97 protein-coding genes and 1 tRNA gene (2 of these 98 only partly in view) are annotated in these 115,343 nt (G+C 56.6%); 63 read left to right on the top strand and 35 right to left on the bottom strand.

Features of this window, described 5'->3' with window-relative positions:
* Both LG300_RS12265 and LG300_RS12260 read left to right on the top strand, forming a co-directional pair.
* Positions 1-677: the 3' portion of a CNNM domain-containing protein gene (locus LG300_RS12265; RefSeq protein WP_404375602.1), read on the top strand. 361 nt of this gene lie to the left of the window's left edge; only the last 677 of its 1,038 coding nucleotides appear in the window; its start codon lies beyond the left edge, outside the window; it ends in the stop codon at positions 675-677.
* 102 nt (positions 678-779) lie between these two features.
* Positions 780-1,430, top strand: coding sequence for a peroxiredoxin (locus LG300_RS12260; protein ID WP_404375601.1), 651 nt, complete (start codon positions 780-782; stop codon positions 1,428-1,430).
* Positions 1,431-1,508: 78 nt separating this feature from the next.
* On the opposite strand, the gene LG300_RS12255 is transcribed toward LG300_RS12260, so the two are convergent.
* Complete coding sequence (locus LG300_RS12255; RefSeq protein ID WP_404378035.1) at positions 1,509-1,808, bottom strand: methyl-accepting chemotaxis protein; 300 nt, start codon at positions 1,806-1,808, stop codon at positions 1,509-1,511.
* Between the two features lie 276 nt (positions 1,809-2,084).
* Here LG300_RS12255 and LG300_RS12250 point away from each other — a divergent pair, with 276 nt between their 5' ends.
* A complete protein-coding gene (locus tag LG300_RS12250) occupies positions 2,085-2,861 on the top strand; it encodes a ZIP family metal transporter (protein ID WP_404375600.1) in 777 nt (258 codons plus the stop codon).
* 2 nt (positions 2,862-2,863) lie between these two features.
* On the opposite strand, the gene LG300_RS12245 is transcribed toward LG300_RS12250, so the two are convergent.
* Positions 2,864-3,877, bottom strand: a complete 1,014-nt coding sequence (locus LG300_RS12245; RefSeq protein WP_404375599.1) for an isocitrate dehydrogenase — start codon at positions 3,875-3,877, stop codon at positions 2,864-2,866.
* A 506-nt stretch (positions 3,878-4,383) separates the two neighbouring features.
* Between LG300_RS12245 and LG300_RS12240 the strand changes: the two genes are divergently transcribed.
* From LG300_RS12240 to cfa, 3 genes are all read left to right on the top strand, one after another.
* Positions 4,384-5,874 carry a SulP family inorganic anion transporter gene (locus tag LG300_RS12240; protein WP_404375598.1) on the top strand — a complete coding sequence of 497 codons (1,491 nt, stop codon included), beginning with the start codon at positions 4,384-4,386 and terminating at the stop codon, positions 5,872-5,874.
* Between the two features lie 19 nt (positions 5,875-5,893).
* Positions 5,894-6,751 carry a universal stress protein gene (locus LG300_RS12235; protein WP_404375597.1) on the top strand — a complete coding sequence of 286 codons (858 nt, stop codon included), beginning with the start codon at positions 5,894-5,896 and terminating at the stop codon, positions 6,749-6,751.
* Positions 6,752-6,910: 159 nt separating this feature from the next.
* Entirely contained in the window at positions 6,911-8,071 is a 1,161-nt protein-coding gene (gene cfa / locus LG300_RS12230; protein WP_404375595.1) for a cyclopropane fatty acyl phospholipid synthase, read from the top strand.
* Positions 8,072-8,164: 93 nt separating this feature from the next.
* Here the strand turns inward: cfa and crcB (LG300_RS12225) are convergent, their stop codons facing one another.
* Entirely contained in the window at positions 8,165-8,560 is a 396-nt protein-coding gene (crcB, locus tag LG300_RS12225) for a fluoride efflux transporter CrcB (protein WP_404375594.1), read from the bottom strand.
* 13 nt (positions 8,561-8,573) lie between these two features.
* A complete protein-coding gene (crcB, locus tag LG300_RS12220) occupies positions 8,574-8,951 on the bottom strand; it encodes a fluoride efflux transporter CrcB (RefSeq protein WP_404375593.1) in 378 nt (125 codons plus the stop codon).
* A gap of 175 nt (positions 8,952-9,126) precedes the next feature.
* Between crcB (LG300_RS12220) and LG300_RS12215 the strand changes: the two genes are divergently transcribed.
* Positions 9,127-9,981 carry a universal stress protein gene (locus LG300_RS12215; RefSeq protein WP_404375592.1) on the top strand — a complete coding sequence of 285 codons (855 nt, stop codon included), beginning with the start codon at positions 9,127-9,129 and terminating at the stop codon, positions 9,979-9,981.
* Between the two features lie 79 nt (positions 9,982-10,060).
* Here LG300_RS12215 and LG300_RS12210 read toward each other — a convergent pair whose 3' ends face one another.
* Complete coding sequence (locus LG300_RS12210) at positions 10,061-11,746, bottom strand: 2-isopropylmalate synthase (RefSeq protein ID WP_404375591.1); 1,686 nt, start codon at positions 11,744-11,746, stop codon at positions 10,061-10,063.
* Between the two features lie 231 nt (positions 11,747-11,977).
* Between LG300_RS12210 and LG300_RS12205 the strand changes: the two genes are divergently transcribed.
* Both LG300_RS12205 and LG300_RS12200 read left to right on the top strand, forming a co-directional pair.
* Positions 11,978-12,454: an Lrp/AsnC family transcriptional regulator gene (locus LG300_RS12205; protein WP_404375590.1), complete on the top strand. Its 477-nt coding sequence runs from the start codon at positions 11,978-11,980 to the stop codon at positions 12,452-12,454.
* A gap of 82 nt (positions 12,455-12,536) precedes the next feature.
* Entirely contained in the window at positions 12,537-12,896 is a 360-nt protein-coding gene (locus LG300_RS12200) for a RidA family protein (protein WP_404375589.1), read from the top strand.
* A gap of 13 nt (positions 12,897-12,909) precedes the next feature.
* Here LG300_RS12200 and LG300_RS12195 read toward each other — a convergent pair whose 3' ends face one another.
* The 4 genes from LG300_RS12195 to LG300_RS12180 all read right to left on the bottom strand — a co-directional run bounded on the left by LG300_RS12195 (position 12,910) and on the right by LG300_RS12180 (position 19,586).
* Positions 12,910-13,773 carry a MurR/RpiR family transcriptional regulator gene (locus tag LG300_RS12195; protein ID WP_404375588.1) on the bottom strand — a complete coding sequence of 288 codons (864 nt, stop codon included), beginning with the start codon at positions 13,771-13,773 and terminating at the stop codon, positions 12,910-12,912.
* Positions 13,763-15,532: an EAL domain-containing protein gene (locus LG300_RS12190; protein ID WP_404375587.1), complete on the bottom strand. Its 1,770-nt coding sequence runs from the start codon at positions 15,530-15,532 to the stop codon at positions 13,763-13,765. Before LG300_RS12190 ends, LG300_RS12195 begins: the two co-directional genes overlap by 11 nt.
* Positions 15,529-18,156, bottom strand: coding sequence for an ATP-binding protein (locus LG300_RS12185; RefSeq protein ID WP_404375586.1), 2,628 nt, complete (start codon positions 18,154-18,156; stop codon positions 15,529-15,531). Before LG300_RS12185 ends, LG300_RS12190 begins: the two co-directional genes overlap by 4 nt.
* Positions 18,157-18,230: 74 nt before the next feature.
* The gene (locus tag LG300_RS12180; RefSeq protein ID WP_404375585.1) at positions 18,231-19,586 is read right to left on the bottom strand and encodes an aldehyde dehydrogenase family protein; all 1,356 of its coding nucleotides are present in this window, start codon (positions 19,584-19,586) and stop codon (positions 18,231-18,233) included.
* 174 nt (positions 19,587-19,760) lie between these two features.
* Between LG300_RS12180 and LG300_RS12175 the strand changes: the two genes are divergently transcribed.
* The 12 genes from LG300_RS12175 (at position 19,761) to lpxL (ending at position 30,437) form a co-directional block, all read left to right on the top strand.
* Positions 19,761-20,909: a GNAT family N-acetyltransferase gene (locus LG300_RS12175; protein ID WP_404375584.1), complete on the top strand. Its 1,149-nt coding sequence runs from the start codon at positions 19,761-19,763 to the stop codon at positions 20,907-20,909.
* A gap of 82 nt (positions 20,910-20,991) precedes the next feature.
* Entirely contained in the window at positions 20,992-21,357 is a 366-nt protein-coding gene (gene ftsB, locus LG300_RS12170; protein WP_404375583.1) for a cell division protein FtsB, read from the top strand.
* Positions 21,354-22,064, top strand: a complete 711-nt coding sequence (gene ispD, locus LG300_RS12165) for a 2-C-methyl-D-erythritol 4-phosphate cytidylyltransferase (RefSeq protein WP_404375582.1) — start codon at positions 21,354-21,356, stop codon at positions 22,062-22,064. The genes ftsB and ispD overlap by 4 nt, the downstream gene beginning before the upstream one ends.
* Positions 22,064-22,552, top strand: coding sequence for a 2-C-methyl-D-erythritol 2,4-cyclodiphosphate synthase (ispF, locus tag LG300_RS12160; protein ID WP_404375580.1), 489 nt, complete (start codon positions 22,064-22,066; stop codon positions 22,550-22,552). The genes ispD and ispF overlap by 1 nt, the downstream gene beginning before the upstream one ends.
* Entirely contained in the window at positions 22,545-23,585 is a 1,041-nt protein-coding gene (gene truD, locus LG300_RS12155; RefSeq protein ID WP_404375579.1) for a tRNA pseudouridine(13) synthase TruD, read from the top strand. Before ispF ends, truD begins: the two co-directional genes overlap by 8 nt.
* A gap of 21 nt (positions 23,586-23,606) precedes the next feature.
* Positions 23,607-24,353 carry a 5'/3'-nucleotidase SurE gene (gene surE / locus LG300_RS12150; protein ID WP_404375578.1) on the top strand — a complete coding sequence of 249 codons (747 nt, stop codon included), beginning with the start codon at positions 23,607-23,609 and terminating at the stop codon, positions 24,351-24,353.
* Positions 24,340-25,017: a protein-L-isoaspartate(D-aspartate) O-methyltransferase gene (locus LG300_RS12145; protein WP_404375577.1), complete on the top strand. Its 678-nt coding sequence runs from the start codon at positions 24,340-24,342 to the stop codon at positions 25,015-25,017. The genes surE and LG300_RS12145 overlap by 14 nt, the downstream gene beginning before the upstream one ends.
* Positions 25,014-25,952 carry a DUF368 domain-containing protein gene (locus LG300_RS12140; RefSeq protein WP_404375576.1) on the top strand — a complete coding sequence of 313 codons (939 nt, stop codon included), beginning with the start codon at positions 25,014-25,016 and terminating at the stop codon, positions 25,950-25,952. Before LG300_RS12145 ends, LG300_RS12140 begins: the two co-directional genes overlap by 4 nt.
* A 115-nt stretch (positions 25,953-26,067) precedes the next feature.
* Entirely contained in the window at positions 26,068-27,105 is a 1,038-nt protein-coding gene (locus LG300_RS12135) for a peptidoglycan DD-metalloendopeptidase family protein (RefSeq protein WP_404375575.1), read from the top strand.
* A 151-nt stretch (positions 27,106-27,256) separates the two neighbouring features.
* Positions 27,257-28,231, top strand: a complete 975-nt coding sequence (gene rpoS / locus LG300_RS12130) for an RNA polymerase sigma factor RpoS (protein WP_404375574.1) — start codon at positions 27,257-27,259, stop codon at positions 28,229-28,231.
* Between the two features lie 178 nt (positions 28,232-28,409).
* Positions 28,410-29,510 (top strand): alanine racemase, encoded by a 1,101-nt coding sequence (alr, locus tag LG300_RS12125; RefSeq protein WP_404375573.1) that lies wholly within the window; start codon positions 28,410-28,412, stop codon positions 29,508-29,510.
* Between the two features lie 12 nt (positions 29,511-29,522).
* The gene (gene lpxL / locus LG300_RS12120) at positions 29,523-30,437 is read left to right on the top strand and encodes an LpxL/LpxP family Kdo(2)-lipid IV(A) lauroyl/palmitoleoyl acyltransferase (protein ID WP_404375572.1); all 915 of its coding nucleotides are present in this window, start codon (positions 29,523-29,525) and stop codon (positions 30,435-30,437) included.
* A gap of 111 nt (positions 30,438-30,548) precedes the next feature.
* On the opposite strand, the gene LG300_RS12115 is transcribed toward lpxL, so the two are convergent.
* Both LG300_RS12115 and LG300_RS12110 read right to left on the bottom strand, forming a co-directional pair.
* Positions 30,549-31,436 carry a CsgG/HfaB family protein gene (locus tag LG300_RS12115; protein ID WP_404375571.1) on the bottom strand — a complete coding sequence of 296 codons (888 nt, stop codon included), beginning with the start codon at positions 31,434-31,436 and terminating at the stop codon, positions 30,549-30,551.
* Positions 31,437-31,517: 81 nt separating this feature from the next.
* On the bottom strand, positions 31,518-31,934 hold the full coding sequence (locus LG300_RS12110; RefSeq protein WP_404375570.1) for a curli assembly protein CsgF: 417 nt from the start codon (positions 31,932-31,934) through the stop codon (positions 31,518-31,520).
* A 405-nt stretch (positions 31,935-32,339) separates the two neighbouring features.
* Between LG300_RS12110 and LG300_RS12105 the strand changes: the two genes are divergently transcribed.
* The 3 genes from LG300_RS12105 (at position 32,340) to LG300_RS12095 (ending at position 34,484) form a co-directional block, all read left to right on the top strand.
* Positions 32,340-33,269, top strand: coding sequence for a hypothetical protein (locus LG300_RS12105; protein ID WP_404375569.1), 930 nt, complete (start codon positions 32,340-32,342; stop codon positions 33,267-33,269).
* 86 nt (positions 33,270-33,355) lie between these two features.
* Entirely contained in the window at positions 33,356-34,081 is a 726-nt protein-coding gene (locus LG300_RS12100; RefSeq protein ID WP_404375568.1) for a hypothetical protein, read from the top strand.
* 166 nt (positions 34,082-34,247) lie between these two features.
* Positions 34,248-34,484 carry a PD-(D/E)XK nuclease domain-containing protein gene (locus LG300_RS12095; RefSeq protein WP_404375567.1) on the top strand — a complete coding sequence of 79 codons (237 nt, stop codon included), beginning with the start codon at positions 34,248-34,250 and terminating at the stop codon, positions 34,482-34,484.
* 180 nt (positions 34,485-34,664) lie between these two features.
* Here LG300_RS12095 and speD read toward each other — a convergent pair whose 3' ends face one another.
* The 4 genes from speD to LG300_RS12075 form a co-directional block, all read right to left on the bottom strand.
* Positions 34,665-35,459 carry an adenosylmethionine decarboxylase gene (speD, locus tag LG300_RS12090; protein ID WP_404375566.1) on the bottom strand — a complete coding sequence of 265 codons (795 nt, stop codon included), beginning with the start codon at positions 35,457-35,459 and terminating at the stop codon, positions 34,665-34,667.
* A gap of 219 nt (positions 35,460-35,678) precedes the next feature.
* Positions 35,679-36,098, bottom strand: coding sequence for an OsmC family protein (locus LG300_RS12085; protein ID WP_404375565.1), 420 nt, complete (start codon positions 36,096-36,098; stop codon positions 35,679-35,681).
* 94 nt (positions 36,099-36,192) lie between these two features.
* Positions 36,193-36,855: an N-acetylmuramate alpha-1-phosphate uridylyltransferase MurU gene (gene murU / locus LG300_RS12080; protein ID WP_404375563.1), complete on the bottom strand. Its 663-nt coding sequence runs from the start codon at positions 36,853-36,855 to the stop codon at positions 36,193-36,195.
* Positions 36,852-37,862, bottom strand: a complete 1,011-nt coding sequence (locus tag LG300_RS12075) for an aminoglycoside phosphotransferase family protein (RefSeq protein WP_404375562.1) — start codon at positions 37,860-37,862, stop codon at positions 36,852-36,854. The genes murU and LG300_RS12075 overlap by 4 nt, the downstream gene beginning before the upstream one ends.
* A 70-nt stretch (positions 37,863-37,932) precedes the next feature.
* Between LG300_RS12075 and LG300_RS12070 the strand changes: the two genes are divergently transcribed.
* From LG300_RS12070 to LG300_RS12040, 7 genes are read left to right on the top strand one after another with little or no spacing between them, the layout of a single operon-like run.
* On the top strand, positions 37,933-40,380 hold the full coding sequence (locus LG300_RS12070; RefSeq protein WP_404375561.1) for an LPS-assembly protein LptD: 2,448 nt from the start codon (positions 37,933-37,935) through the stop codon (positions 40,378-40,380).
* 34 nt (positions 40,381-40,414) lie between these two features.
* A complete protein-coding gene (locus tag LG300_RS12065) occupies positions 40,415-41,452 on the top strand; it encodes a peptidylprolyl isomerase (protein ID WP_404375560.1) in 1,038 nt (345 codons plus the stop codon).
* Positions 41,452-42,495 carry a 4-hydroxythreonine-4-phosphate dehydrogenase PdxA gene (gene pdxA, locus LG300_RS12060; RefSeq protein ID WP_404375558.1) on the top strand — a complete coding sequence of 348 codons (1,044 nt, stop codon included), beginning with the start codon at positions 41,452-41,454 and terminating at the stop codon, positions 42,493-42,495. Before LG300_RS12065 ends, pdxA begins: the two co-directional genes overlap by 1 nt.
* 26 nt (positions 42,496-42,521) lie before the next feature.
* The gene (gene rsmA, locus LG300_RS12055) at positions 42,522-43,370 is read left to right on the top strand and encodes a 16S rRNA (adenine(1518)-N(6)/adenine(1519)-N(6))-dimethyltransferase RsmA (RefSeq protein ID WP_404375557.1); all 849 of its coding nucleotides are present in this window, start codon (positions 42,522-42,524) and stop codon (positions 43,368-43,370) included.
* Positions 43,367-43,744, top strand: a complete 378-nt coding sequence (apaG, locus tag LG300_RS12050) for a Co2+/Mg2+ efflux protein ApaG (protein WP_404375556.1) — start codon at positions 43,367-43,369, stop codon at positions 43,742-43,744. The genes rsmA and apaG overlap by 4 nt, the downstream gene beginning before the upstream one ends.
* Before the next feature lie 21 nt (positions 43,745-43,765).
* Entirely contained in the window at positions 43,766-44,581 is an 816-nt protein-coding gene (locus tag LG300_RS12045) for a symmetrical bis(5'-nucleosyl)-tetraphosphatase (RefSeq protein ID WP_404375555.1), read from the top strand.
* On the top strand, positions 44,582-45,703 hold the full coding sequence (locus LG300_RS12040) for a polynucleotide adenylyltransferase (RefSeq protein ID WP_404375554.1): 1,122 nt from the start codon (positions 44,582-44,584) through the stop codon (positions 45,701-45,703).
* Between the two features lie 15 nt (positions 45,704-45,718).
* On the opposite strand, the gene folK is transcribed toward LG300_RS12040, so the two are convergent.
* Both folK and folB read right to left on the bottom strand, forming a co-directional pair.
* Positions 45,719-46,264: a 2-amino-4-hydroxy-6-hydroxymethyldihydropteridine diphosphokinase gene (folK, locus tag LG300_RS12035; protein WP_404375553.1), complete on the bottom strand. Its 546-nt coding sequence runs from the start codon at positions 46,262-46,264 to the stop codon at positions 45,719-45,721.
* Positions 46,261-46,641 (bottom strand): dihydroneopterin aldolase, encoded by a 381-nt coding sequence (gene folB / locus LG300_RS12030; RefSeq protein WP_404375552.1) that lies wholly within the window; start codon positions 46,639-46,641, stop codon positions 46,261-46,263. Before folB ends, folK begins: the two co-directional genes overlap by 4 nt.
* Positions 46,642-46,742: 101 nt before the next feature.
* Here folB and plsY point away from each other — a divergent pair, with 101 nt between their 5' ends.
* Positions 46,743-47,312 carry a glycerol-3-phosphate 1-O-acyltransferase PlsY gene (gene plsY, locus LG300_RS12025; protein ID WP_404375551.1) on the top strand — a complete coding sequence of 190 codons (570 nt, stop codon included), beginning with the start codon at positions 46,743-46,745 and terminating at the stop codon, positions 47,310-47,312.
* A 9-nt stretch (positions 47,313-47,321) separates the two neighbouring features.
* Here the strand turns inward: plsY and tsaD are convergent, their stop codons facing one another.
* Complete coding sequence (gene tsaD, locus LG300_RS12020) at positions 47,322-48,365, bottom strand: tRNA (adenosine(37)-N6)-threonylcarbamoyltransferase complex transferase subunit TsaD (RefSeq protein WP_404375550.1); 1,044 nt, start codon at positions 48,363-48,365, stop codon at positions 47,322-47,324.
* A 201-nt stretch (positions 48,366-48,566) separates the two neighbouring features.
* Between tsaD and rpsU the strand changes: the two genes are divergently transcribed.
* The 3 genes from rpsU to rpoD all read left to right on the top strand — a co-directional run bounded on the left by rpsU (position 48,567) and on the right by rpoD (position 52,908).
* Positions 48,567-48,782 (top strand): 30S ribosomal protein S21, encoded by a 216-nt coding sequence (gene rpsU, locus LG300_RS12015; RefSeq protein ID WP_016416934.1) that lies wholly within the window; start codon positions 48,567-48,569, stop codon positions 48,780-48,782.
* A gap of 188 nt (positions 48,783-48,970) precedes the next feature.
* On the top strand, positions 48,971-50,824 hold the full coding sequence (gene dnaG / locus LG300_RS12010; RefSeq protein ID WP_404375549.1) for a DNA primase: 1,854 nt from the start codon (positions 48,971-48,973) through the stop codon (positions 50,822-50,824).
* 224 nt (positions 50,825-51,048) lie between these two features.
* On the top strand, positions 51,049-52,908 hold the full coding sequence (rpoD, locus tag LG300_RS12005; protein ID WP_404375548.1) for an RNA polymerase sigma factor RpoD: 1,860 nt from the start codon (positions 51,049-51,051) through the stop codon (positions 52,906-52,908).
* Positions 52,909-53,041: 133 nt separating this feature from the next.
* Here rpoD and LG300_RS12000 read toward each other — a convergent pair whose 3' ends face one another.
* Positions 53,042-53,686 carry a hypothetical protein gene (locus tag LG300_RS12000; protein WP_404375547.1) on the bottom strand — a complete coding sequence of 215 codons (645 nt, stop codon included), beginning with the start codon at positions 53,684-53,686 and terminating at the stop codon, positions 53,042-53,044.
* A 194-nt stretch (positions 53,687-53,880) separates the two neighbouring features.
* Between LG300_RS12000 and LG300_RS11995 the strand changes: the two genes are divergently transcribed.
* A complete protein-coding gene (locus tag LG300_RS11995) occupies positions 53,881-55,248 on the top strand; it encodes an L-serine ammonia-lyase (protein ID WP_404375546.1) in 1,368 nt (455 codons plus the stop codon).
* On the opposite strand, the gene LG300_RS11990 is transcribed toward LG300_RS11995, so the two are convergent.
* Positions 55,245-56,132, bottom strand: coding sequence for a LysR family transcriptional regulator (locus LG300_RS11990; protein WP_404375544.1), 888 nt, complete (start codon positions 56,130-56,132; stop codon positions 55,245-55,247). The genes LG300_RS11995 and LG300_RS11990 overlap by 4 nt on opposite strands.
* A gap of 128 nt (positions 56,133-56,260) precedes the next feature.
* Here LG300_RS11990 and LG300_RS11985 point away from each other — a divergent pair, with 128 nt between their 5' ends.
* From LG300_RS11985 to LG300_RS11965, 5 genes are all read left to right on the top strand, one after another.
* Positions 56,261-57,247 carry an MBL fold metallo-hydrolase gene (locus LG300_RS11985; RefSeq protein WP_404375543.1) on the top strand — a complete coding sequence of 329 codons (987 nt, stop codon included), beginning with the start codon at positions 56,261-56,263 and terminating at the stop codon, positions 57,245-57,247.
* A 63-nt stretch (positions 57,248-57,310) separates the two neighbouring features.
* Positions 57,311-58,420, top strand: a complete 1,110-nt coding sequence (locus LG300_RS11980) for an S-(hydroxymethyl)glutathione dehydrogenase/class III alcohol dehydrogenase (protein WP_404375542.1) — start codon at positions 57,311-57,313, stop codon at positions 58,418-58,420.
* A gap of 93 nt (positions 58,421-58,513) precedes the next feature.
* Positions 58,514-59,368 (top strand): S-formylglutathione hydrolase, encoded by an 855-nt coding sequence (gene fghA / locus LG300_RS11975; RefSeq protein ID WP_404375541.1) that lies wholly within the window; start codon positions 58,514-58,516, stop codon positions 59,366-59,368.
* A gap of 10 nt (positions 59,369-59,378) precedes the next feature.
* The gene (gene mtgA / locus LG300_RS11970; RefSeq protein ID WP_404375540.1) at positions 59,379-60,095 is read left to right on the top strand and encodes a monofunctional biosynthetic peptidoglycan transglycosylase; all 717 of its coding nucleotides are present in this window, start codon (positions 59,379-59,381) and stop codon (positions 60,093-60,095) included.
* Between the two features lie 139 nt (positions 60,096-60,234).
* On the top strand, positions 60,235-61,377 hold the full coding sequence (locus LG300_RS11965; protein ID WP_404375538.1) for an RNA-guided endonuclease InsQ/TnpB family protein: 1,143 nt from the start codon (positions 60,235-60,237) through the stop codon (positions 61,375-61,377).
* Positions 61,378-61,563: 186 nt separating this feature from the next.
* Here the strand turns inward: LG300_RS11965 and LG300_RS11960 are convergent, their stop codons facing one another.
* On the bottom strand, positions 61,564-62,253 hold the full coding sequence (locus LG300_RS11960; RefSeq protein ID WP_404375537.1) for an EAL domain-containing protein: 690 nt from the start codon (positions 62,251-62,253) through the stop codon (positions 61,564-61,566).
* 103 nt (positions 62,254-62,356) lie between these two features.
* Positions 62,357-63,292, bottom strand: coding sequence for a DMT family transporter (locus LG300_RS11955; RefSeq protein WP_404375536.1), 936 nt, complete (start codon positions 63,290-63,292; stop codon positions 62,357-62,359).
* Positions 63,293-63,438: 146 nt separating this feature from the next.
* On the opposite strand from LG300_RS11955, the gene LG300_RS11950 reads away from it, so the two are divergent.
* The 3 genes from LG300_RS11950 (at position 63,439) to LG300_RS11940 (ending at position 66,728) form a co-directional block, all read left to right on the top strand.
* The gene (locus LG300_RS11950) at positions 63,439-63,828 is read left to right on the top strand and encodes a DUF4168 domain-containing protein (RefSeq protein ID WP_404375535.1); all 390 of its coding nucleotides are present in this window, start codon (positions 63,439-63,441) and stop codon (positions 63,826-63,828) included.
* 262 nt (positions 63,829-64,090) lie between these two features.
* Positions 64,091-66,001 (top strand): DUF294 nucleotidyltransferase-like domain-containing protein, encoded by a 1,911-nt coding sequence (locus LG300_RS11945; RefSeq protein ID WP_404375534.1) that lies wholly within the window; start codon positions 64,091-64,093, stop codon positions 65,999-66,001.
* 1 nt (position 66,002) lies between these two features.
* A complete protein-coding gene (locus tag LG300_RS11940; protein ID WP_404375533.1) occupies positions 66,003-66,728 on the top strand; it encodes a 3'-5' exonuclease in 726 nt (241 codons plus the stop codon).
* A 96-nt stretch (positions 66,729-66,824) separates the two neighbouring features.
* Here the strand turns inward: LG300_RS11940 and LG300_RS11935 are convergent, their stop codons facing one another.
* From LG300_RS11935 to LG300_RS11920, 4 genes are all read right to left on the bottom strand, one after another.
* Positions 66,825-68,465 (bottom strand): BCCT family transporter, encoded by a 1,641-nt coding sequence (locus LG300_RS11935; protein ID WP_404375532.1) that lies wholly within the window; start codon positions 68,463-68,465, stop codon positions 66,825-66,827.
* A 227-nt stretch (positions 68,466-68,692) separates the two neighbouring features.
* Positions 68,693-69,565 (bottom strand): glycine betaine ABC transporter substrate-binding protein, encoded by an 873-nt coding sequence (locus LG300_RS11930; protein WP_404375531.1) that lies wholly within the window; start codon positions 69,563-69,565, stop codon positions 68,693-68,695.
* A gap of 163 nt (positions 69,566-69,728) precedes the next feature.
* A complete protein-coding gene (locus tag LG300_RS11925) occupies positions 69,729-70,562 on the bottom strand; it encodes an ABC transporter permease (RefSeq protein ID WP_404375530.1) in 834 nt (277 codons plus the stop codon).
* A complete protein-coding gene (locus tag LG300_RS11920; protein WP_404375529.1) occupies positions 70,562-71,764 on the bottom strand; it encodes a glycine betaine/L-proline ABC transporter ATP-binding protein in 1,203 nt (400 codons plus the stop codon). The genes LG300_RS11925 and LG300_RS11920 overlap by 1 nt, the downstream gene beginning before the upstream one ends.
* A 378-nt stretch (positions 71,765-72,142) precedes the next feature.
* Here LG300_RS11920 and LG300_RS11915 point away from each other — a divergent pair, with 378 nt between their 5' ends.
* Positions 72,143-72,595: a hypothetical protein gene (locus LG300_RS11915; RefSeq protein WP_404375528.1), complete on the top strand. Its 453-nt coding sequence runs from the start codon at positions 72,143-72,145 to the stop codon at positions 72,593-72,595.
* Between the two features lie 209 nt (positions 72,596-72,804).
* Positions 72,805-73,020 (top strand): hypothetical protein, encoded by a 216-nt coding sequence (locus tag LG300_RS11910; RefSeq protein WP_404375527.1) that lies wholly within the window; start codon positions 72,805-72,807, stop codon positions 73,018-73,020.
* A gap of 54 nt (positions 73,021-73,074) precedes the next feature.
* Here the strand turns inward: LG300_RS11910 and LG300_RS11905 are convergent, their stop codons facing one another.
* From LG300_RS11905 to LG300_RS11870, 8 genes are all read right to left on the bottom strand, one after another.
* Positions 73,075-74,478 (bottom strand): sigma-54-dependent transcriptional regulator, encoded by a 1,404-nt coding sequence (locus LG300_RS11905; RefSeq protein WP_404375526.1) that lies wholly within the window; start codon positions 74,476-74,478, stop codon positions 73,075-73,077.
* A gap of 11 nt (positions 74,479-74,489) precedes the next feature.
* Positions 74,490-75,935 carry an ATP-binding protein gene (locus tag LG300_RS11900; RefSeq protein WP_404375525.1) on the bottom strand — a complete coding sequence of 482 codons (1,446 nt, stop codon included), beginning with the start codon at positions 75,933-75,935 and terminating at the stop codon, positions 74,490-74,492.
* A 28-nt stretch (positions 75,936-75,963) separates the two neighbouring features.
* Complete coding sequence (locus LG300_RS11895; RefSeq protein WP_404375524.1) at positions 75,964-77,154, bottom strand: PQQ-dependent sugar dehydrogenase; 1,191 nt, start codon at positions 77,152-77,154, stop codon at positions 75,964-75,966.
* A gap of 89 nt (positions 77,155-77,243) precedes the next feature.
* A complete protein-coding gene (locus LG300_RS11890; protein ID WP_404375523.1) occupies positions 77,244-78,119 on the bottom strand; it encodes an AEC family transporter in 876 nt (291 codons plus the stop codon).
* A gap of 69 nt (positions 78,120-78,188) precedes the next feature.
* Entirely contained in the window at positions 78,189-79,112 is a 924-nt protein-coding gene (locus LG300_RS11885) for a LysR family transcriptional regulator (protein ID WP_404378034.1), read from the bottom strand.
* A 205-nt stretch (positions 79,113-79,317) separates the two neighbouring features.
* Complete coding sequence (locus LG300_RS11880; protein WP_404375522.1) at positions 79,318-82,476, bottom strand: efflux RND transporter permease subunit; 3,159 nt, start codon at positions 82,474-82,476, stop codon at positions 79,318-79,320.
* Positions 82,476-83,558 (bottom strand): efflux RND transporter periplasmic adaptor subunit, encoded by a 1,083-nt coding sequence (locus LG300_RS11875; RefSeq protein ID WP_404375521.1) that lies wholly within the window; start codon positions 83,556-83,558, stop codon positions 82,476-82,478. The genes LG300_RS11880 and LG300_RS11875 overlap by 1 nt, the downstream gene beginning before the upstream one ends.
* 233 nt (positions 83,559-83,791) lie before the next feature.
* Positions 83,792-85,924, bottom strand: coding sequence for a TonB-dependent receptor domain-containing protein (locus LG300_RS11870; protein WP_404375520.1), 2,133 nt, complete (start codon positions 85,922-85,924; stop codon positions 83,792-83,794).
* 332 nt (positions 85,925-86,256) lie between these two features.
* On the opposite strand from LG300_RS11870, the gene LG300_RS11865 reads away from it, so the two are divergent.
* The 5 genes from LG300_RS11865 (at position 86,257) to LG300_RS11845 (ending at position 92,051) form a co-directional block, all read left to right on the top strand.
* Entirely contained in the window at positions 86,257-87,192 is a 936-nt protein-coding gene (locus LG300_RS11865; protein ID WP_404375519.1) for an ABC transporter substrate-binding protein, read from the top strand.
* A gap of 62 nt (positions 87,193-87,254) precedes the next feature.
* A complete protein-coding gene (locus tag LG300_RS11860) occupies positions 87,255-88,223 on the top strand; it encodes a FecCD family ABC transporter permease (RefSeq protein ID WP_404375518.1) in 969 nt (322 codons plus the stop codon).
* A 26-nt stretch (positions 88,224-88,249) separates the two neighbouring features.
* Complete coding sequence (locus tag LG300_RS11855; RefSeq protein WP_404375517.1) at positions 88,250-89,380, top strand: FecCD family ABC transporter permease; 1,131 nt, start codon at positions 88,250-88,252, stop codon at positions 89,378-89,380.
* Positions 89,377-90,177: an ABC transporter ATP-binding protein gene (locus tag LG300_RS11850; protein WP_404375516.1), complete on the top strand. Its 801-nt coding sequence runs from the start codon at positions 89,377-89,379 to the stop codon at positions 90,175-90,177. The genes LG300_RS11855 and LG300_RS11850 overlap by 4 nt, the downstream gene beginning before the upstream one ends.
* Before the next feature lie 98 nt (positions 90,178-90,275).
* Complete coding sequence (locus LG300_RS11845; protein ID WP_404378033.1) at positions 90,276-92,051, top strand: ABC transporter ATP-binding protein; 1,776 nt, start codon at positions 90,276-90,278, stop codon at positions 92,049-92,051.
* 25 nt (positions 92,052-92,076) lie between these two features.
* Here the strand turns inward: LG300_RS11845 and LG300_RS11840 are convergent, their stop codons facing one another.
* Complete coding sequence (locus tag LG300_RS11840; RefSeq protein ID WP_404375515.1) at positions 92,077-92,652, bottom strand: hypothetical protein; 576 nt, start codon at positions 92,650-92,652, stop codon at positions 92,077-92,079.
* Positions 92,653-92,790: 138 nt separating this feature from the next.
* Here LG300_RS11840 and LG300_RS11835 point away from each other — a divergent pair.
* The 12 genes from LG300_RS11835 to LG300_RS11780 form a co-directional block, all read left to right on the top strand.
* Positions 92,791-92,867: transfer RNA gene (locus tag LG300_RS11835), tRNA-Ile, on the top strand.
* A 162-nt stretch (positions 92,868-93,029) separates the two neighbouring features.
* The gene (locus tag LG300_RS11830; protein WP_404375514.1) at positions 93,030-94,313 is read left to right on the top strand and encodes a tyrosine-type recombinase/integrase; all 1,284 of its coding nucleotides are present in this window, start codon (positions 93,030-93,032) and stop codon (positions 94,311-94,313) included.
* Positions 94,314-94,588: 275 nt separating this feature from the next.
* Positions 94,589-94,855 (top strand): helix-turn-helix transcriptional regulator, encoded by a 267-nt coding sequence (locus tag LG300_RS11825; RefSeq protein ID WP_404375513.1) that lies wholly within the window; start codon positions 94,589-94,591, stop codon positions 94,853-94,855.
* A 327-nt stretch (positions 94,856-95,182) separates the two neighbouring features.
* Positions 95,183-95,398 (top strand): hypothetical protein, encoded by a 216-nt coding sequence (locus tag LG300_RS11820; RefSeq protein WP_404375512.1) that lies wholly within the window; start codon positions 95,183-95,185, stop codon positions 95,396-95,398.
* A 31-nt stretch (positions 95,399-95,429) separates the two neighbouring features.
* On the top strand, positions 95,430-96,329 hold the full coding sequence (locus tag LG300_RS11815; protein ID WP_404375511.1) for a hypothetical protein: 900 nt from the start codon (positions 95,430-95,432) through the stop codon (positions 96,327-96,329).
* A 474-nt stretch (positions 96,330-96,803) separates the two neighbouring features.
* Entirely contained in the window at positions 96,804-99,776 is a 2,973-nt protein-coding gene (locus LG300_RS11810; protein ID WP_404375510.1) for a DEAD/DEAH box helicase, read from the top strand.
* Entirely contained in the window at positions 99,776-104,743 is a 4,968-nt protein-coding gene (locus LG300_RS11805; protein WP_404375509.1) for a hypothetical protein, read from the top strand. The genes LG300_RS11810 and LG300_RS11805 overlap by 1 nt, the downstream gene beginning before the upstream one ends.
* Positions 104,743-106,668, top strand: coding sequence for a DUF262 domain-containing protein (locus LG300_RS11800; protein ID WP_404375508.1), 1,926 nt, complete (start codon positions 104,743-104,745; stop codon positions 106,666-106,668). The genes LG300_RS11805 and LG300_RS11800 overlap by 1 nt, the downstream gene beginning before the upstream one ends.
* A gap of 57 nt (positions 106,669-106,725) precedes the next feature.
* A complete protein-coding gene (locus LG300_RS11795) occupies positions 106,726-107,892 on the top strand; it encodes an AAA family ATPase (protein WP_404375507.1) in 1,167 nt (388 codons plus the stop codon).
* Positions 107,889-108,332, top strand: coding sequence for a hypothetical protein (locus tag LG300_RS11790; RefSeq protein WP_404375506.1), 444 nt, complete (start codon positions 107,889-107,891; stop codon positions 108,330-108,332). The genes LG300_RS11795 and LG300_RS11790 overlap by 4 nt, the downstream gene beginning before the upstream one ends.
* Before the next feature lie 32 nt (positions 108,333-108,364).
* The gene (locus LG300_RS11785) at positions 108,365-115,006 is read left to right on the top strand and encodes a DEAD/DEAH box helicase (protein ID WP_404375505.1); all 6,642 of its coding nucleotides are present in this window, start codon (positions 108,365-108,367) and stop codon (positions 115,004-115,006) included.
* Between the two features lie 2 nt (positions 115,007-115,008).
* On the top strand, positions 115,009-115,343 hold the beginning of the coding sequence (locus tag LG300_RS11780) for a UvrD-helicase domain-containing protein (RefSeq protein WP_404375504.1). 1,741 nt of this gene lie beyond the right edge of the window; only the first 335 of its 2,076 coding nucleotides appear in the window; the start codon lies at positions 115,009-115,011; the stop codon falls past the right edge of the window.

Genomic DNA, 115,343 nt, shown 5'->3' with positions numbered 1-115,343 from the left:
CTGTTTTGCCGAAGCTGCTTAACCCTATGATTGTGGGCTTACTGCCCTTTATTTGGATGTCAGAGCAGATTACTCGCCGTTTGGGTAAGTCCGAACACGATGTGGACTTGCGCGATGAAATTAAAGTGCTGGCACGGGTTGGATTGGAAGAAAACGTGTTAGATGCGGACGAGTCGCGCACTATTATCAATATGCTGAACTTGCACGATATTGCGGTCAACAAGGCGATGACGCCGCGTACTGTGTGTGAAACCGTGCCGCCGAATATGACCGTTAGCGAGTTTGACGGGCAGTACGGTAAAGCACCGTTCACGCGTTTTCCGGTGATGGACAACGGCGAGCAGGCCTTTGGCTATGTGCATAAGGCAGATATGTACCATGCTGATGACAGCAAAACGATGCGTGAACTAATGCACCCGATTGGCAGCGTCGATGTTTCCAACAATGTGGAGCAGGTGTTTACGTCTATGCTGAAGGATCACTTGCACATGCGAGTGGTTTACGATGAACACGGCACCTTTGTGGGCCTGATCACGCTGGAAGATATTATCGAGACTATCCTTGGCCAAGATATCGTCGATGAAACCGACAGCGTCGCTAACCTGCGGCACTACGCAAAACAGCGTTGGGTGAAGCGTATTAAGCGTGAGGAGAAGGATGTGAAGCCGGCAGAGTGAACGCTGCCTGTCACTCATTGCCTTAGTGCTAAACGTTCTATAGTGAAGGCGTTCAAAGTCATATAAGGTATTAGAGCCACTTAACCTTAACGAGGAGCAACGATGTCATTACGTATCAATGCAGTCGTGCCTGATTTTGAGGCAGAAACTAGCCAAGGCCCCATTCGTTTCCATGATTGGATTGGCGATAGCTGGGCGATTCTGTTTTCGCACCCCAAAGACTTCACGCCGGTATGCACCACCGAGTTTGGCGCAGTGGCGACACTAAGTGCCGAGTGGGAGAAACGCGGTACTAAAGTGATCGGAGTCTCCGTCGATGGCGTTGAAGATCACAAGCGCTGGGCGGGAGACATCGAAACGGTTTGTGGTAGCAGTGTGGGTTTCCCGATTATTGCGGATGAAGACCTAAAGGTCTCCAAGCTGTTTGATATGCTGCCGGAAGATGCTTACCTGCCGGATGGCCGTACACCGGCTGATAGTGCGACGGTGCGTTCGGTATTTATTATCGGTCCGGATAAGCAACTCAAGCTCTCCATGACCTACCCGATGACCGTCGGCCGTAACTTTGCTGAAATTCTGCGTGCCCTGGATGCGCTGCAAACCACGGCGAAGCACGGCATTGCGACGCCCGCAGACTGGACGGTCGGCCAGGACGTGATCATTCCGCCCAGTGTCTCTGATGAAGATGCCAAACAGAAATTTGGTGAATTTGACGCTGTGCTGCCCTACCTGCGTAAAACCAAGCTGCGTTAACAGTGTTGAAGCACTGCTAAGCAGTTAAGCAGCATGACGTAATAGCCCGCTAGCCATATGCTGGCGGGCTATTTTTTGCTAGGCAGTTTCAAGAGCAAGGCGTTCAATGGAGTAAGAGATGCTTTGCGCTCCTTGCAGTATTTCATTCACAATTGCTTCGATCTCTTTCACACTGGCTTGGCTAGCTTGACCCTGCTCAACCACTTGTTGCATGGCATCGGTGGTACGCATCACCAGTGCGCTGTTTTCTTTAAGCACTTGAGTGATTTCATTGACTGCCTCGCTGGAGCCGCGCGCTAACTGGCGTACTTCGTTAGCTACAACGGCAAAGCCACGCCCCTGTTCACCTGCTCTAGCCGCTTCAACAGCCGCATTCAGTGAGAGTAGGTTGGTTTGGCTGGCAATTTTGGTATGGTGTTCGCTGTTTTATTGATCTGTTCAGCTTGCGTATTTAAGGCGCTGATTAGTTTCTGGGCACTTTCTTGTGCTAAGAATAGATCACCTTCTTATACAAAACACTGTTCTATATTGCTTTGACACAAAATGTCACATTTGTAATTTTATGTATCTTTTTTTGCTAAAGTAAATTTATAAGCTGGTAAGTAAGAGAAGTTGCCGCCGTGAAAGCCCTGGCTAACCGAGTCTACGATATTCATGGAAAATACGCTGTTATTAGGATTTTTAGGTAGTTTGCTGGCAGGGTTGCTGACCGCTGTAGGGGCGCTGCCCGTGCTGCTGGGCAAAACACTCAGCCGAGGGTTTCGTGATTTAGCCTTGGGCTTTGCGGCAGGCGTGATGCTGGCTGCCTCATTTTTCTCGCTGATTATTCCCGCGCTAGATGCCGCTGAGATCTACTACGCAGGCGGGCCAATACCAGCGGCGCTAGTGTGTACCGCTATTCTGTTGGGCATGGCAGCGATTGCGCTGCTTAATGAGCGTTTGCCCCACGAGCATTTTCAACAGGGGAGAGAAGGGCCAGAGGCCGCTGCGCTGCGCCGGGTATGGCTGTTTGTATTTGCCATTGCCATTCACAACCTGCCGGAAGGCTTAGCGGTTGGTGTGGGGTTTGGTGCTAACGGTTTAGAGGGCGGAATGCCGCTAGCGATTGGTATTGGCTTGCAGAATATGCCGGAAGGCCTGGCCGTGGCAGTGGCGCTCATGGGAGAAGGCTACTCCAAGTGGCGCGCCTGGTCGATTGCGGCGCTGACCGGGCTAATTGAACCGATTGGCGGGCTGTTTGGCGCGAGCGTTGTCACCGTTTCCCAGGTGCTATTGCCCTGGGGCTTGGCGTTTGCAGCGGGGGCCATGCTGTATGTCATCAGCCATGAAATCATTCCCGAAACCCATCGCTTCGGTCATCAGAATAAAGCGACGTTTGGCCTGGCGATGGGTTTGGTGATTATGCTGTTTTTGGATGTGTGGTTGGGCTGATTTTAACCTTTTAGGTGCTCCACCAGCGCCTGGGCAAAGGTGTCGGTGGTGCCGGTGCCGCCCATATCGGGGGTCACCATATCGCGGCGGCTCTCCAGCACGGCGCGAATTCCCTGGCGAATTGCGTCACCCTTGGCGGTCATGCCGAGGTGGTCGAGCATCTGGGCGGCGGCCAGCAGCAGTGCGCAGGGGTTGGCGATTTTCTTGCCTGCAATATCCGGTGCTGAGCCGTGTACCGCTTCAAAAATGGCCGCTTTTTCACCGATGTTCGCCCCTGGGGCGAGGCCTAAACCACCTACTAGGCCAGCGCATAGGTCGGAAAGAATATCGCCGAACAGGTTGGTGGTGACCACCACATCGAACTGGTGAGGGTTCATGACCAGCTGCATGCAGGCGTTATCCACGATCATTTCTTGGAATTCGATCTCGGGATACTCGCTGGCGACTTCACGGGCAACGTCTAAAAACAGGCCGGAGCTGGTTTTGATGATGTTGGCTTTGTGGACGGCGGTAACTTTCTTGCGGCCATTCTGTTTGGCTAGTTCAAAGGCGTAACGCACGATACGCTCGGAGCCTTTGCGGGTCACTTTAATCACCGAGATGCCGGTATTGCCGTCGTCGAGCATCTCTTGGCCATCGGAGAGGTAAGCCCCTTCGGTGTTTTCCCGCACGGTGATCATGTCGATATCATCGTAGCGGGAGCGGGTGCCCGGAAAGCTGATGGCGGGGCGCACGTTGGCATAGAGGTCAAAGTGACGGCGTAGCTGCACGTTGATTGATGAAAAGCCCTTACCAATCGGCGTGGTAAGCGGGCCTTTCAAGGCAACGCCGTGCTTTTCAATGGCATCCAGCGAGGCTTGAGGAATCAGCGTACCGTGCTTTTCAAGCGCCACCAGGCCCGCGTCGATAAACTCGTAGTCCAGCCCGCACTCAAGGGCGTCTAGCACTTGCAGGGTGGCGTCCATGATTTCGGGGCCGATGCCATCGCCTTTAATCACTGCTATTGTCTGGCTCATGTGCGGTTCCTCTCATTGGGTAGGGTAAAAGGTTGCGAGGAAAAGGCGGTGGTGTCGCCATTTGAGTGCCATGGTAAGCCAAGCTTAGGGATCAGGTCATCGTCTAAACGTCTAGGGTGACGGGTGCGGAGCGCACTGTTTGCTGATAGAATGCCGCGCTCACGGCGACTTGAACGCACTTGGTTGGCACCATCTCGCCTGAATTGTGATAGATAATAGAACAGCAAGGTTTACGTTCCATGAATAATACGATGGCAGCCGTTGCTCTGCCGACACCAGGGCTGATGACTCCACCCTAGGTTTTCCCTCCTTATCAGCGCCATAACGCTCTTCGCGTTATATCGGTGCTATGGCATCCCGTTGCCGCTATTTGGCTATCGGCGCGTTTGCGTCTTCGTTCGGTTGCATATACCCGACAATCTATTACTAACGTGCGCTCTTGTGCTGCCTTTGTGTGCGGCTGTGGCGCGCAATGTCTTTAACCCCCTAACCATTGGACTCCCTGGATGGCACTTTTCAGTAAGCATGAGTGGTTCTCTAACATTAAGGGCGACACGCTCTCAGGTATTGTCGTCGCGCTGGCGCTAATTCCTGAAGCGATCGCCTTTTCGATTATCGCGGGCGTGGACCCGAAAGTGGGGCTGTATGCCTCGTTCTGTATTGCGGTGGTGATCGCCTTTACCGGTGGCCGCCCCGGCATGATCTCTGCGGCCACAGGGGCGATGGCGCTGCTGATGGTGACACTGGTGAAAGAGCATGGCCTGGAGTACTTGCTGGCCGCCACGCTGCTAACCGGGGTGCTGCAAATCATTGCGGGCTACCTGCGGCTGGCGGAGCTGATGCGCTTTGTCTCCCGCTCGGTGGTCACCGGGTTTGTAAATGCGCTGGCAATCCTGATTTTCATGGCGCAACTACCGGAGCTTACCAACGTGACGTGGCACGTGTATGCCATGACGCTGGCCGGCCTGGGGATTATCTACCTGTTCCCTTATTTGCCGAAGATTGGCAAGTCGGTTCCTTCTCCGCTGGTGTGCATCGTGGTGCTGACCGTGGTGTATATGGTGAGCGGTATGGATATTCGCACCGTGGGCGATATGGGCGAGCTGCCGGATACGCTGCCGGTTTTCCTATGGCCGAGCGTACCGTTAAATCTTGAAACCCTGATGATTATTTTTCCCTACGCCGTGATGCTGGCAGTCGTTGGCCTGCTGGAATCCATGATGACCGCCACGATTGTGGATGACCTCACCGACACGCCCAGCGATAAAAACCGCGAGTGTAAAGGCCAAGGGGTGGCCAATATTGGCGCTGGTTTAATGGGCGGTATGGCCGGTTGCGCGATGATAGGCCAGTCGGTGATCAACATTAAATCGGGTGGCCGGACGCGTTTATCGACGCTGATTGCAGGCGTGGTGTTGCTGCTGATGGTGGTGTTCTTGGCGGATTGGGTATCGCAAATCCCCATGGCAGCGCTGGTCGCGGTCATGATTATGGTCTCGATTGGTACCTTTAGTTGGGAGTCTATTCGCGATCTGAAGAAGCACCCAATGAGCACCAATATTGTCATGCTGGCGACCGTGGCGGTCACGGTAGGCACCCATAACCTAGCCATCGGTGTTTTTGTGGGCGTGCTATTGGCGGCGATGTTCTTCGCCAACAAGGTCGGCAACATCATGTATGTAGGCTCTCAAGAAATAGAGGCTGGTAAGGAGCGCGAGTACCAAGTGGTTGGGCAGGTGTTTTTTGCCTCGTCTGAGCGCTTTATGGCCGCGTTTGATTTCAAAGAGAGCATCGATAAGGTGACCATTAACCTATCGAAGGCGCACTTCTGGGATGTGACCGCCGTTCAAGCGCTTGACCGTGTAGTGATTAAATTCCGCCGTGAAGGCACCGCGGTCGAGCTAGTGGGCTTGAACGAAGCAAGCGCCACCGTGGTGGACCGCTACGCCGTTCATAACGACCCGGAAGCCGTTGAAAAACTGATGGGTGGCCACTAAACCAGGCAAGGAGAGCACCATGACAGAACACGTACTCGCCGCCATTGACGGCTCCCAATTTGCCGAAGGTGTTTGCGACTATGCCGCCTGGGCAAGCTTGGCCCTGGGTGCGCCGCTAAGCTTTGTGCACGTTGTAGATAATCACTCTTGGGCACCCGAAGAGCAAAACTTATCCGGCAGCCTACGCTTCGGTGCCCGCGAAAAGCTGATGGAAGAGCTCTCAGCGCTTGATGAGCGGCGTGCCAGGGTAAATCGTGAGCAAGGCAAGCTGATGCTCGAAGCGGCCAAGGCCAGGGCGGTGGAAGATGGGGTAAGTAGCCCCACGACCCGCCAGTTAAACGGCACGCTAGTGGAAACACTGGTAGAGCTGGAAAAAGACGTGCGCCTGCTAGTGGTAGGCAAGCGCGGCGAAACCGCCCATCAAGCCAGTGGGCACCTGGGTGCCAACCTAGAGCGGGTGGTGCGGGAAATGCATCGCCCGATTTTGATGGTGCCGAAAGCCTTTCAGCGCCCGGAAAAGGTGCTGATTGCCTTTGATGGCAGCAAAACCGCCCGCAAAGGGGTGGAGATGCTGGCCCGCTCACCGCTATTTGCGGGGGCAACCTGCCATGTACTGATTGTCGGAGCAGAAACAGCCGAGCATCGCAGTGAGCTGGCGTGGGCGCTAAACACCCTGCGCGAAGCGGGGCATCAGGCACAAGGCGCCATTCGTGCGGGTGAAGTGGATGACGCTTTGCAAGCCTACGAGCAGGAAAACGGCATTGATCTGCTGGTGATGGGAGCCTACGGGCACTCGCGCATTCGCCATTTGCTGGTAGGCAGTACCACCACGGCCATGCTACGAAGCAGCCGGATACCCGTGTTAATCCTGCGTTAAACGCTTATTAAAAGCGCTTAAGCCGGGCTGCTCTTGCGAGTAGCCCGGCTTTTTTGTGGGAAGGTGTTCATGCTGCAGTGCAATACTGTGCTATTCGATACTATGCTGTTAGGCAGGTTGTTACCTATCCACTCTCTGGAATAGTGCGAGGAGCCTGCCGTGAACATGCCAACGTTGGAAAAATCGCCTATTGGCTTTGATGCAACCTCACCCTCCCACCGTTTTCTTATCGATTTATTACTTCAAGCTGATATTCAGCTGAATGGCAGTCGCCCCTGGGATGTGCAGTTATACGCACCCGGCGTTCTCGATAGCGCTCTTTCGCGAGGTAATCTGGGGCTTGGCGAAAGCTACATGCGGGGTGAGTGGGATGCTGTACGGGTAGACGAGCTATTTTACCGCATCATGCGTGCCCAGCTTGGGCAACGCATTAAGCCCACCCAGCTGATTTACCACTCGCTGCGTTCGCGCCTGCTCAACCGGCAAACAGCGAAGCGTGCGTGGGAAGTAGGGGAGAAGCACTACAATCTCGGCAACGACTTTTATGCCGCGATGCTCGACCAGCGGATGACCTACACCTGTGGCTATTGGCAACATGCCCAAACGCTGGATCAAGCCCAGGAAGCCAAGCTTGACCTTATCTGTCGTAAGCTACAGTTAAAGTCAGGAATGCGCGTTCTCGATATTGGCTGCGGTTGGGGCAGTTTTATGGGCTACGCTGCCGAGCATTATGGGGTCGAGTGTGTTGGCCTGACCATATCTAGGGAGCAGGCGGAGTTCGGTCAGCGGCTGCTGAGAAGAGGCCTACCGATAGAGTTTCGTCTGCAGGATTACCGTGAAGAGATTGAGACGTTTGACCGCGTGGTGAGCATCGGCATGTTTGAACACGTAGGCCATAAAAACTATCGCGAGTATATGAGCGTTGTTCACCGCTGCTTAAAAGATGATGGGCTGTTTTTGCTGCATACCATCGGTAAAAACTTAAGTAATACCGTGACCGACCCATGGATTGATAAGTATATTTTTCCCAACGGCGAACTGCCTACCCTGGGGCAGATTGCAGACGCTGCCGAGGGGCTGTTCGTTATTGAAGATATACATAACTTTGGGGCTGATTATGACCGCACCTTAATGGCTTGGCACCATAACTTCGAAACCCACTGGCCGCGATTTAAAGAGCAGTATGGCGAGCGCTTTTACCGCATGTGGCGCTATTACCTGTTGGTGTGCGCAGGGGCTTTTCGCGCCCGGCAAATTCAGCTCTGGCAGTTAGTGATGAGCAAACAAGGGGTGCTTGGTGGATACTCCCGTGTTAGCTAATCAATCACGCCGGCAGCAGTTTGTGGCAGCCAGAGGATCAAGGAGAGATAAACCCAGGGCTGCTGCTGTTCGAGCGACCCGCGTATCAAAAGGTTAGGCCGCTGGTGGGTGTGAAAAGGCCAAACGCTCGCCCATCCAGGCAGCGACTACGCAGAGGGGTAAGCTGCCTATGCCGTAAAGCAGTGCCAGCCCTAGACGGCCCTGCTGTGCCAAGTGCAGCGTTTCCAGGCTAAAGAGCGAGAAGGTAGTGAAGCCGCCGCAAAACCCTGCCAATAACAGCGGCTGCTGGCGCGCCAGCTTGCCATGTGGCGCGCGTGAAGCTGTCGCGGCTAACCAGCCGATGAGGCAGGAGCCCAACACATTTACCAATAGCGTTCCCCAGGGGAAGTGGCTACCCAGCACGGCCATTGAAGCCAGCGAGACGCTATAGCGCAGCACGCTACCCATAGCGCTGCCAAGGCTAACGGCGAGATAGGCGTTGATACTCATGTTGAACTCCTCGCTAACCCTGGGCCAACCACCAGCCTAGCGCTGCCATGGCAACGCCTAACAGTAACGTCGCAGCCATATTGAGCGCGGCGCGGTACGCCTGGCCACGCTGCCATAGCTCAAGGGTCTGCAAGCTAAACGACGACACCGTGGTATAGCCGCCCAACAGGCCCGCCACAGCAAATAGCCAAAGCGGCTGTGTATTAGGCACGCCGTAAACGCCGAACAGCCAACCCGCCAGCAGTGCTCCGCTGGCGTTGACGAGTAGCGTTCCCCAAGGGAAGGCTTTACCCAGCACATGGGCCATTGCGTTGGAAATCGCAAAGCGTACGATCCCCCCCAGTGCGCCGCCCAGTGCAACGAGTAAAACGCCAGTTATACCATGCCCCATCTGCTCTTCGCCTTATGGTGAATCTATCGATAGGCGGCTAATTGTAGCACCCGCCTCAACCCCAGGCAGAAGGCCTAAAAATGTGCCGTTAAAGGTGTTGCTGATCAACGACTTCGTGTACAAAAGAAGCAGAATAAAGACAACATTTGATGCCCCTGTTTAAGGAGAAGCCTATATGTCTGATTACGTGTTAGCAGCCATCGATGGGTCCCACTACTCAGAAAGTGTGTGTGACTATGCGGCTTGGGCAGCCACGGCGCTTTCGGCACCGTTGCGTTTTCTTCACACTGTTGATAACCACGCCCAGGTCGCAGAGCCTGACTTAACCGGCCATCTAGGCCTGGGCACGCGGGAGCATCTACTAGAACAGCTATCGGATATTGAAGAGCAGCGCGGCAAGCTTGCCCGTGAGCAAGGGCGTTTGATGTTGGATGCCGCGAAAGCGCGGGTAGAAGCGGCTGGGTTTGCAGAGCCGCCCTGTATGCAACGCAATGGCACCCTGGTGGATACCTTGGCCGAGCATGAAAAAGAGATCCGCTTGCTGGTGCTGGGGAAACGAGGAGAAACGGCCCACCAAGCCAGCGGCCACTTGGGCTCGAACCTTGAGCGCGTGGTACGTGAGCTTCACCGGCCCATTTTGATGGTGCCGAAGGCGTTTTCGCCGCCTAAGCGCGTGCTGATGGCCTTTGACGGTAGCACAACGGCGCGTAAAGGCGTTGAAATGCTAGCGAAAAGCCCACTGTTCCACGGCGTGGAGTGCCATGTGGTGATTGTTGGCGCAGAGACGGCAGAAAACCGTTCGCAGCTGCAGTGGGCCACCGATACTCTACAGGCCGCAGGCCACCAAACCGAAAGCGCTATTCGCGCCGGCGAGGTGGAAGAGACGCTGCGTGCTTATAAGCAAGAAAAGGACATTGACCTGCTCGTGATGGGGGCTTACGGCCACACACGTATTCGTCACCTGCTGGTGGGCAGCATCACCACGGCGATGTTGCGTAACGCTCATTTACCGGTATTGATTCTGCGCTGAATAACGGTTGATGCCACATCCTGGCCACTGCTAAGGGTTCGGGCCGCCGCTTAAGATTAAGCGGCGGCTCAACAGCTGTCTACGCGAGACTGGTGGCAGCCTGTGGCTGGGTGGTACGGGTTGGCTGCGCTGCGTTAATTCCCGATAGCACGGCTTTTAGTGAAGCGCTGACTGTGTCGCTATCTTCCGCTACGGCACAGATACGCTGTCCATCAATATTAAGCTGCACAAAGGCAATGGCGTTGGCCTCGCTGTCGCCGCCCAGCGAGTGCTCGCTGTAATCGAGTATTGCGACGTGGCTGCCGGTATGTTTCTTCCAGGCGTCGGTGAATGATGACATCGCACCATTTCCTGTGCCGGATAAGCGTAGCGTTTCGGCACCCTGCCACAGAGTCATATCAATGCCTTCCTGCTGCCCTTTTGAGAGCCGGTAGTCGGCCAGCGCTAGCGGTGCGTCATGGGAGAAGTTATCGAACATCACTTGGCGAATCATCTCGCTAGAGAGCTCGCTGTTACGTCGCTCGCTCTCTTTCTGCACATAAGGGGCCAGCGCTAGCATCATCCAGCGGGGCAGGTTAATGCCGTAGTCGCGCTCCAGCAGGAAGGCCATACCACCCTTGCCCGACTGGCTGTTCACCCGAATCACCGCCTGGTAGTCCCGCCCAATATCGTGGGGGTCGATCGGCAGGTAGGCTACTTGCCACGGCTCGTCGGGTTTCTGGTGTTTGAGTGATTTACGAATCGCATCCTGGTGGCTGCCTGAGAAGGCGGTGTAGACCATTTCGCCCACCCAGGGGTGGCGGGGGTGCATCGTGATACCGGTACACTCTTGAACCACCTGGATGATTTCATCCGGGTTGGAAAGATCCAGCTCGGGGTCAATCCCCTGGCTGTAGAGGTTCATCGCCAGCGTAACAATATCCATATTACCGGTGCGCTCGCCGTTACCCAGCAAGGTGCCCTCTACCCGGTCGGCACCCGCTAGCAGTGCAAGCTCAGCCGAGGCCACGGCACCGCCACGATCATTGTGGGTGTGAACGGAAATAATCACGCTGTCGCGGCGGCTAATGTGCTGGCAGAAGTACTCAATTTGGTCGGCGTGGTGGTGCGGGCCTGCTACCTCTACCGTAGTGGGCAGGTTAAGGATGCACTTATTGTCCGGGGTGGGCTGCCATACCTCCATGACCGCTTCGCAGATCGCCAGCGAGAAGTCGATTTCCGTGCTGGAGAAGCTCTCCGGCGAGTACTGGAAGCGCCAATCGACATCTGGATATTGGTCGGCATAGGTTTTTACCCAGGTCGCCCCTTGAACGGCGATATCGGTAATACCATCGCGGTCCATCTCGAATACCCGCTCCCGCTGGATGGTCGAGGTGGAGTTGTACAGGTGGATAATGGCGCGCTTGACGCCCACCAAGGAGGCAAAGGTTTTCTCGATCAAGTGCTCACGGCACTGCACCAGCACGGCAATGGTGACATCTTCTGGAATTTGATCCTCTTCGATCAACCAGCGTACAAAGTCGTAATCTGGCTGGCTGGCGGAGGGAAAGCCCACCATGACTTCCTTAATGCCCACTTTAATAATTTGGTGCCAAAAGCGCTGCTTCTGTTCAACCGTCATTGGCTCAAGGAGGGCTTGGTTACCATCGCGTAGGTCTTCACTTACCCAAATAGGGGCGTGGGTAAGCTCACGGTCGGGCCACTGGCGGTTAAAGGCGGGTACCCGCGGGGCAGGACGGTATTTGCGATGATCAAAAGCAGCCATGGTAAGTTTCCTGAAAACGTTGAGTTTGTATAGCGCGGCCGCTTGTGGCGTTAGCCGCTGACAATGAAACCTGGTTGGTGCTTGGGTAAGACAGCCAGGCCAGCCTGCTTGTGGCAGTCACACCAGTGTACGCAACTTGTCTTGGAAGGTTATTGCGAAAAAATGGCTTTATCACGAATAAGTGGCAGAATGTATCAATAAATACTTTTTTATTGGTAGGAGCTGTCGGCTATGACGGTATCACCTTTAACCCTGGATCGTTTTGACCGGCGTATTCTGGATGTGCTGCAGGTGGAAGGGCGGATTAGTAACCAAGAGTTGGCCGAGCGTATTGGCCTCTCGCCGTCTCCCTGTTTACGTCGGGTACGAGCGCTGGAGGAGCATGGGTTGATTACCCAGTACCGCGCGGTAGTGGATGCACGGCCGCTAGGGTTTCAGCTAATGGCGCTGCTGCATATCTCAATGGACCAACACACGCCAGAGCGGTTTGATAACTTTGAGCGCCATGTGCGTAATATCCCCAACGTGGTGGAGTGTCTGATTATTACCGGGCAGGCGGCGGACTTTCAGCTCAAAATCTTGGTCAAGGATATGGATGACTATCAGCACCTGCTGCTGCATGTGATTAATCGTATTGAAGGGGTCACGGGAGCCCACACCAGCTTTGTGCTGCGTCGTGTGTTTGAGCATCGCCCTGTTCCCACCTAAATGCTCGCTGGCTAACGAAGCATAGGCAGTGGCGTCATGGCGGTTTACACTGCCGTTTTTGTCCTACTTAGGAGAATAGCCCATGACCATTCAACGCCATGACACAAAAGCCCGTATGAGCCGCGCCGTGATTCATCAGGGCGTGGCCTATCTGTGCGGCCAGGTGGCTGGCCCGGAGGCCCGCCATGGAGACATTAAGCAGCAAACGGAGAGCATGTTGGCGCGGGTGGATGCGTTGCTTAAAGAGATCGGTTCCAGCCGCGAACAGCTGCTCAGCGCCACTATCTACTTGAAAGACGGCAGCGACTTCGCAGCGATGAACGAAGTGTGGGATGCCTGGGTGCCGGAAGGTTACGCACCGGCGCGCACCTGCGTCTGCGCGCCAATGCCCGCTGATGAGCTAAAGGTAGAGATTACCGTCACCACCGCTGTGGATGCGTAGCCGCTAGCGGCACTTATTTGGTGCTTTTATCCATCGGAAAGCGTGTGTCGCGCAGGCTGTCTTTGATTTTTTTCAGGTGCGGTAGAAAGTCTTCGCCACGCCTAAGCGTTACCCCGGTGGCCAGCGCATCAATTAAGGTAAGCTGAATCACCCGCGAGGTCATTGGCATATAGTGGTCGGTGTCCTCGGGGGTGGCGACTTCAAGGGTGGCGGTACACTCCTGAGCGAGTGGTGAATCCGGTGCGGTAATGCCAAGCACCACGGCACCTGCTTCCCTGGCCACTTTGGCGATATCCACTAGCTCCCTGGTGCGGCCGGTATAGGAGATAATGACTACGACGTCGCCGGTGTGGCAGGCGGCGGCTACCATGCGCTGCATTAACACATCGACGTAGGCCATCACCGGTAGGTTAAAGCGGAAAAACTTATGCTGGGCATCCTGTGCTACGGCACCGGACGCGCCCAGCCCGAAAAAGTGAATCTGCTTTGCCTGGGTCAGGTAATCCACCATGCGCTCTACGGCGGCCATATCCACTTCCCGCTGGGCTTCGTCCAGCGCGGCAATGGTCGCCCCAAAGATTTTATGGGTGTATTGCGTGGCGGTATCACCGGGCTCCACGGCACGGGTGACGTAAGGCGTGCCCCCCGCCAGGCTTTGGGCCAGCTTGATTTTGAAGTCCGGGTAGCCTTTGGCGCCAAAGTTACGGCAGAAACGGTTAACGGTTGGCTCGCTGACGCTAGCTGCCTGGGCAAGGCTTGCGATGCTCAGGCTGGTGGCCGCTGCGGGATCTTCCAAAATAACGTTAGCGACTTTGCGCTCTGAGCGGTTCAACTCTTCTAAGCGTTCCCGTAAGCGGTCTAGCAGGTCATGCGCCATTAACAGACTCCGTGGCAGGCGTTAAGTTTGGGTGAGGTTTCCAATTCGTGCACCAGCGATAAAATTCATCGGCGGGCAACGGACGAGCATAGTAATACCCCTGTGCAGCTTCGCAACCAATAGAACGTAAGTAGTCTGCTTGAGCTGCGGTTTCGATGCCTTCAGCCACCACATTACAGCCTACTGCATGGGCTAACTGGGTGATGGTCAGAGCCAGTTGGCGATCCACCGTGTCTTTTTCCAAGTCCATCACAAAGGCGCGGTCAATCTTTAGGGTTGAAAAAGGCAGTGTCTTTACATAAGCCAGCGAGGAGTGCCCGGTACCAAAATCATCGATGGCAACAGCAATTTTTGCTTCGGTCAATTGAGCTAACTGGATGCGCGCGTTATTCATATCGCTGAGCAGGCCGGATTCGGTGACCTCTAAAGCAAAAAAGCGCTCAGGAATGTTGTGCTTAGCTAAGCGTGTTAGTAGGTTTTGAGCAAAATCCTTACGTGCCAGCTGGCGGGCCGCCACGTTAACCGCAATATGGAAGCGGTCATTAAGAAGCCCTTGCTGGCGCCACTGCACAATATAGCGCATGGCCTCTTCTAACACCCACTCACCAATGGAGAGAATATCACCACTTGCCTCGGCAAGGGGGATGAAATCTGCAGGTGACACATGACCAAGTTCTGGATGGTACCAGCGGAGCAGGGCTTCCGCGCCGATGACCTGCTGGGTGGCGAGCGATAGCTTGGGCTGAAACGCCAGTGACATTTCCCCCCGTTGGGTTGCCCCGCGAACCGCCTGTTGCAGGTGTAGGCGATGACGCTGCTGGGTTTCCAGAGTTTCATTGTAGCTTTGGATACGTAAAGAGCCGTTTTGGGGCAGGGCTAGGGCCGCCATGTGTACCAGGCGCTCGGTATCGAAATGGCCCTGAGCCCAGCTAATGCCGATACGGGCATTGAGCGGTAGCAGTAAGTCGCCCAACGCTTGATCTTGATCGAAACAGCTTAATAGTCGTGCTGCCAGCTGCCGTAGCTCGGTAAGCTCAGCGCTGGGGACGATCACTAACAGTTCGCTGCCGCCCCATAACCCTAACGTACATCCAGGTGCTAGCTGGGCGTTTAACTGGTGACTGATATGCACCATTAACTGGTCGGCAATGCCATAACCGTGGAGGCGTACAACATCATCTAAGTGGTCTAGAGCAATAAACAGCAGTCCTATATCGCGGCTCTGTTGGGCGGCTTGTTGTAAGGTTTGCGTCAGTGAGCGGCGGTTGGGCAGCTGGGTGATGGGGTCGGTGCGGGATTGGCGGTCAAGCTCCTCTGTTCGCTTAGCGACCATTTGCTCTAACGTCTCTGCTTGCTTGTCACGAACCTGATAACGATGCTCCACACTCAGCGTATTACGAATGCGCTGCAGCACTTCGTCATGTTTAAACGGTTTGGTGAGGAAGTCCCGCACTCCCATACTTAGCGCCCGGTGGCGGGTTTCGTCGTCGATTTGGGCGGTTAATACAATAATAGGGGGAATCTGATCAGTAAAATGCGTCTGCAGCTGCTCTATCACTGCGTAGCCGTCTAAGTGCGGCATACGGATATCGAGTAGAATCAAATCAGGTAACTGCTGCTGACAGTGGGCGAGTACGTGGCGTGGGTCGCTGAGTCCATGCACGTTATCAAAGCCGTGGTCGTCCAACAGGTCTAGCAGTAGCTCAACATTGACGCTGTTGTCGTCAACAACGAGCAGATGCTTATTCATAAACGTCATGGTGCCTTCCTTGGTGCATCTGATGTAGGGGCAGTCGAGAAGTAGGTGTCAAGTGTTGCCGAGAGTCTGTCGATATCAATAGGTTTGGTCAGATAATCTGCAAAACCAGCGGCTAAGCCACGGACCATATCGCGCTCCATTGCATTGGCAGACAGGGCAATCACACGGATGTCTTTCAGTTGTGTATCACTCTGCATAGCCTCTAATGCTTGATAACCATCCATTCCCGGTAAGTGAATATCCATCAAAACAAGATCCGGCGGTGAGTAGCGCATAATTTCAATCCCAAGCTCTGCGCTGGTAACGGTTTGGAGCTTTACGTGGGGGAAGTCATCAATAATATCTTCCATTAACCGCTGGTTGGTGGGGTTATCTTCGATATAAAGCAGTTGATAAACACGTTGTACGGCTTTGCTATCTATATGGGCGCGGGTGGTTACATGCGCAGTAGAGGTACTGCTATCGATGAGGGGCAACGTAAACCAGAAAGTAGATCCTTTGCCAAGTTGGCTTTCTACGCCAATACATCCCGACATACGCTCAACCAGTTCTCGCGTGATCGCCAGCCCAATTCCCGTGCCTTCGATGGTGCCGTGTTCAGCGTCTAGGCGGTTAAATGGCTCAAAGAGCTCCTCTTGCCGTTCGCTGGCAATCCCCGGCCCTGTATCGCTAACGCTGATACGTAGCTCGGAGTCTTGTTGCGTTACTTCAATGGTGATGGTGCCATGCTCGCGGTTGTACTTGATGGCATTAGATAACAGGTTGAGCAGTATCTGTTTCGTGCGGGTGTAGTCAGCAGAGACAGACCAGGTACTGTTTATTGGGTAGCGAATTAACTGAATGCCAGTGGCATCCATATTAGCTTCTAGCGTGTTGCAAGCATCTTCAATGACGCCTTCGATAGAGATCGGCTCTATGGAGAGGGTCATATGCCCAGCTTCAATTTTCGCTAGATCAAGCACTTCGTTAATTAAGCTCAACAAGTGTTGGCCGCTCTTCTCAATTTGGCTGACCTGGCGCTGTTGCTTCTCGCTAAGAGGGTCGCGTCGCCCTTTACTGAGTAACTGGGCAAAACCAATGATGGCATTTAGCGGGGTACGTAGCTCGTGGCTCATGGAAGAGAGGAATTCACTCTTCGCCTTATTCGCTTTCTCTGCCTGATCCCGTGCGGCCGCTAAGTCTTTGGTGACTTGTTCGCGCTCGGCCATTTGGCGATAGAGATTAATCAGTAGGGCGCAGGTGTCGGTAAACGGCTGTAGCCAGTCCAGCAGCGCTTGGCTAAGAGGCTGCTGGCTGTTGGCAATAGCGAACATGCCAATCAACTGGTCGCCGTTGAAAATAGGCGCGCCCAAATAGTTATTGATCCGTGGGTGGCCCGGTGGGAAACCGCCACGCTTGGCATGGCTATACACATCATCGGTAATCACCACGTTGCCATAGGCATAAACCTGCCCTAGCAAGGAGTTAGGGTTGGTAAGCATCATATCGCCACTGCGCAGCTTCTCCATCAGCTCGCGGGACTCTTTGCTCCACGAGAGATCGGTAATGGCGTGTATTTTCAGCGCGTTGGTGGTCTCAGTTGGTAGTACTTCACCAATCAGGGCGTAGTCGCTGTCGGTTAGCTCACGCAGTGCTTCCATCAGAAAGGTCCAAAGCCGCTCGCCGGACATTAGTGCCTGGTAGTCGGTAATGCCCTGATGGAGCACTTGTAGCAAGCTGCGTTCGCGGTTAACGCGGTGCTTGGCTTCACTGATGTCTGAAAGATCAGTCAGTATGGCTAGAAACTCAACAAACTCTTGGCGGTCATTGTGGATGGCATTCACTGCCAAGTGTACGGGTATCTCATGCCCTTGCTTGTGGCGCACCACGATTTCGCGCCCTTTACCCATTTGCTGCCCGTTATCTTCAGCAAAATAGCGGTTAATCAGTGCGTTGTATTTTTCGGCGGCCTCTGGGAAAACCAGCATCCCCACATTGTTACCGACAACTTCTTCGGCTTGGTAGCCCAACAGGTTGAGGGCAAAGGGGTTAATGGCAATGATATTTCCGGCTTCGTCGAAGCGTATTTTGCCTGTTGCACTTTTGGTAAAGAGCGCCTCGAACTGCTTTGCTGTACGTGAAAGGCGCTCTTTAAGCTCATGCTGGCGGAGTAGCTCGTCTACCTGCTTGGCTAAATTGCGCAGAATACGGTGATCTCGTTCAGAGAAGGTGCGTGGTTGGGTATCAATTAAGCACAGTGTGCCAATGGGTAGCTGCTCACTACTTGGGCAGAGGGGATGGCCCGCATAAAAGCGGATATGGGGCTGCCCGGATACTAGCGGGTTATCTGCGAAGCGTGGGTCGTCCTTGGTATCTTCAATGACTAAGGGGCTGTTGGCTGCGACGGCATGGGCACAGAAGGAGATCTCGCGGCTGGTTTCACAAGCGTCTAATCCATTTTGGGCTTTAAACCATTGGCGGTTTTCATCAACCAGCGAGACTAACGCTATCGGTACGTCAAATAGCTCACAAGCCAGCTCGGTAATGCGATCAAAGGCCGTGTCAGCCGGAGTATCGAGAACGTTGAGTGCATGCAAGGCCGTCAGGCGTTGTGATTCGTTATCGGGTAGATCGGCGGCTTGCATACATGTTTCCTAAACGTTAGTGGCTTGTAATAGTAAAGCGTATTAAGTGAATATCGGACATTAGCTTAATAGCTTTAGTCAAGCCTTAGTAATTTCAGCAGCCAGCGTCGGTAAGGTGGTCTTAGCCAACGGCTGCCGGGGCGCTGGGATTGATAAAACACCCCACGCAAGTGGCTGAAGCGTTCAAAACCGTGCCGACCGTGGTAAGCCCCCATGCCGCTTTCCCCAACGCCGCCAAAGGGTAATGAGGGGACAGCGTGGTGTAGCAGCGTTTCATTAAACACCAGTGAACCGGAGCGGGTAGAGTGGCGTAGGGACTCCTGGAGTGCCTTGTTGCGCGTGAATGCGTAAAGCACCAGCGGGCGAGGGCGGGCATTAATAAAACCAATGGCGTCGTCGATTTGCTTAACGCTGATAAGCGGCAGGATGCGGCCAAAAATCTCTTCTTGCATCAGTGCTAAACCCTGGTGCGGGTCAATCACTAGTGCGGGAGCATGGGCACCTTGATCAATCACGCGGCAGCCGTGGTTGCGTGCTTCCTCCAATAGCTTTTCGATGCGCGTTTGATGGGTGTCACTCACATAGCCGGTGGCCTCTTTGGCATTTGGCCGCTGTTGCTGAATCGCCTGCTCTAGGGCGTGAGTAAGGGCATCAAGGTGGCGGCTCTCAACCAGTACATAGTCCGGCGCTATGCATGTTTGCCCACCGTTCATCCCTTTGCCAAAGATAATCGCGGCGGCTGCCTGCTCCAAATCAGCATCACCAGCGACCAGCGCGGGCGATTTTCCGCCCAGTTCCAGCGTGACAGGGGTAAGGTTGGCCGCTGCAGTCACCGCTACCTGGCGGCCCACTGTGCTTGAGCCGGTAAAGAGCAAGTGATCAAACGGCAGTGCGCTAAATGCTTTGGCGATGTCGGCGCCACCCTCCACCACGGCAAACTCTTCATCGGTAAAATATTGAGGCACCAACTTGGCCAGTAGGGCGCTGGTATGCGGTGCCTGCTCGCTGGGTTTTACCAGCACTGTGTTACCTGCGGCGAAGGCATCTACCACTGGCATTACGGCAAGGTGCCAAGGGTAGTTCCAGGAGGACATCACTCCCACAATGCCAAGGGGCTGGGGGGTAACACGGGCGCGTGCGGGCCGCATTTTCCAGGGCACTCCCGCCCGGCGTGGTCGCATCCAGTGCCATAAATGGCGGCGGGCATGGCGAATGGCGTACAGCACAGCGCTAATTTCCACAAGGTGTATCTCTACGTCGCTACGCTGGCCAAAGTCAGCTTGGATTGCCCGCACAATCTCTTGCCGATGGCGCTTTGTCATTTTGGCTAAACGGGCCAGGCGTTCCCGGCGCTCCTTTAGCGTTGGAAATAGCGCTTGGCCAGCCGTATGGCGCTGAGCATTGAACATACTCGTTAGGTCGCGCTTCATCAGCCTCTCCTTGGATGAACTTATCGTCAACAATACGTGCTTCCGGTTGACTGAGGTATCTTGCTTGTTATACGTCAACAATTGTTTACAAATGAAGGTGTTTCACACGTATTAGCCATCTTAGTGATACAGTAAAGCCTTCGCCATCTGCGCCAGTGTGCCATGGGAGATGTTATGCGTTCACGCTCGCTGTCCCTCTCCATTTTAGCGACCATTGATGCCGTTTCGGCAGGCCAGTGGGATGCGCTGGTTAGCGAGGAGCAGCCTTTTTTACGCCATGCTTTTTTAGCAGCCCTTGAAGCGAGTGGCTCGGTGAGTCCGGCCACCGGCTGGGAGCCTTGCCACTTGTGTGTTTGGCAAGAGACGCGGTTGGTTGGCGCGCTGCCTATGTACCGCAAACACCACTCCTATGGAGAATATGTGTTTGATTGGGGATGGGCGGAGGCGCTGGAGCGGGCTGGGGGCGTTTACTACCCCAAAGGGCTAAGTGCGATCCCCTTTACGCCCGTGCCTGGCACCCGAACCCTGATGGCTGCCGACACCGATGCCGCCGCCGTTCGTGAGCAGTTAGCCATCGGCTGGAGGCAGCAGTGCGAAGAGAGGGGGCTTTCCAGTTGGCACTTGCTATTTGCCGAGGAGCCAGAGGTCGAGGCGTGGCAGCGCCAATGCCCTGAGCTGATCGCGCGTGAGGGGGTGCAGTTTCAGTGGCGAGACCGAGGTTTCGGCGATTTTGACGGCTTTTTGGCCAGTCTAACCTCAAAACGCCGCAAAATGATCAAGCGTGAGCGGCGCTTAGTGGCCGAACAAGGCCTCACGCTGCAGCGTCTGGAAGGCGCTGCGATTAGTGCCGCCGACATGGCGCACTTCTATCGCTGTTACACCATTACGTATCATGAGCGCGGCCGCCCACCCTATCTTAATCACGCCTTCTTTGAACGCTTGCGCCAGGTAATGCCCGAGGCACTAATGCTAGTGCAGGTGCACCTGGAAGGCAGGCCCGTGGCCGCTGCGCTCTATTTTCGCGGTGCCCGCACCCTGTATGGGCGTTACTGGGGCAGTGAAATCATGGCGGACTGCCTGCATTTCGAAGCCTGCTACTACCAAGGCATCGACTACTGCCTGGCCAAGGGGCTAACCCTGTTTGACCCTGGCACCCAGGGCGAGCATAAGCTGGTCAGGGGCTTTGCCCCGCAGCGGGTGCGCTCGCTGCACTATGTGGCCCATCCAGGGCTTGCCGCAGGGGTGGCGCAGTTTTGCCAAGAAGAGGCGGCTCATATCATGGCCTATCGCCGTGCCGCCGAAGATGCCTTACCGTTTAAATAACTCCCCCTGCGCTGCGGCTCGCTGCTTATCGCCCTTAATGGCATAATGCGCGCCGTTCTCGCTTTCACAAAGGACCTCTGTGATGCACAAATGGCTCGTGGCGATTCTGCTGGCCGTGCTGGGATTGCTTCAGTACCAGCTCTGGCTGGGAAGTGGCGGCTGGCAAGACCTCCAGGAGGTAGAGCGGCGCGTTGCCATGCAGGAGGCTGACAACGTGCCCATGCGTGAGCGCAATGCAAGGCTCGCAGCGGAAGTGACTGATTTAAAAAACGGTCTTGATGCTATTGAGGAGCGCGCCCGTAGCGATATGGGCATGGTACGCTCGGATGAGCAGTTTTATTGGGTGCCTGGTGTTGCTATCCAAAGTGAGCTGGTAGGTATTAATGCGGGGTTGGTCTCCCAACCGGGTGTTATACCGCCGCGCAGCAGTGAAGGCGGTGCACAATGAGTAACCCGCTATGGCTCGTGGTTCCCGCGGCGGGGCAGGGCAGGCGCATGGGTGCTGATAAACCTAAGCAGTATTTGACGCTGAACCATCAGCCTATCTTGGCCCACACCCTGGCGCGGCTTCACGCCGCTTTTCCACAGGCGCGGCTGGTGCTCTGCCTAGACAGCGATGACCGCTGGTTCGACCCTGCCTGGGTGCCGTTTACGCAGTGGCAGCGTGTACCGGGCGGTGCTGAACGTATGCATAGCGTATTAAACGCCTTGCAGGCGATGGCCGCTGAGGAGTCGGACCTGGTGATGGTTCACGATGTCGCACGCCCATGCATTACTCACGATGACCTCCACGCGCTTTACCAAGCCGCGCAGGCACACTCAGGCGGTGCGCTACTGGCAATGCCGGTGGCGGATACCATGAAGCGCGATAACGGTGCCCAGCTTAGCCAAATCACCGAGCCGCGGGATGGCCTGTGGCACGCGCTAACCCCCCAGGGTTTCCGCTACTCGCTGCTGCGCCATGCGCTGGAACAGGCGCTACAAAACGGCACCGTGGTCACCGATGAAGCCTCTGCGGTGGAAGCGCTGGGCGAGGCGCCACGGTTGGTAAGCGGGCGGCGCGATAACCTAAAAGTGACCCACCCTGACGACTTAGCCTTGGCGGCTGCCATTCTGGCCGCCCAAACGGCAACCGCCAGTAACAGGAGTTCCTAATGCGAATTGGCCACGGTTTTGACGTACACCGCTTTGGGCCGGGTGACCATTTAATGATTGGCGGCGTTAAGCTGCCGTTTAACCACGGTTTTGTGGCCCACTCCGATGGCGACGTGCTGCTCCACGCGATTAGCGATGCGCTACTGGGTGCCTGTGCACTGGGGGATATTGGCCGCCATTTTCCAGATACCGACCCCGCCTGGGCCGGTGCCGACAGCCGTGGCCTGCTGCGCCATGTGGTCGCATTGGTGCGGGGTGAAGGCTTTAACGTGGTAAACCTGGATGCAACGATCATGGCCCAGGCACCTAAAATGGCGCCCCATATTGATGCCATGCGTGCGGTGATCGCCGAGGATCTAGGCGTGACGCTTGGGCAGGTAAATGTCAAAGCCACTACCACCGAACGCCTTGGCTTTACCGGGCGCGGTGAAGGGATTGCCGCAGAAGCGGTTGTGCTGCTGGCGGCTCAAGAGGCGCTGAATGCTTAATCTCCCCTCGTGGCAGCGTAGCCTAACGCCCGCTTTCGGCGTGCCCGCGCCAGGCCAGTACCGCGCCCAGCCGGAAGATTTTATCGTCGATGAGCAGCTCGATTTTTCTCCAGAAGCCCACGGTGAGCACCTGTGGCTGCGGCTTGAAAAGCGCAACCAAACCACGTTAGATGTGGTGAAGCAGCTAAGCCGACTGTGCGGCGTTATGCCCCGGGATATTGGGTATTCCGGTATGAAAGATCGGGTCGCGGTGGCTCGCCAATGGTTAAGCATCCATTTGCCAGGGCGCGAGGCCCCTACAGATTTATCGGCGTCTTTGGCAGCGTTGGGCATTACGGTGCTTGAGCAGGCTCGCCACCCGCGCAAGCTCAAGCGGGGCGTGCACCGAACCAACCACTTTACCCTGCGCCTGAGCGGCGAGGCGGTTCAGTCCGCCGACTTTATCCCGCGCTGGGAAGCGCTCTGCGCCCAGGGCGTGCCCAACTATTTTGGCCACCAGCGCTTCGGGGCGGGGGCACGCAACTTACAGCGCGCCGCCACCGTGCTTGCCAAAGGTTGGCGCAAACGCGACGACCGCCAGGGCATGATACTCTCCACCGCCCGCAGTTTCTTATTCAATGAGCTGCTTAGCGCACGGTTGCGGGATGGTAACTGGTGCCAGCCCATCGCCGGGGATACCCTGATGCTCGATGGTACCCAAAGCGTGTTTGGCATTGAGTCGGTAGAAGAGAGTTTAATGGAGCGCGCCTCCGTGCTGGATGTTCACCCGACCGGCGTGCTATGGGGCGTTGGCCGCTCGGCAGGCGAAGAGGCGGGGGCCTACGAAGCGCAACTCGCCGCCCGGCATCCCGCGCTGTGTGAGGGGCTTGAGAAGAGCGGCGTAAAGCGCGGGCAACGGGCGCTGCGAGCTAGGCTCATTGCCCCACAGTTAACGTTTGAAGCAGACGCCGTGCAACTCTCGTTTGCCCTGCCGCGGGGCAGCTTTGCCACGGCGGTGATTGGCGAGTTAATTCATCATCCCGACACGGCTTAACGCTGAGGTGAGGAGGTTCCGATGCGGCGATTGCTGCTTTCCAACGACGACGGTGTTCACGCCCCCGGCCTTAGGGCGCTTTACGAGGCGCTAACGCCCCACGCCAATCTGCGCGTGGTCGCTCCTGACCGTGACCGCAGCGGGGCCAGTAATTCGCTGACGCTATCGCGGCCGCTAGCGCTGACGGCGTTAGACAACGGCTTTTATAGCGTGGATGGCACCCCAGCCGACTGCGTCTATTTAGGTGTGAATGGGGTGTGGGACGAGCGGCCGGATTTGGTCATTTCAGGGATTAATCACGGCAGCAACCTCGGTGATGATGTGCTCTATTCCGGCACGGTCGCCGCTGCCATGGAGGGGCGCAATCTTGGCATGACCGCGATTGCTATGTCGCTGTGCGGCACTCATCACTTTGCCACGGCCGCGAAAGTCGCCGCGAGCCTCATTGGCGCTGCTGACCAGCTCTCGCTACCGCCCCGTACGCTGCTAAACGTGAACGTGCCCGATCTTCCCTGGGAGGAGGTCAAAGGGGTTAAGGTGACCCGCTTGGGCTACCGCGGCCCGGCGGAGAAGCCGGTGCCGGTGCAAGACCCCCGTGGCCGTACCCGTTACTGGATTGCCCCGGTGGCGGCTAACGCTGACGACGGTGAAGATACCGACTTTGCGGCCATCGAAGCCGGCTATGTGTCGATTACGCCGCTGCAAACCGATTTAACGCGCCACCCCGCGCGCCGCGATGTGCAGGACTGGTTGGATGCCTTTGCCTGAGCTATCCCCTGGTGAGCTGCGCGGTCGCGGCATGACCTCCCAGCGCACTCGGGACCGCATGATCAAACGGCTGATCCAGCAGGGCGTTCGTGACCAGTGCGTGCTGGATATCATGGCAAGCGAGCCGCGCCACTTGTTTGTTGATGAGGCGCTTGCCCACCGCGCCTACGAAGATACCGCCCTGCCCATTGGTTTCGGTCAAACGCTCTCTCAGCCGCTAACGGTGGCGCGCATGACCGAGCTGGTACTACGTGCATCGCCCCGGCGGGTGCTGGAGGTGGGCACCGGGTCGGGCTATCAAACGCTGATTCTGTCACGTCTTGTCGAAACGCTTTACTCCGTGGAGCGAATCTATACGCTGCACGAACGGGCAGCGGAGCGGCTGTGGCGGCTCGATGCCCCGGCTACCCTCGCCGTGGCGGATGGCGGAGAAGGCTGGCCGGAAGCCGCGCCGTTCGACGTTATTCTGCTGACAGCGTGCGCGCAAACGCTGCCGGAAGTACTACTGGAACAGCTAAGCTATGACGGCGTGCTCATCGCACCGCTAGAAGAGTCAGATGGCAGCCAGTGGCTAACCCAAATCAAGCGGATTGGCTCTGCCTTTGAAAAACGTCGGCTTGAACCCGTGCGTTTTGTACCCCTATTGCAAGGAGTGGTGGATTGAAGCGTCGACCCATAGGACTATTTTTGAAAGGCGCCGGGATGGGCGCCGCCGATGCAGTGCCTGGCGTATCGGGAGGCACCATTGCCTTCATTACCGGTATTTATGAAGAGCTCATCAATACCATCAAGCAGTTTGGCCCCAGCGCCCTGGGTGCTTGGCGTCGTGGAGGCTGGAAAGGGCTAGCGCTGCACTTAAATTTAGCTTTTCTCGTCCCGCTGCTATTGGGAGTTGCGGTAAGCCTAGTCAGCGTGGCGCACATAGCGCTGTGGCTGATGGAGGCGCAACCACTGCTGCTGGAAGGGTTCTTCTTCGGGCTCGTGGCGGCCTCGGCGCTGGTGGTCGGGCAGGCCGGAGAACGATGGAAAATTTGGTACTTGCTGCCGCTGGCGATTGGGTTAATGTTAGCCAAACTGCTTCCCGGCATGATGCCGCTGGTGCTAATGATCGGTAATGAAGCGCTGGTCGTCATAGTGGCAGGTGCTATCGCTATCAGTGCCATGCTGCTGCCTGGCGTATCCGGTAGCTTTTTACTGCTCACTATGGGGCTCTACGGCACCATCATGGGGGCTATCCGTAGCTTTGATATCGGCATTATTATGCTGTTTGGAATGGGGTGCATTATCGGGCTGGCGCTCTCATCACGGCTGCTTTCGTGGCTGCTGCGCCGCTACCACGGCGCGACACTGCAGCTACTGCTGGGCTTCATTGTTGGCTCGCTACCGGTTCTCTGGCCCTGGCGTGAACTGGTACGCTATCAGCTAGGCCCCGATGGGCAGATGATACCGCTGGCTTATCGCTATTTACTGCCTAGCGATTACGCCGTGCTGACAGGAGCGTCGGCACAGGTAGCAGGCGTGGTAACGTTAATGGCCGTTGGCGCGCTGCTGGTCGTATTATTGAACCGCCGTGCGGCCTACCATGCCCAGCATCGTTGATAGGCGGTCGCTTAATAGGCAGCCACCCCACAAACAGTCGTTCAATTGATAGCCATTCAATTGATGGCCACTCAATTGATAGTTAGCGCGCGGCGTAGAAAAGGAGTAGGGTTTGATGCGTAAGGTTTTCATCATGACGGCATTGGCGCTGGCAGTTAGCGGTTGTGCTAATCAGCAGCACAATACGCCGCAGGTGCGCGATTTGAGCGAAGCCCGTAGCGCGGTCGAAAATTCGCCCCAGTACACCGTTAAAGCGGGCGATACGCTCTACGGTATCGCTTGGCAACACAACCTGGATTACCGCCGGTTGGCAGCCATTAATAATATAGACGCGCCCTATCAAATTTATCCTGGTCAAACCATTGCGCTGCGGGAAGGCGCAGGCAGCGGCCAGCCTAGTGGCACTACCTCACAAACCGCGCCAGCAACGGGTGGCGCGGTGGCAACGGGCCTGCAGCCCCAAGCGACCGCCGTTGCCAACAACGAACAAGATCTTGACTGGTTGCTACCGGATGAGAGCGCCATTGAGCGTAACCAGCGGCTTACCGCCGAGCGGGCAGAGCGCACCGCAGTGGAAGCTTCTCAGCAGGTGGCTGCCGCTGCTAACACGCCAGCTGAATCCAGCGATGCACAGCCCGCCCAGCCAGTGCAGGAGCCTGAACCAACTCCAGAGCCAGAGCCTGATCCAGCCCCAGCAGCGACGGCAGAACCTGAACCCGAGGCCCAGCCCACTCAAACCGCACGCGTAGACCGCTCGTCGCGCACCTTTACACCGGCTGAAAATATCGAATGGCAGTGGCCAACCGAGGGCCAGGTTACCGGTGAATTTGGGCAGGGGGGTAGCATTACCGCTGGGATTGATATCGCCGGGCAAAAGGGGCAACCTGTTCGTGCAGCAGGCCCTGGTATTGTGGTTTACGCCGGTAGCGGCGTACGCGGCTACGGTAACCTGATTCTACTGAAACACAACGATCAGTTTCTCAGTGCCTATGCACATAATGATAGTTTAAACGTCAAAGAGAATGATGTCGTCGAGGCAGGAGAAGTGATTGCCACGATGGGCGATAGCGATGCAGATGGCGTCAAACTGCATTTTGAGGTGCGCCGCGATGGCCAGCCGCAAAATCCGTTGGACTATCTGCCATCTCGCTAGCCATCCCTTGGCAGGTGTAAAGTACGCCTGCCAGGACTACCCGAAGAGCTGAATCAGGGCGTCATATAACAATAAGGTGTACGCGCACAGGGAGTGCGACCACGCTCACTTTTCTACATGGCGGATAGGCGAAACAACGGGGGGTATGACCATGAGTATGCTGGAGAAGGACCTACAGGAGATTGACTTGGATGAGGTTGAAGAGGCGCTGGATGACGCCGACGACGACATTACGGCAGAGGAAGAGGCGTTTGAAAAAGCGCTCGGCCGTGAAGACCGTCAATCGACTCAAAGCTTGGACGCAACACAGATCTACCTCAATGAGATCGGCTTTTCACCGCTACTGACGCCCGAAGAAGAGGTCTATTATGGCCGCTTGGCGCGTAAGGGCGATGCGTTGGGCCGCTCACGGATGATTGAGTCCAACCTGCGTTTAGTGGTTAAGATTGCGAGGCGCTATCTTAACCGGGGCCTAACGCTGCTAGATTTGATTGAGGAAGGGAATCTTGGCCTGATTCGGGCAGTGGAGAAGTTTGACCCAGAGCGTGGCTTCCGTTTCTCCACCTACGCTACCTGGTGGATTCGACAGACCATTGAGCGCGCATTAATGAACCAAACGCGCACCATCCGACTACCGATCCACGTGGTGAAAGAGCTCAATATTTACCTGCGAGCCGCCCGTGAACTCACCCAGAAGCTAGATCACGAAGCCACCGCTGAAGAGATCGCCGAGCATCTTGATAAACCAGTTGAAACGGTTAAGAAGATGCTGGGGCTTAACGAGCGGGTCTCATCAGTGGACTACCCCATGGGCGGCGAAAGCGATAAGCCGCTGATCGATACCCTGACTGACGATGAAGTGCTGGGGCCAGAAGCGTGCTTAGTGGATGGTGATGTGCGCGAACACGTGGACCACTGGCTAGATGAATTAAGCGAGAAGCAGCGTGAAGTTGTCGTACGCCGCTTTGGTTTACGTGGCCATGAAGCGGCTACTCTGGAAGAGGTCGGAGCCGAAATTGGCCTAACGCGTGAGCGAGTACGCCAAATTCAGGTGGAAGCATTAAAGAAACTGCGTCGCTCCTTGGAAAAGCAGGGGCTTTCCCTCGACGCGATTTTCGAGGGCTAATCCCGAGACGAAAGCAACACGAGCGCTTCCGGAAAACCTAATGGAAGCATGAATAGCGCACCGAGTGACCTGCTCGGTGCGCTATTTTTAGGGCTAACCATTTTCATCCCTACGTTATTGAGTGACGTCACTCAGCCCGGCAGATGAGCCGCAACGTGACCTGATAAGAGAGAGAACTATGCGCCCGTTAGTGGCCCATATTGATTTGGACGCGCTGCGTCACAACTATCAACTGGCGTGCCGCTGCGCGCCGCAAAGCCGTTCCGTCGCAGTGATTAAAGCCGATGCTTACGGGCATGGTGCCCTTGCCTGTGCACAAGCGTTGGAAGCCGATGTCCCCGCCTTCGCTGTGGCCTGCATCGAAGAGGCGCTGAGCCTGCGCGAAGGAGGCATCAAAGCGCCGATTGTGCTGCTGGAGGGCATTTTCAGTGCTGATGAGCTGGCGCTGGTAGACCAACATCGTTTATGGATCAGCGTACACAGCGCATGGCAGGTCGAAGCGCTGCTGGCGTACTCGCCGCAGCAGCCTATTCCTGTTTGGTTGAAGGTAGATTCGGGAATGCACCGCCTGGGGTTCTCGCTCCAGGAGGCGTCTAGTGTTTGGCAACGTTTAGTGGACGCCCCCCAGGTAACGGCACTGCACCTAATGAGTCACTTTGCCACCGCCGACGCCCGTGACCCTAGCTACTTTAATCATCAGATGGCCGCGCTAAAAAGCTTAGCGGACGAGTTGAAAGCGCCGCTATGTTTAGCAAACTCCCCAGCAACCCTTGCCTGGCCTGCAGCCCATGGGGACTGGAACCGCCCCGGTGTGATGCTCTATGGCAGCGATCCGCTAGAAGTTGCCAACGAGACCACCCGGCAGCTGCGCCCGGTGATGACCCTGCGCTCAGAAATTATTGCTCTGCGCGAGTTAGCAGAGGGTGAACCGGTGGGCTATGGTGGGCGCTGGAAAGCTAAGCGGCCCTCGAAAATTGCCGTGGTTGCCGCAGGCTACGGCGATGGCTACGACCGCCACGCGGTAGATGGCACGCCGGTGCTGGTGAACGGCCAACGCTGCCCCATTGCTGGTAAAGTCTCCATGGATATGCTCACGGTGGATGTCACTGATATACCCGATGCCGCCATTGGCAGTGAAGTGGTGCTCTGGGGCCGCGCCAGCAACGGCACCGTGTTGACGGTGGATGAGGTGGCTCGCTACTGCGAGACGATCAGCTATACGCTGCTGACCGGTGTTCTGCCCAGGGCGCCGCGGCGTTATCATGGGGCTCACGTTTAAACGGTTATCTGTATGTCAAAAGCGTCTTATCCGCGCTCCTTTGCGCATCCCCGCTACTGGTCAACCTGGCTGGCGATTGGTTCGATGTATGTGGCGGCTTGGCTGCCGTGGCGACTAAGACTATGGGTTGGCAAAGCCATTGGGCTCATGGCATGGCGCTTTGTGAAGCGTCGTCGACACATTACAGCGACGAACATTGCGCTCTGCTTTCCTGAAAAAAGTGCTGACGAGCAGCATCAGCTGGTCAAAGAGACGTTTATTGCCAATGGCATCGGTTTAGTGGAAACCGCCACAGGATGGTGCCGCGATGCGGAAGGGCTGCGCCATCGGGTGGCGTATCACGGCCAGGAGCACCTTGCCCGCGCCAAAGCGCAGGGTAAGGGCGTGCTGGTGGTCGGTATTCACTTCTCGACGCTGGATTTAGGCGGAGCGCTGCACTCGCTGTTTTTTCCGGCCGATGTAGTCTATCGCCCCCATAACAACCCGCTGTTCGAGCGCTTTATGACCCGTGCGCGTTCGCGCATCTTCGGCCAAGCCATCGACCGCCATGACCTGCGCGGCATGGTGCGCTGCATTAAGGCGGGGCACATTGTCTGGTACTCGCCGGATCAGGATTTTGGCCGCGATGTGAGCGTATTTGCACCACTCTTTGGTCAGCAAGCGGCGACTATCCGCCTCACCGCTAAAATTGCCCGTATGACCGGTGCCGCCGTGGTGCCGTTGATGTTCCACCGCAACCCGGATAACCGCACCTATACCATCGAGTGCCTACCCGCTTTCGAGCACTTCCCCAGCGGCGATGAACTGGCCGATGCTACCCGGGTCAATGCGTTTATCGAGCGGGCGATCCGCAAGCACCCCGAGCAGTATCTATGGCTGCACCGGCGGTTTAAGACCCGCCCAGAGGGCGAAGCCGGTTTTTACTAGCTGCTTGACACTCCCCAATGAAAGTGACTCTACCCCTCCTAAAGCCTCATTCAGCTACATTGATGGTCAAGTCGCACATCAATGGAAAGAGGGGAAGAGTCATACATCTGGCTACATTGGGCCAGAGGGTGAATAACCCCCTTCCGACCTAATATCTGCCGCGTCGATCGTGCGTTGACGCATCGCCCGATAGGCTGCAACCACCTGCGCACCTTCATCCGGATCCGCGAAGGCAAAGTCGCCGGCAATCACGCCTTCGACGATCAGTGCATAAACCGCAGCTTCGATTGCCTCGCGCACCGCGATGTTTGTCGGCTCATTAGATGTTATGCCCGCCTCCGCCTCGAGAATTTCCTCGTCGGCGATGAACTTGAAGACACTGCCCTGAAGTAACACTGACAGGATCGACTTTCGCGTGTTGACCGATCGCACGATCTTACCACTCTGAACGCTGACGAGCCGGAGGCCCACCTCAACGACATCAGTGCGGTATTCGGTATTACCACCGATCCCAAGTAACCTCGCCCCGAAACCACCTGTAGTGATGTTCGTGTCATAACTGACGATACCTCCTTCCAGGATAGTCCCAGCGTAAATTAGCGCAGGCAGCGTCGCTGCCTGCGCGCCCTGATACGCCTCCCGTTGCTGACGTATAATTTGTCGCTCTTGCAACAGGTTCGCCAGTCCTGAGCGTTCAACGACGTCAAACCAGCTACCCATCCCGGCGCGTAGCAGAGCGTCGATCAGAATCTGGCTCCCCCCCTGCGTAACTGCCGTTGAGAGTTCGGCGACATTCTCCTTTGGTTTCCGCTGACCCGAAAGGTCGGGAAAATCGTAAACAGCGACGGCCAACTTATTCTGTGGTGGAGGCAAGTTAGCGAGCGTGTAGCCTGAGCGGGTGATCGAATTCACCTCCGGCGGCTCGGAAAACATTTCAGCTGGCGATTTGCCGACTGGTGTCGCGCATCCTGAAATTAACGCCACCATCGCGAGAAGCATGTGAATTTTGTTCTTGTCGATTTTTCGATCCTCCCTGGCTGGATTGTTACACCTTGCTGCCTTACCGCGCAGAACATGTCTTTAGTATGTCGGCGCCGGAATAAGGAGTTCGGTCTCGGCACCGGTCACGATGTCTAGGAGCACAATTTCAAGCTGGTCAAGACCCGAGCGCGCGAACTTGATGCGTGTGTCACCGATCGTGAATTCGCCCGATTCCTGTGCATCCTCTCCGAAAATTCGGTCTGAAATCTGGCGAGACACTTCGCCTAGGATTCGGCGTTCAATCGAGGCAGCAAAGGCATCAATCGGATCAACCGGCTCAAAGGTGACATCGTCGTATTCGTTCTGGATATCAGCGAGTCCGAGTAAGTGTGCGCTGTTGAAGCTATCACCGCCAAAAGAGGGATTGATGGGGTGGTACACGAGATCCTGCGCTTGTGTGCTGACCGCACCAAAAATAAGGCAAGGGAGTACGAATGGGAGAAAAAATTTCATCATTCAGATTCCTTCCAATGCAATCGATCAACGCCTACTGATCGAAAAGTTATTTGTCATGCGAACCGCAATATCAAAATCAAACGCCGGTCGCTGAAAATGGGACTTAGATCACGGATACCCAAACCGCGAGGGCTTCTTCCGCGGGGCCGAGGGCAACAGTGCATTGATTTGTCCTCTCTATGTAAGGCATGCACATGCACTTAATGACTTACATAGCTTTAACAAATAAGTCCCAAATATTTATTAAATGTAACAGTTAAGTTAGCAGAGGTTACGCTTCGTGACTAGAGTATTTGTGTCTGCTACCCATAAGTAAGCAATGACATGCCTCCATTAGGCGCGGTCGGGGAACGCAGGACAGTAATCAAATCGTGTTTTAGCAGAAGCTAAAAAGGGGAAAAGACCATGCGTAAAATAATACTTAGTGCTTCAGTGCTCGCGCTCGGCTTGGCTGCCGGTACGGCAAACGCCGATAACAACCGCCTCTTCATCGAACAGGTCGGTGATAACAACTTTCTCGGTGCCAACCAAGACGGTACCAACAACGAGACTTACGCTGTCCAGAACGGAAATTTCAACAGCGGTGGCGCATCGACAGATGTTGGTCCTGGTACCAATAACAACAACCAGGTGCTGCTGAAGCAGGATGGAAACCGCAACATTGGCGCTTGGAGCTTTCAGTCTGGAACTCTGGGCTTTGGGAACAACACGATAGGCATCGTCCAGGAAACGAACCAGAACTTTGCTGGCCTGAGCAACCAAGATGGGCCGACGACCAACAGCCAAATCTTCATTAAGCAGACTGGTGGCAACGGCAACTATGTTGGCAACGGTGCGTCAGTTAGCAGTAACTCAGGCAACAGCGCAAGCAACGGTTCGACCGTGGGATTCACGAATCCAGGGGTCGACATTAGCCTAGTCGAAGGGTCTAGCGTCTACTCCTTGCCCACCAGCGGCGACTCAAACGGTCGCATCCATGGCGACGGTAATGCAGTCGGCGTGATCCAAAGCGGGGCTGCCAATGCGCTTGCTATTAACGTCGTCGGCAATAACAACCGCGTGGGCGGTGCCGGCACTTTGGGCGTTATGACTGGGCCCGTCAGTCTGAATGAATTCACCGATAGCGGAAACTATTTCAGCGACTCACCGACTGTCGATCCGACGGGAGTCTTTACTCTCGACGGTATCGCCAGTCAGGACGGTAACAACAATACCGGTGTAATTGCGATTACTGGTAACAGCAACGCCGTGAGCTTCAGCCAAGCTGGAAACAATAACGTTAACGAAGTGTATGTGAGCGGTACTGGCAACCTTGCAGTGGCCAACCAGTACTGAGGTGTTATTCACCCGTCGGGCGGCTGAACAGCCGTCCGGCGTATGAATAGCTGATTTTGGCTTAGCGTTAAATAAGAGGTATTGCCGTGTCCAAGTACATGATTTTATGGCTGGTGGCGGCATTGCTCTCCTCTGCCGTAAGCGCATCTTCAGCGGACACGCTCCTAATTGAGCAGATTGGAGCGGGACATATCGCCGGCATACAGCAAGCCAGCCCTAAGAGCTACGCCCGCATCACCCAGACTGACACAGGCAATACAGCGTTGATCGGCCAGGGCGGTGCGATGGCTGACAGAGTTGCGATGACTGAAGCAATTGATGAAGGCTACCTAGCCAACTTCACCCTACTTGACACTGTAGGACAGGGCGGGCGCGACAACTCGGCCTCAGTTATCCAGGCAGGAGACGGCCAGCAGGCGCTAATTTTGCAAGGCGGTGAGCGCAACAGTGCAGTCATGGAGCAGAGCGGCAGTGCCAACCGTGGCGCTGTGCTACAGGAAGGCGCGGGTAACTTCGCCACTCTCGAACAAGCAGGCGCTGGAAACCTTGGTATCATCCTGTCAGTCGGTGACGACAACACTGCAACGCTGGTGCAAGATGGGCTAGAAAATCGCGGTGCTATCTCGCTGGCGGGTTCGCGAAACCAAGTGCGTCTAACCGAGATAGGCAACCGCAACGACGCTACCGTTACTATCCTCGGCAACGACAACGGCTATGAACTCAACATCCTCGCCAGTGATAAGCAGGTTGCCGTCAAGATCCAGGGGGATAATGTCCCGCTTCCGCTCTCCAGCCTCACCATTCGCGACTAGCCCATGTTCTTTGAGGACTCCAGTGCTCGCCCCTCGGTATATTTTGTCGACACAAGCAGTATAGTACTGTGCAAACCAACAGCTGGTCAGTGCTACTGATTGATAAGTACGATAAGCCAATCCTCGATAATCTTCTGGAACTAGAGTGCGTCCGTGAGCTGTGTGAATGCCTGAAATCACCGTCCGTGTGGATATAATTGTTGACTCAGGAGGTCACTTCTACATATTTAAAACTAAGGTAGTAGAGCAGCTGCCTGAGGGCAGCAAGGCGCTGGAACAGATCAAGGCGAAAGGTTACGCTGATAAATACTTTGCTACGGGCAGGTCTATCCATCTGACCGGGGTAGAGTTTTCCAGCGAAAAGCGGCAGTTTGTGGCATTTGAGATAGATACCATTTGTTGACAGCGACATAACTCAACGGCTAAGTGCAAAGCTAACCTGAGTGAGCCTTGCTTTGGCTCAGTTGTTGACACTTGTTTGTCATGCTAGTGGGCATGATAAAAAAAGCCGCCCCATTTGCCCGGAGCGGCTTTTCGTTGGCTGGATATCCCGTTTTAAGTCTATCTCGATTAAAGCAATGCCTTAATCGAGATTACGGGAGTAGAAGATCTCCAGCATCTCTTTACGCAGGCGGCTTTCGATATCCCGCGCTTCTTCAAAGGTGATGTCGCGGCGGGAGGTGCCGAACAGGTAGTTATCCAGTTCGAAGTCTTTCAGCAGCATCTTGGTGTGGAACATGTTCTCTTGATACACGTTCACGTCGATCATTTGGTAGGCCTGCTTGGTGTCTTCCGCCAAGTAGTCCTGAATCGAGGTGATGTCGTGGTCAATAAACAGCTTTTTGCCGTCCACATCCCGTGTAAAGCCGCGCACACGGTAGTCCATAGTGACGATGTCGGAGTCGAAGCTATGGATCAGGTAGTTCAGCGCTTTCAGCGGGCTGATATGCCCACAGGTCGAAACATCGATATCCAGGCGGAAGGTGCTAATACCGTTGTCGGGGTGCGATTCCGGGTAGCTGTGTACCGTCACATGGCTTTTATCCAAGTGGGCCACCACGGTTTCCGGTAGCGGACCAGGACCCGGTTCGGTTTGCCCTGCGGTTGGCTCATCCAGCTCGTGTTCAGCGATCAGGATGGTTACGCTGGCGCCGTGGGGCTCGTAATCTTGGCGCGAAATATTCAGCACATGAGCGCCGATGATATTCGTCACGTCCTTAAGAATCTGCGTCAAACGTTCGGCGTTGTAAAGCTCATCGATATAGTCGATGTAAGCCGCACGCTGCTCTTCGGTTTTGGCGTAACAGATGTCGTAAATATTGAAGCTCAACGAGCTTGTCAGGTTGTTGAACCCGTGGAGTCGGAGATTATCTGACACGTCCGAACCTCCCTATGGCAGATGAAGACACCCCGACGATCCAGCGCCGGAACCGATAAACACTTGTTACCGTGCTGACGCAGCCGCGATTCATCAGGCGGCCCCGCACTACGCAGTATGGGGAAAAACAAGCGGGCGTATTATGCCCGCCTGCGGCGTGGGTTGCATCCGGCCACGCAATTTTTTTTGAACCCGAGGGGAGCCGTCGCGGCGTGTGGTTCAAGCCTCGACAATCTCGTAGGAGTGGGTGACCTCAACGCCGCCCTTCACCAGCATAATTGAGGCGCTGCAGTACTTCTCGGCCGAAAGCTCCACGGCCCGCTGAACCTGTTTCTCTTTCAAGCCACGACCAGTGACCACAAAGTGGACGTGAATCTTGGTGAACACAGACGGCACTTCATCGGCGCGCTCGGCGTCCAGCTCGGCCACGCAGTCGGTGACATCCGCACGGGCCTTATCAAGAATGTTCAAAATATCAAAGGCGGTGCAGCTGCCCATGCCCATTAGCAGCATTTCCATCGGCCGAGGGCCGGTGTTGCGGCCGCCATGGTTGGGTGGGCCGTCAATCACAACGCTGTGTCCACTACCGGATTCCGCCACGAACTGGCGGCCATCGGTCCATTTTACCCGTGCTTTCACGTTGCTCTCCTCATCTTGGCGACGAAAGGTAAGTCGCGCAGCATAACATTTCTAGGGGGCAACGCACGGCTTCATCGTGCGCCACCGACGGGTATCAGGCTGATTGAAGGTGCCTATCAAGCTCGGCCAACCGTTCAGGTGTTCCCACATCGACCCAGTGGCCCGCAAAGTGCTCGCCGCTAACGTGCTGATCTGCCATAGCTCGCTTTAATAGCGGCGCCAGCGCAAAGGCACCGGGGGGCTCACCGGCGACCAGTTCCGGGCGTATCAAACTGATGCCTGCAAAGGTGAAGCGAGCCTCCCCGTGTGGTGAAACGCGCCCTTGGCGAAGTGCAAAATCGCCTTCAGGGTGATGGGCGGGGTTATCCACCAACACCAGATGCGCCAGATCACCTGCTACCAGCGCGGAAGCACTCGGTAGGTAGTCACACCACACATCGCCATTGACCAGTAAGAACGGCGCATCGCCCAGCAGCGGCAACGCTTGTTGAATGCCGCCGCCGGTTTCCAGCGGGCTCGGCTCCTGGCTCCAGTGAATACGCAGCTGGTGTGCCGAGCCATCCCCCAGCGCCGCCATAATCTGCTCGGCGCGGTAGCTCACGTTGATCACCACCTCATCAATGCCCGCACGCTTTAAGCGCTCCAGGTGGTGGACGATGAGCGGCTTGCCCGCTACGGGCAGCAATGGTTTAGGGCAGTGATCGGTGAGTGGGCGCATCCGCTTGCCAAGGCCTGCCGCCAAAATCATCGCCTTCATGGAGCGTCCTCTTCCAGACGCTGCATAATTGCCGGGCGCAGCACGCCCGTTACCCAATCGGCAAACTCGCGGTGTTGCGATAGGGCCGCTAGGCTATCTTCCAGGTGCGCCAAAAAGTGGGGCAAGCGGGCTAAATAGCCCTGTTTGCTATCGCGCAGCGTCAACCGACAGAAAATGCCTAGCACTTTCAGCGAGCGCTGGGCAGCCATGGCGTGGCACTGGTTTAAAAAGGCTGCCTCGCTGACCGAGCGGGTCAGGCGACCCTCTTGCCGCGCCTGCTGATAGAACGTGCCGACGAAGGAGGCAAACTGTTCAGGGCTAAAGCGGCAGTAGCGGCCCCGCAGCAGGGAAATAACGTCATAGCTGAGCGGGCCTGCCACGGCGTCCTGGAAGTCGATCATATAAAGCGTTTGATCGTGCAGCATCAGGTTCATCGCATCAAAATCGCGGTGAACGCTCACCACCGGCTGTTCCAATGCGCGTTGGATTAATGTGTCGCGCAGCGCCTCCCAGCTATCGGGAACCGGTAACGACAGCCAGCGCCCTAGGCACCATTCGGGAAACAGATCCAGCTCCTTGCCGAGCAGGGCAGCATCGTAAGCAGGTAGGGCGGCTGGGTTGGCGCGGTTTTGCAGCTCGGCAATCAGCGAAAGCGCGGCAAGGTGGTTTTGTTCCGTGCGCGCCGGATCGCTAAAGGTGGCCTGCAGCGGTGTGTCACCTAAGTCATCAAGCAGCAAAAAACCGGCGTCTAAGTCGCTGGCGTGAATGGTGGGCACAGGGAGTCCGGCGGCGTGCCAGCGCTGGCCGATAGCCACAAACGGCGTCGAGTCCTCCTGGGCCGGGGGGGCATCCATGACGATTTGGGTGTTGCCATTCGGCAGCGTTAGCCGAAAATAGCGCCTAAAACTGGCGTCGCCGCCCGCAGCAGAGAGGCGAATGGCGGCGCTATCAAGGCCGTGGTGTTGCGCCGCCCACTGAGTGAGGGCGTCAATCCGAGAAGAGGACATGCAAGCTCCTTGCTGGTCGGGCATCATGCGGGCTGTATAATACCGATTCTGGATGCCAAGGATAACGAACATGGGCAAGCGAATCTCGCGCACCGCACCGGTTGCGCATACGCTGCTGGGCAGTTTGCTCGCTGGCGCCTCGTTTTCAGCGGTGGCGCAGGGCCAAGCCCTGCCCGCAGAGGCCCTGGACTGGCAGGCCTGGAGCCAAGACGAAGCGCCGCAACAGCTGTGCCGGGGGCGCTATGTGATGCCCGGCTACCGCTTGCCAGCGGAGGAGAACCCGGAAACGCTCTCGGTGGAAACCCAGGAAGTGGATTATGCCGCCGATGGAGAGGCACTGCTGCGCGGCGACGTTGTGCTGCGCCGGGGCAATACCGAGCTTGAGGCCGAGCGCGTCTTTCTTCCCGCAGACCGCCAGCGGGTGGAGGCCGAGGGCAACCTGGCTATCCGCGACGGACAGGCCCTGGTGCGTGGCGAGCAAGCCACCCTCATGCTGAATGAAGACCGCGCTTCGCTGCGTAACAGCCACTACGTACTCTACGACCAGCACCTGCGCGGCCAGGCCAGCCAGCTAGAGCAGACCGGCGAAAATCAGTACCGCCTGCAGGATGCCACCTTTACCACCTGCGACCCCGGCGCCAATAGCTGGCAGTTGGTGGGTAGCGATATTCGCCTTGACCAAGCTGCCGGGTTTGGCACTGCCCGCCATGCGCGCCTAGAAGTTAAAGATGTACCGGTGTTTTACTGGCCGTGGCTACGCTTCCCCATTGATGACCGCCGCCATACCGGGCTGCTGTCGCCCTCGGTCAGTTTTTCCAGCGACGGCTTTGACTACACCCAGCCATTCTACTGGAACATCGCGCCGAATCAGGACGCCACCATTACGCCGCGCTGGATGTCCGACCGTGGGCTGCTGCTCAATGGCGAGTACCGCTACCTGCTGGAACAGAGCCAAGGGCTGATAGAGGGCGGTTATCTCGATAGCGATGGCGGCACCAATAACGGCGACAACCGCTTTGAAGGCGAGCAGCGCTGGTATATTGATGCCCAGCACGCGGGCACGCTAGCGCCACGCAGCCACTACCAGCTACGTTACGGCGCGGCCAGCGATGGCCGCTACTTTGACGACTTTGGCGGTGAGTTCGGCAACAGCGACCGCGTGAGTATGGAGCGCTTGGCCCAGGTCGATTACCGGGGTGAACGCTGGCAGCTGGATGCCCGCGCCCAGGGCTTTCAGCGCCTGGAAGACCCGCTCAGCGACACCGATCGTCCGTTTTATCGCCTGCCCAGCTTAACTGCCAACTCCGACTGGCAGTTGGGCAGCGGCCTGTATACCCAGTGGCGCTCAAATGCCACCTACTTCTGGCGCGATGTGGATGAGCGGCGGGTGCCAGAGCGCGAAGCGGCAACCGGTTCGCGCTTGCACTTAACCCCCGCCGTAGGCTGGCGCTACGAGCAGCCCTGGGGCTACATCGAACCGCGTACCGAATTATGGCACACCGCTTACCAGCTGGATTATGGCGACCGCGTGACCGACCGTGCTACCTCGCCCACCCGCAGTGTGGCGATTACTTCCATCGACAGTGGCTTGGTCTTCGAGCGCGAGCTTGAACTGGGCGGGCGCGACTACCGGCAAACGCTAGAGCCGCGGGTGAACTATGCCTACGTGCCGCGCACCGACCAGACCCAACTGCCCGATTTCGATAGTCGCGAACGGGCGTTCTCCTGGGATCAGCTTTGGTCGCCGCACCGCTTCTCCGGTGCCGACCGCGTGGGTGACCTCAATCGGGTGTCATTGGGCGTGCAGTCACGCTTTATCGAAGATAGCGCCGGACGCGACCGGCTCACCCTGGGCGTGGGCCAAAGCTACTACTTCTCCGAACGGCGGATTGATAGCGAAGGCGACCCGGATACCTTGCCGCCACGTCCCAGTGAAGCCCCCACCGTCAATCCGCAGAGCCGCTACCAGGCGACCCGCGACCGCTCCCCGCTGGTCACTCGCTTGGATTGGCAGATCACCGATCGCTGGAGCACCGGCTACGAATGGCTCTACGATGACGAGCGCGAACAGACCGAGCGCTCCAGCGTGGATGTACGCTACCGCCATCCAGAAGGGCATGTAGTGAACCTTGGCTACCGTTGGGAGATCGAAGGGTTCGACCCGAGCGTGGTGCCGGGGGACGATGGTTTCCGCGACTACAGCCGTGAAGAGTGGGATCTCTCGCTGGCCTGGAAAGCCAGCCCAAGGATTGATTTGATTGGCCGCTACCTGCACGATCAAACCAACGACCGGCCGCTGGAGCAGCTAGCGGGCCTGCAGTGGAACGACTGCTGTTACGGTGTGCAGCTGGTATGGCGCGAATGGGTTGATGATAACGATACGGCGCGGATTGGCGATGACTTCAACGACCGCGGGCTATTCTTGCGCTTTGTGTTTCGTGGTCTAGGTGGTGTTGGTCAAGAGGCCGACGGCTACTTTGAACAGGCGATTCCTGGCTACCGCCCCACGCCCCTCTAACGACCACTTTGATAGCGACTGAAAGAGACTTTTTATGATGACCAGAAAGACCCTGCTGACCTGCGCCCTCACAAAACGGGCAAAACGGCTGTCGGTTGGCAGCATGATGGTGCTCTGCCTGGGCACTGGCGCGGCGCTGGTTCCGCTGACCGCCCATGCACAAAACTTTGAGTCGGCCCAGCGCCAGCAACTGGATAGCGTCGTGGCGGTTGTCAACGACGGCGTGATTATGCGTAGCGAGCTGAATGAGCGTATCGCCCAAGTGGAACAGCAGGCGGCGGCCCAAGGCGGTAACTTGCCGCCGCGCAGCCAGCTGGCCCAGCAAGTGCTGGAGCGCATGATCATGGATGAAATCCAACTGCAGATGGCCCGCCAAGCGAACCTCAGCGTGGATGACACCGAACTCAACCGCCAACTACGCAATATTGCCGAATCCAACGGCATGTCCCTGGACCAGTTTGCCGATGCGGTAGAAGCCGATGGTATGACGTTGGCGGAAGTGCGCGAGGATGTACGCCGCGAAATGTTGATGCGCCAAGTACAGCAGCGCCAGATCAGCCAGCGAGTGACGGTTTCCGATCGCGATGTGGAGCGCTTTTTGAGCCAGCAGCCCAGCCAGCAGGGGAAAGCCTTTATTGAAGAGACCCGTGCACGCCACGTGCTGGTAGAGCTAACCCCTACGCGCAATGAAAACCAAGCCCGCGCCCGTGCCCAAGAAGCCCGCCAGCGCCTGCAGCAGGGCGAAGATTTCGCCTCCGTGGCCCGTGAGTACAGCGACGACCGTGGCAGCGCCATGAACGGCGGCGACCTTGGCTGGGTACGCCCAGGACAAACGGTACCCGCCTTTGAAGAGGCCATGACATCGCTTAGCCCCAACCAGCTCTCCGAGCCGGTGCGCTCCCAGTTTGGCTACCACGTTATCGAAGTGCTGGAGCGTCGCCGCCAGGATGTCACCGAAGAGAGCCGTCGGGAGCAGGTTCGCCAAGCCATTTTCCAGCGTCGTGCCAACGAAGAACTGCAAATCTGGCAGCGTGAAATCCGCGAACAGGCCTTTGTGGATATTCGCCTCTAATGGCTTTGCCGCTGCTATTAACCACCGGCGAGCCCGCTGGTATTGGGCCAGAGCTAACGCTAATGCTGGCCGCCCGTGGGCAGCTTACCAACACGGTAGCGGTGGGCGACCCGCAGATGCTGCGCCAGCGCGCTGAGCTGCTTGGCCTAGCGATAGAGGTCGTCGAAGCCGCACCGGGCAGCTTGGAGGTCTCGTCTCCTGGGCGTTTGTTGGTATGGCCTGCGGCCCTACGCGAACCCGCCACGCCTGGGGTGCTTAACCCCGCCAACGCCAGCTACGTGCTAGAGACACTGCAAATTGCCGTGGACGCCTGCCAAGCAGGGCTGGCCGCGGCAATAGTCACCGCGCCGCTGCATAAAGGAGTGATTATCGAAGGTGGCTATCCCCGCTTCACCGGCCATACTGAGTGGCTGCGCGATGCCTGCGGCGTGGATGAAGTGGTGATGCTACTGGCCACCGATGCCGCGCTGCACGCCAATAACGAGAGCTGGCAGGGCAGCAGTGATTTGCGCGTGGCGCTGGTGACGACCCATCTGCCGCTGCGTGACGTGGCGGATGCCATCACGTTTGAGCGGGTCACCCGGATTAGCCGCCTGCTGGCCGCCGATCTTCAACGCCAGTTTGGTATCCCGAACCCACGCATTGCGGTTTGCGGGCTGAACCCCCACGCGGGGGAGGATGGCCACCTGGGCCGCGAAGAGCTGGATACGATTATTCCGGCGCTTAATGCCTTACGCGCCGAGGGGCTGGACATCCAAGGCCCGCTGCCCGCCGACACGCTGTTCACCCCACGCCACTTGGCGGGTGTCGATGCGGTGCTGGCGATGTATCACGACCAGGGGCTGGCAGTGCTAAAATACGCAGGCTTTGGGCAAGCTGCGAATATTACCCTTGGCCTACCGCTGGTACGTACCTCAGTGGACCACGGCACCGCGCTGGATTTGGCGGGCCGCGGCATGGCCGACCCCAACAGCCTGGGCGTTGCGCTATCGCTTGCACAGCGGCTTGCTGCCCAGCGTGCCAGCACCCTGGCCGCTTCATGAATCAACCCTCCAAGGAACACTGTTAGATGTCTCAAGTGCCTCAGCAGCACCGCGCTCGTAAACGTTTCGGTCAAAACTTTCTGCGGGATCTCGGTATTATTTCTCGTATCATCCGCGCCATTGGGCCACGTGAAGGTGACCGACTCGTTGAAATCGGCCCTGGGCAAGGGGCACTGACGGCGCCGCTGTTAGAGGCAACCGGCAAGCTGGAAGTAATCGAACTCGACCGCGACCTGATTCCTGGCCTGCGGGTGCAGTTTTTTAACTACCCCGACTTCGTGATTCATGAAGGCGACGCGCTGAAGTTCGATTTTGCCGAGCTGAAGGGCGATGGCCCGGCGCTGCGGGTAGTGGGTAACTTGCCCTACAACATCTCCACGCCGCTGATTGTGCATCTACTGACCATGGGCAACGCCATTGCCGATATGCACTTTATGCTGCAAAAAGAGGTGGTAGAGCGCTTGGCTGCCGAGCCAGGCAGCACCGACTGGGGCCGTCTTTCCGTCATGGCGCAGTATTACTGCCAGGTAGACCAGCTGTTCATCGTGCCGCCGGAAGCCTTTGTACCGCGTCCGAAGGTAGATTCCGCGATTGTGCGCTTAACGCCCCACGAACACCTGCCCCACACCGCCGATGACCCGGCGCTGCTATTCGAGCTGGTGAAGCTGGCGTTTGGCCAGCGGCGTAAAACCCTGCGGAACAACCTGAAAGGGCGGGTGAGTGCCGACACGTTGGAAGCGCTAGGCATTGACCCTGCACGGCGGCCGCAAACTCTAACCGTGGCGGAGTATGTGGCAATTGCCAACCAAGTAGCTGCCGATGAGGCGGCCAGCGCAGTGGCTAACGGTGATACTAAGGGGAGTGATGAGGCTTGAGCGGTTTAGACATTGAGGTGAGCGTCACGCCGGAGTTTCGTGACGCAGAGTCTAGCGACAGCGAATCCCGCTACGTGTTTAGCTACACGGTGACGGTTCATAACCAAAGCCCGCACAGCGTACAGCTAATGGCGCGTTACTGGAAAATCACCCAGGGCAGCGGCGACAGCCAAGAGGTGCGCGGTAAAGGCGTGGTGGGGCAGCAGCCGCTAATTGGCCCAGGCCAGCGCTTCCGCTATACCAGCCGGGCGATTTTGCAAACGCCGGTAGGCGTGATGGAAGGCGCCTACACGCTGCTCAACACCTATACCCAACGGGCCTTCGATGTGCCCGTTGCACCGTTCCGCCTGGCGGTGCCACGCCAACTGCACTAATTCTGTTAGTCGGGAATGCCCATGAGTACCTATGTCATTGGCGACCTGCACGGCTGCCATGCCGAGTTTGTTCGCCTGCTGGAAAAGATACACTTTAACCCGACAAGCGATACGCTCTGGCTCGTAGGGGATTTGATTAACCGTGGCCCAGATTCACTAGCCTGTCTGGAGGAGGTCAAGGCGCTGGGGAGTACGGCTCGCTGCGTGCTGGGCAATCACGATTTCCATTTGCTGGTGGTGGCGCGCGGGGGCGGCAAACTGAAGAAAAACGATACCCTAGACGATATTCTCGCCTCGCCCAACCGGGAAGCGCTGTTGGATTGGCTGCAGAGTCAGCCGCTGGCGGTGCAAGAGGGCGATACGCTGATGACCCACGCAGGCGTGCTGCCGAGCTGGCGTGCCCAGCAAGCGCTGTCGCTGAGCGATGAGGTGCAAGCGGCACTACAGGGCGAAAGCGCTGGCGCGTTTCTGGCCCAGCTGTTCGGCAATCAGCCCGACCGGTTTCACGATGATCTGGAGGGGATGGATCGGCTGCGCTGCATTGTTAATGTGTTTACCCGTATGCGCTTTATCAACGCCCAAGAGCGCCTCGATTTTGCTGCCAAAGAGGGGCTTGATAGCGCCCCGAAAGGGTTTGCCCCTTGGTTTCAGTTTGCTCGTCAGGATAATCTGCGGATTCTGTTTGGCCACTGGGCGGCGCTGGAAGGGCGCACCCCGAATGCGAAGATTAACGTTCAAGGGTTGGATACCGGCTGTGTATGGGGCGGCGCACTCACCGCGCTGAACCTCGATACCGGCGAGCGCACCAGCGTACCCAGCCTGCAAGGAGGCCGTTAAGTGTTTCAACAGGATGCATTGACCCAAGGGCTTGAGGTGTATCGGGTAGGCGGCGCGGTGCGGGATGCGCTGCTTGGCTGGCCGGTGGTGGATCATGATTGGGTAGTGGTGGGAGCCACGCCGGAAGCGATGCGCCAGCGGGGCTTTAAACCTGTTGGCCGGGATTTTCCGGTGTTTCTGCACCCGCAAACAGCGGAAGAGTACGCGCTGGCACGTACTGAGCGTAAATCTGGTCACGGCTACGGGGGGTTCGAGGTGTATGCTAGCCCCGATGTGACGCTGGAAGAGGATCTCTCTCGGCGTGATCTGACAATCAATGCCATTGCCCAGGGTACCGATGGCCATCTAACGGACCCTTTCCACGGCCAGCGGGATATTGAGCAGCGCCTGCTGCGCCATGTGTCGCCCGCATTTAGCGAAGACCCGTTGAGGGTACTGCGTACCGCGCGTTTTTTAGCCCGTTATGCCCACCTGGGCTTTACCATTGCGCCGGAAACCCAAGCGCTAATGCGCCAAGTGAGCCAAAGTGGTGAGCTTGGCCACCTAGCCGCCGAGCGGGTGTGGGTAGAGACCGAAAAGGCGCTGGGGGAACCCAACCCAGAGTGCTACTTTACGACGCTGGCCGCGTGCGGCGCTTTGGTAACGTGGTGGCCGGAGTTTGACGCTGAGGAGACCCTAACCGCCGCGCTGGAGGCACTAGCCCCTGCGCCGGTCGATAGCCCATTGCCATTGGCCCATTGGCGCTACGCACTGTTGGTATCGGTACTCAGCGATGAGCAGCGAGAAGCGCTAGCGGGCAGGCTACGGCTACCCAACGCGGTGGCGCAATTGGCCCGCCATACCGCGCTCACGAAAGCGCTGCTGAACGAGCCGTTAAGCGATGAGGGGGTACTGCACTGGCTGGAGCGGCTGGATGCCTGGCGCAAGCCCGCTCAGGTAACGGCGCAGCTACAGCTGATCGGCGGTTTAGCACCGGAGCGCCAAATCCCACTGCAAGCAGCGTGGCAGGCTGCGCAGGCGGTGAGTCCACAGGCACTATTCAGTGAAGGGTATCGTGGGGCTGCATTAGGAGAAGCTCTGCGCCAGCATCGCCAACAGGCAGTTGCCAACGCGTTAAGCTAAAACATAGCAGGAGCGCTAGCGCGCCATAGCCGTGCGGGGTTGCGGGTCCGCTTGAGAAATCCAGCGGCCTCGCCAATGAAAGTCAATTGGCCACAGGCGCTGGTCACCTAGCGTAAAGCGCTTCCAAAGCGTGGCATAGGGGGTTTGGCAGGCAGGGTGGCGCTCGTCGGGCAGTAGCTCCGCTAGCGGCTGCAGTACGAAGGCGTTGTGGGTGATTTCCGCACGGGGCAGGGCGACCCCATCTATCGTGCCGCAAGCGTTACCGACAGTAAGTAGGTCAATATCCAGGGCGCGGGGGCTATATTTGGTCATATTGGGGGTGCGGCCATGATCGATTTCAAGCTGCTTAGACCACTTCTGAAGCTCGCCCACCGACCAGTCGCTATAAAAGGCCACCACTAGATTGTAGAAGTTACGGCTATCTTTAAAGCCCACCGGCTCACTTTCAAAAATACGCGATATCTGCAAGCTGCTAAACGTAGCTTCCAAGGCATCTAGACAGAGGCGGATATGGGTATCGGGGTTGATGTTACTGCCTAAACTGAGGGTTACCAGGGTCATAGGCTTGGGTCCTTGGTCGCCTCCGGCAATGTACCGCGGGTAATCTCAAGGCCAACGCTCACCGCCTGCGGCACGGCCCCAGGCTTGCGGACAGTCATACGCAGCCAAGGAATGGGAAACTCATGCTGCAAGCAGGCGGCAAGGCGCTCGGCGAAGGTTTCTACCAAGGCGAACTGATGCTCGTTGGCGAACTGCTGGATTCGTTGGCAGATCGCAGCATAATCCAGCGTTAAGTGTAAGTCATCCGTGGCGGCGGCTGGCCGGATATCGGTTGCCAGCGATAGATCCAGGCTCAGCGATTGCGTTATCGTGCGTTCCCAGTCGTACACACCGATGACGGTGTCTACGGTGAGTGCTTCGATCAAAATGCGGTCCACAGGCCTTCCCCCAGGTCAACAAGCGGGCGATTGTACTTGAGGATGACGAGAAACGACAGAGAGGCAGCGATGTTGGCTGCCAATGCCAGGGTGGGCGGGCCATGATATGGATAATAATCGGCTATTTGAGCGGTAGTTGGCTGGCGGCAGTAAGCGTATGCCGCTGGGCAGGTATGGCCGACCCAAGGTTTTGCGGCTCCGGTAACCCTGGGTTCTCCAACGTGTTGCGCCTGTATGGCCCGCGGCTTGCTGCTGCCACGCTGCTGCTCGATGCGCTAAAAGGGGTGCCTGCGGTGCTGGCCGCCAAGCTGCTAGCGCTGCCGGTATGGTTGCAGGGCATCGTGGGGCTCGCCGTACTGCTGGGTCATAGCTACCCCCTCTGGTATGGCTTTCGTGGTGGTAAATCGGTGTCCAGCGCGTTTGGCGTGCTGCTGGTGTTGGTACCCAGCGTGGCGCTGCTAACGGCGCTCGGCTGGGCAGTGCTGGCGTGGCGCTTACGCACCGCAGCGGCGGCTTCGCTCATCAGCGCGCTGTTAGCGCCGCTACTGTGCCTGTGGTTAGCCCCAGGCTATGTTGGCGTGGTAGGCGGCTTTAGCCTGTTGGTGCTGGCCCGCCACGGTCTGAATATCCGCCGTTTGCGCCGGGGGGAAGAGCCTCATCTTCGCCGGTAGGCGCTTGGGCTATTCAGGCGCCTTTAAGGTATCAAGCGGCCAGCGGGGAGTGGCCTGCATCACGCCGTTGTCATCCCGTTCGCCCGCCGCCAAGCGCTGTGCGCCGACGTAGGCAATCATGGCGCCGTTGTCGGTACAAAAACGCCCGCGGGGGTAGTAAGCGCGGGCTTGGCGCTTTTGTGTCTCCAGCGCTAGCCGCTCCCGCAGACGGGTATTGGCGCTCACGCCGCCCGCCATCACAATGCGCTTTAGGCCGGTTTGGTCGAGCGCTCGGCGGCATTTGATCACCAGCGTATCCACCACGGCCTCTTCAAAGGCCCGTGCAATATCGGCTTTCGCCTGTTCATCCAGCTCACCTGCTGCCTCTAACTGGCGAATCGCGGTGAGGGTATGGGTTTTTAAACCGGAGAAACTAAAATCCAGGCCGGGGCGGTCGGTCATCGGGCGTGGAAAACGAAACCGCTTCGGATCGCCCTGTTCAGCGAGTTTGGCCACCAGCGGGCCGCCTGGGTAGGCAAGGCCGAGCATTTTAGCGGCTTTATCAAAGGCTTCCCCAGCGGCGTCGTCCACCGACTCACCCAGTAGCCGGTAGTGCCCCAATCCTTGTACCTCCACCAGCTGGGTGTGGCCACCTGAGACCAATAGCGCCACAAACGGGAACTCAGGGGCGTCATCTTCCAGCATTGGGGCCAGCAGGTGGCCCTCCATGTGGTGAACGCCAAGCACCGGAATATCCAGCGCTTTGGCCATGCCGTGGGCGGTGCTGGCGCCGACCATCAGGGCGCCGACGAGTCCCGGCCCGGCGGTGTAGGCGATGCCGTCCAAGTCGTTACGGGTGAGGCTGGCGTCCTTGAGTACCTGATCAATCAATGGCAACAGCTTGCGGGTATGGTCACGGGAGGCCAGTTCGGGCACCACGCCGCCGTACTCGGCGTGCATGGCGATTTGGCTATACAGCGCATCAGCCAGCAGGCCGCGGCCACCGGTGAACGCGGTATCATAGATGGCGACGCCGGTTTCGTCGCAAGACGTTTCAATGCCCAGTACGCGCATAGCAAAAGAACTCGTGTAGGTGATAAGGCAGAGGCTTAAAATCGGCTAGTTTAGCATTGTGGTACTAAAGGGGCGTAAGCATTTGCAAAGATCGTCAACCGCGACTAGACTACTGTGCGCTGTAAAAACTGGGTCGTACACCGTCTTGTTCGGTGTGCGTACTATCCGAACTCAAGACTCCTTAAGGTAGGTGAGTGCTTAATGCCTTCTGTAAAAGTACGTGATAACGAGCCGTTTGACGTCGCCCTGCGTCGCTTCAAGCGTTCTTGCGAAAAAGCTGGCGTTCTGTCTGAAGTACGTCGTCGCGAGCACTACGAGAAGCCGACTGCTGAGCGTAAACGCAAAGCGGCAGCTGCCGTAAAACGTCACGCTAAGAAGTTGCAGCGTGAGCGTAAGCGTTTCGAACGGCTCTATTGATCCGTACCTAGGGAGAGCCAGCGCGGTTAGCTGGTTGTCTCAAGAGGGATGCCAAGCGGCCGCCACTTAGGTGGCCGTTTGTTTTTCGTTCTGTGATGTGTGTTTTGCGCGGTTTAAGGTGATCGGGTGCGCTGCCTGATGACGTTAGGCCCGCCCATAAGCGCTTCGCGCGAGGATGCCCGCAGTTCATGGCAGGCCAAATTCCACAGCGTTTTATTGACGACCTGCTTGGCCGCGTTGATGTGGTGGAAGTGGTTGGCGAGCGCGTGCAGCTCAAAAAAGCGGGTCGCAACTTCTCTGGCCTGTGTCCGTTTCACCAGGAAAAAACACCGTCGTTTACGGTGAGCGCCGATAAGCAGTTTTATCACTGCTTTGGCTGCGGCGCCCACGGTAACGCACTGCGTTTTCTAATGGAGTACGACAAGCTGCCGTTCCCCGAAGCGGTAGAGCAATTGGCTGGGCGTTTAGGGTTGGATGTGCCCCGTGAGGGGGCTGATGACCCGCGTGCCCAGCAGCGTGAGAAGAAGCGTAAAGAGGGCGTCAACCTGTTGGAAGTGGCCGCCAGCTTCTACCGCGAGCGGCTGAAAATGCAGGAAGGGCAAAGCGCCCAGCGCTACTTGCAAGGGCGCGGGCTTTCGCCAGAGGTGATCGACACCTACGGCATTGGTTACGCGCCGGGTGGTTGGGAGGCGTTAAAGCAGCACCTTATTGCAAAAGGCATTAGCGAGCCGGTGCAGGTGGAGTACGGCCTGCTGATTCACCGGGAGGACACCGGACGTACCTATGACCGCTTCCGCGACCGGGTAATGTTTCCCATCCGCGATTTGCGTGGCCGTACGCTTGGCTTTGGCGGCCGGGTCATGGGGGATGAGCAGCCGAAATACCTCAATTCACCAGAAACTCCTGTCTTTCATAAGGGGCGCGAACTATACGGTTTGTATGAGGCACGCCAAGCCTCCAGCAAGCTAGAGCAGTTGGTGATGGTGGAGGGCTATATGGACGTGGTGGCGCTGGCCCAGTACGGCATTCATAACGCCGTGGCTACCTTGGGCACCGCGACCACGGAAGACCACTTGAGCCGCCTGTTTCGGCTGGTGAGCCGCGTGGTGTTCTGCTTCGACGGTGATCGCGCCGGCCGCCAAGCGGCTAGCCGTGCCCTGGAAACTGCGCTGCCACAAATGATTGATGGCCGCGAGGCGCGCTTTCTATTCCTGCCCGAAGGCGACGACCCAGATTCACTGGTTCGTCGGGAAGGTAGCGAGGCGTTTCAGGATCGTGTCACCTGCGCGATGCCGCTCTCGGAGTTTCTTTTTGAGCAGGCTGCCCAGGGGCGCGACCTGAACACGGTGGAGGGGCGTGAACGGTTTGCCAGCCAGGTGCTGGAGGCGCTGAACAAAGTGCCCGAAGGCATGCTCAAATCGCTACTGCTTGAAGCGTTGGCAAAGCGTAGTGGGCTGGCGCAGTCGCAGCTGCAGGCGCTGTTGGATAAGCGCACGGCAGCCGCAAAAGCGTCGTCGCAGTGGGTGCCGGTGGAGGAGCCTACCCAAGATGCACCGCCGGAGCAGGTTCAGCGCCGCTCCGCTGGCCGTGGTGGCCGTCGCCGAGGGGCAGCGCCTCAAGCGCTTTCTACGGTGGGCCGTATTGTGCAGCTGTTGCTGCACGAACCGCGTTTGGTGGCATCACTACCGGAGTCACTCGATTGGCTGCCGGAAAGCGAAGAAGCATCGTTATGCCGACATCTGATAACCCTGCTGCAGGCTGGCCGTTACCGCAGCCCGCACGTGATATTGGCTCACTTTCAGGGAAGTCAGGAGGGGCAGTGGCTGGCTGAGCTGGCTATGCGTGAGTTGCCTATCCCCAAGTCGACGTTAGCCTCTGAACTAAAGGGGCTTGTGGAGCATTTTAAGGATAAGCAGCGTAAGCGCTCGCCCCAGGAAGAGTACGATGCACTTTTAACGCTGGAGCGCTCGGGCCAGAAGCTTGACCCACAGCAGCGGCGGCGGGTAGGAGAGCTACTAATTGAACTATCTCAGCGCCAATAAGAGAGAGTTTGACGTTATTGGGTTGAATTCCCAGTGTTCAGCACCACATACAGGGTTAGTCGCCAGGCGCTGGCCTAACCGAACAAACTAACACACCTGAATGACCGCGCAAATACGTTTCGCTGGAAAAAATCCGGCTATTTACGCTATACTGTTCGGCTTGTTGAGTTTAATCGATTCAGCGCCCCAGGTGTTTCATTCTTCTTCGTCGAGATAGGGTTTCTATGGCTGGAAATGCGCAGCAGCAGTCACGTCTGAAGGAGTTGATCGCGCGCGGCAAGGAGCAGGGCTACCTGACCTATGCCGAGGTCAACGACCATCTACCCGAGGATATCGCCGACCCGGATCAAGTGGAAGACATCATTGGCATGATCAACGACATGGGTATCAGTGTCGTTGAGGAAGCGCCGGATGAAGACACTTTGATGATGTCGGATCACTCCACGGACGAGTCCGCTGCGGAAGAGGCCGTCGCGGCACTCGCCGCCGTGGAAAGCGACGTTGGTCGCACTACCGACCCAGTGCGTATGTATATGCGCGAAATGGGTACGGTTGAGCTTTTGACCCGTGAAGGCGAAATCGAAATCGCCAAGCGGATTGAAGAGGGCACGCGGGAAGTGATGTCTGCGCTGGCGTACCTGCCAGGCGCGGTTTCCTCGATTCTTGAAGCCTATGACGCTACCCAGGACGAAGAAGCTCCTGGGCGTTTATCCGACCTGTTTTCCGGATTTATTGACCCCGATGAGGGCATTCCGGGCGTTGCCGAAGCGGAAGTGCCGGAGCCGGAGGTCGATACCGAGCTGAGCGATGATGACGACATCGACAGTGACAGCGACGACGACGAAGATGATGACGCCACTGCCAGCGAAGGCGGCCCGGACCCTGAAGAAGCCAAAGCACGCTTTGAGCAGATCCGTGAGCAGCACGCTGCCGTTGAAGCGGCACTGGCAAAGCATGGCCGGGGTAGCGCGGAGCTGAAGTTCGAGCAGGAGCGTCTTGCCGAGCTGTTTTCACCGATCAAGCTGGTGCCGAAGCACTTCGAGCGTTTGGTGGGTCAGGTGCGAATTAGCGTCGAGCAGGTGCGCGCCCAGGAAAAAGCGGTGATGCAGCTTTGCGTCAAGAAAGCGAAGGTGCCGCGCAAGACGTTTATCAAGTCGTTCCCTGGCCACGAGTCCGACCCGAAGTGGCTGGATGCCTTCCAGGAAGCGTACCCCAAGTACGCCGATCGTCTGGAGCCGCTGCGTGCTGATATCGCCCGCTCTCAGCGTAAGATTGCCTTTGAAGAGGACATGGTGCAGCTTACGGTTGCCGACCTCAAAGAGGTAAATCGTAAGCTGTCAATTGGTGAAGCGAAGGCGCGTCGTGCCAAGAAAGAGATGGTCGAGGCGAACTTGCGCTTGGTAATCTCGATTGCCAAGAAGTACACCAACCGCGGTCTACAGTTCCTGGATTTGATTCAGGAAGGCAACATCGGTTTGATGAAGGCGGTAGATAAGTTCGAATACCGTCGTGGCTACAAGTTCTCGACCTACGCTACGTGGTGGATTCGCCAGGCCATTACCCGCTCTATCGCGGATCAGGCGCGTACCATTCGTATTCCGGTCCATATGATTGAGACGATCAATAAGCTCAATCGTGTGTCCCGTCAGATGCTTCAGGAGATGGGCCGTGAGCCGACCCCAGAAGAGCTGGGCGAACGTCTGGAAATGCCGGAAGATAAAGTACGCAAGGTGTTAAAAATTGCCAAAGAGCCGATCTCCATGGAGACGCCGATTGGTGACGACGACGATTCACACCTAGGTGATTTCATCGAAGATGGCACTATGCTGCTGCCAATCGATATGGCCACCGGTGAAGGTTTGATCGAAGCGACTCGCAACGTACTGGGCGGTTTGACCGCTCGCGAAGCGAAAGTCCTGCGTATGCGTTTCGGTATCGATATGAATACTGACCACACGCTGGAAGAGGTAGGCAAACAGTTTGACGTCACCCGTGAGCGTATTCGTCAGATTGAAGCTAAAGCGCTGCGCAAGCTGCGCCACCCCAGCCGCTCAGAGCCGCTGCGTTCGTTCCTAGACGAATAAGCAGACAGTCTGAACCGAAAGTAGTTGGTTAGACCAAAAAGCCCGTTGTTCCATGCGAACGGCGGGCTTTTTGTATATTGCTACTTTGTATATTGCTACTGTGTAGCTAATAAGGGGCTAGCATTGGGCGAAATTAAGGCGTCAGCCGTGCGCGATGCAGGCGGCGAGCAAGGAAGAGTAGCTCAATCATGGCGAACAAAATCAAGCTATAGCCCAGCAGCTCAATGGCTTCTTCGGCGATATCTTTAAAGATGCGGAGATAGTTATCCTCAAGCACGGCGCGCCAAAAGGCCTGACGGCCATAGAGGCGGGAGAAGATATAGGTGACCAACACGCCTGCCGTAAACAGCCCGAATGAAAACGTATTGCTGTAGTAGCGGAATTCATCCAGAAAGCGTTGGCGGTGAATAATGACCCAAGCAAGGCTCGGTAGCACAATCAGAGCTACCATCAGCTTCCAGGTGTTATCTGCCACGTAAGTGTCCAGAAAGTAATCCTGCTCTCGAACTAGTGAAGCAGACACAAATGCCAATAATAGCAGCGTTACCGTTGGCCATACTTTAAGCACTTGGCGTATATACAAAAGCAAGGCGCAACAGCTAGCCAGCACTAGCGTTTGAGTGAACTCGGTGAAGCCAAGCTCGGTGTAGCGCACCTCAGGGAGGTAAAGCGCCTCTAGGTAGCCACCTTGAGCAATACCGCCTATGGCGAGCGTATAGAGCGTGGCACGAAGTAGGGCGGTGCGAAAGCTAATTGCCCACGGGGGAGGTGATAACATACCAATATCCTTATCGGGGTGAAGCATTAACGGGGAGAAATAAGGCAAATAAACATGCAGGAGCGAATGTTCATTATATCGTCACCTTTCTATGCTCGCACGTCTAACCTTCTGAAGAATGCTCGACGGCCAGCGGGTAAAGCTGCAAAGTAGCTATAAGCAGGTAATCATTACCGTTGAGGGCGGGTACCGTTATGGCAATTAGCGTCTTTGATCTATTTCGAATTGGCATAGGTCCATCTAGTTCACATACCGTTGGCCCCATGCGGGCAGCGCGGGATTTTGTAACAGCGCTGACAGCTTCGGAAATCACTCGCTTAGTGGTGAGACTGCATGGCTCGCTGGCGGCCACGGGCGTTGGCCATGGTACGGATAAGGCGGTAGTGATGGGCCTGATGGGCGAAACGCCGGAGGCGGTTGACCCTGATGCAATTGCCGGACGTTTGGCTGCATTAGACAGCGGTGAACCGCTGATGCTGCCTAATGGTCAAGCACTTGGGTTTAATCGAACACAGGATATCGAGTGGGATGAGCGCTGCCTGCCGTTCCACCCTAACGCTATGGTGCTGACGGCGTATCAACACGAGACAGTAGTGGCCACCAACACCTACTACTCTCTCGGTGGTGGGTTTTATGTGGATCAGGCCTGTGCGGATCGGGGTGGCTTAGATGAAGATAAAACGGCGCTGCCTTACCCGTTTGAGTCGGCGAATGAGCTACTGGCACTTTGCCAGCAGCACGGTCTGCGTATCAGTGAGCTGATGCTTGAAAATGAGAAAGCCTGGCGCAGCGAAGCCGTGATTCGCCAAGAGCTGTTAACCATTTGGCACGCCATGCGTCAAAGCATTGATAACGGCTTGAAAGCCACCGGGCGGCTGCCGGGAGGTTTAAATGTACGCCGTCGTGCTAACGCACTGCATCAACAGTTGCTCACACCGCCCGCCAACCAGCGCCTGATTGTGACTAGCTTTACCGTGATGGATTGGGTCAACCTGTTTGCGTTAGCAGTGAATGAGGAGAACGCCGCCGGCAAGCGCATGGTGACTGCGCCTACCAATGGCGCGGCAGGCATAGTGCCTGCAGTGCTGGCCTACTACCTGAAATTTGAACCAGACGCCTGCGACGGGGATGTGGTGGATTTTTTACTCGCTGCTGGCGCTATGGGCATCCTGTGCAAAAAGAACGCCTCCATTTCTGGGGCGGAAGTGGGTTGCCAAGGGGAAGTTGGCTCGGCCTGCGCCATGGCCGCCGCTGGGCTTGCCGAAGTGCTAGGGGGCACGCCCAAACAGGTAGAAAACGCTGCAGAAATTGGCCTAGAACATAATTTAGGGCTCACCTGTGACCCTGTGGCGGGATTAGTACAGGTGCCCTGTATCGAGCGCAACGCGATTGCGTCGGTAAAGGCGATCAACGCTGCGCGCATGGCGCTGCACGGCGACGGCGACCACTTTGTCTCGCTGGATAAAGTCATTCGTACTATGCGTGATACCGGCCGTGATATGCAGGATAAATACAAAGAAACCTCAAAAGGCGGCCTCGCGGTCAACGCGATTGAGTGTTAAGTCACGGCCAGCGAAGTGGCAATATTTGCGACTAGATAATCCACTAACTGGCGAATTTTCGGCGAAAGATGGCGATGACGGGGGTAGACTGCCCAAACCGCCGTATCATTGTGCTGAAAAGGCTCCAGTACCGATACCAGCTCGCCGCTGGCAAGGTAAGGGGCCACGTAGTAATCCGGTAGTTGGGCTAGGCCAAGCCCTTTTAGCGCTGCGTCTAGCAGGGCAGGGCCAGAGTTGCCGCTCCAACACCCTTCTACCTTCACCTCGCGGCGCTGGCCGTTGACCTCGAAGAGCCAGTTGGGGCGCGAGCCGATTAAGCAGCGATGTTGGCTCAGTTCTGACAGGGTATGGGGCCTAGGGGCTTGGCGAAAATAGGCTTTCGACCCCACTACGTACTCCCGCCGTTCGCATAGCCGTCTGGCGATCAGGCTGGAATCTTTTAGCACGCCCATGCGAATGGCAATGTCGTAGCCTTCTTCAATCAGCTCTACCGGGCGGTTAGTGAAGTGCATATGCACCTCAAGCTGCGGATGCAGGCGTTGGAAGTCATTGACCAAAGGCGCGATATAGCGCTCACCAAAGGTGGTGGCTGAGGTCAGTTTCAGCAGTCCGTGGGGTTTTGCTTGTAGTTCGCTAATGGCTTGCTCGGCGTCCCGCAGCCCGTCAAATAGATGACGGCAGTGCTCCACGTAGAGCGCCCCTGCATCGGTTAAACGGATCTGCCGTGTGGTGCGATAGAGCAACTGTACGCCAAGCTGGTTCTCAAGCTGGCTGACCAAACGGCTGATATGTGATGTAGAGACTTTTAAATGCCGTGCGGCAGCGGAAAAAGTACCCAACCTCACCACTTCCACAAACGCTTCAATACGATCCCAGCGCTGCATGTATTCCCTTTTACACGTTAGATTGTTGCTCAGTGGCAATAATCTTGTGAGTGTATCCCGCTTTATCCCCTTAGCCTAGCTGACCTACACTGCAAGTCCCTTTCGCGTATCCATGGAGTGTCTTGCTTATGCCGATGATCTCTTCACGCTGGTCTCGTCGTGCTTTAGTGGCTGCCATTAGCGCCGGTTGGGCCGCTGCTGCCCAGGCAGAGGTGCCTGCCCAGCAGCAGGAGCAGGCGCCAGGGTGGTTCCGTATGATGGTGGGAGATATCGAAGTGACGGCGCTGTACGATGGCCACACCACTCTAAATACCTCGCTGCTGAAAGGCATGGAGCAGGACGAGATTCTGCGCCATCTCAACGCGCTATTCATTGATGCCGAGAGCGGCATGCAAACCGCCGTAAACGCCTTTTTAATTCATACCGGCGAGAACCTGGTGCTGGTAGATGCAGGCTCTGCAGCGTGCTTTGGCCCCACCCTAGGCCAAGTAGAGCAGAATTTACGCGCTTCGGGCTATGCGCCAGAAGAGGTCGATACGATCTTGATGACCCACCTGCATCCTGACCACGTCTGTGGTTTGGCGGATGAGAACGGTGATGCGGTTTACCCCAATGCGGAGCTGCGTGCCAGTCAAGGCGACGCTGACTTCTGGTTGGACGAAGAGCGCTCTCAAGCGCTTCCGGAGGAGGAGCGAGCCTTCTTTACCATGGCGCAAGACGCCGTGGCTCCCTATCAAGAGGCTGGCCGATTCAGCCCCTTCGCGCCGGGCGATGAGCTGCTAATGGGCATCGTCGCGCAAGACACCCACGGCCATACGCCGGGCCATGCGAGCTTTATGCTCAACAGTGACGATGATGCCATGTTGGTGTGGGGCGATGTCGTCCACAGCTACGGTGTGCAGTTTGCCGACCCAAGCGTTGCCATCGAATTTGATTCCGACCCCGAGCAGGCGGTGCGCACTCGTGAAGCCGTCCTGGAAAGCGCGGTTGAGGATAAGCACTGGGTGGCCGGTGCCCATATGCCGTTCCCTGGCATTGGTCATATCGTCGAAGACGAGGAAGGCTACCGCTGGCTGCCCATCGAATTTGGGCCTGTCACTGGCGATAGCGAATAATTCATACCTTTTAGGCGAGCACGTCGCAGCGTGCTCGACAACAGCGAATCCAGAGGAGTGACCATGAAATCACGTGCGGCAGTTGCACTTGAAGCGGGTAAGCCGCTTGAGCTAGTTGAGATTGATGTGGAAGGCCCGAAGGCGGGTGAAGTGCTGGTCAAAATGGCCGCCACCAGCGTGTGCCACACCGATGCTTACACGCTCTCCGGCGCCGACCCTGAGGGCAACTTCCCAGCGGTACTCGGCCACGAGGGCGCGGGTGTTGTTCAAGAAGTGGGCGAAGGTGTCACCAGCGTGAAGCCGGGCGACCACGTCATTCCGCTCTACACCGCCGAATGTGGCAAGTGCAAATTCTGCCTGTCGGGTAAAACCAACCTATGTGGCAGCGTGCGTGCGACGCAAGGGAAAGGCGTCATGCCTGACGGTACTTCGCGCTTCTCGCTAGATGGCAAAATGTTGCACCACTACATGGGCACCTCCACGTTTAGCGAGTACACCGTGCTGCCGGAAGTCTCGCTGGCCGTGGTTTCCAAAGAAGCGCCCATGGATAAAATCTGCCTACTGGGCTGTGGTGTTACCACCGGTATCGGCGCTGTTATGAATACCGCGAAAGTAGAGCCGGGCTCTACTATTGCCGTGTTTGGGCTGGGTGCGATTGGTTTAGCGGTGATCCAGGGCGCGGTAATGGCCAAAGCGTCTAAAATCATCGCGATCGACGTCAATCCAGATAAATTTGCCCTGGCCAAACAGTTTGGTGCCACCGATTTTGTGAATCCAAAAGATTACAGCGACCCGATTCAGCAGGTCATTGTGGATATGACTGACGGCGGCGTCGACTACTCCTTCGAGTGTATCGGCAACGTCAACGTCATGCGCTCTGCGCTGGAGTGCTGCCACAAGGGCTGGGGTGAGTCGATCATTATCGGCGTGGCAGGCGCTGGCGAAGAGATTTCAACGCGCCCGTTCCAGCTGGTCACCGGCCGCGTTTGGAAGGGCTCCGCGTTCGGCGGTGTGAAAGGGCGTAGCGAACTGCCGGGCTATGTGGAGCGCTATATGAATGGTGAGCTCAACATCGACGACTTTATCACCCACGATATGCCGTTTGAGAAGATCAACGAAGCTTTCGATCTGCTCCATGAGGGCAAGAGTATTCGTACCGTCCTGCATTACTGAGTATCATCTAGCGAACAAAGAGTATTGATAACCGGGTAAACGAACGCGGTAGGGGAGACCCGCCGCGTTTTCATCTTCTCAAGGAGCCTGCCCATGAGCATGAGTGAAACTTTAGAACTGGTGTCGGCCAACCGAAGTTTTGGTGGCTGGCACAAGCGCTACCGCCACTACTCCCGGGCGCTGGACTGCGATATGGTCTTCGCCGTTTATCTGCCGCCCCAGGCTGAAAACGAGCGCGTGCCGCTGCTGTGGTGGCTATCAGGGCTGACCTGCAACGACGAAAACTTTATGCAGAAGGCAGGCGCTCACCGCATCGCTGCCGAGCTGGGCGTGGCGATTGTTTGCCCGGATACCAGTCCGCGGGGAACAGATTTGCCAGGTGAGCATGACAGTTACGACCTTGGCTCTGGTGCAGGCTTCTACGTCAACGCCACGCAAGCGCCGTGGAAGTCTAACTACCGCATGTACGACTACGTGATTGAAGAGCTGCCCTCGGTGGTGCGTCAGCACTTTCCGGTTAACGGCCGTGAGTCGATCAGCGGGCACTCTATGGGCGGACACGGGGCGTTGATTCTTGCCTTGCGCCATCCGGGACGTTTCCGCTCCGTATCCGCCTTTGCACCTATCGTAAACCCGATGAACTGCCCCTGGGGGCAAAAAGCATTCACCACTTATTTAGGCGATGACCCATCGCGTTGGCGCCAGTACGACGCCTGCGAGCTAGTAGCCAATGGTGCTTCCCGCCAGCGGCTGTTCATCGACCAGGGCGAAGCGGACCAGTTCTTGGAAGAGCAGCTTATGCCGGAACGCTTGGAAGCCGTGTGTGACGAGCATGATCATCCGCTGACGCTTCGCCGCCAGCCGGGCTACGATCACAGCTACTTCTTTATCGCCTCGTTCATTGAGGATCATTTGCGCTATCATGCGGAACACCTCATGAAACGCTAAGGGTTCTGAAATGCTCAATCGCGCGCTACGCCGTTTTCTTCGCTTACTATGGCGTCTTATCTGGCGTAGTGCGCTTGGGTTTGTGGTGCTCTCGGTTGCCTTGGTCGTGCTGTTTCGGTTTGTGCATCCACCGGGCTCCATGGTGATGGTCGAGCGTAAGGTGCAAAGTTGGATTCATAGCGAACCTATCGATATTCAGCGCCAGTGGCGTGGTTGGGATCAGTTATCCAGTAATGCCAAACTAGCGGTCATTGCAGCGGAAGATCAGCGTTTTCCCCAGCATCGCGGTTTCGATTTTATTGAAATGCGTCGAGCCTGGGAGGCTAGCCGTGACGGTGAACGGCTCAGGGGAGCCAGTACGCTGAGCCAACAAACGGCGAAAAACGTGTTTTTATGGAGCGGGCGTAGCTGGGTGCGCAAAGCACTAGAAGCGTGGTTTACCCTGCTGATTGAAACGCTATGGGGTAAACAGCGGATTTTAGAGGTCTACCTTAACGTAGCGGAGTGGGATACCGGCGTCTTTGGATTAGAGGCGGCCGCCAACCACTATTTCGGTGCCTCGGGAAGCGCTCTGACCGAGCGTCAGGCAAGCTTGCTGGCCGCTATTTTACCTAGCCCTCGCAATCGCAGTGCCTCCCGCCCCGACGCCCAAGTAGAGCGCCGCAGCCAGTGGATTCGCCAACAAATGCGCAATTTGGGCGGCACTGCCTATCTCGAACGGCTGTAACGGCCAGGCAGCTAGCTGGCCGTTCTGTTCTCGTTATCAGTCAGCGCGGAAAACCGCTTACTTTTAGTGAGCGGATGGATAGCGCGGCGTCCGCCAGGACGCCTTGTTTTCTTACCACTAGATGGCTAATGTGTAAGCCATGACAACCGAACGCGCCTACAGATACCGTTTCTATCCGACGCCCGAGCAGGCAACCCTGCTGGCGCGGACGTTCGGGTGCGTCCGGTTTGTCTGGAACACGGTGCTGCGCTATCGCACCAATGCGTTCTATCAGCGCCAGGAGAAAATCGGCTATCACGACGCCAGTGCGTTCCTGACGCAACTCAAGAAGCAGCCGGACACCGCCTTTCTAACCGAGGTTAGTTCGGTGCCGTTGCAGCAATGCTTACGCCATCAGCAAACCGCGTTCAAACACTTCTTTGCCAAGCGGGCACGCTACCCCCACTTTACATCCAAGAAACACCGGCAGTCGGCCACCTTTGCCAGTTCGGCGTTTTCGTACCGCAATGGCCAGATCACGCTGGCCAAGTGCCGCGAACCGCTCAACATCCGCTGGAGCCGCGACCTGCCCTCAGCACCCAGCACGGTGACCGTTTCCAAAGACCGCGCCGGTCGTTACTTCATTAGCTGCCTGTGCAAAGTGGACACTAAAGCGCTGCCGATCACGCCCAAAATGGTCGGTATCGACCTGGGGCTGAAAGACCTATTCGTCACCAGCGAGGGTCAGCGGGTCAACAATCCCCGCCATACGGCACGCTATGCGCGCAAGCTGGCGCGGGCGCAGCGGCAATTGAGCCGTAAGCAAAAAGGTTCAAATAACCGTGCCAAGGCGCGGCTAAAAGTGGCTAAATGCCATGCCAAGATTGCCGATACTCGGCGTGACCACCTGCATCAACTCACCCGCCAGATCGTGAACGACAACCAAGTGATCGCGGCGGAGAGTTTGCAGGTGAAGAACCTGGTTAAAAACCGTCACCTTTCCAAAGCGATCAGCGATGTCGGCTGGGGGGAGTTGGTTCGCCAGCTTGAGTACAAAGCGGCGTGGGCGGGGCGGCAGTTCGTCCAGATCGACCGCTGGTACCCCAGTAGCAAGCGCTGCCATGGCTGCGGTTTTGTGCGGGAGGCACTGCCGCTCGATGTGCGCGCCTGGGATTGCCCAGGCTGCGGTACCCAGGGCATTGACCGTGACCTCAATGCCGCTCGAAACATCCTACAAGCCGGCACCGCGCTACTCGCCGGTGCCGAGAGTTGCAGCAAATACCGAGGGGCCCTCGGGAATTGACGCCTGTTGAGTTTGTGTAAGACCGGCAATGCCAAGGCATTGAAGGCAACGGACAGCGAAGCAGGAACCTGGAAGGCGACAACCAGGGAATCCCCTTCCTTTCCGCCGCAGGCGGCAGCTTCCTAAGAAGCTGAGGAAGGGGAGGAGGTCAAACGGTCCTAGCCCTACTGCCCTAGCCCTGCTGTCTTAGTCATACTTTTCCGGCCCTACAGTGGGAAGCTTTCTCACTTGTGGGCGGGCAAAGTAGTAGCCTTGCTGTACTGGAATGCCTAGTGCTAGCAAGCAGCGCGACTCTTCGCGGGTTTCCACACCCTCTGCCACTAGCTGGGTGCCTAGCGTCCGAGCCAGTGCCACTACGCTTTTTAGAATGGCCTGACGACGCGTACTGCTATCACATCCCATGACCAGTTCACGGTCGATTTTCAATGTGTCGGGGTTTAGCTCTGTCAGTAGGTCTAGGTTCGCGTAGCCGTTGCCAAAATCATCCAGTGAGGTAGTGAAGCCCATGCGGCGATAGCTATCAATAATAGTGCGCATACGGGAGCGATCCACCACCCGCTCGGTTTCGGTAATCTCAAAATTAAGCCGCTGGGTGGGCCAGCCTACCCGCTGCGATGTTTCGAGAGTTGATTGAATGCAAGCTTCCGGCTCATATACAGCGTTAGGGAGGAAGTTAATTGACAGCCGCGCCTCCATGCCTAGCTCGCTGGCAAGCTCAATCGCTTTTACTCGGCAAGCCTGATCAAAGCGATACATTAACTCATCAGTGACTTGCTCAAGGATGGAAAAGGCTGATTCTCCATTCACGCCTCGCACCAGTGCTTCGTAATAGACTACCTGGCGTTGCGCTACATCGACTATCGGTTGAAAGGCCATCGTAAACGCAAAGGGGACAGGCGGATCGCAGCGATTGCAAACACCGTTTACCCTGGCGCAATGAGGTTGTGCTGTCATGTTTTTCCAAGCCCTGGAGTTTTAATCATTTTGCGCTGTTATTAGCTGAAGGTCGCACCACCATGACGACACCTGCAATGGCAACCACCATGCCTATTAAGCCTAATAGCGGTAAGCGCTCGTCAAATAGCCACCATGCTTGTAGCGCGGTGACGGGCGGCACAAGATAAAAGAGACTCGCCACGCGGGAGGCCTCCCCCTTTTTTATTAAGGCCATCAATAGCAGGATAGCGGCAATTGACAGAATCAGCACGAGCCAGCCAAGCGTTAGTATAAATGTTGTGCTCCACTCAATCTCGCGAGATTCAAACAGTAGTGCGCCAATTCCTAACAGCACGCCGGCTGCCATATATTGAATCACCGCGCCGGATAGTAGCGGCATACTGGTGCAGTAGCGTTTTTGGTATAGCGTGCCCAAGGAAATACCTATTAGCGCCGCCATCACGCTCAACAGCGCTCCAATGCCAAAACCGCTAAACAGCGTGCTGCCTAATTCCAGCTTGCTACCCAATACTAAGCTGATACCCACCAAGCCCAACAACAGGCCTAACCACTGACGCCCGGTAAGCCGTTCACCCAGCAGTGGGCCTGCGCAGGCTGCAGTTAACAGCGGTTGAAGGCCTACTAGGAGGGCGGCTAAGCCTGCTGGCATGCCCAGATAAATGCCGTAGAACACACCTCCGAGATAAGTACCATGAACAAGCAAACCCGACACCGCAATGTGTTTCCATAACCTGGGTGATGTAGGCCAGGCAATACGCATTACCCACGTTAATGGAATGAGCAGCATCAGGGTCAGCACAAAGCGAATAAATAAAAAGGTGAATGGTTCTGCATAAGGCAGACCAAATTTTGCGCCAATAAAGCCGGTGCTCCATAAAAGAACGAACACGCCAGGCATCGCAGCAAGCCCAAGCGAGGCAGCATCTTGTTCTTTTAACTTATTGAAATTAATAGGCATAATGCTCCTTGGTCAGTAAGAAGTATGGTAGGGGTGGTTTACGCTTTGTTCTTTTGGTTACTTAGTTTTACATAAAAAATTGAACCTGCGCCTGAACGACGCGTCACACTGGGCACATTCATAACGCGCCAATGAGGTTTCTTACCATGCAACGTATGACTGCTTTGTTCTCTGCTGCACTTCTCGCCACTGGCCTGCTGGCTGGTACTGCCCAAGCACAGCAAGCCGAAGGCCAAGCACAGGATCCGATGGCTACCCAGCAAGCGCCGACCCAGGATTTTTCTGATCAGCAGCTACAGCAGTTCGCCGATGCTTCTCAAGAAATCGCCGTGATCTCACAAGAGTACACACAGCGTCTGCAGGAAGCAGAAGACGAAGCCGCCCAACAGGAAGTTCGCGCTGAAGCTAACGACCGCATGATCGAAGTTGTTGAAGATAGCGGTCTGGATGTTGATACCTTCAATGCGATTGGACAGTCGATTCAACAAGATCCGGAAATGATGCAGCGCGTTCAAGAGATGGCTAACCAGTCATAAGCGCCATCGATTGCCTGAATCATTAATGGCTATGCAAAGGATAGTGCCAGATTTTCCTTAACGTGCGAAGTATCTTGTCGCACCGATAGCCATACAAAGCCCAGCGCTACGGCGCTGGGCTTTTTTGTTAAACCATCCTTTTACCCTACTGCCAAGGTTTCCTGAATCAAGGGTTTACGGTGCTGGCAGATCACGCCAAACTTAGCTAGGGATTGGCTACCTGATAGCCAACTATAGAGAAAGACGCCCAGCAGGAGAGCGTATGGACGTTGAGCTATTAGAAATACGCCAGCACATGGGGCAGTTCCCCCCATTTGATGGATTATCGGATGAACTGTTGGACGCTATTGCCGAACAGGTAGAGGTTAGCTACTTCAAAACGGATAGCGATATTTTCAAGCTTAACGATACGCTGAATGAGCTTTGCTACATTCGCAGTGGCGCCGTTGAAGTGTATCGCCGCCAAGGTGAGCTTTATAATCGCCTGGGTGAGGGGGATATCTTTGGCCACTTTAGCCTGCTGCGTAACCATAAGGTCCGCTTTCCCGCCAAAGCTATTGAAGATACCTTGATTTACTTTATTCCCAATGAGGTATTTCAACGGCTATGCGAAGAGGATGATGACTTCGCTGACTTCGTCGAGTTGGAGCGTCCTCGATTAGAGACTGCCGCAGAGCAACAGAAAAAGTCTAATGACATGATGGTGACTCGCATTCGTAAACTAGTCACCCGTTATCCGGTCATGGTGGAGTCTACTACCAGCGTGCAGCAGGCGGCGAAGCAGATTAGTGATGCCCAGGCCTCTGCCGTGCTGGTTATCAATGAAGGGAGCAACAACCCCCGTTACAGCTTCCAGGACAGCGAAGGCAAAACCTGGCAGATGTGCGGTATTCTGACTGACAGCGATTTCCGTACCCGCGTGGTGGCTGAAGGGTTATCGTCCAGCACGCCTATTGGCGAGGTCGTGTCGGAACGGCTAATTACCGTGCAGTCAGATGCTTCAATATATGAAGCAATGCTGACTATGCTGCGTAACAACGTACATCATCTGCCGGTACTTTACCGCCAGCGTCCGGTAGGAGTAGTTCATCTATCTGACATTATTCGCTATGAAACCCACAGCGGACTCTATTTAGTCAGCAACATCTTTAATCAGTCTAGTGCGCAGGGACTGGCCAAGCTAGCACCAGATGTACGCGCCGCCTTTGTGCGGATGGTACAGGAGGGGGCTAACTCACAAATGGTGGGCAGTGCGCTTTCCACTATTGGGCGTAGCTTTACTCGACGGTTGTTAGAACTGGCAGAAGATACGCTGGGACCGCCACCGGTGCCGTACTGCTATATGGTCAACGGCTCTATGGCGCGTAATGAGCAGAGCATTGTCACCGACCAAGATAATGCGCTGATTCTGTCCGATGACTTTAACCCTGAGGAGCACGACGAGTATTTCCATGCACTCGCAGCGTTTGTCAGCGATGGTCTAGCAGCCTGCGGCTACACCTACTGCAAGGGTGATGTCATGGCAACCAACCGCCAGTGGCGACAGCCATTGCGAGTATGGAAGCGCTACTTCCAGGACTGGATGGCTAACCCAACTCCCGAGAAACTGCTGCACAGCTCGATCTTTTTCGATCTCGATAGCATCTATGGGGAAGACCTGTTCGTCGAAACGCTCCAGGATTTGATTGCCCAAACGGCTCCCAAGTCGCCGTTGTTCTTAGCCGCTATGGCGCGTAATGCGCTCAACCGCACGCCGCCATTAGGCTTTTTCCGCACGTTCGTGATGGAAAAAGATGGCAAGCACAATAACTCCATCAACCTAAAGCGGCGCGGTACGGCGCCGATGGTGGACCTGATTCGCGTCCATGCACTGGCCTGTGGCTCTAAAGCACAAAACTCTTTTCAGCGTTTAGAAGACATCAGTAAAACGCAACTACTCGCCACTGGTGTCAGCGATAAGCTGAGCTATGCCTTTGAGTTTTTGTGCATGTCGCGGATTCGCCATCAGATGATAGATCTGCAGGAGGAGCGCGAGCCGGATAACAACATCGAGCCTGAAAATGTAGAAGATAGTGAGCGGCATACCCTGAAAGATGCCTTCCAAGTGCTGAGCAATGCACAGAAGTTTTTAAAATTCCGCTATCCAGTGCCAACGCAGCGGCAGGGGCGCTGATATGCAAGGTATTCGACCGCGCTCTAAAGTAACCCAGGCCGATTGGGCAGGTTATATGGCTACCCGTGCTGAGCATGCTAAAGATGAAACGCTGAAACGCTTTTTCAGTACAGCACTGCCAGATCCAGAAACACCTTTATCAGAAGTGCCCATGGTCGCGCTGGATATGGAAACCACTGGGCTAGACGAACGCCGTCACGGCATTGTGAGTATCGGCGTGGTGCTGTTCACCCTGGGGCGTATTCCTCTAGCCCAGCGCCGTTACTGGGTGGTGAAGCCACCCCGGCCGCTGGATGAAGCCTCCATTGCTTATCATCATATTACTCACTCTGAAATTGCCGATGCGCCAGACCTGGATGCCGTACTGGATGAGCTGTTGGAGATACTAGCAGGGCGTGTGGTGGTCGTTCACTTTCGCAATATTGAACGCCCCTTTCTTGATGCGGCAGTGAAAGAACGGCGGGGAGAGGGAGTGATGTTTCCAATGATCGATACAATGTCGCTGGAAGCACGTCTGCACCGGCAAACACTATGGGCACGCTTTCGTCGCTGGCTCGGTCGGCCACCGGTGTCGATCCGCCTGAATGCCAGCCGCGAGCGTTATGGGTTGCCAGCTTACCAGGGGCACCACGCCTTGGTAGATGCGCTGGCCACTGCTGAGCTGCTGCAAGCACAAATCGCCAATCGCTATACGCCAGAGACGCCGCTAAAAGCGTTGTGGTGTTAGCGGCCGAGGAGTATTGGTTTTGTCATTGTTGTGAAATGCAAACAGGCAGCCATTGGCTGCCCGTTTGCGTACTGAGCGCTAAGTAAGCGCCTGTTGTTATACCGCTTTGGGTTCGCTCATCAAGCCCTTGATAATAGCGTAACACGCCACTAGCAGGATGATGGTGAACGGGAAACCGGTGGAGACAGCCATGGTCTGCAGAGCGGTCAAACCACCGCCTAGCAGCAGCGCAATAGCAATCGCACCTTCGATAATCGCCCAGAACACACGCTGCGGTTTCGGTGCGTCTACCTTGCCGCCTGCGGTGATAGAGTCGATAACCAGCGAGCCGGAATCCGACGAGGTCACGAAGAACACTACCACCAGTATGATAGCGATAAACGAGGTGATTTGTGACAACGGCAGCTGCTCCAGCATGACGAACAGCTGCAGATCCACACCCGCATTACGAACGGCTTCAATACCTTGGTTAACGTACTGATCAATGGCAGTGCCACCGAAGGTAGTCATCCATAGTACCGATACCACGGAAGGGACGATGAGTACGGAAATAAGGAACTCGCGTACGGTACGGCCACGGGAAACCCGTGCGATGAACATACCGACATACGGAGACCAGGAGATCCACCACGCCCAGTAGAAGGCAGTCCAGCCTTGGCTAAAGTTAGCGTCTTCTCGACCAAACGGGTTTGACAGGGCGGGAAGGTGAACAACGTAGTTCAGCAGGTTCTCAAAGAAACCGGTAGCAATCAGCAGCGTCGGGCCAACGGCAATGACGAAGAACAGCAGAGCGGCTGCCATCGCAATGTTGATTTTGGACAGCAGCTGAACGCCTTTATCCACCCCGGCGACAATCGAGCCGATAGCGATAATGGTGATACCGATGATCAGTAGGATCATCGTAATGTCGCTTTCCGGCGCGCCGAACAGATAAGTCAAGCCTGCCGCTGCTTGGGTAGCACCCAAACCGAGCGATGTTGCCAAACCAAATAGCGTGGCGAATACCGCTAGAATATCGATCAGATGACCCGGCCAACCCCATACGCGCTCGCCCAGCAGCGGGTAGAAGACAGAACGCATGGAGAGCGGCAGGCCTTTATTGAACGAGAACAGCGCCAGCGACAGTGCGACAACGGCATAAATGGCCCAGGGGTGAAGGCCCCAGTGGAAGATAGTCGCCGCCATGCCCAGTGCAGCAGCACCAGCGGTATCACCTTCAGCACCTGCCAACGGTGCCCAATCGCTACCATCTAATGATGTGCCAAAGTGAGTTAATGGCTCGTTGACACCAAAGAACATCAGCCCAATGCCCATACCAGCGGCAAACAGCATGGAGAACCAGCCGGTGTAGGTAAAATCCGGTTTGGCATCAGCACCGCCAATACGGATTTTACCCAGTGGGGAGACAATTAAGCCCAAGCAGAGGATGACGAAAATATTGGCAGCCAGAATAAAGAACCATGCCAAATTACCCGTCAGGAAGCTAAAAATAGCATCATAAACGGGTGAGATAATGTCCTGCAGTGCTAGGGTCAGCACTACAAATAGCAGTACCACTAACGCAGAAATGGTGAAAACCTTGCCATGCAGGTCAAGGTTAAAGCCCATCGCATTAGTGGTAATGTTGTCCTGACCGATCACGTAATCGGTATCAATCAGGTTAGCCGGGCCATCAGGGGCGGGTATGCCCTCTGAGACCGGCTCTTCAGGGGGTCGCTTAGAGTCAGGATTATCCACAGGAGCCTCTCCATGTCGAACAGAAACCGCTATATAAACTTTTTAGAACAGTGCTGGGCACTGAACCGCAGCAAATGTAGCAGCAGGCGTGCGTTACAGAGCTAATAGTAACAAACGTTTCTTAGTTTCCTTTCAACGCGAGCGAACATTACCATGAAAAAGCGCAATGTTTACAACGACAACAGAGGGCCGAAGCCCCCTGTTATTTAACGCTTAGGCGAAAAAACTTAGCTATTGAGCCACTGCTCAACCACGTCTTGGTTCTCTTCGACCCACTGCTTAGCGTTTTCATAGGGGTCGCTGCCATCTTCTTGGTTCATCAGCATGACTTCACCCATCTGCTCGGGAGTCCACTCGAATGCATCCAGAATGGCGTAGGCTTCAGGCATATCCTCTTTCAGCCCGTCACGCACAACAGTGTGGATCTGCTCGGCACCGCCATAGACATTTTCCGGATCTTCGAGGTATTTCAGGTCGAAGCGGGCAAACATCCAATGGGGCGTCCAGCCAGTAACAACCACATCCTCTTCGTTTTGAATAGCGCTGGCCAGCGCTGCGGTCATGGTAGCACCGCTGCCGCTACGTAGGTTCAGCTCAAGGTCATAGGTATCCACGACTTTTTCGGTGAGTGCCATCAGGCCTGCACCAGGGTCAATACCGATGATCTCGCCGTTGAAGCTATCGGCGTTATCGTTTAAGTCAGCGATAGAGTCCACATCAGTGTACTCAGGGACTACCAAGCCAAGCTTAGTGCCGTCTAGGTTGGCACCTAGATCTTCAGTGCTGCCACCGACACGCTCCATGTAATCAGCATGGGTTGTTGGCAACCAAGCTGCCACAATAGCATCCGCATCCCCTGTGGAGAGGGCTTGGAACATAGCGGCAGCAGAGAGCGAGGTCAGCTCAACCTCAAAGCCCGCTTGCTCAAGGACGGCGGCGATGACGTTAGTGGAGGCGACCTCAGAAGACCACTCTACGTAGGCCAAATTAACTGTGCCCTGGTCTTGGGCATGAACCATGCTACCGGTAGCGAGTCCAGTACCGGCAATAAGGGCTAATGAAGCGAGACGGATGCGGTGATTCAACGTACGAGTTTTCATTCACTTGCTCCCTGGTGTTGGGCAGTGGCAGCAGCCACTGCGGTATAGAACAACTTTATATGTATCGGCTTAACGTAAATTACGTTGTGGCGCTTTCAGCATGATCACTCATCACTGGTGGATCAAGTGCCATGGTCAACGTAGCGTCGCTGGCCGATGATGGCTAGGAACGGCGCGATTTGCGCAGCGACTGGGTTAAGCGGTCAAGTAGCATGGCGAGAATGACCACGGCAATACCGGCTTCAAAGCCATCGCCCGGGCGCAGGCGCTGAATGGCACGCCACACTTCGCTGCCCAGGCCATCTGCGCCGATCATGGCAGCGATGACCACCATCGAGAGTGCCAGCATAATGGTTTGGTTAATACCGGCCATCACCGTCGGCAGCGAGAGCGGCAGCTGCACCTTGAACAGTTTTTGGCCCCGAGTAGCGCCATAGGCGTCAGCGGCTTCAATCAGCTCCACTGGCACCTGGCGGATGCCGAGGGTAGTGAAACGGATGGCGGGTGGCATGGAAAAAATGACCGTGGCGAAAATAGCCGAGACCGAACCAATACCGAAAAACGGGATGGCTGGAATCAGATACACAAATGCTGGCATGGTCTGCATAAAGTCCAGCACGGGCATAATCAGCCGGTAAAGCCGCTCCGATAGTGCGGCGGCAATTCCCACCGGTAGGGCAATGACTACCGCCACCAGCGTGGCGATTACCACCAGCGTCAGCGTCTCAATCATGGGGTTCCAAAGCCCCAAGTTCCATATCAGGGCAAGGCCTGCCGCTGCCCCTATGGCTAGGCGCATGCTGGCAAGTTTCCAGCACATCAGGGTAATAATAGCGAGCAGCGCCCATTCCGGCAGCCACATAAGACCATCGTTAAGGCTATTAATACCCGTTTGGGTGACGCGGGAAATACCGCGGGTCACTACCGAGTATTCGCTGGTTAACCACGTCAAGCCGCTTTCAATCCAGCTACCTAAAGGAATACGTGCCATCTCCATTACTGTTCTCCTGCTCGTGCCAGTTCATCCAAGACCGCGCCTTTCACTACAACGCCAAGCAGGCGCTGCTGCTCATCCACCACGGCAATCGGGTAACTCTTTTCGCTAAACATGGCGAATAGGTTTTGCAGCGGCTCTTCTGGCGGCACTTTGCGGAAATCTTGGGTCAGGTAGTCGGTAATGGTGTCGGCTTTTGCCTCAATGGCACGGCTGGCGGCGTCAGCTTCCAGTAGTCCCAACAGGCGGCGGTCACGGTCAGTGACGTAAATGGAGTCAATGCTGTGGTCGCGCATCCGGTGCAGTGCCGTACGTGGGCCGTCGCTATCCCGCGCGGTGGTACGCACGGGGCGCATTGCGCTTTCTGCAGTGAGAATGCGCGAGCGGTCGACCCCTTCGATAAAGCGGCGCACATAATCATCGGCAGGTTTGGTGAGAATCTCTTCAGGCGTGCCGATCTGTACCACTTCGCCATCTTTCAGCAGTACGATGCGATCACCGATATTGAGCGCTTCATCCAGGTCGTGGGTGATAAATACCGTGGTCTTCTGCATTTTGGTTTGTAGCTGCAGAAGCTCCTGCTGCATATCCTTGCGGATCAGCGGGTCGAGGGCGGAGAACGCCTCATCCATCAGTAGCACGCTGGCATCGTTCGCCAGAGCGCGGGCCAATCCCACGCGCTGCTGCATACCACCCGACAACTGGTTGGGGTAAGCGTCTTCCCAGCCCTCCAAACCCACTTGTGTCAGGGCGTTCTGAGCAATTGATTGGCGTTCGGATTTTTCAACGCCGCGAATCTCTAGCCCGAACTCAGCATTTTGTTGCACCGTGCGGTGGGGGAAGAGAGCGAAGTTTTGAAATACCATCGAAAAGTGGCGGCGGCGACACTCTAACAGTGCTTTCTCGCCCAGCGTGGGGATATTTTCCCCATCAATGATGATCTCGCCTTCGGTGGTGTCGATCAGGCGATTAAGGCAGCGAATTAGTGTTGATTTGCCTGAGCCAGATAGGCCCATAATCACCAGCAGCTCGCCTTCGTAAACATCGAAAGAGATATTCGAAAGACCAAGCGTTTGGCCGGTTTTTTCAAGAATTTCTGGGCGCTTAAGGCCTTGGTCGCGAAGCTCAAGGGCTTTTTTAGGCTGCTTGCCAAATACCTTGCTTAAGCCGCGTACCTGAATTTTGACAGGGCGTGTCTCGTCCATCAGCGGTGCCTTTTGATTGAATGAGCAGCCTTGTGTCGTTGCTTAACGCACTTCCAGACAGCGATAACGTTGCTCCCTGCAAACAGCGACACAAAACGGTTCATAATTATAAAATGGGGTTATGTTTAGTAAGTTATTACGTTTTATTATACATAAGTAAGTAGGATGTGTCACAACGCCCCTGCGCAGTGAGCCAAATTACGCCACATGTGCCATTTTTACCCTTCGCTGATGGCTCCGTCGTAACAAGCGGCGTGCTCATTTTTATGCATCTATGCTTTTGTTTTTAATTGGTTTTTTTAAAAAATTTCTTTGTTGGCATAAACCGTGAATGAGGGGAGGATTAGACGTCATACACTGGATAATGGAGGCACTCTTATGGATAAGCAGACTCACCGCGTTAGTAAGCGGCCGCGAGTATTAACGCTCTGCATGTTAGTGGCGACCGTGAGCACCTTGGCGCTGGCGGGTTGTGGTAACGGTGAAGAGGAGATGCCCCCGGCACAGCAGCCTGACACCATGGAACAGGACGCAACCACCTCTACCGACCAAGCGCCTAACGAAAGCGCTGCTACGGCAGATCCCACCGCCGGTTCACAGGAGCCTGCCACAGGAGATGACCCTGCAATGGCAGACGAGCCGATGGGTAGCAAACAGGAGGCAGCTGGTGATATGACAGAACAGGACCAGATGTCTAGCGAGTCGCAAAATACGACCAGCTCTAACGCTGAAGAAGACCCTGGTTTTGGTGAAGGCACCGACCCCATGCCTGGTGCAGATGACGCTGCCAGTGGCGATGAAGATGATGACGAAATGACTAACGGCCAATAGTCGTTGACTGCTCCCTACGATGGTAAGCCGACCCAGCTGTCTGTTCCCTGCGGCTGCTCCACACGGTTTATCATCCCTTTCACCCTCGCGCCCGCGGGGGTTTTTTTGTCGCTCAGTTTTTGCAACCTGCCAGGCAGCCGCTAAGGTTAGGTAAGCGGAAACCATGATGGCGCACCGCTAAGGACCACCTATCCAGGAAGGAGAATGACATGATGTCACTGAAACATAATGCACGATGGACTGTACTGCTGCTTAGCGCACTGCTAATGACGGGTGTGCTTGCTGGCTGTGGCGATGCGGAACCGCCCACGACGGATTCAGAAGCGCTGGAAGCCGATGAACCTCAAGAGCCAATGGATACCGGGCCGATGGCAGACGATGGGCAGGCCACGCGGGAGTCGCCCAGAGAGGGCGTTACCGAGTAGCCCTCAGTGTTAGGATATTGCCGGCCGCTGATGCTTGCGGCCGGCGCGGCGCTGCTACTCTTCGCTATCTTCCAGCCGACGGTAGAGCGTTCGGCGCGCAATCCCTAATACCTCTGCCGTGCGGCGCTTATTCCCACCCGTAGCTTCTAAAACTTTACGAATATAGCGCTTTTCTACCTCTTCCAGGCTTGGCCAACGGGCCGGTGTCGGGGTGGGAATTTGGGTGCCGGGCAGCACTTCGCCACTTAACGTGGGCGTAATGTCTACATTGCTTTTTTGTTGGTTGGCCTGTTCACGCAGCCGCTCGGGGAGGTCTTGATACTGCAGCACGCCCGCTTCGCTGAGCGTTACCGCCCGCATAATGGCGTTCTCTAACTCGCGGACGTTGCCTGGGTAGGAGTAGTTCAGCAGGCTATTGAGTGCTTCAGGCTCAATCTGCTCAATCTGTTTACCTTGGGCTTCTGCGTGTTTGTCAATTAAAGCAAATATCAGGTGCTCAATATCGGTGCCGCGTTCACGCAGCGGCGGAATACGCAGTGAGAAGGTTTCCAGGCGGTAGAACAAATCGCTGCGAAAGTTCTCTTGCTCTATTTCTTTTTCTAGGTGGCGGTGAGTGGCGGCAATAATACGCACATCTACCGGTTCCTCGCGCTCACCGCCAACCGGGCGTACGGTTTTCTCTTGCAGGGCGCGCAGTAGCTTGGCCTGTAGGTTAATCGGCATCTCGCCGATCTCATCTAAGAATAGGCTGCCGCCCTGGGCGCTTTGGAACAGGCCTTTACGCGCTTCGTTAGCACCGGTGAAGGCGCCTTTTACGTGGCCAAAAAATTCGCTCTCCATCAAATCTGCCGGAATGCTGGCGCAGTTAACGGGAACGAAAGGCGCGTCGTGGCGGCTGCTCTCCTGGTGGATGGCGCGTGCCAATAGCTCCTTACCGGTGCCGCTTTCCCCCAAAATCAAAATGGGCGCATCGCTTTTCGCTAGGCGTGACGCATCGTGGAATAGCGACTGCATGACATGGCTTTTACCCACAATACCGTGGAAATGACTAAGTTCAGTATCGTGGGTAAGGGACAAACGTTGTCGCTCCAGTACGCGGAAAACGGCTTCGCGGATGGCATCTAAATCAAGCGGCTTGGTCAAGAAATCGTCCGCGCCCAATTTGAGAGCTTCTACTGCCTGGTCAATGGTGCCAAACGCGGTAATCACAATAATGCCTAGCTCGCTGCCGCTCTGGCGAAGCTGCTGAAGCAATTGGATGCCGCTCATTCCCGGCAGGCGCACATCGGTAATCATCATGGCAACCGGCGTATGGCTCAGTAAAGCAATGGCTTCTTCCGCGCTGGGGACACCCAATGTGTCATAGCCCGCGTCGTTGAGCTCTTCCTCTAATAACTCACGTATAGCGGTGTCATCTTCCACCACTAATAACGGTAAAAGGGGTTCCTGATGGGTCACGAATGTTGTCCTCAAGCGGATGCGGTTTCACTAAGGGGAAGCGTAATTTCAAAGCCAGCGCCACCAAGCGCGCTGTCGAAAACGCCAATCGTCCCGCCGTGGTCGTTAATAATGCGATGCACCATCGATAGTCCCAAGCCGCTGCCTTGGCCCACTGGCTTGGTGGTGAAAAAGGGGTCGAACACTTGATGATGGTGCGAGGCTGGAATACCCGGCCCGTTATCTTCTACCCACAAAGTTAGCTCTTCGTTGTGTGCCTGAGCGCGTACACGGATGTGGCTAACATCAGGGGCTTGGGCGGCATTGCGGAACAGATTGGTCAGCACCTGCACAATTTGCTGGCCATTTACTAATAAATGGGGGGCAGGGGATGGCAGACCAATATCCAAGCGGATATTGCGAGGTTCCAGCTCCTCCTCGACCAGTTCGCTTGCGCTCAGGATAAGCTGATCAAGGGCTTGATACCCTTTCTCCACGTTATGTTGCCGGCCTAACTCCATCAATTGACGCACAATGTCCACAATGCGTTCTACTTCGCCACGAATACGGCCAAGCCTGGCGCGTTCATCATCACCAATGGTCTCTCGCCGTGCCAGGCGCTGGGCCTGGCCGTTGATGACGGTGAGCGGTGCGCCGATCTCATGGGCCACCCCGGCAGCCAAAACGCCCAGCTCCGCGAGCTTTTTCGATTTGCGTAGGCGCTTTTCCAGTTCGATTTCACGGCGCTGGCGAGCCTCAATGTCGCGATCTTTTTCGGCCATGGCGTCCAGCATCCCGTTTAGGCCCGATGCTAAACGGCGATACTCGCTAGGCCCATCCACCGTTGCACGCTGGCTGCGGTCGCCATCCTCTACCAGTAGCATAACGTGCAACAGCCGGTTCAGCGGTTGCTCAATATAGCGGCGGAACCCCCACCAAATGCTAAACACAATACCTGCCGCGCCGATGACAAAAACCAGCACGGCCACAATGCTGATAAACCCCGTGTAGTTCTCAATGCCAGTATTGAGGCGGTTGACCTGCAGCACGCCCTGTACCGTGCCATCCTGGGTGCGTAGCGGAATCAACGCTGAGTAGTAGGTCCAGCCCTCTTGCTGGCGGTAGTTGCTGTAGAGGTCGTCACGCTCGATAACCTGCTGAATCTCTTCAGGGGTGAATAGATCCTTACCCAGCCCAAGACCGTATACCTCGCGGCCTTGGGTATCAAACACATAGGCTCCGTAAATACGGTGAAACGAAAATGCCGACTGCAGCGCTTCTTCCAACGGTGTAGCGCTATCCCGCGCCACAGCGTAGCTTAGCGAGGTACTCAGCGCGCGGGTGATAATTTCGACCTCGGTTTGCAGCTTGGAACGAACATTATCTTCCAGCGATTTAATCGCCACTAAGCTAAAGACCACCAGAACGACAAAGAGCGGCACGATGACCGTTAAAATAATTAAGTTGCGTAGTCTCATCGTGTGTCCATGGTGGCTGTAGAGAGCGTCATAGCGCTGCGGGCGTTAAGCGGTAAAGGCCGCCTTGGCTGCTGTCGGTGAGTAGGTAGATGGCACCATTCGGACCCTGGCGCACATCCCTGATGCGGCCGATGTCACCTTCTAAAATAAGCTCTTCATCGACGACCCGCCCCCCTTCAAGCACCAGACGCAGCAGCTTTTGGCTACCCAGGCCACCGGCCAGCAGGTTTCCTTGCCAGGCCCCAAAGGCATCGCTGGTGACTTCCGCTAGGCCGGAGGGGGCAAAGCGCCCCTCAAATCGGTACACCGGATCAACCATGCCGGGCTTGGTTTCAGCGCCAATCGGCTCATTGGTGCTGTAGTCATTGCCCAGGCTAACTTCCGGCCAGCCGTAATTACTGCCTGCTACCAGATGGTTGAGCTCATCGCCGGTGCGCGGGCCGTGCTCGGTGGCCCAAGGCTCACCGTTGCTAAGAACGGTCATGCCTTGAATGTTGCGATTGCCCAGGGTGTAAATTTCATCCAGCGTACTGTCATCATCCACGAAGGGATTGTCGTCGGGGGCCTCGCCGGTCTCGGTGAGCCGAAGGGTAGAACCAGCGTGGTCATCCCGCGCTTGGGCGCGAGAAGGGTCTACGCCACGGTCGCCGATGCTCATCAGTAGCGTGCCATCATCCAGCCACGCCAAACGTGAACCGTAGTGGCGGCCAGGGGAGGAGGCGCGATCCTGCTCGAAAAGGTGCTTAACCTCGCCTAACGAATCACCTTCCCACTTAACGCGGGAAAGCGCTGAGCGGCTGTGGTTGCCTTCAGGCTTACTCCAGGTGAAGTAGATCCAATCGTGTTCACCGTCGCCAAACTCTGGGTGCAGCACCACATCCAGCAGGCCACCCTGGCCATGCTGGCTCACTTCGGGTATCCCTTCGAGCACCTGCGATTGCCCGCTATCGGGGTCAACCAGATTTAATTCGCCGCTGCGTTCGCTGACTAGGTAGCGGCCATCAGGGAGAATAGCAACTGCCCAGGGGTGCTGAAAGCCGTCTGCTATGCGCTCAATCGTTATCGCGAACTGCTCGGTTTCGAGAGCCTGATGGATCACCTCGGCCTGCGCTGTGCCCGCGAGCAGCACGACCGCAAGCGCCGGTGCAACCCGGCGTAAGGCGGATGGGAGCAGGTAACGCTGGCATGTCGCCGACAACGTAGGCTGTAGTATGGGCATCACCATAGTCTCCAGGAGCGTTGGCGTTAATGAATAACTCTTCAGTCTAGCAGGGACTACAACCGGCGGTCGGGGTTCCCCCGAGAGGGCTACATCAGCAGTGCAAGCAAAATCGGCAAATACACCAGCGCCAGCAGGGTTGAACAGAAGACTAAGCTTGCCACGTAAGCGGGTTCGCGTTTGGCACGTTGGGCAAACAGATAGTTGAACACCGCCACTGGCATACACATTTGCACCACTAAAATACTTTGTGCCAGCGGCGGTAAACCCAGCCAGCCGGCAATAAGCCAAGCGGCGGCAGCCGCCAGCGGAATGCGGATCAGGCTAAAGCCGACCCCAGAGCGGAGGCTTTTGACTTGAATGCTTGCCAGTGACACGCCCAGGGTGATCAGCATGAGCGGCACGGTAAAGCCGGACATCAAATCAACGGTGTTGGCTAACCAAAGGGGGAGCGGCGTGTCGGTTAGCAGCAAGGCCATTGAGATCAAAATCGCGTAAACCGTGGGCGTTTTGAGCAGCGTTTTGATCGGGCTTCCGTTACTGCTGAGCACAGCACCTAGGGTGAACTGGAACAGTGATACCGTCACCATGACCGTAATGCCGTAAGCAAACCCTGCGCTGCCGAAGGCATAGAGCACCACCGGTAGGCCCATATTGCCGGTATTGGGATACATCATGGGGGCAATCAGCACGCGCCAGTCGCGGCGCAGTAGCTTGGCAACCACAAAACTGGCAGCCCCCATGCTGATAATGACGAGTGCGGTGGCCAGCATCATCTGACCAAAGGTGCCAGCATCAATATTGGCACCGGAGAGCGATGCCAGTACCAGCGCAGGGGTGCCGATGTTGAATACCAAACGCGTAATAAAGTCGACGGGGTAGGGCTGCCCCAAGCGTACCCATAAAAAGCCTAGCCCGGCACCGGCCAATACGGGTGCCATGACAGCAAATAGTTCGGCGAGCATTAACGTTCCTTGACGGTCATCCTCCGCCCATTGTCGGTAATTAGGCGGCTAACTGGCAAGGCGAATTCGTTAATGGGCGTTCGCGGCGGCCGGTGTGGCTTGCCATGCGGCGGGTACCTGCTCGCGGAGAAACGTCAGCAGTGCGTTTACCCGGCGCGAGTGATGGCCATAGGCGTAAAGCAGCGTAACGGGGAGTGGGGCAGGCTCCCAGCCTGGCAGGCAGCGCACTAAATCCCCCGGATGGTGGCGTTCACGCTTCTCCACGACCCAGTGGGGCAGCAGGCCAATTCCCTGGCCGTGGGCAATCGCATCGATATGCAGCACCGTCAGGTCGACCTGCAGCCGCGAGCGGGGCGCATTAAACAGGTAATCGGCATGTTCGGGGTGATGCAGCAATAGGCCGCTTGAAGCAGTATCCAGCAGGTCAATCCAGGCGTGTGAGGCGAGTTCGCTGGGGTGTTGCGGCGTTCCCGCACGGGCTAGATAGCTGGGGTTGGCATATAAGCCACGGGTGAGATGCCCCAAGCGCTCCTGGTGAAGGCCACATTCATGGGGGGCTCCTAGCCAAATGTGCACGCTATTGCTGTGCATTTTGCTGGGCGGTGTCTCCCGGGTGTGCAGGGTCAGCTCTACTTTTGGGTAGCGGGTTAAAAACGCATCCATCACGCCCGCCATCCAGCCCCGTGCCAGCGCGCCGTGCACCTCCAGGGTAACTTTACCGCTGATCTCCTCACGCAGTTCCGCTAGGGCCTCCTGGCTGTGGGCAGCCATGGCCAGCAACTCGGTGCAGTAGCTGTGGAATAACAGCCCTGCTTCTGTCGGAATCAAGCGGTTGGCTTGACGCCTTAGCAGCGGCTGGTTTAGCCGTGCTTCTAGCTGGCTAATACGGCGGCTCAACGTCGATTTGGCAAGCCCGAGTTTGTGTGCGCTGCGCGTCAGGCTACCGGTGGTCATCACATCGGCAAAGGCGGCAAGTTCATCAAAATCGTACATAGTCGGGGCCACTGGAGAACGAGGTCGCGCCATTGTGCCACTTAATGGCTTGAATGAAAATAATTGCCATTTGTGTTCCGGGTAGCTCTGTGCTTGGACGATGACGACAACCACGGCAGGCAGCCACCTCAGCCTCCACCTCAGCCCCCAGCTTTACCCAGGGGCAGAGGTCAGCCTAAGTGCACCGCTGCCGATGCGTTGGGTGTTATGCCCGCGAGCGGGCTGAACGGCGTTCGGTGACCTTGAGCACGCTGATCATCAGCGCGGGAAGGAGCGTCACCGTGACCACCGCCGCGCCTAGCAGGCCAAACAGCACAATTGCCCCCACGCCGCGGTACAGCTCGGTGCCTTCGCCAGGTAAAAAGACTAGCGGTGAGAGCCCGCACAGGGTGGTCAGCGTGGTGATGGCGATGGGGCGCAGGCGGGTTTGTACCGCCTGTGATACGGCCTCCTGAACGCTGAGTGTTTTATCATGCAGCCGCCGTCTGGCCTGGTCGACCACCAGAATCGGGTTATTCACCACCGTGCCCATCAGAATCAAAAAGCCTAGCATGGTAATCATATCGAAGGGCTGGCTGAGCGGTGCCACGCCAATTAACGGCAGCAGGCTGCCCACGCCGTTCATGGCGGCCAGCCCCATAATGCCGCCCACCACGCCCAGCGGTATCGAGGTCAAAATCAGCAGCGGATAGCCCCAATGGGAGAAGATCGCTACCAGCAGCAGGTAAACGATCACGATAGCGATCAGGAAGTTGCCGGTGAGGGCTTCACGGGTGGCGTTCAGCTGGTCGCTAGCGCCGGAAATCGAAACATCCACCGTCGAGGGCAACACGCCTTCCTGGCGCAGCCGCTCCAGCATCGCCTCGGCCTGCTCGACGCCCGCCTCTAATGCAATGTTGGCAGGCGGAATCACGTTCAACGTCACCGTGCGGCTGCCGTCCACTCTGCGAATCACGCTGGTATCCATGGTTTCATCGATACGTGCCACCGCCGAAAGTGGCAGCGTGTAGCCATCGGGAGTGTGCAGCGGCAGGTTCGGCAGTTGGTCTAAGGGCAGCGACGCCTGTGGGCCATAGAGGTAAATATCGATCTTCTCATCGTCTAAAAAGAAGTCATCCACATACGCCCCTTCTCCCAGGGCAGAGACCGAAAACCCCACCGCCTCGGTGGAAATCCCCAGCTCCGCGACCCTTGCCCAGTCGGGGCGAATTTGAATCAGCGGCTGGTCGAGCGACAGTGACGAGGGTTGGCTTTGAATACGCGGGTTGCCAAACAGCGCCTGGGCTTCTCGGTAAAGCGTATTGGCCGCGCCGTATACCGTGGCCAAGTCCGGGCCGGACACATCCAGGTTGATACTGCGTGTGCCGCCATCGTTACTGGAAATAATCGACCCCTTTGAGGCAAAGGCGCGCATGCCGGGGAAGCGTTCATAGTAGTTCGTCAGGGCATCCATCAGCGCTTCGATATGCGAAGGATCGACCGCCTCTGCGACGATAAAGAGCCGCGTAGGGGCTACCCGCATACTCATATAGGCCAGCGGTGGCACCTCTGTGTCGCCCGCTAAAAAAGCATCCGGCTCTGCCTGTACATGGGGCAGAAAGTACGCTTCTACCTGCTCTGCAACCCCCGCCATCTCTTGCAGGCTATAGCCAGGAGGCGGGCTCATGACCGCAAAGGTTTTGGGCTCTTCGCCTTCGGGCAGGTACTCGGCGGGCGGTGTCAGGGCTAGGATCGTCCAGCCGCTGATCAGCAGCGTCAGCACTAGGATCACCCCTCGGCGCAGCGGCGTCGCAATCAACCGTTCCAGCCGCGCGCCCAGCCGAGAAGGGCGCTCGTCGTCGGGCGCTTGAGCGTCGTCGGGCTTAGACGCGTGATGCATCGAAAAGCTAAACCGCGAGCAGAGCGAGGGCACCAGCGTGATGGCCACCAGCATGGAGGCAAATATCGCCGCCGACACCGCAATGGCCACGTCGGAGTAGAGCTGCCCGGCCTCCTCTTCGATGAAGAGGATCGGTAAGAACACCAGAATGGTGGTGGCGGTGGAGGCGAGTGTGGCGGGCCATACCTCCTGCACGCCGCGCAGCGCCGATTCAATGCGGTCCAGCCCCTGGCGGCGGTAGCGCTCGATGTTCTCCAATACCACGATGCTGTTATCCACGCTCATGCCAATGGCGAAGGCAATGCCCGCCATAGAGATGACGTTGATGGTGCGGCCGGTGAGCATTAGCCCCAAAAAGGCGGCAATGGTGCAGAATGGAATGCCGATGACGCCGATGAACGTGGCGCGAGCTGAGCGCAAAAACAGGTACATCACCAGGGTCGCGAAGGCGGCCCCGAGCAGCAGGTTGCTCCACACGTTGCTCACGGAGGCTTCTACGTAGCGCACGTCATCGGCCGTTAGCACGATCTCCATGCCGGCAGGGCGCAGAATGGTTTCGTTGATCGCCGCCAGTTCCTCCTGCACCGCGTATTTGATGTCGATGACGTTTGCGCCGCTCTCCCGGCGCAAGTCCATGCCAATCCCGGCTTGGCCGTTGTAGAACGACAGCTGGTTTAGCCGCGACTGCCCTTGGCGCACGTCCGCCACATCGGCCAGCCGCACGATGCTATCGCCCTCGCGAGCCACCACCAGCTGTGCCAGCGCCTCGGCGCTATCAAACCGGCCCAGCGTGCGCACCAGGTAGCGCCGTTTGCCCGCGTCCAGCTCGCCGCCGGAGATATCCCGGTTGCGCTGGGTGATCGCCTCGCGCAGCTCCAGCAGCGAGATGCCGCGCTGGGCCAGGGCGGCGGGGTCGACCAAAATTTGCAGCTGGCGCTGGGTGCCGCCGTTTACGCCGACTTCCGAGACCCCTTCAATGCCTTCTAAACGCGGGCGCACGCGGTCTTCGATGAAGTCGCTCATCAGCTGGATATCCAGCGCGTTGGGGTTGCCGGGCAGGGTGCCGACGTGAAAACGCAAAAACGCATCGGTGGAGAACGCGGCCGACACCACCCGGGGCTGGTCGACGTTATTGGGGTAGGAGGAGACCTGGCTTAAGGCGTTGTTCACCTGAATCAGCGCGGCGGTCATGTCCACGCTGAACGGAAACTCCAGCTCGATCTCCGCGCTGCCGCTTTCCGCTACCGCCGTCATGCGGGTGAGGTTGGGCACGTTGCGCAGGTACTGCTCCTGCTCCACCAGGATCTCTTTTTCGATATCCTGGGGCGTCGCGCCCGCCCAGCGCGTTTCCACGGTAATGGTGCGCGCTTCGATATCCGGAATCATCTGTACCGGAATGCGCAGCGTCGCGGCGATACCCAGCAGCAGGAAAATCAGCGCAATCACGGTCACCAGCGTTTGCTGGCGCAGCAGGGCAGCAAACATTATTCGCCACCCTCCGAGACGGCTTCAACGCTGACGCCTTCCACCAGGGATTCATTGCCGCGAATCACCACCTGCTCGCTGCCGGAAAGCCCGCTGGTGATTTCCACGCGCTCGGCGAAGTTGATGCCCACCTCGACCCTTTGTTCGCGTACCTGATAGGTGCCGCTGTCTTCAGGCGTGGCGACCCACACCGTGACTCGGCCATCTGGGTAACGGCTAAGCGCATCCCGGGAGACGGTGATGCCATCGCGCCCGGTGTCGGCTTTCACCACGGCATCGACCGCATTGCCAGGGTAAAGCGGCAGCGCCTCGGGCACTTCGGCACGCAGCAAGAACGTCCGCGCGCTAGAGGCGCTGACCGGCACCAGAGTAGCGATACGGGCCTCAGCGCTCTGCTCGCCTGCCGTCAGGGTGAGTGTAGCGTTCTCCTCCAAGGCGGTATAAAACGCTTCGGGCACCTGAAAATCGGCGCGCAGAGCGCTGAGGTTGACCAAGCGGGCGACGCTGTCTCCCGGCGTGACCCACTCGCCCAGGTTGACGCTTCGCTCGCTGACCACACCGCTGAACGGTGCAGTCAGGGTGTGGCGCTCCAACAGCGCGTTGAGCCGTGACTGTTCGGCGTTCAGGCGGGAAAGCGCTGCGTTGGCGACGCTCACTGCGCTGCGCCGAGCGCTAACTTCCGTGGCAGCAATGTTGCGCCCAGCCCCCACGGATTCCGCCTCCCTCAGCAGCCGCTGCGCTTCGCTAAGCGCGGCCCGGGCTTCCTCTGCCGCCGCTTGCGCGCCCGCTAGCTCAAAACGTGCTAAATCATCATCCAGCGCCACCAGCGTGTCGCCTGCATCAACCCGGTCGCCAGGGTTCACGTTAATTGCCTCGACCAGCCCCGCCACCGATGAGGAGAGCAGCGCATCCTCCAGGGAGTTCACCGTGCCGACCAGGTTAAGCTCTTGATAGATCGGCTCCCAGTTGACGCTGGCCAGCTCGACCCGTGGGGCAGATTGTGCCTGCGCGGTGCTGGCGAAGAGTGAGAAGGCCAGTAGCAGCACAAAGAGAAGAGGGCGGGCAAGTAAAAGCACCGTCATAACAGGTCGTTTCCTAACTTAGGTGAAGGGCGGTCAAGGCGCAGACGAGCAAGTAACGTACTGTGGCCATACTAACCAAGCGAATGCGTTGACATATATTAAAACCATGAATTGCCGCCATAGAGGGAAGCTACTGCTGAGGCGATCCACAAAAAGCATAAAAAAAGCCCCGGTGCGTAGCCGGGGCAGCAAGTCAGCATTGAAACAGTAAGTGAAACTACATGGGCGTCTGTTTAGAACTCATAGCGAGCAGAGAGCCACAGGCGGCGACCCTCTTCGCTATTGGCGTAAACGTTGCCGAAGCTGGTGCCATCGCCGTAGGCGCGGTAGTCGACAAAGTCTTTATCAAATAAGTTGTAGAGGGTGGCGCTGACGTTAAATTGGTCGGTAAACGCGTAACTGCCGCCTAGGTGAAACAGCGAGTAGGCTTTGAAATCCCCCAGGTCAGCGAAGGAGGGCGCGCCCCTAACACGTTCACGGTTGCGATAACGCTCGCTGCGGTACTCGGCTGAGAGCCAAGTATCTAGCTTCGGTGTCGCCTGCCAACGCAGCGTGGCGTTCAGCGCGTGTTCGGGCGTATCAGTTAGCGGTTCGCCACGGTTATTGCCGCTTTTCTGCTCGCTATCGGTGTAGGTGTAATTAGCGGATAAGCGCCAATCGGGGGTGAATTGATAGCTGGTGGAGAGCTCGACCCCCTGAGTCACCGCTTCATCGATATTCACGTCCTGGCTATACACGCCATCCGGGATAAGCGGGTCGTTTTCAATCAGGATATCGTTGCCGCTGGCAATTTTATCGTCGAACTGGTTGTAGAACAGCGTCGCGCTGGCGGTAAAGCCTGTTTGGCTATCGTAGTGCGCGCCGATTTCGCTGCTGGTGCTGGTTTCCGGCTCAAGGTCCGGGTTGCCGATCGTCAGGATCGTGCCCTGGCCGGTCACCCCGTTAATACCCGCGTGAAGGTCATTCAGGGTCGGGGTCTTGTAGCCACGGCTCACGCCGCCTTTTAGCGTCCAGTTCGGTGTGGTGTTCCAGACTAAATAGCTACGGGGGCTGAACTGGCTGCCAAACGCATCGTGGTGGTCGTAGCGGCCGCCCAGCGTCAGCGCGAGATCATCACGCAGCATCCACTCGTCTTCCGCAAAGAGCGACCAGGTGGTTTGCTCGAAAGTCTCATTGGCCAAGCCATCATCCAACTCAGCATCCCACCACTGTAGGCCAACGGTGGTCACGTGGTTGCCCAGCGGCATAATAAACTTGCTATCCAGTACCGTATTGGTGGTTTCCAGCTTACGCGGGGCACCGCCAATAATGCTGGGGAAGCCCTCATAAGCAACACCCTCTTCTCCGGGAATGGTGCGTCCGGTAGTTTCCGTGGTGTTACGCATTAGGCTCGATTCCAGCGTGCCAGAGGCAAAGCGCCCAGTATGGCCGATAGCCACCTGTTCCCGCTCAAAACGTAGCTCGTCGGCATAGCCGTTTGCCACGCCAGGGTTGGGCGCACAGCTGCGGGTACGGCCGTCCAACGTGCCGAGTTGGCACTCGTCGTTGTTGTAGCGCTGGCGGTTCACCTCCCCATCCAGCCAAAGGTCGTGGCTGTCGTTAGGCGTCCAGGTTAGTTTGCCGCCCAGGTTGTACACATCGCCCTCTACCGGGCTAGGGCCGCGCTGGCTCACCTCAACCGGGTTGCCGTTAGCGTCGGTGTAGACAAGCTCTGATGCGTCACGCTCATAAAAACGCCCGCGCAGTTGAACGCCCAGCGTGTCCTCTACCAGCGGGCCGCTGGTGTAGAGATTGATTTCACGGCGGTCGCCGAAATCACGATCTTCATTAAAAGTACTCTCGACGCCGACCGAGCCAACCCACTCGCGGTCTACTCGGCGGGTAATAATGTTGATCACGCCGCCCATGGCATCTGAACCGTATAGGGTGGACATCGGTCCGCGAATCACCTCAATACGCTCAATGCTGGAAACCGGCGGGAAGAAGCTGGTCGAGGTTTCGCCAAAACCGTTAGGCGTGACGCTTCCTGCCGCATTTTGGCGGCGGCCATCAATCAGGATTAGCGTGTAGTCGCTGGGCATACCGCGAATGCTGATGTTGCTGCCACCGGTTTTACCTACTTGGCCACCAACATCTACCCCTTCCACATCACGCAAGGCATCGGCCACGCTGGTAATGCGTTCGCGTTGAAGCTCTTCTCTGGAAATAACCGAGATACTTGCTGGGGCGTCCACCAGTGCCTGCTCGAAACCGCTGGCAGAGACAACGATGTTATCCAGTTGCGCTGCTTCTTGTCCGTTGGCGGCAGTAGCGGTAACGCTGAGCGCAATGGCACTGGCTAACGCGGTACGAGTAAAGCGTGGCATGACAACCTCCCTGATATAAATCTTGTTTGCTAATGAAACTAATTATCAAATGAGTTGCGAATTCTAAGAAGAAAAGTTCCCGCTTGCGAGTTTGTTTCATCGAACATTGCGTTGCTGTTTTTGGAACGCGTTGAGAGGGCTGCTGAGAGAGTCGTTAAGAGAGCCGTTGAGAAGGCGTGTGCTGTCTTTTATTGCTATTGGTTAGCTCATTAAATTGTCGTTGCATTATTTGGAACATGCGATTCATTGGAATATGGATGCAAGTGTTTTTGAGAATCGTTACTATTAAAAGCACGTTCCATTAGGACAAAGCGTTTCACAGAGGGAATTACATGCGACATACGTTACTGCAGCGCGGTTTAGTAGGGATGGTGATGGGCGGCTTACTGGCAGGCATTGCCCAGGCGCGCACGCTAGATACTGCCTATGGTGAAGTCGACGTGGTGGATGCCCCCAAGCGTGTGGTAACGCTGTATGAAGGCGCGCTGGATGCCGCGCTGGCGGCGGGCGTGACCCCGGTAGGGGCGGTCACCACCCGTGGCGGCGACAACGTGGCAGAGTACGTGACCGACTACCTCAGTGCGAACGAGCTACAACACCCTGAGATTGTGGGCGTCGTGCGGGAAATTAATATTGAAGCAGTGCTGGCCCAGCAGCCGGACCTGATTCTAGCCGCAGCACAGCTTCCGGAGGAGCAGTACCAACTGCTATCGCAAATTGCCCCTACTGTAGTGCCCCATACTCAGCCGCTAGCGGCGGATAACTGGGAAGCCGAAGCGCGCCTGTTCGGCCAGGCCTTGAACCAGGAAGAGGCGATTGAAGAAGCGATTAGCGCCGTCGATCAGCGGGTCGACACTCTGGCGGATGCAGTGGCTAAAGCCGAAGTGGGCGAAAGCGCCTATCTGGTGCGCTGGATGCCCGGCGGCCCGATGGTGATGTCGGAAAACCTGATTGCCACCGGCCTGTTAGAGCGCGTCGGCCTGGATGTGCAAGGCGGCGAGCTGATCGGTGAGCGGGGCGTGCATAGCGACGTATTAAGCCTTGAAAACCTCTCTCAGGTAGACGGCGACTGGCTGTTTTTGGCCACGCTAAACGACGACGGCCAAGCCGCGCTTGAGAGTGCCAAACAGAGCGCCGCCTTCAACCGCTTAAACGTTGTGCAAAATGAGCGGGTAGTGCCAGTGAATGGCCAGCTCTGGAGCAGCGCCAACGGCCCGCTGGCGGCCCAGGCGATTCTGGATGACATCGAGAATGCCTTGTTGCCGTGACGAGTGCCGTGAATCGTTTTTCTCACCTCGCGAGCGGCAGGCGCTGTTCGCCACGTGCTTGGATGCTGATTCTGCTCACCGCCCTTGTGGCGGTGAGCGTCGTTAGTTTGTTGATAGGCGCAGGCAGCGTTGGCCCCCGCCAAGTGCTGGGGCTGCTAAGCGGTAGTGAACACGCGGAAGCGCGCTTTATCGTCTGGGAGCTGCGCGCCCCCCGCACGCTGATTGGCATTGCCGTTGGCGTAGCGCTGGGCGTAGCGGGGGCGCTGCTGCAAGCGGTTTCACGCAACCCGCTGGCCGAGCCGGGCTTGTTGGGCGTGAGCGCAGGCGCTGCGTTTGCTGTTTCCCTGGCACTGGTGTTAGGGGCCAGCGCCGCCACTTTACGCATTCCCGTGGCCCAGTTAGGGGCGCTGATCGGCTGCGTGTGCGTACTCAGCGTGGCGCGGCTGCGCGGTGTGGGGAGCGACCCGGTGCGTTTAGTGTTAGCGGGGGCCGCGTTTTCGGGGCTGCTCGGTTCGCTCAGCGCACTGATGCTGCTCTACGACCAGCGCGCTGCCGATGAGATTCGCTTTTGGGTAGTGGGCAGCTTGGCGGGTAGGCGGCTAGACGATTTATGGGCCGTGCTGCCCAGCCTGTTGGTAGCAGGGGCGGGCGTTGTATTGATTGCCCGGCCGCTGGCCGCGCTGGCGCTAGGGGAGCGGGCAGCCAGCGGTTTAGGGCACCGCCCTGGGCTGATTCGCTGGCTGGCGGTGGGCTGTGTGGCGCTATTAGTCGGCGCGGCCACCGCCATTGCCGGGCCGATTGCGTTTGTGGGGCTGGTGGTGCCTTTTGTGGCGCGGGCCATCGCCGGGCCGGATATTCGCCGCACGCTCTGGTTCTGCCTGCCCGTCGGCCCGCTGATCGTACTCACCGCCGATATTATCTCCCGTGTCGTCGTCGCCCCCTCCGAGCTGCCCTTGGGCGTGCTCACCGCGCTATGCGGCGCGCCGGTGCTGATTGCGGTGGTGCGGGCCAAGCGCCTGCCGATGCTCTAACGCACTCTCTTTGGTTATCTGATGCTATGAAAATGACGGCAAAACAGTCGATGAGCGATGTGGCACTGCCCCGCATATCCACCGCTTATCAAGAAGAGTCGAGCGCCCAGGCGGTGGCTGCCCCGCAGGGCTACTGGCGCGCCGCGCTGCCCCGCTATGGGGTGAGCGTGCTGCTGGAAAAGCGCGCCGTGGTGGTGAATATCGGGTTGAGTGCCGCGCTGTTGGCCGCCTGCGTGCTCTATTTAAGCCTGGGCAGCGTGACGCTTTCCCCCAATGCGGTGGTGGCTTCCTTGCTGGGGCAGGGCGATAGCATGACCGCGTTTATGGTGCAGCAGCTGCGCCTGCCGCGCCTGATCGCCGCCTGTTTCACTGGGGCTGCGTTTGCGCTGGCCGGGGTGTTAATGCAAACCCTGGCCCGTAATCGTTTGGCGTCCCCCGGCATTATCGGCATCGATAACGGTGCCACCGCCTTTGCGGTGGCCTCGATTGTTGGGTTAGGCGTAGGGATTGCCCCGCCTGCCATGGCGCTGGCGGGGGCGACCACCGCCGCCGTACTCACCTTTGGCCTAGCGGCGGGCAGTGGCACCCAGGGCTACCGCTTTATTGTGGCGGGCATTGGGGTGGGCGCGGTATTTGGTGCGGTCACGCAGCTGATGCTGGCGCGGGTAGCGATTGATACCGCCAACGCCGCCTACCCCTGGACCGTTGGTTCCCTCAATGCCCGCCCGGCAAGCGCGGTACGGCTATTGGGTATTGGCCTGGCGCTAGGGTTGGTGGCCGCGCTGGCGCTGGCCCGCTCGCTCACGCTGCTGCGCTTTAAGGATGCCATCGCCAGTGGCTTGGGCACCGCTGTGAAAGCGCGGCGGCTGCAGGTGCTGCTGCTTTCAGTGGTGCTCACTGCGCTGGCCGTTGCCGTGGCAGGGCCGGTGGGCTTGGTGGCGCTGATTGGCCCTGAAATCGCCCGCTCGCTCTCCAGCGCCCGCCATGTACCGATTTTAGCCGCCACGCTGGCGGGAGCCCTGGTGATGGTGTTGGCCGATTTAGCGGGCCGCACGCTGTTTGCCCCCATCGAGATCCCCGTGGGGATTGTCACCGCCGTGGTGGGTGGCCCCTGGCTACTCTGGATATTAATGCGCCCGCAACGGAGCCGCCCATGACCTCATTACCCACGCTTTCCACCGATGCGCTCAACATGAGCTACGGCCAGCGCCAAGTGATTCGTGAACTCGGCGTTAGCTTGCCCAGCGGGCAGGTAACCGCCATCGTTGGCCCCAACGGCTGCGGTAAATCCACGCTGCTCTCTGGGCTTGCCCGCTTGCATAAACCCGACAGCGGTGCCGTGCTGCTCAATGGCCACGACATCGCCCAGATGCCCGCCCGCCAACTTGCCACCAGGCTGGCACTACTGCCGCAAGAGGCGGTCGCTCCGGAAGGGCTGACCGTCACCGAACTGATTCGCTTTGGCCGCCAGCCCCACCAGGGCTGGCTGCGCCAGTGGTCGGCGGAAGATCAACAGGTGGTGCACTACGCCCTGGCCGCTGCCGGGCTTGAAGCGCTTGCCGACCGGCCGCTGGAGGCGCTTTCCGGCGGCCAACGCCAGCGCGCCTGGATCGCCATGACCATCGCCCAGCAAACGCCGCTTTTACTACTCGACGAGCCCACCTCCGCGTTAGACTTAGGCCACCAAATAGAGGTGTTCGAGCTGGTACGCGACCTGGCCTGCCAAGGCCGCACCGTGGTCATGGTGCTGCACGACCTCGCCAGCGCCTGCCGCTACGCCGACCACCTGATTGCCATGCTCGACGGGCAGATCGTTGCCCAGGGCGCGCCCGCTGAGGTGGTGACGCCCGCGCTGGTGCGGGAGCTGTATCAGGTGGAGTGCACGCTACTGCTCGACCCCGATACCGGCAGCCCCTTGCTTGCCAACGTGCGCCGAGCGACGCAACCCGTTTAAAAGCGATTTATGCAGATAACAACGTAAAAGGAATTGATGTGGCTTCTTCCCCGACCCGCGCTGACAAAGCGTCCGTCAATCAAAGCTTTCACGCCTTAATGCGCCTGCTGCGCTACGCCAAAGGCTATCGGCGGAAGATTATCACCGCCACGATTTGCTCGATTATCAACAAGCTATTCGATATCGCCCCGGAAATCCTGATTGGCGTGGCAATCGATGTAGTGGTTAACCAGGAGAGCAGCTTCGTGGCGCGGCTTGGGTTTGAATCGCCTCAAGAGCAGATCACCATTTTGGCGGTGCTCACCTTTTTTATTTGGGCGGGGGAGTCGCTGTTCGAGTATCTGTTCCAAATTCTCTGGCGCAACCTAGCCCAGCGGCTGCAAGCGGATATGCGCCAAGACACCTATGAGCACGCCCAGCGGCTCGATATGGCGTTTTTCGAATCGAAAAGCTCCGGCCAGCTGGTAGCCACCATGAACGATGACGTCAACCAGCTAGAGCGCTTTCTGGATGGCGGTGCCAACGCCCTGATTCAAGTAGTGGTCACGGTGGTGGCCGTAGGTGCGGTGTTCTTCGTGCTTTCTCCGCTGATCGCGCTGCTGGCGTTTACGCCCATACCGCTGATCATTTGGGGCGCGTTCTTCTTCCAGCGCAAAGCCGGGCCGCTGTACAGCGACGTGCGCGAGAAAGTGGGCGACCTTGCCAGCCGTCTCTCCAACAACCTCAGCGGCATCGCCACCATTAAAAGCTTCACCAGCGAAGAGCGGGAAGCCGAGCGGCTGCGGGAGGCCAGCGAAGCCTATGTAGACGCCAACCGTCGCGCGATTAAAGTCAGTTCTGCGTTTATTCCGGTCATTCGCATGGCGATTCTGGCGGGCTTTCTCGCTACCTTTACTGTTGGTGGCATGATGGCGCTGAACGGCAGCCTCAACGTGGGCGCGTATGGCGTGCTGGTGTTTCTGACCCAGCGCCTGCTGTGGCCGCTCACCGGCCTTGCCCAGGTGATTGACCTGTTCGAGCGCGCCATGGCCAGCACCAAACGGATTCTGGATTTGCTCGAAGTACCGATTACCGTGAAGGATGACAGCACCACGCCTTTGTCTGCCCCGGTAAAAGGCGACGTGCGTTTCGAGGCGGTGAGTTTTCAGTATGAAGCCAGTCAAGTGGGCGTGAACGGCGTGAATCTACACGTGCCTGCAGGCAACACGCTGGCGCTGGTGGGGGCCACCGGCTCGGGTAAATCGACGCTGATCAAACTGCTGCTGCGTTTTTACGACCCCGCCAGTGGCCGTGTGCTGGTAGATGGCCAGCCCATCACCGACGTAAGTATGCACTCACTTCGTCAAGCGATTGGCCTAGTGAGCCAGGATGTGTACCTGTTTGAAGGCAGTATTCGCGACAACATCGCCTACGGACAGCCGGACGCCGACGATGCCGCGATTATCGACGCCGCCAAAACCGCCGAAGCCTGGAGCTTTATCGAAACGCTGCCCCAAGGGCTGGATACGCCGGTAGGCGAGCGGGGCGTGCGCCTTTCCGGCGGCCAACGCCAGCGGCTGTCACTGGCGCGGGCGCTGTTAAAAGACCCGCCGATTCTGGTGCTAGATGAAGCCACCAGCGCGGTGGATAACGAAACCGAAGCCGCCATTCAGCGCTCGCTAAAACGCATCGCCCACGGCCGCACGGTGATTATGATTGCCCACCGGCTTTCCACCATTGTGCACGCCGATGAGATTGTGGTGATTGAAAAAGGCCAAGTGGCGGAGCGCGGCACCCACGCCAGCCTGTTAGCGGCGGACGGCCATTATGCCGCCCAGTGGCGGGTACAAACCGGTACCGCCCAGGCAGGGGACGTTGAAGCGCTTAGCCACTAGGCGCTATAAGTGGCTAAGCCAAAGGTTAGCGGTTCACCAGCAGCGCATTTAGCGTGACGGGCACATGCTCATCAATCTGCTGGTAGCCCAACATCGACAGCACGGTGCGCACCGTGCTGTTGGCCATCAGCGCGTTGCCATCCAGCGCCATGGGTTCGGCGTGGGTAACGCGCACCTCGTTTAACCCTTCGCGGGTAAAGCGCAGCGGCACCGCTTCTTCTTGGTTAATCAGGTCGGTTTGCACCCGGAAGGTGAGGGTTTCTACCATCGACTCGCCAATATCCAAGCCGTCTAACCGCTCCGGCGGCATTTGCGCTACCAGCGTGACCAGCGTGGTGTTCGCCAGCAAGCCCACCCACGGCGGCAGTTCCCCAAAGCGATTGAGCAGATCGGTTTGGCTCAAGCGCAGCGGCAGGCGCAGCGTGCCATCGGCAGCAATATCGCCCTGTAAGTTATTCACTTGATGGTGATGAGTTTGCGGGGCCTCGCCATCCAGTTGGGTAATCGATGCCTGCACCTGGGATTGGCCAGGATCAAGCTGCCAATCCGCCTGCACCGTCAGCGCCAACAGCAGAGGGAAAAGAGCCATCAAAGCTTTCAAAGCGATTCTCCATAGAAGCACTCACCACCAGACCCCAGCGCCGCCAATTAGTGCCGAAAAAATGCCGACTTCGCCGTAAGATAGCGCACCAAGGGGTAGCCTCGCCCCCACACATTCGCTATTATATGCACGCTTTTCGGGCCTATAGCTCAGTTGGTTAGAGCAGGGGACTCATAATCCCTTGGTCGTAGGTTCAAGTCCTACTGGGCCCACCAAATTCCCTTCCCGTTTCATTCCATAACATGCCAGAAGCCCCGCCATTATCGGCTTCGTGAGTTAGGCGGCGTTTCATGACATGTCAGAAAAAGTCTTGACATGCCCCCGTCAAAGGGGGCATCAATGGGGGTACAACCACATGATACCCATTTGGTGCCCCCATGAGCCAACGCCAGACCAACAAACTGACCGCCATCTCCGTGCGCAACGCCAAGCCCCGTGATAGGACCTATCGTTTAGCCGATGGGGGCGGTCTCTATCTAGAGGTGACTCCGTCTGGCGGTAAATATTGGCGGCTGAAATACCGCTTCCATGGGAAGGAGAAGCGCTTGGCTATCGGTGTTTACGGCGCGAAGGACGGCGAGGTATCGCTTGCTCAGGCCCGGGATGAGCGGGACAAGGCAAAAAAGCTGTTAGCTCAAGGTTCAGACCCCAGTACCGTCAAGCGTATCGCCAAGCTGGAGGGCAGGGCTGGTGTGGCGAACACCTTCAGGGTCGTAGCGACAGAATGGCTGGAAGAAGTTCATAAGCATAATGTCGTGCCGACGCACTATAGCAAGAACAAGCGCCGACTAGAGCGTGATGTCTATCCTTATTTGGGCAGCCGACCTATAGCGGACATCACCCCGCTAGAATTGCTGGAGTGCTTGCGCAAGGTCGAGAAGCGGGGGCACCTGGAGACCGCGATTCGCATCAAGACCGTTGTGGGCCAGGTCATCCGGTATGCTATCACCACGGGACGAGCTGAGCGTGACCCAACGACCGACCTGCGTGGCGCGTTGCGCCAGCCAACAGTGAGCCATTACGCGGCCATCACCGATCCCGAAGAACTCACCGGGCTCCTCCGGGCAATCGATAGCTATCGCGGTCAGCCTGTCACGATCGCTGCCCTGAAGCTGGCTACCCTGCTGTTCGTTCGTCCTGGTGAGTTGCGTCATGCGGATTGGAAAGATTTCGATCTCGATGAAGCAACCTGGAGCTTCCTCCCTAGTAAGAACTCACCGCCGCTGATCGTGCCGCTTCCTCGGCAGGCCGTGACCATTCTTCGCGAACTCTATCCTCTCACCGGTCGCGGGCACTTTGTCTTGCCAGGTCTGCGCAGTAGAAAACGTCCAATGTCCGAGAGCACGATGAAGGCTGCCCTGGACTCCATGGGGTACAAGGGCAAGCAGACCGCCCACGGGTTCCGGGCCACGGCGAGGACGATCATTGCTGAGCGCTTGGATTACCCTGAGCATTATGTTGAGCAACAGCTGGCTCATAAGGTGCGGGATGCTAACGGCCGTGCCTATAACAGGACTAAATATTTGGATCAGCGACGGGAGATGCTGCAGACCTGGGCGAACTACCTGGACGAACTGCGTGAGGGGGTAGATAACGCTGCGCTGTATCGACACGGGGTAAAAGACGAATTGCGCCGTAACGCAGACCATACGGCTGGCTAGGGCGCCTATGATGGCTTTTGCTGAGCGCCCGTTATAGGCCTGCACCCGAAACAGCTGATTGGTGATCACTTTAGGATCAAGCTTGGTTGCTACGGGCTTGGCTAGTCGATGCCACCTCGCGGCTCCGGCTTCTTCACCACACGAGGACGTTTATTGCTGAGCTTTTTCGATTACCTAGTGCAATGCGTTGAGCAGCAACTGGCACTTAGCTATAAATGCAAAAATTCTGAAATTAGACAAGCAACCCGAGCCTGCGAACACCTCAAGATAATGCCATGCAAAACCACAAGCGGACAAAGCGCATGGCTACGAAAAATTCAGTTTCTATTAAGTGCGAGAAAATTCAGCTACTTCGTCGGAGTGAAGTGCTCGCACGTTGTGCGTTCTCAAATTCAACACTTCATCGTTTGATCAAAAGGGGTGAATTTCCAAAGCCCATCAAGCTCGGCTCCAGAGCAGTCGCCTGGATTGAATCTGAAGTCAATGGCTGGATTAGGCAGCGTGTAGAAGAGGCGCGTGGCAAAGCAGGAAATAAATATTAAAAATACATATCGAGAACCATATTTTCGATCCGCCATCAGGCTTGGGTAACGGGCTAGGGAGAGACCCTCTGAGTAAGAATTGACCATCCCAAGCAACTCACCGACGAGCAAACCTGAGAGCTGAACGATGTGATCCTGGCCATCGCCGTCGAGGCGGAAGGCCTAAATATGTAAGTGCTTCGCTGGGCATCCTCCTCTACCCCATGAATGCCCTGGCCGCGGACCAGGCGGGGCGCTTCGCCGAGGAGATCCTCAACGCCCCTCCTCAGCGTCATGGTGGCCGGCGAGCCCAGGGCCCGGGTCCGGGTGGGGCTCTACACCGGGCGCATGTCGTCATCATCCAGCAAGGAAGAGGGCGCCGAGCCGGGCACCTATGCCGAGCTGACCCGAGAGCCCGCCCAGGATGGCAGCGGTGAGTGGACCTATAAGGCGATCACCAACCGCGAGGCGATGCAGGCCGATCCCGGATATACTGCTCACCAACTACAAGATACTCGACTACCTGCTGCTGCGGCCCAAGGATGTCAGTATCTGGCGGCATAACCAGGCCGACCCGAGCCTGCTGCGTTATCTGGTGCTCGACGAGCTGCACACCTACGACGGTGCCCAGGGGGCCGACGTCGCCTGCCTGATTCGGCGCCTGAAGGAGCGCTTCTCGATACCGCGTGGCCAGCTCTGCATGGTGGGCACCAGTGCCACCGTGGCGGGTGGTGATGATGAGATGACTATGGGGCCCATGTTGGACCTCTGTAAATTCGCTAGCACGCTGTTTGAAGAGAGCATTACTGACAGTGATGTAATCAAAGAGGATCGCTATCGGGTCGACGAGGTGGTGCGCATCCCGGAACTGGAGGTCGAGGCGCTGCCATCGGTAGAGGAGTGCGAGCCACGGCACCGTGAGGATGCCGTTCACTACGCTTATCGCATGGCCTCGCTGTTCGGTGGGCCGACCTACCCGGTCGAGGCCGATGATCCCAACTGGCCGGAGTGGACGCCGCATTATTCCGCTATCAAGACGACCCTGGCCGAGCTGGATGCCCCTACTCGCTGGGGGGTAGCACTGGGCGAGTGGATCCGTCGGCACCCGCTGTTTCAGAAGCTGCTGGTGGCCACCCAGGAGGCACCGGCCCACTGGCTGGAGCTGCTGCGCGAGCTGGCGCGAGAGGATTTCGCCTTCCGTTCGGTGGGCGACCTGGCCCAGCGAGGCGAGGTGCTGATGGCGTTCCTGGCGCTGGTGGCCCAGGCCCGGGAGCTGCGCAGCGGCAAGGCCTTCCCGCTGGTACCTACCCAGGTGCAGCTGTGGCTGCGCGAGTTGAGGCGTATCGGTGCCCTGGTCCACGAGGATCCGGCCTTTGCCTGGTTGGATAATCCACCCCCCCGAGGGGCGTCATCAGCTACCGGTGGTGCACTGCACGGAGTGCGGCGAGCTAGCCTGGGTCGGGCTGCGCGATCTGGATGCCAACTCGGCGATTGAAAATACCGGCGTGCGCGGCATGCAGCTGTCCGATGAGGTGCCCCCCATCTACGAGGCCTGGGGCGTGATCGCAACCGTCACAGGCTCAGGTTGCTGCAGGTGATATACCTCGTCGAAGAATACTTGACGTGTCAAAGTGTTCGAGAGAGCTTAGGGCATTGATTTGAATGATATGTGTCTAACCTACAGGGAGTATTGCCAGCAAATGACAAGGAAAAAATGTGCCTTCATCCACCCTTCAATGGGAAGATATTGAAAAAGCGACAACACTGTGAGCACTAGATGATGTGCTGGCCGCAGCCATGGAAGCACATCTGTTACAAATACTGCTTCAAGACGAAAGGCTTTCCCAGCTGGTGCAGCATACTTAACCCGCATCGCGGTATCGCTGGTAAGCGCAAGGCAGAATGTCATCAGGCCATATGTTCGATAAGCAAGTGGTTTAGGAAAGCATATTAAAGTAAAGGAAAAGTTATGGTCGCTGTATTTACTCCGGGCATGCGAGTCGAATGCCGAAATGCAGAATGGCTTGTCACCCGTGTGGACGCTGCTGGGAGCAACCAGCATCAGATTGTATTCTGCTCCGGTGTAGACGACCTCAATCGAGGTCATGAGGCTGCATTTCTCACCCAGCTAGATCAATTGAAAGAGGTCGATCCACGCAAAGCCGAGCTGGTTAGGGATGAAACGAAAGGTTATTCGACTGCACGGCTGTTCCTGGAAGCCCAGCTGAGGCAAATGCCGCTGACAGACCCGGAACCACACTTTGAAGACATGGGTGCGTTCACGCCCATGGATTACCAGAAAGAGGCCGTTTACCGGGCGCTCCAGCAAATGCGACCACGTTTGTTGCTGGCGGATCAGGTGGGCCTGGGTAAAACCATCGAAGTGGGCATGATCCTGAGTGAACTGATTCGTCGGGGGCAGGGGCAGCGAATTCTGGTACTTGCCAAGAAATCCATGCTGACCCAGTTCCAGGCGGAACTCTGGAACCGCTTTGCGCTACCGCTGGTGCGGATGGATTCCGACACCCTCTCTAAATTGCAGCTTAAGATACCGGCCTCCAAGAACCCGTTTGAGGTGTATCACCGCATCATCATCTCCATCGATACCCTCAAAGACATCGGCCGGTATGCGCACTTTCTGGAAAATACCCGTTGGGATGTGGTGGTCATCGACGAAGCCCATAACGTCTCTGGTGGTACTAACCCTGAGCGCCATTTGAGCTACCGGCTGGCACGGCGTTTGTCGCGGCGTACCAACAGCATGATTCTCACCACAGCCACACCCCATAACGGTAAACGTGAAACCTTCGGGCGCCTGATCAGCCTGCTGGACCCCTCTGCGGTGCCAGATCCGAAGCTACAGGAATACGAAGCAGAGGATATCGCTCCCTTCTTCCTGATGCGGTTTAAGGAAGATGTGAAGGAAGAGGCCGGCAGCAACTTCTCCGAGCGGGAGGTTATTCCCTTGCCCCAAACCACGGTTCAGGCAAATGAAGCTGAGGAGGATGTATACCAACAGCTGGCACATATCCGCCAACTGGTGCTGGACAAAGAGATCGATGCCCAGGCCATTGTAAGTTGGGGGATGTACAAAAGCTTCCTCTCCAGCCCGGAGGCCTGCCGCTCCACGGCTGAGAAACGATTGGCTTATCTGCAAAAGTCCGATCCGGACAGCCGGGAAATTGAGGAGCTGGAAGAGCTGTTGCGCCGCCTGGAATATTTGAATGTCCAGCAGTCCGCCCGTTTCCAGCTCCTGGTCGAACAACTGGCCGCTATGGGGTGGGATGGCAGTTCCAAAAGCCCGCGTTTGCTGGTGTTTACCGAAAGCCGCGTAACGCAGGAGCATCTTGCGCCAGCCCTGGCCAAGCACTTCGGTCAGAGCTTCAGTCCCAAGCAGGAAAAACAGCCAGAGCAAACGATCGCCGCGATTCACGGTGGCATGTCAGACAATGCCCTGGCTGCCGCGGTTGAAGCCTTCGGAACGGGCAACAGCCCGGTTCGGTTGATGTTGGCCACTGATGTGGCATCCGAAGGTGTGAACCTGCACCACCAGTGCCACAACATCATCCATTACGATTTGCCCTGGTCCATCATCACACTGATCCAGCGAAACGGGCGTATCGACCGCTTTGGTCAGAAATATCCGCCCATCATTCGCTACCTGATGGTTGAAACCGAATCCGGTTTGCTGGAAGGGGACAGTGAGCTGTTCTCGCGCCTGGTCTCCAAAGTCGAGGAAATCAACCGCTCGACCCGTACCGGCGAAAGTGTGCTGAAGCTATACGATGCCCGGAAGGAAGAAGAAACCTTCGGCGATAGTCTGATGAAAGGGGATACCGGTCTGCTGGATCGCGAAACCGGCGAAGCAGAAACCGGTGAACTTGAATCCACCCTGAAAGCCGCCAACGAGCTGGCCCATCAGGATTACGCCGATTTCCTGAGCCGTATGCTGGGTGGTGGTGAACCCGACGAGGATGAAGCCGAAGATACGGCCGCAAACACCGATAATTCACGCATCCGGCTCCTCGACAACGGCCAGTTCTTCGAACAGGGCTATCGTGTTCTGAAAGACCAGATCGGTGGCCCGGACTGGCACCCGCTGGAACACACCGGGCAACAGATCATCTTCACCCCGCCAAAGGAACTGGCCAAGCGTTTAGGTGCCCCATGGGTGGACTCGGAAATGGTCTACGGCGCCTCGGCCATGCCGGAAGAAGCCTGGCCAGATGATCAGCAGCTGTTCTTTACGGATAAACCCGAGCGGGTAGACCTGGCCATCAAGGCAGCCCTTGCCCAGAAAGGCCAGTGGTCCAAAGAACTGCTGCTCACCGAGCAACACCCCGTCATGCAATGGCTGGCGGAAAAACTGATGATGCTGCAGAAGCGCGGCGAAGCACCGTTGATTGCGTCCCCATTTTTGGAGCCGGGGGAATTGCTGTTCTGCTTCATAGGGCAGGTCAGCTCCCGTGCCGGTACACCACTGATTGTGGATCCCCATGCGGTTTCATTCCGCAAGGGTGGCCAATTCCAGATCCGGCCTCTTAAAGAAGCGTTGGATGAAGTCAATTTCGAACAGCTGGCGAATACCGGTAAAACCGGCACCCTGCCAGACCATCTTCTGAAAAGCTTCCTGGGTTCGGCGGTGGACCAGAGCGTTACACACCTCAAAAAGCTAAAAGACCAGCGCAGAGCCCAAATCCGCCCAAGGCTGGATGAAGAGAACGCCCGCCTCAAACACTGGTTCGAGCGCTGGGCCGAGCGCATTGATGCCCAGCTGGCCAACTTACCGCCAGAAGGCCGTCGCGCAACTCAGTTGCGTCAGAAACGCGAAGAAATGGAAAAGTACCTGGAAGACCGGCGTGAAAACTGGGAAGAAACTCACTACCGCGCCACCGATGAAGCCACCACACGCCTGGTACTCGTAGTAGAGGGAGTGAAGTAATGTCGTTGGATACCGCAATCAAGAACGTAGGCGACTACTACGCCGCCCATTACCTGGCAGACAAAAACGGCTTCAGCAAAGACATCGCCGACAAAGTCAAATGTTGGAAAGAACAGGGCAGCCAATCGGCTCCCAGAAAGCTGGCGGCCCTGAGCGAAACTTACTTCAAAGCCAAAACCGAAGCTCTCAATTACGACGACCCCCTGCTTCGGGTCCGGGCTGAGAACGACACCATCAATCGCTGGCACCCGGCTCTGCTGGAGGCCCTTGGCTACCAGCTCGAACCCTTTGGCCTGGTGCTGGAAAGCGAGCAGAAACAAATCCCCGTTCTGCATCGCCTAAACCGCCACAATCAGCCCTGGTTGGTGATTGCAGAAGCGCCGTTCTGCCTGACTGACGGCGACAGCGATGAAGAACCGCTGGAACAGGATGTTCTTGCCAGAACCCAGTATGTTGATGGCCTGCCCACGTTCCAGGGCAGCTGGGAAAAAGCCATTGCCCTGCTGCTCAAGCAGGAAGATGCTCCGCGCTGGGTCATGCTGCTGGCCGGGGGGCGAATATACCTGTTCGATGCCCACACCTTTGCCCAGGGCCGTTACCTCTGGATTGATCTGGATGAAGCTTATGGCCGGCGCCAGGCCGCTACCTTCTACGCAATTGCTGCATTGCTGTCAAACGAAGCGCTGGTGCCTCAAGGTGAAAGCGACGAAGTGCTGCATGAACGCCTGCGTGAAGGCAGCCTGAAAAGCACCCACGGAGTATCCGAGAAACTCCAGGGGGCCGTGCGCGATGCCATTGAAGCGATTGCCAATGGCTGGGTAGAAGCCCGCCGGCAGAACAACTTGGGTTATCGCCAGCTCAGTGAGCGGGAAGACCCGCTGCCTAATGGCAGCCGGGAAATTACCGCCGAGCAGTTACGCCACGATGCACTGATATACGTGTACCGCCTGCTGTTCTGCTTCTATGCCGAAGCCCGTGGTGGGGAGTTGGGCATACTGCCTATCAATGATGATGTGTACCGCCTGGGCTACAGCCTGGAGTCCCTGCGAGACCTGGTGGATGCCAACGAACCCGGCACCACCACCGAGAACGGCACTTACATTGCTGAACACCTGCAGCGCCTGTTCCAGCTGATTTACGACGGCTTCGACCCGCAGCGGGATGGTACGGAAGAGGAAACCGATGAAAACCTTTTTGGCCAGGCCCCGAGGCAGGAAAGTCTGTTTGGTGCCCCTGCCGGTGAACAGCTGTCGCTGACCGGCAGCGGTGGCCGCCGCTCCAAATACACGCCTGGCAAAGTCTTTGCCATTCAGCCACTGACAGCAACGCTGTTTGATCCTCAGGCAACGCCACTGCTAAGCCGGGTGAAACTCCCAAACCGCATTCTGCACAAGGTTGTGCGCTGTCTCAGCCTTGGCACCTCACAACAAAGTAAACGCATTGGCCGCATTAACTACGCTGAGCTGGGCATTGTCCAGCTGGGGTCTGTCTATGAAGGGCTGCTGTCTTACAAAGGCTTCTTCGCCACAGAAGACCTGATCCAGGTGCACCAGAAGGCCAAGAATGGCAAACCCATGCTGGATAACGCCATCGATGCCAAGGTACCTACCTGGTTCGTTCCGGCCACACGGGAAAGCGAATTCAAAGCCGGGGAAATTGTGCTGGAGCACCGCACCGAGAAAACCCGAATCTACCGCACCGGCGAATTCATTCTTCACCTCAACGGCGTAGACCGTGTAAACAGCGCCTCCTACTACACCCCGGAAGTGCTTACCCGCACACTGGTAGAAGAGGCCCTGAAGGAACGCCTGAAAGACTTCGGCCCAGAGCAGGCTGACGACATACTCAGCCTGAAAATCTGCGAACCGGCCATGGGGTCCGCTGCCTTCCTGGTGGAAGCCATCGATCAGCTGGCTCATCACTATCTGGAGCTGAAGCAGAAACAGCTGGGTAAAAACATCGACCCCAGCAACTACGAAGACGAACTGCGCCGGGTACGTCACTACATCGCTGTTCACAATGTCTATGGGGTCGATTTGAACCCGGTGGCAGTTGAGTTAGGTGCCTTGTCTCTCTGGCTGTCCACCATTCACCGCCTGAAAGTGGCCGATGGTGATGAAGACAGCCAGCCCCTGTTCCAGCCTGCGGCTACCCCCTGGTTCGGTTTGCGCCTGCGGGCGGGCAATAGCCTGATCGGCGCCCGCCGCAGCGTTTGGAAAAAAGACCAGCTGTTGCGGGGCAAACACTACGGCAAGAACGCCGAGATCCCGCGTCAGCTCAAACCCGGTGAAGACCGCCAACCCGGCGAGATTTACCATTTCCTCGTGTGGGATGAAGACATGGCCCCGGCGGCAAACGACAAGCTCATGAAAGAGCACTGGCCGGATGAGTGTGACGCGATCAAGACATGGCGCAACAAACAAGTCAAAACGAAGCTATCAGTGGAGGAAGTGGTTCGTCTGGAGCGCCTGAGTGAGCGCATCGATGAACTCTGGAAAGACTACAGCATCGACCGCGAGCGGGCGCTGGCGGACACGGCCTGCACCTCCAGTGTATGGCCAACGCCTCAGAATAGTCTGGAAGCTTTGCGCAACGGCCCAACGCTCCGCCGCCAGGAAGGAATAAAAGCCAGTCTGGAAGCAGAAAGCGGTGCCTTTCAGCGCCTGAAGCTGCTGATGGACAGCTGGTGCAGCTTCTACTTCTGGCCCCTGGACCAAAGCGACAATCTCCCCTCCCGGGAAGCTTGGCTGGCGGCCGCCGAAGTTTTGCTTGGCATTGGCACAGATGACCTGGCCACTCGGGCCATGCTGGACATTCAATTGGGCGAGGAGATTGAACTGGAGGACCTGTTCCAGGCCAGCGAGCAGAAGCTGCCGGATGCTGAGCATTTGAGTGAGTTGGTGCCCTGGTTTGAGGTAGGGCGCACGGCCACAGCGGATCAGAACTTTCATCACTGGGAGCTGATTTTTACGGAAGTGCTGGGTCCAAAAGTTCAGGCGGGCATCGTTCCGAATGGCTTTGACTTGATTTTTGGTAATCCGCCCTGGCTTAAAGTTACCTGGAGTGACTCGCCGTTACTGAATGAGTTTGAGCCGAAGCTTGGTGTTAGAGGGGCAAAGTCTGCAGATTACAATAAAGAACGTCCTGTTTTAATTGATACTCATGAACGAAAACGAATATACAGTGCGCACTTCGAAAGAGGTGAGGGTAGTAACGTCTTCTTGAATGACGTAACCCTTTATCCATACCTTGCGGGTGTGCAGACGAATCTATATAAAAACTTTGTTGAAAAGTCTTGGCGAATTCTAGCTGAACGCGGTGTCTCAGGTTTTGTTCACGAGGAGGGTGTCTATACTGATTCCAGTGGGGGAAAGTTTAGAGAGGAATTGTATGCTCGCCTGCGTGCACACTATCAGTTTATAAATAAACTTTCTCTTTTTAAGGACGTTAAGGATAATAAGTTATTTAGCGTTAATATCTATGCGGGAAAAAAGGGACCGGTAGGGTTTGTTTCGATCGCTAATTTGTATCACCCTAAAACAATAATGGAATGCAACAATGAAGCTAGGGATTCCTATGGTGTTCCAGGGTTGAGAGATTCAGAAGGGAAGCCTGAGACTGTTGGCCATCCTTCCAGAAAGATATATTTTGACCTTGATTTGTTGAGTGTGGTGAAAACAGTTTTCGATCCGGGGCAAACGGAATTGATGACTCGGCTCCCATCCATTCACAGTAAGTTTGCAATATCTGTAATTCGTAAAATTGCGGAATCAGGTAAGTTCATATCAGACTTGGATTGTGATGACACGGAATTTTTTCATGAGGCCAACGCCCAGAGAGGCGGCCTAATAAAAATCATGCGAAACCCAATTTTTTCTCCATCTAGGGAAAATGAATTGGTGATGGTAATGTCCCACATTACTCATGCATGCCCGTTCGGTAAATCACCTATTTCTGGCGACAGTGTACAGGTTCAGTATGAAGAACTAGATTTGTATGAGATGCCAGATAGCTATATTCCCTCATCCATCTATTGTCCCGATAAAAATGGCGACAATCTTTCGAGCAAGTATTTGAGCAGGATTCCTAAATCTAGTTTAAGGAAAGAAAAAAGAAATTTTTCAGACACATATAGACTGGCGTGGCGCCGGCGCAGTCAGCCCGATGACACACGCACATTGATATGCTCCGTCATACCCCCTGGAGTTGCGCATGTTAATAATATAGTCTCAGTTGACTTCGAAGATCTTTCTTTTGTTCCCCTTGTTGCTGGATGCTCTGCATCCATAATTTTTGACTTCTTTATAAAGAGTTTTAATAAGAGCGACGTCTGGTTCGATGCTGTTAGAAAACTTCCAGTAATAGAGGGTGTGTATGCCGAAATGATCATAAGTAGATCGTTGAGGTTGAGTTGTATAACCAAGAGTTTCGGTGATCTTTGGCAGAAAGCAGCCAGGCAAAGCATGTGTGAGGACTCATGGGCTTCTGAAAACCCTGCACTAGAGAACCCTTTTGAGGCTCCTTGGTCCGCTTTAAAGAAGGGTGGTTGGTCCCGAGAATTTTCGGTCACTTCCGATATAGGCCGCCGGCAAGCCGTACTCGAACTTGATGTGCTCGTAGCATTGGCGCTTGGAATCGAGCTAGACGAACTGCTCACGATTTACAAACACTACTTTTCAACGTTTAAAAAATATGACGAGAGTGACGAGTTTGATGTGCTCGGCCAACGCCTACCCAATTACGTTAGGCAGTCGCCTGGCAGGGCTGAAATGCGAGAAGCTAAAACGGTTTGGGATGGAACCAGCCCAATTACGATATCTTGGTACTCCGAACCGTTAGATAAAACAATAACAAGGACGTTTCAGCCGCCATTTTCCCATGTTGACCGAATCGAGGATTACCGCACCGCCTACCGCGTGTTCTCTGAACGCCTCGGTCTGACTGAAAACAACAAGGAGCCCGCCTGATGGATGCCAAGGCCAGAGACCTGAACCAGATTTTCGACGGAACCATCTCGTTCCAGATTCCGCTGTTCCAGCGCCCTTATGTATGGAACAAGGAGAAGAATTGGGAGCCCCTGTGGGAAGACATACAGGGCTTGCTGGATTACGAGCTGCAGTATGGCCGGCACCGTAAGCACTTTCTGGGTGCGGTGGTGCTGGAACAGCTCAAGAATGTGGCAGGTTCCATTGAAACCCATCAGGTGATCGACGGGCAGCAACGTTTCACCACGCTGCAGCTGATCATGTTGGCTGCCCGGGATCTGGCCAAGGGCCTGGATAACGAGAAGTATTTTGATCGCTTCAACGACCTGGTGACCAACAAGGCCAGCAAGGTCGACTACGAACATGAGAAATACAAGGTGTGGCCTACTAACCGTGACCGGGAAGCATTCAAGGCCCTGCATGAGTCGGGAGCGGTTGAGTCAGAGCCCTTTGCGGATCTAACCCTGGAGATGCTCTTCTCAGGTAAGCCCGTCGAACCTCATGGTAATCGAATGCAGGAAGGGTACCTCTATTTCTGCAAGCAGATCCGCGGTTGGCTATCGGGTGAGTTCGACGAAGCAGATGAGTTGGAGCAGGAGATTAATCCCGAGGAACGTCTGGATGCACTCTGGAAAGTGATCAGTGGTGGCTTGCAGGTTGTTGTCATCAACCTGGATGACGACGACGAATCCCAGGTGATTTTCGAAACCCTGAATGCCCGCGGCACGCAGCTGCTACCCGCGGATCTGGTCAAGAACTACCTTTTCCGCAAAGCTCAGGCGGATGCCCAGGATATCGAGGATTTGTACAAGCGCCATTGGTCGGCTTTCGACGACGATTTCTGGCGCACCGAAGTGACCCAGGGCCGCGCCAAGCGTCCGCGCATCGACCTTTTCTTGCAACACTACCTCACCTTGATGATGCGTGAAGAAGTGCGCCCTGCGCATTTGTTTGAATCGTTCAAGGAATACGTGGAAAACCAGCAAGCGCTGGCGGACTTGCCAGAGGATAAGCAGCCGTCCAAGCCCAATCTATCCGTTCTGCCGGTAACCACCGAAGAGCAACTCAAAGCGCTTTCTCGCTATTCCCTGGCGTTCAAGACCTTTGCCGAACCACCGGGGAACTCCCGGTTGGCTATGTTCCTGAAGCGCCTTGAAGCGGTAGACACGGCCACGGTCTATCCGTTGTTACTGCTTGCTTGCGACCAACTATTGCCAGCGCAGCAACCGGAGTTCGATCGATTCCTCACAGTGTTGGAATCCTTCCTGGTGCGCCGCATGGTATGTGGGCTGACGTCCAAGAACTACAACCGTTTGTTCCTGGATGTGATCAAAACCCTGGATAAGGAAGGTTCGCTCACCGCCGATGCTTTGAAAGCGATCCTTCAGTCCAGCGACGGCGACAGCGTGCGGTTCCCGTCGGACGAGGAATTCAAGGCAAGCATTCTGAATCGGCCCATCTACCAGGCTCTGGCACAGTACAAAATTCGCGCCGTGCTGGAGGCGATTGACCAGGTGCAGGCGGACCGCAAGAGCGAGAACCTGGAGCTGCCCAATGACCTCACCATCGAGCATGTGATGCCGGTGAAATGGGAGCTGAACTGGCCGATACCAGAAGAGCATCAGGCAGACCCAGAAGCCAAATTGCAGTTCACCCAGCAACGGGATCAGGTGGTGCATACACTGGGCAATCTCACCTTGATTACCGGCAGCCTGAATCCGTCGCTCTCCAACGGCAGCTGGCAGAAAAAGCGCCCGGAACTGGCCAAGTACAGCAAGCTGAACCTGAACCGGTATTTCTACCCAGTGCATGAAGGGGATGACCCGCTTGCAGATTGGAGCGAGGATTCCATTCGCGAACGCGGCCGGGTTTTGTTTCAGGCAGCCAGTGGTGTGTGGCCTTATTAATGCCTCAGCGACCTGGGTCGGGTACAGTAACGCTAAAGATTCTTTGGAAAAGTGACCATGAAACAATTACATGTTGAGCAGCTGGCGCAGATAAGGAAGGCAGAGGTTGAGTTTGGCGATCTCACCTTGCTCGTTGGCCCCCAGGCCAGTGGTAAAAGTGTGTTTCTCCAACTGTTCAAGTTGGTGAAGGATCATGGTCCGATCACTAAAACGCTAAAGCGGTATGGCTACAGTTATGAGCCCGGTGCCTCTGAGGGCACCAGCGACCCACTGCTCACCCTTATGTTTGGAGAGGGCATGGGGTCGATTTGGCGCAAGGAGTCGCGAGTGAAGCCGGATGGAAAACTGGTTAATCTTACCGGGCTGCGCAAGGGTAACGGCAAAGATCAGGAGTCCGTGTTCTTTGTGCCCGCCCAGCGAGTGTTAACGCTGGACCAGGGCCGCCCTCGCAGCTATGAGAGCTTTGCGGCGCTGGATCCGTTTGTGGTGAAAAGTTTCAGTGAGAATTTGCGCAGGCTCATGGAGAAGGGGCTGGGCGGCCAGGACAACCAGCTGTTCCCGATCAAAAGCCGCCTGAAAGAAGTTCTGCGTGATCGCATTGATGACAGTATTTTCCACGGCGCAACCGTTACCCAGGAAGTGCACGACCTGAAAAAGCGCATTGTCATCAACGCGGGTGGTGCCACTTTGCCCTACATGGCATGGTCTGCCGGCCAGCGTGAATTTATGCCTCTTCTGTTCAGCCTCTATTGGCTGATGCCTTCGGCGGGCTCGCCTCGCCGCAAGGGCGTGGATTGGGTGGTGATTGAAGAGCCGGAGATGGGCCTTCACCCGCAGGCAATCCAATCCGTGTTGTTGATTTGCCTGGAGTTGATGCACCGGGGCTACAAGGTGGTGATTTCCACTCATTCCCCGCTGCTGCTTGAGGCAGCCTGGGCTATCCGAACGTTGCAGGACAACAAAGGCACGCCCGAAGCCTTATTTGAACTGTTCGACCTGCCAAATTCGCCCGGCATGCGAGATGTGTTCGGCGCGGTGCTGTCTGACAAAGTGGTCAAGAGCTTTTACTTTGAGCCGGGTGAGAAGGGCGTCTCCACCCGGGATATTTCCTCTCTGGATCCGTTTTCTGAGGATGACTCCATTGCCGATTGGGGCGGCATAACCCAGTTCAGTAGTCGTGCTTCTGATGTGATCAGCCGGTTGATGCAGGAGGCTGATGAATGACCGTGGAAAAGGAATTTCCGAAGACGATAAAAAAGGATCTTGGAGAGGGAGCATATAAAAAAGGGTTACAGGCGCTGAAGGCTGCGGACCGAGCACTCGTAAAGCCCGGCAATTCGCGCCTTTGCCACGGCAGTGCCGATATCGACTCCAGCCTGGCGGCCCAGCAACCCCAGGCATCACGCTGGGATTATGTGATAGCTCACGATCAGACCCTTAACTTCGTTGAAGTGCACCCCGCCCATACCTCGGAAGTGAGCCAGGTAATCAAGAAAAAAGAGTGGCTGATGGCCTGGTTGAAGAATGCCGAAACGGGCAAGCTGGATGCGCCTCGGCGTTTTCATTGGGTGGCCAGTGGCAAAGTTGCCATTACTCGCAATAGCAAGCAGGCCCGCGCCGCAGCTCAAAAGGGCCTCATGCCTGTTCGTCAGCTCGCTTTGTAAGCCTATAACAATCGATTTCAGGAAGTACGGTTATGTTACCCGCCACCTTGGCATTGGAAGTCAAAAAGCAGGTTCTCCACTATCTGGGTGCCACCTTTCACATTCGCCATTCTGAGACAGAAAGGGCGCTTGAGGCTTTTTTTACGCACCCGGATGAAGGCCTTTTCAAGGGGCCTTGGTTACAGCTGAAGCGGCCATTTCGGCTGGAGAAAACGGATACTTCCAGCCTGTTTGACTTGCATGTGCCCTGGGTGCCGTTCAAGCATCAGGCCCAGAGCTGGCAGCGCCTGACCACTCGTGGTGGCAAGGCGCCTGCACCGACCATTGTGACCACCGGAACCGGGTCCGGTAAGACGGAGTGCTTTCTGTATCCGCTGTTGGACCACTGCCTGCGGATGAAACAGGCAGGTAAAGATCAGGGCATCAAAGCGATTGTTCTCTACCCAATGAACGCGCTGGCGGCCGACCAGGCCAACCGTTTTGCTGAGGAGATTCTTACCTCTGACCAGCTGAGTTATGACCACAACGGCGAACGTAAGGCCCGTATTCGTGTAGGCATGTACACCGGGCGTATGACCCAGACTTCCAGCAAGGACGACGGGGCAGAGAAAGACACCTTTCAGGAAATGACGATTATTCCGGACCCGGCTGGCGGTGGAAAAATTGCCTACCGCTCGATAACTAACCGTGCGGCCATGCAGGAAAATCCCCCCGATATTCTGCTGACCAACTACAAGATGCTGGATTACCTGTTGCTGCGCCCGAAAGACACCAGCATCTGGCGGTTCAATCAGGATGATCCTGAACTTCTGCAATATCTGGTGTTAGACGAGCTGCACACCTATGACGGTGCCCAAGGGGCCGATGTTGCCTGTTTGATTCGCCGTTTGAAGGAACGATTCCAGATTCCCCAGGGCAAACTCTGCATGGTAGGCACCAGCGCGACAGTGGCAGGTGGCGATGATGAGCAGGATATGGGGCCGATCTACAAACTCTGCGAGTTTGCCAGCACCCTGTTTGAGGAAGACATGACTCATGAGGCGGTGATCAAGGAGGACCGTTATCGCATTGAGGAAGTGGTACGCACGCCTGTACGGGATGTGGAAACCTATCCTTCAGCAGAAGATTGCGCGCCCGCCCACCGAGAGGATGCCCATAGCTACGCTCGCAGAGTGGCTGAACTGTTTGGCGGGCCGGCTTATCCGGTAGCGATAGATGACCCCAAGTGGCCTGAGTGGTCAACACAACACGAGCAGCTGGAATCTTTCCTACCCAAACTGAAGCCGGAGGATTTGTGGGGCGTTGCGGTTGGGGAGTGGATTCGTAAACACCCTTTGTTTCATTTGTTGCTGAAGGTTACCGAAGCGGGTGCCGTGTCCTGGTTCGACCTGCTCCGCGAGATCAGTAAATCGGACATGACTTTCACGTTCCGTGCCGTGGGTGATACGCAGGCGCGGGGTGAAGTGTTGATGGCTTTTCTCGCCTTGGTAGCCCAAGCCCGTGAATTGCGTAGTGGTAAACCTTTCCCATTGGTTCCGACCCAGGTGCAGTTGTGGCTGAGAGAGCTGCGTCGTATTGGCTCGCTGGTTAGCCAGCACCCAATGTTTACCTGGCTGGACAATAAGCTTCAGGAAGGGAAGAGGCAGCTACCCATCGTACACTGCACTGAGTGTGGCGAGGTGGCCTGGGTGGGGCTGTGGGACCCGGATATGGATTCGGTCATCGGCCAGCATGGTATCAATGGCATGCAACTGCGGGACGATGTTCGGGAAATCTATGAAGCCTGGGGCTTTGAACGCGCACCATCCCCATCGCTGGTAATTCTGAGCCCGTGGCGAGACGGAGATGACCCTATATCAGCGTCCGGACAGCAGCAGTTGGATGCGGTGAAGTGGCATTTGGCCGCCAGTTCGCTGGTGGTTCGGGAAGGTCCGGGGCCGTGCCCCATTACGGACGAGAAAACCTTTCCGGTGAAAATGGTTCATGAATCGTACAGTCTGGAGAACGGTGCTCGCCGTGGTACTCGCCGGTGCCCGCATTGCCATGAAAATGAAAGCCTGATGTTCATCGGTAGCCGTGCGGCGACCATCTCCAGCGTGGCAATCGACGAGGTGTTCGGATCGGTTCTTAACAACGATCCCAAGCTGCTGGCATTTACGGACAGTGTTCAGGATGCCAGCCATCGTGCCGGCTTTTTCTCGGCCCGTACCTACCACTTTACTCTGCGTACCGCCTTGCAACATGTGATTGATGAGGCGGGCGACGAGGGTGTTCCCCTGCCAGAGGTTGGCCAGCGTTTGATCGACTACTGGGGTGCCGATAGACCGGGCAGACCCGGAACCGCCAAGCAGGCTTTGGAAACCCTGATTCCCACGGACTTGCGGGAATATGACGATTACGTGGATTTCCGCAATCGACTTGATGCCAGAGAGATACCGCACAAATTGCTGGGAGACATCACCCGGCGGCTGACCTGGGAAGCGACCAGCGAGTTCAGCCTGATGCTGACCCATGGCCGAACCATGGAGTTACATGCCAGTGCGACTCTGGGGTGGGTGCCAGAACTGGTGGAAGAAACGGTTTCACAGCTGAAAGCACGGCTGCCGGCCATCAGCCCCAAGCTGGAGGCGGTGTCTTCTGAAGACATTACGCTTTGGGTGTTGGGTATTCTGCACCGGCAGCGTGAGCGGGGTGGCTTGTATCACCCGTACCTTGGCAGTTATGCGGCCCAGCGGTTCTGGGGTAAATATCCGTTCGGTAAAACCATTGCTGGCCGGGAAACCTACCCCCCTCAAGGCAAATACAAGCCCCGGCTGATGTGCACACAGCCGAACAAAGATCATGATCATATCCTGGCACCGGCTAAGCCTAACCAAATGTTGCCCTGGCATCTGAAATGGGCGAGGAAGGTTATGGAGTTGCCGGGTATAGATGACGCCACTTTGGTGGATCTTGTTGATGCCTTCCTGAAGACCGGAGAGCGCACCGGTTTGCTTCGCGAAGTACATGCGGATGGCGAACAGCATTTTTATGCCATTAATGATCAGGCGGCTCGCCTTTACCCCAACGGAGAGAAGCTGATTGCGCCCAATCGGGGCTATAAGCTGTTTCGGCCGGAATGGGAGGCGCGCTTATGGACTGGCGCGGCGAGCCTGGCTTATCTCGACGACGAGGGTTACTACGAGCCCGGTGAGCTGACGGAAAGGGAAGGTTACTACCGTACTCGTTACCGGAAGGGAGCGTTACGCCGGGTGTTCGCCCACGAGCATACCGGACTTCTTGCAACGGCAGAGCGGGAGGCGTTGGAGTATTCTTTTAACAAGGGTAGCCACGCGGATGACCCCAACGTTCTGACGGCTACATCTACCCTGGAGATGGGTATCGACATTGGTGATTTGTCGACCACGATGTTGTGTTCCATCCCTCCGACTACTGCGAGCTATCTGCAGCGAATCGGTCGGGCCGGGCGTAAAACCGGTACAGCGCTGGTGCTTAGTGTCATTAACCAGAGGCCTCACGATCTTTTCTTTTATTCCAGGCCGGACGCGCTGATTTCAGGAGATATCGAGCCGCCTGGCTGCTGGCTGGATGCTAGCGCCGTTTTGGTTCGCCAGTACCTGGCATTTTGTTTTGATCAGGGGGTTCGGGAAGGCGTCCTGACTGATCTGCCGGCTACTGGTAAACAGCTGATTGATGAGGTCATCGAAACCAAGTCGGGGCATATTCCAAGTTTGTTGGCCTGGGTTCTCGAAAACGAGCAGACCCTGCAAACCCGATTCCTTGAGCGCTTTAAATCTAATGCCAAGGGCGATACTCAGCAGCGGTTCCTCGCCGAATCCCGGACGGAGCGCTTGCGGGAGCGTATTGAGAAAGCTGCCGCCGAATTCCGTCAGCAGCGGCTGTTGCTTGAGAATGCCAAGCGGCGTTTACGAGCGCAAAAGGAAAAGCTGGACGGGGCCGTTGATAATGCAGATTTGCTGGAGATTGAGCGAGAGGAACGAATTCTTAATGCTCGTCAGCTGAAAATGAACCAGGTAAGTGCGCTGGAAGTGCTTACGGAACATGGGTTGTTGCCCAACTACGCATTTCCGGAACGTGGCGTCCGATTTTCCGGAGCCGTGTTCCATCGCAAGCCGAAGGGTACTGCTGGTGACCACGAGTTACGCGTTCGTGAGCCGTTTGAGCTGGTACGCGGCGGCTCCGCTGCGATTCGTGAGCTGGCCCCCTGGAACCATTTCTATACCCATAGCCATCGGTTTGACATTCAGCAGATTGAAATCGGCTCCAAAAGCGAACCCTTGATAACCGAGTGGGGTGTTTGTGGCCAATGTGGCCACATGCGGATGACGGACGATATCAATCGGCCAGAGGCTGTTCCCGCGTGTCCACAATGTGGTTTCGACGGCATTGAAGGGCAAACAGTCAAAGGCCAGCAGGCTAATTTCCTGGAATTCTCGCGTTCCCAGGCGATTTCTTACATGGAGTTTTATGACAGCCTTTCCGGCGACAAAGGCGATGAGCGCGAGAACGAGGTGTATCAGCTGGTCAATTCCTTCGACCAAACGGTTGAGCAGGCTAGCGGGGCTGTTGCCAATGACAAACTGCCCTTTGGTATTGAGTACCGCGCTGCGATGGTGCTGCGCGAGGTCAATGCGGGCTTCAAGGACCAGCACCGTGACCTGGCTTTTGGCAATGATGTAAAAGTGTCCAGCGAAGGTTTCGTCGTCTGTGCGGACTGCGGTGTCGCCGTGAAACCGGGAGAAACCAGAGATAAGGTTAACCACCGCAGAAGCTGCTCCGGCCATCGAGAGACTCAAAAGCGTAAGCGCGAAGGGCGCATGGAGGACGCTTACAGATGGGAAAAAGTTTTTTTGTACAGAGAGTTGCGTTCTGAGGCCATCCGGTTGTTGCTTCCGGATGTGGAGCCTGAAGACCTGTCGACCCTTGAAGCTGCAATTTATCTTGGGATGCGTTTGCGCTTTCAGGGCGACCCTGGGCACCTTCTGGTGAAACAGCAGATAGTTCCGAACCTGAACGAAGGAACTACCCAGAACTATCTGGTTTTGATGGATGCCGTGCCGGGTGGTACTGGCTTTCTTAAAGAGCTGTTCCAGACTCGCGATGCCGCAGACCGTTCTGGTGAAGGGGTTATGGAGGTGCTGCGGCTAGCGTTGGCTGAACTGGAGACGTGTCGCTGCCGTGAGCTTCATCAGACCGAGGACGATACGGATGGTTGTTACCGGTGCCTGCGGACCTACCACATGCAGTTCCGTGCCGATGAGATATCCCGTGAGGGAGGCATTCGCCTGCTGAAGAAACTCATTGCTGCCGGTATTGAACGCGAAACAAAGGCAGAGCTGGACGAAGTTAAGCCGAAAGCCCAGTTTGAGAGTGTTCTGGAAAAACGGTTTGTTACCAAGCTACAGGATTGGGTGCAGGAGAATGGCAAGCCAGACGACTGGCGTGAGGAACTGATCGGTGGTGCAACCGGATTCCGCTTTACATTGGGCGACGGCCGCCTTTGGTCCCTTCAATTGCAGCCGAAGTTGGGCGGTCCGCAAGGTGTGGCGGTGCATTGTCAGCCAGACTTCCTGCTGACGGCTGATGATGAAGTCTGCCGACCCGTGGCGATTTTCCTTGATGGTTTCGAGCCTCACGTTAAACCGACTGAGCCGACTTCGGGCTTAGCTGATGATCTGCGTAAACGACGATCTGTATTGGAGAGCCAGGGGTATTGGGTCTGGTCCATCAGCTGGGACGATCTGAACGAGGAGGATGGCGAGCGGTTCCGTTATCTTGATAGGCAAGTCACGGATGTCATTTTGCCCAAACGCATTGACGATATTGGAGGTAAGGCGGCTCTTCGCTCTATAAGCGGGCATGCATTCAGCCAATTCAAAGCGTTTCTGCGGGTGCCAAATGATGATACCTGGCGAAAGGTTGGTCAGGAGACATTGGGCTTCACGCTGATGCTGATGGCGGGTCAAGGCATTGGGCAAGATGCCCGGGAAACATCTGAAAAGTTGCAGATGTGGAGGCAGGGATATCCCGTGCCGGCACCCGGAAAAGTTGGTAATCCGGAGTGGACGTGGATCGCTCAGAATTTGAGTATCAGCAACGATTTGTTTGCTTACGGGCTTTCGGAGCAGTTGATCCAGTCGGATTACACCAATCTCTATTGTGAGCTGCGGCTGGGGGATTCTGAATCAGAGCGCTCAGGAGCCGAAACCTTCAAACTGCGTTGGCGACGCTTCCACGCATTGATGAACTTATTCCAGTTCATGGGCAATGTGATTTTCTATACCACGTCTGAGGTGGAGGATGGAGTAATTCCAGAGCCTACGTTGACGCCTCAGGTAAGTTTGGATGAGCAATGGCAGGAGCTGCTGGACGATGCCATTGTGCCTGTTAAAAAATTGATACCACATCTCGCCGCAGCGAGTGTTGAGCTGCCGGAAAGTGAATACTACAGCGATGATCTGCCTGATATTTATTTTGCAGAACTGGCATGGCCAGAGGCGGCCGTACCGATTGCCATTCTGGCAGGGACTCAGGAAGAGTTCGTTGGTCAGTGGCAGGGAGCCGGCTGGCAGGCGATAACTCTGAAAGATATCGAAGAGCGCGGGGAGCAGTGGTGTATTGACCAGCTGCCGAAACAAAAAGGAGGAGAATGAACATGGCCAAGATGATGCTGCACCGGGATGTGCTGAAAAATTTCGGCAAGCTTCCAGCGAAAGTTCAGAAAAAAGTATACGAACTCACTTATAAATTCGAGAGTGATAGCACGCAAGCAAGCATTCACCTTGAGCCCATTGAGGCTGCAAAGGACAAGAAAGTACGAAGCGCCAGAGTAGGGTTAGATTACCGGGCCATTGTGATCGCGCCGGAAAAGGGTGATACCTATTTGCTCATGCACATCGACCACCATGATGAAGCCTATCAGTGGTGCATGAAAAAGCAGTTCGAAGCACACATGGCATTGGGTACCTTTCAAGTATTCGATGTGGAGCT

The sequence above is a fragment of the Vreelandella aquamarina genome, assembly GCF_044805175.1.
Lineage (GTDB): Bacteria > Pseudomonadota > Gammaproteobacteria > Pseudomonadales > Halomonadaceae > Vreelandella > Vreelandella aquamarina_B.
The sequence above is the reverse complement of the archived record's forward strand: the minus strand, read 5'-3'. Positions and strand labels throughout refer to the sequence as shown.

Coding starts and splice junctions, on each gene's coding strand:
- LG300_RS11910 (WP_404375527.1), top strand. CDS start 72,805: ATGATGTCACTGAAACATAATGCACGATGGACTGTACTGCTGCTTAGC.
- LG300_RS11795 (WP_404375507.1), top strand. CDS start 106,726: ATGAAACAATTACATGTTGAGCAGCTGGCGCAGATAAGGAAGGCAGAG.
- truD (WP_404375579.1), top strand. CDS start 22,545: ATGCTTAATCTCCCCTCGTGGCAGCGTAGCCTAACGCCCGCTTTCGGC.
- LG300_RS12175 (WP_404375584.1), top strand. CDS start 19,761: ATGCGTTCACGCTCGCTGTCCCTCTCCATTTTAGCGACCATTGATGCC.
- rpoS (WP_404375574.1), top strand. CDS start 27,257: ATGAGTATGCTGGAGAAGGACCTACAGGAGATTGACTTGGATGAGGTT.
- LG300_RS11785 (WP_404375505.1), top strand. CDS start 108,365: ATGTTACCCGCCACCTTGGCATTGGAAGTCAAAAAGCAGGTTCTCCAC.
- LG300_RS12210 (WP_404375591.1), bottom strand. CDS start 11,746: ATGGCTGCTTTTGATCATCGCAAATACCGTCCTGCCCCGCGGGTACCC.
- LG300_RS11790 (WP_404375506.1), top strand. CDS start 107,889: ATGACCGTGGAAAAGGAATTTCCGAAGACGATAAAAAAGGATCTTGGA.
- LG300_RS12200 (WP_404375589.1), top strand. CDS start 12,537: ATGACCATTCAACGCCATGACACAAAAGCCCGTATGAGCCGCGCCGTG.
- LG300_RS11895 (WP_404375524.1), bottom strand. CDS start 77,154: ATGCCCATACTACAGCCTACGTTGTCGGCGACATGCCAGCGTTACCTG.
- LG300_RS12205 (WP_404375590.1), top strand. CDS start 11,978: ATGACGGTATCACCTTTAACCCTGGATCGTTTTGACCGGCGTATTCTG.
- LG300_RS12000 (WP_404375547.1), bottom strand. CDS start 53,686: ATGTTATCACCTCCCCCGTGGGCAATTAGCTTTCGCACCGCCCTACTT.
- LG300_RS11800 (WP_404375508.1), top strand. CDS start 104,743: ATGGATGCCAAGGCCAGAGACCTGAACCAGATTTTCGACGGAACCATC.
- rpoD (WP_404375548.1), top strand. CDS start 51,049: ATGGCTGGAAATGCGCAGCAGCAGTCACGTCTGAAGGAGTTGATCGCG.
- LG300_RS12145 (WP_404375577.1), top strand. CDS start 24,340: ATGCCTTTGCCTGAGCTATCCCCTGGTGAGCTGCGCGGTCGCGGCATG.
- rpsU (WP_016416934.1), top strand. CDS start 48,567: ATGCCTTCTGTAAAAGTACGTGATAACGAGCCGTTTGACGTCGCCCTG.
- LG300_RS11915 (WP_404375528.1), top strand. CDS start 72,143: ATGGATAAGCAGACTCACCGCGTTAGTAAGCGGCCGCGAGTATTAACG.
- LG300_RS11960 (WP_404375537.1), bottom strand. CDS start 62,253: ATGGCCTTTCAACCGATAGTCGATGTAGCGCAACGCCAGGTAGTCTAT.
- LG300_RS11990 (WP_404375544.1), bottom strand. CDS start 56,132: ATGCAGCGCTGGGATCGTATTGAAGCGTTTGTGGAAGTGGTGAGGTTG.
- LG300_RS11980 (WP_404375542.1), top strand. CDS start 57,311: ATGAAATCACGTGCGGCAGTTGCACTTGAAGCGGGTAAGCCGCTTGAG.
- folK (WP_404375553.1), bottom strand. CDS start 46,264: ATGACCCTGGTAACCCTCAGTTTAGGCAGTAACATCAACCCCGATACC.
- LG300_RS11825 (WP_404375513.1), top strand. CDS start 94,589: ATGCAAAACCACAAGCGGACAAAGCGCATGGCTACGAAAAATTCAGTT.
- LG300_RS11995 (WP_404375546.1), top strand. CDS start 53,881: ATGGCAATTAGCGTCTTTGATCTATTTCGAATTGGCATAGGTCCATCT.
- LG300_RS11820 (WP_404375512.1), top strand. CDS start 95,183: ATGTCGTCATCATCCAGCAAGGAAGAGGGCGCCGAGCCGGGCACCTAT.
- mtgA (WP_404375540.1), top strand. CDS start 59,379: ATGCTCAATCGCGCGCTACGCCGTTTTCTTCGCTTACTATGGCGTCTT.
- LG300_RS11880 (WP_404375522.1), bottom strand. CDS start 82,476: ATGTTTGCTGCCCTGCTGCGCCAGCAAACGCTGGTGACCGTGATTGCG.
- LG300_RS12095 (WP_404375567.1), top strand. CDS start 34,248: ATGCCTGAAATCACCGTCCGTGTGGATATAATTGTTGACTCAGGAGGT.
- pdxA (WP_404375558.1), top strand. CDS start 41,452: ATGGCTTTGCCGCTGCTATTAACCACCGGCGAGCCCGCTGGTATTGGG.
- fghA (WP_404375541.1), top strand. CDS start 58,514: ATGAGCATGAGTGAAACTTTAGAACTGGTGTCGGCCAACCGAAGTTTT.
- LG300_RS11860 (WP_404375518.1), top strand. CDS start 87,255: ATGCTGATTCTGCTCACCGCCCTTGTGGCGGTGAGCGTCGTTAGTTTG.
- alr (WP_404375573.1), top strand. CDS start 28,410: ATGCGCCCGTTAGTGGCCCATATTGATTTGGACGCGCTGCGTCACAAC.
- plsY (WP_404375551.1), top strand. CDS start 46,743: ATGATATGGATAATAATCGGCTATTTGAGCGGTAGTTGGCTGGCGGCA.
- LG300_RS11890 (WP_404375523.1), bottom strand. CDS start 78,119: ATGCTCGCCGAACTATTTGCTGTCATGGCACCCGTATTGGCCGGTGCC.
- LG300_RS12235 (WP_404375597.1), top strand. CDS start 5,894: ATGACAGAACACGTACTCGCCGCCATTGACGGCTCCCAATTTGCCGAA.
- LG300_RS11845 (WP_404378033.1), top strand. CDS start 90,276: ATGCGCCTGCTGCGCTACGCCAAAGGCTATCGGCGGAAGATTATCACC.
- LG300_RS11805 (WP_404375509.1), top strand. CDS start 99,776: ATGTCGTTGGATACCGCAATCAAGAACGTAGGCGACTACTACGCCGCC.
- LG300_RS12195 (WP_404375588.1), bottom strand. CDS start 13,773: ATGGCGCATGACCTGCTAGACCGCTTACGGGAACGCTTAGAAGAGTTG.
- LG300_RS11930 (WP_404375531.1), bottom strand. CDS start 69,565: ATGAAAACTCGTACGTTGAATCACCGCATCCGTCTCGCTTCATTAGCC.
- LG300_RS11875 (WP_404375521.1), bottom strand. CDS start 83,558: ATGACGGTGCTTTTACTTGCCCGCCCTCTTCTCTTTGTGCTGCTACTG.
- LG300_RS11945 (WP_404375534.1), top strand. CDS start 64,091: ATGGACGTTGAGCTATTAGAAATACGCCAGCACATGGGGCAGTTCCCC.
- rsmA (WP_404375557.1), top strand. CDS start 42,522: ATGTCTCAAGTGCCTCAGCAGCACCGCGCTCGTAAACGTTTCGGTCAA.
- LG300_RS11920 (WP_404375529.1), bottom strand. CDS start 71,764: ATGGACGAGACACGCCCTGTCAAAATTCAGGTACGCGGCTTAAGCAAG.
- LG300_RS12105 (WP_404375569.1), top strand. CDS start 32,340: ATGCGTAAAATAATACTTAGTGCTTCAGTGCTCGCGCTCGGCTTGGCT.
- LG300_RS12135 (WP_404375575.1), top strand. CDS start 26,068: ATGCGTAAGGTTTTCATCATGACGGCATTGGCGCTGGCAGTTAGCGGT.
- ispF (WP_404375580.1), top strand. CDS start 22,064: ATGCGAATTGGCCACGGTTTTGACGTACACCGCTTTGGGCCGGGTGAC.
- LG300_RS12110 (WP_404375570.1), bottom strand. CDS start 31,934: ATGATGAAATTTTTTCTCCCATTCGTACTCCCTTGCCTTATTTTTGGT.
- ispD (WP_404375582.1), top strand. CDS start 21,354: ATGAGTAACCCGCTATGGCTCGTGGTTCCCGCGGCGGGGCAGGGCAGG.
- LG300_RS12075 (WP_404375562.1), bottom strand. CDS start 37,862: ATGTCCTCTTCTCGGATTGACGCCCTCACTCAGTGGGCGGCGCAACAC.
- LG300_RS11865 (WP_404375519.1), top strand. CDS start 86,257: ATGCGACATACGTTACTGCAGCGCGGTTTAGTAGGGATGGTGATGGGC.
- LG300_RS12245 (WP_404375599.1), bottom strand. CDS start 3,877: ATGAGCCAGACAATAGCAGTGATTAAAGGCGATGGCATCGGCCCCGAA.
- LG300_RS11830 (WP_404375514.1), top strand. CDS start 93,030: ATGAGCCAACGCCAGACCAACAAACTGACCGCCATCTCCGTGCGCAAC.
- LG300_RS12185 (WP_404375586.1), bottom strand. CDS start 18,156: ATGCAAGCCGCCGATCTACCCGATAACGAATCACAACGCCTGACGGCC.
- LG300_RS11900 (WP_404375525.1), bottom strand. CDS start 75,935: ATGAGACTACGCAACTTAATTATTTTAACGGTCATCGTGCCGCTCTTT.
- LG300_RS12065 (WP_404375560.1), top strand. CDS start 40,415: ATGATGACCAGAAAGACCCTGCTGACCTGCGCCCTCACAAAACGGGCA.
- LG300_RS12240 (WP_404375598.1), top strand. CDS start 4,384: ATGGCACTTTTCAGTAAGCATGAGTGGTTCTCTAACATTAAGGGCGAC.
- LG300_RS12190 (WP_404375587.1), bottom strand. CDS start 15,532: ATGACGTTTATGAATAAGCATCTGCTCGTTGTTGACGACAACAGCGTC.
- LG300_RS11950 (WP_404375535.1), top strand. CDS start 63,439: ATGCAACGTATGACTGCTTTGTTCTCTGCTGCACTTCTCGCCACTGGC.
- crcB (WP_404375594.1), bottom strand. CDS start 8,560: ATGAGTATCAACGCCTATCTCGCCGTTAGCCTTGGCAGCGCTATGGGT.
- LG300_RS12180 (WP_404375585.1), bottom strand. CDS start 19,586: ATGAAGCGCGACCTAACGAGTATGTTCAATGCTCAGCGCCATACGGCT.
- LG300_RS11870 (WP_404375520.1), bottom strand. CDS start 85,924: ATGCCACGCTTTACTCGTACCGCGTTAGCCAGTGCCATTGCGCTCAGC.
- tsaD (WP_404375550.1), bottom strand. CDS start 48,365: ATGCGCGTACTGGGCATTGAAACGTCTTGCGACGAAACCGGCGTCGCC.
- LG300_RS11850 (WP_404375516.1), top strand. CDS start 89,377: ATGACCTCATTACCCACGCTTTCCACCGATGCGCTCAACATGAGCTAC.
- LG300_RS12070 (WP_404375561.1), top strand. CDS start 37,933: ATGGGCAAGCGAATCTCGCGCACCGCACCGGTTGCGCATACGCTGCTG.
- LG300_RS11940 (WP_404375533.1), top strand. CDS start 66,003: ATGCAAGGTATTCGACCGCGCTCTAAAGTAACCCAGGCCGATTGGGCA.
- LG300_RS11810 (WP_404375510.1), top strand. CDS start 96,804: ATGGTCGCTGTATTTACTCCGGGCATGCGAGTCGAATGCCGAAATGCA.
- lpxL (WP_404375572.1), top strand. CDS start 29,523: ATGTCAAAAGCGTCTTATCCGCGCTCCTTTGCGCATCCCCGCTACTGG.
- crcB (WP_404375593.1), bottom strand. CDS start 8,951: ATGGGGCATGGTATAACTGGCGTTTTACTCGTTGCACTGGGCGGCGCA.
- murU (WP_404375563.1), bottom strand. CDS start 36,855: ATGAAGGCGATGATTTTGGCGGCAGGCCTTGGCAAGCGGATGCGCCCA.
- dnaG (WP_404375549.1), top strand. CDS start 48,971: ATGGCAGGCCAAATTCCACAGCGTTTTATTGACGACCTGCTTGGCCGC.
- LG300_RS12250 (WP_404375600.1), top strand. CDS start 2,085: ATGGAAAATACGCTGTTATTAGGATTTTTAGGTAGTTTGCTGGCAGGG.
- surE (WP_404375578.1), top strand. CDS start 23,607: ATGCGGCGATTGCTGCTTTCCAACGACGACGGTGTTCACGCCCCCGGC.
- LG300_RS11955 (WP_404375536.1), bottom strand. CDS start 63,292: ATGCCTATTAATTTCAATAAGTTAAAAGAACAAGATGCTGCCTCGCTT.
- ftsB (WP_404375583.1), top strand. CDS start 20,992: ATGCACAAATGGCTCGTGGCGATTCTGCTGGCCGTGCTGGGATTGCTT.
- LG300_RS12260 (WP_404375601.1), top strand. CDS start 780: ATGTCATTACGTATCAATGCAGTCGTGCCTGATTTTGAGGCAGAAACT.
- LG300_RS11925 (WP_404375530.1), bottom strand. CDS start 70,562: ATGGAGATGGCACGTATTCCTTTAGGTAGCTGGATTGAAAGCGGCTTG.
- LG300_RS11855 (WP_404375517.1), top strand. CDS start 88,250: ATGAAAATGACGGCAAAACAGTCGATGAGCGATGTGGCACTGCCCCGC.
- LG300_RS11965 (WP_404375538.1), top strand. CDS start 60,235: ATGACAACCGAACGCGCCTACAGATACCGTTTCTATCCGACGCCCGAG.
- LG300_RS12115 (WP_404375571.1), bottom strand. CDS start 31,436: ATGCTTCTCGCGATGGTGGCGTTAATTTCAGGATGCGCGACACCAGTC.
- LG300_RS11985 (WP_404375543.1), top strand. CDS start 56,261: ATGCCGATGATCTCTTCACGCTGGTCTCGTCGTGCTTTAGTGGCTGCC.
- LG300_RS11885 (WP_404378034.1), bottom strand. CDS start 79,112: ATGTACGATTTTGATGAACTTGCCGCCTTTGCCGATGTGATGACCACC.
- LG300_RS12215 (WP_404375592.1), top strand. CDS start 9,127: ATGTCTGATTACGTGTTAGCAGCCATCGATGGGTCCCACTACTCAGAA.
- LG300_RS12045 (WP_404375555.1), top strand. CDS start 43,766: ATGAGTACCTATGTCATTGGCGACCTGCACGGCTGCCATGCCGAGTTT.